The 115,343-nt window shown below is 71.0% G+C and carries 82 protein-coding genes, 2 tRNA genes and 3 pseudogenes (1 of these 87 running past the window's edge); 51 read left to right on the forward strand and 36 right to left on the reverse strand.

Annotation, left to right across the window (positions count from 1 at the left end; translation table 11 throughout):
- The 5 genes in view from OG927_RS29365 to OG927_RS29385 are tightly spaced (at most 7 nt apart) and all read left to right on the forward strand, a layout consistent with a single transcriptional unit that may run on beyond the window.
- Positions 1–328 carry the final stretch of an ATP-binding protein gene (locus OG927_RS29365; protein WP_330321059.1) on the forward strand. The gene continues 1,613 nt to the left of window position 1, outside the view, so 328 of the gene's 1,941 nt are visible here — the last part of the coding sequence; its start codon lies beyond the left edge, outside the window; its stop codon occupies positions 326–328.
- Between the two features lie 7 nt (positions 329–335).
- On the forward strand, positions 336–770 hold the full coding sequence (locus tag OG927_RS29370) for a roadblock/LC7 domain-containing protein (RefSeq protein WP_056790522.1): 435 nt from the start codon (positions 336–338) through the stop codon (positions 768–770).
- 2 nt (positions 771–772) lie between these two features.
- Positions 773–1,144, forward strand: coding sequence for a DUF742 domain-containing protein (locus tag OG927_RS29375; RefSeq protein ID WP_056790518.1), 372 nt, complete (start codon positions 773–775; stop codon positions 1,142–1,144).
- Positions 1,122–1,742, forward strand: coding sequence for a GTP-binding protein (locus OG927_RS29380; protein ID WP_056790512.1), 621 nt, complete (start codon positions 1,122–1,124; stop codon positions 1,740–1,742). Before OG927_RS29375 ends, OG927_RS29380 begins: the two co-directional genes overlap by 23 nt.
- Positions 1,739–2,323, forward strand: a complete 585-nt coding sequence (locus OG927_RS29385) for a GAF domain-containing protein (RefSeq protein ID WP_330321060.1) — start codon at positions 1,739–1,741, stop codon at positions 2,321–2,323. Before OG927_RS29380 ends, OG927_RS29385 begins: the two co-directional genes overlap by 4 nt.
- A gap of 149 nt (positions 2,324–2,472) precedes the next feature.
- Here OG927_RS29385 and OG927_RS29390 read toward each other — a convergent pair whose 3' ends face one another.
- From OG927_RS29390 to OG927_RS29400, 3 genes are all read right to left on the reverse strand, one after another.
- A complete protein-coding gene (locus OG927_RS29390; protein ID WP_330321061.1) occupies positions 2,473–5,544 on the reverse strand; it encodes a ThuA domain-containing protein in 3,072 nt (1,023 codons plus the stop codon).
- 355 nt (positions 5,545–5,899) lie between these two features.
- On the reverse strand, positions 5,900–6,796 hold the full coding sequence (locus OG927_RS29395) for a transketolase family protein (RefSeq protein WP_124280460.1): 897 nt from the start codon (positions 6,794–6,796) through the stop codon (positions 5,900–5,902).
- A 52-nt stretch (positions 6,797–6,848) separates the two neighbouring features.
- Positions 6,849–7,550 (reverse strand): transketolase, encoded by a 702-nt coding sequence (locus OG927_RS29400; RefSeq protein ID WP_330321062.1) that lies wholly within the window; start codon positions 7,548–7,550, stop codon positions 6,849–6,851.
- Positions 7,551–7,675: 125 nt separating this feature from the next.
- Here OG927_RS29400 and OG927_RS29405 point away from each other — a divergent pair.
- A tRNA-Pro gene (locus OG927_RS29405) sits at positions 7,676–7,749 on the forward strand.
- On the opposite strand, the pseudogene OG927_RS36050 reads toward OG927_RS29405, so the two are convergent.
- Together OG927_RS36050 and OG927_RS29410 are read right to left on the reverse strand one after the other, a co-directional pair.
- Positions 7,715–8,110 (reverse strand): annotated as a pseudogene (locus OG927_RS36050) (recombinase family protein); the annotation flags it as partial. The gene OG927_RS29405 and the pseudogene OG927_RS36050 sit on opposite strands and share 35 nt — an antisense overlap.
- Positions 8,111–8,601: 491 nt before the next feature.
- Positions 8,602–9,462, reverse strand: coding sequence for a helix-turn-helix transcriptional regulator (locus OG927_RS29410; protein WP_330321063.1), 861 nt, complete (start codon positions 9,460–9,462; stop codon positions 8,602–8,604).
- 206 nt (positions 9,463–9,668) lie between these two features.
- Between OG927_RS29410 and OG927_RS29415 the strand changes: the two genes are divergently transcribed.
- Entirely contained in the window at positions 9,669–10,529 is an 861-nt protein-coding gene (locus tag OG927_RS29415; protein WP_330321064.1) for an NAD(P)H-binding protein, read from the forward strand.
- Between the two features lie 56 nt (positions 10,530–10,585).
- Here the strand turns inward: OG927_RS29415 and OG927_RS36055 are convergent.
- Positions 10,586–11,217 (reverse strand): annotated as a pseudogene (locus OG927_RS36055) (Tn3 family transposase); the annotation flags it as partial.
- Between the two features lie 96 nt (positions 11,218–11,313).
- Between OG927_RS36055 and OG927_RS29430 the strand changes: the two are divergent.
- Positions 11,314–11,787, forward strand: a complete 474-nt coding sequence (locus tag OG927_RS29430) for a hypothetical protein (RefSeq protein WP_319100577.1) — start codon at positions 11,314–11,316, stop codon at positions 11,785–11,787.
- Between the two features lie 15 nt (positions 11,788–11,802).
- On the opposite strand, the gene OG927_RS29435 is transcribed toward OG927_RS29430, so the two are convergent.
- A complete protein-coding gene (locus OG927_RS29435; RefSeq protein WP_209469242.1) occupies positions 11,803–12,189 on the reverse strand; it encodes a hypothetical protein in 387 nt (128 codons plus the stop codon).
- A 1,203-nt stretch (positions 12,190–13,392) separates the two neighbouring features.
- Between OG927_RS29435 and OG927_RS29440 the strand changes: the two genes are divergently transcribed.
- The 20 genes from OG927_RS29440 to OG927_RS29535 all read left to right on the forward strand — a co-directional run bounded on the left by OG927_RS29440 (position 13,393) and on the right by OG927_RS29535 (position 55,860).
- On the forward strand, positions 13,393–15,351 hold the full coding sequence (locus OG927_RS29440; protein ID WP_330321065.1) for an AfsR/SARP family transcriptional regulator: 1,959 nt from the start codon (positions 13,393–13,395) through the stop codon (positions 15,349–15,351).
- Positions 15,352–15,488: 137 nt separating this feature from the next.
- Complete coding sequence (locus OG927_RS29445; protein WP_056790476.1) at positions 15,489–17,051, forward strand: MFS transporter; 1,563 nt, start codon at positions 15,489–15,491, stop codon at positions 17,049–17,051.
- 103 nt (positions 17,052–17,154) lie between these two features.
- Entirely contained in the window at positions 17,155–17,739 is a 585-nt protein-coding gene (locus OG927_RS29450) for a TetR/AcrR family transcriptional regulator (RefSeq protein WP_056790473.1), read from the forward strand.
- Positions 17,740–18,181: 442 nt separating this feature from the next.
- On the forward strand, positions 18,182–19,189 hold the full coding sequence (locus tag OG927_RS29455) for an MBL fold metallo-hydrolase (protein WP_330321066.1): 1,008 nt from the start codon (positions 18,182–18,184) through the stop codon (positions 19,187–19,189).
- 156 nt (positions 19,190–19,345) lie between these two features.
- Positions 19,346–20,620 (forward strand): NAD(P)/FAD-dependent oxidoreductase, encoded by a 1,275-nt coding sequence (locus OG927_RS29460; RefSeq protein ID WP_063887896.1) that lies wholly within the window; start codon positions 19,346–19,348, stop codon positions 20,618–20,620.
- A gap of 88 nt (positions 20,621–20,708) precedes the next feature.
- Positions 20,709–22,025, forward strand: a complete 1,317-nt coding sequence (locus OG927_RS29465) for a cation:proton antiporter domain-containing protein (RefSeq protein ID WP_330321067.1) — start codon at positions 20,709–20,711, stop codon at positions 22,023–22,025.
- A gap of 64 nt (positions 22,026–22,089) precedes the next feature.
- The gene (locus OG927_RS29470) at positions 22,090–24,921 is read left to right on the forward strand and encodes an AAA family ATPase (protein ID WP_330321068.1); all 2,832 of its coding nucleotides are present in this window, start codon (positions 22,090–22,092) and stop codon (positions 24,919–24,921) included.
- Positions 24,922–24,978: 57 nt separating this feature from the next.
- A complete protein-coding gene (locus OG927_RS29475; protein ID WP_056790464.1) occupies positions 24,979–26,634 on the forward strand; it encodes an NAD(P)/FAD-dependent oxidoreductase in 1,656 nt (551 codons plus the stop codon).
- Positions 26,635–26,851: 217 nt separating this feature from the next.
- Positions 26,852–33,193, forward strand: a complete 6,342-nt coding sequence (locus OG927_RS29480) for a type I polyketide synthase (RefSeq protein ID WP_330321069.1) — start codon at positions 26,852–26,854, stop codon at positions 33,191–33,193.
- Positions 33,194–33,249: 56 nt separating this feature from the next.
- Positions 33,250–42,339, forward strand: coding sequence for an SDR family NAD(P)-dependent oxidoreductase (locus tag OG927_RS29485; protein WP_330321070.1), 9,090 nt, complete (start codon positions 33,250–33,252; stop codon positions 42,337–42,339).
- The gene (locus OG927_RS29490) at positions 42,336–44,783 is read left to right on the forward strand and encodes a beta-ketoacyl synthase N-terminal-like domain-containing protein (protein ID WP_330321071.1); all 2,448 of its coding nucleotides are present in this window, start codon (positions 42,336–42,338) and stop codon (positions 44,781–44,783) included. The genes OG927_RS29485 and OG927_RS29490 overlap by 4 nt, the downstream gene beginning before the upstream one ends.
- On the forward strand, positions 44,780–45,565 hold the full coding sequence (locus tag OG927_RS29495; RefSeq protein ID WP_056790452.1) for a thioesterase II family protein: 786 nt from the start codon (positions 44,780–44,782) through the stop codon (positions 45,563–45,565). The genes OG927_RS29490 and OG927_RS29495 overlap by 4 nt, the downstream gene beginning before the upstream one ends.
- A 118-nt stretch (positions 45,566–45,683) precedes the next feature.
- Positions 45,684–46,277, forward strand: coding sequence for a flavin reductase family protein (locus tag OG927_RS29500; protein WP_079099289.1), 594 nt, complete (start codon positions 45,684–45,686; stop codon positions 46,275–46,277).
- Positions 46,278–46,287: 10 nt separating this feature from the next.
- The gene (locus tag OG927_RS29505) at positions 46,288–47,607 is read left to right on the forward strand and encodes an AMP-binding protein (protein ID WP_330321072.1); all 1,320 of its coding nucleotides are present in this window, start codon (positions 46,288–46,290) and stop codon (positions 47,605–47,607) included.
- Positions 47,604–48,755 carry a pyruvate dehydrogenase (acetyl-transferring) E1 component subunit alpha gene (gene pdhA / locus OG927_RS29510; RefSeq protein WP_063887894.1) on the forward strand — a complete coding sequence of 384 codons (1,152 nt, stop codon included), beginning with the start codon at positions 47,604–47,606 and terminating at the stop codon, positions 48,753–48,755. The genes OG927_RS29505 and pdhA overlap by 4 nt, the downstream gene beginning before the upstream one ends.
- Before the next feature lie 2 nt (positions 48,756–48,757).
- The gene (locus OG927_RS29515) at positions 48,758–49,738 is read left to right on the forward strand and encodes an alpha-ketoacid dehydrogenase subunit beta (protein ID WP_056790443.1); all 981 of its coding nucleotides are present in this window, start codon (positions 48,758–48,760) and stop codon (positions 49,736–49,738) included.
- 11 nt (positions 49,739–49,749) lie between these two features.
- Complete coding sequence (locus OG927_RS29520; protein WP_330321073.1) at positions 49,750–51,060, forward strand: dihydrolipoamide acetyltransferase family protein; 1,311 nt, start codon at positions 49,750–49,752, stop codon at positions 51,058–51,060.
- Between the two features lie 180 nt (positions 51,061–51,240).
- Positions 51,241–53,115 carry a 2-oxoacid:acceptor oxidoreductase subunit alpha gene (locus OG927_RS29525; protein WP_242413056.1) on the forward strand — a complete coding sequence of 625 codons (1,875 nt, stop codon included), beginning with the start codon at positions 51,241–51,243 and terminating at the stop codon, positions 53,113–53,115.
- Positions 53,105–54,172, forward strand: a complete 1,068-nt coding sequence (locus OG927_RS29530) for a 2-oxoacid:ferredoxin oxidoreductase subunit beta (RefSeq protein ID WP_330321074.1) — start codon at positions 53,105–53,107, stop codon at positions 54,170–54,172. The genes OG927_RS29525 and OG927_RS29530 overlap by 11 nt, the downstream gene beginning before the upstream one ends.
- A gap of 236 nt (positions 54,173–54,408) precedes the next feature.
- Complete coding sequence (locus OG927_RS29535; protein WP_319100609.1) at positions 54,409–55,860, forward strand: glyceraldehyde-3-phosphate dehydrogenase; 1,452 nt, start codon at positions 54,409–54,411, stop codon at positions 55,858–55,860.
- Between the two features lie 114 nt (positions 55,861–55,974).
- On the opposite strand, the gene OG927_RS29540 is transcribed toward OG927_RS29535, so the two are convergent.
- The 3 genes from OG927_RS29540 to OG927_RS29550 all read right to left on the reverse strand — a co-directional run bounded on the left by OG927_RS29540 (position 55,975) and on the right by OG927_RS29550 (position 58,624).
- On the reverse strand, positions 55,975–56,844 hold the full coding sequence (locus OG927_RS29540) for a DUF2510 domain-containing protein (RefSeq protein WP_319100611.1): 870 nt from the start codon (positions 56,842–56,844) through the stop codon (positions 55,975–55,977).
- A 132-nt stretch (positions 56,845–56,976) separates the two neighbouring features.
- Positions 56,977–57,669: a response regulator gene (locus OG927_RS29545; RefSeq protein ID WP_124280446.1), complete on the reverse strand. Its 693-nt coding sequence runs from the start codon at positions 57,667–57,669 to the stop codon at positions 56,977–56,979.
- Between the two features lies 1 nt (position 57,670).
- Positions 57,671–58,624 (reverse strand): HAMP domain-containing sensor histidine kinase, encoded by a 954-nt coding sequence (locus OG927_RS29550; RefSeq protein ID WP_056790422.1) that lies wholly within the window; start codon positions 58,622–58,624, stop codon positions 57,671–57,673.
- Positions 58,625–58,842: 218 nt separating this feature from the next.
- On the opposite strand from OG927_RS29550, the gene OG927_RS29555 reads away from it, so the two are divergent.
- From OG927_RS29555 to OG927_RS29575, 5 genes are all read left to right on the forward strand, one after another.
- A complete protein-coding gene (locus OG927_RS29555) occupies positions 58,843–59,169 on the forward strand; it encodes a hypothetical protein (RefSeq protein ID WP_330321075.1) in 327 nt (108 codons plus the stop codon).
- A 132-nt stretch (positions 59,170–59,301) separates the two neighbouring features.
- Positions 59,302–60,024, forward strand: a complete 723-nt coding sequence (locus OG927_RS29560) for a FadR/GntR family transcriptional regulator (RefSeq protein ID WP_056790419.1) — start codon at positions 59,302–59,304, stop codon at positions 60,022–60,024.
- A gap of 143 nt (positions 60,025–60,167) precedes the next feature.
- Entirely contained in the window at positions 60,168–60,935 is a 768-nt protein-coding gene (locus OG927_RS29565) for a (Fe-S)-binding protein (protein ID WP_330321076.1), read from the forward strand.
- Entirely contained in the window at positions 60,932–62,476 is a 1,545-nt protein-coding gene (locus tag OG927_RS29570) for a lactate utilization protein B (protein ID WP_056790412.1), read from the forward strand. The genes OG927_RS29565 and OG927_RS29570 overlap by 4 nt, the downstream gene beginning before the upstream one ends.
- Positions 62,473–63,108: a LutC/YkgG family protein gene (locus OG927_RS29575; RefSeq protein WP_124280445.1), complete on the forward strand. Its 636-nt coding sequence runs from the start codon at positions 62,473–62,475 to the stop codon at positions 63,106–63,108. Before OG927_RS29570 ends, OG927_RS29575 begins: the two co-directional genes overlap by 4 nt.
- Positions 63,109–63,220: 112 nt before the next feature.
- Here the strand turns inward: OG927_RS29575 and OG927_RS29580 are convergent, their stop codons facing one another.
- The 6 genes from OG927_RS29580 to OG927_RS29605 form a co-directional block, all read right to left on the reverse strand.
- Positions 63,221–65,113, reverse strand: a complete 1,893-nt coding sequence (locus OG927_RS29580) for a DUF2264 domain-containing protein (RefSeq protein WP_330321077.1) — start codon at positions 65,111–65,113, stop codon at positions 63,221–63,223.
- Positions 65,110–66,138, reverse strand: coding sequence for a hydroxyacid dehydrogenase (locus OG927_RS29585; RefSeq protein ID WP_056790402.1), 1,029 nt, complete (start codon positions 66,136–66,138; stop codon positions 65,110–65,112). The genes OG927_RS29580 and OG927_RS29585 overlap by 4 nt, the downstream gene beginning before the upstream one ends.
- Before the next feature lie 41 nt (positions 66,139–66,179).
- Positions 66,180–67,055, reverse strand: coding sequence for a carbohydrate ABC transporter permease (locus tag OG927_RS29590; RefSeq protein ID WP_056790398.1), 876 nt, complete (start codon positions 67,053–67,055; stop codon positions 66,180–66,182).
- Positions 67,052–68,050 (reverse strand): carbohydrate ABC transporter permease, encoded by a 999-nt coding sequence (locus OG927_RS29595; protein WP_056790395.1) that lies wholly within the window; start codon positions 68,048–68,050, stop codon positions 67,052–67,054. Before OG927_RS29595 ends, OG927_RS29590 begins: the two co-directional genes overlap by 4 nt.
- 42 nt (positions 68,051–68,092) lie before the next feature.
- A complete protein-coding gene (locus tag OG927_RS29600) occupies positions 68,093–69,463 on the reverse strand; it encodes an ABC transporter substrate-binding protein (protein ID WP_209469226.1) in 1,371 nt (456 codons plus the stop codon).
- A 102-nt stretch (positions 69,464–69,565) separates the two neighbouring features.
- Positions 69,566–70,702 (reverse strand): substrate-binding domain-containing protein, encoded by a 1,137-nt coding sequence (locus OG927_RS29605; RefSeq protein WP_330321078.1) that lies wholly within the window; start codon positions 70,700–70,702, stop codon positions 69,566–69,568.
- Positions 70,703–70,850: 148 nt separating this feature from the next.
- Here OG927_RS29605 and OG927_RS29610 point away from each other — a divergent pair, with 148 nt between their 5' ends.
- On the forward strand, positions 70,851–71,654 hold the full coding sequence (locus OG927_RS29610; RefSeq protein ID WP_330321079.1) for a sulfite exporter TauE/SafE family protein: 804 nt from the start codon (positions 70,851–70,853) through the stop codon (positions 71,652–71,654).
- Between the two features lie 21 nt (positions 71,655–71,675).
- On the opposite strand, the gene OG927_RS29615 is transcribed toward OG927_RS29610, so the two are convergent.
- Together OG927_RS29615 and OG927_RS29620 are read right to left on the reverse strand one after the other, a co-directional pair.
- Entirely contained in the window at positions 71,676–73,205 is a 1,530-nt protein-coding gene (locus OG927_RS29615; protein ID WP_056790385.1) for an amino acid permease, read from the reverse strand.
- Between the two features lie 56 nt (positions 73,206–73,261).
- Positions 73,262–74,269 (reverse strand): hypothetical protein, encoded by a 1,008-nt coding sequence (locus tag OG927_RS29620; protein ID WP_056790383.1) that lies wholly within the window; start codon positions 74,267–74,269, stop codon positions 73,262–73,264.
- Between the two features lie 369 nt (positions 74,270–74,638).
- On the opposite strand from OG927_RS29620, the gene OG927_RS29625 reads away from it, so the two are divergent.
- Genes OG927_RS29625 through OG927_RS29635 form a run of 3 tightly spaced genes read left to right on the forward strand, consistent with a single transcriptional unit; the run spans position 74,639 to position 78,722 of the window.
- The gene (locus OG927_RS29625; RefSeq protein WP_330321080.1) at positions 74,639–76,072 is read left to right on the forward strand and encodes an FGGY family carbohydrate kinase; all 1,434 of its coding nucleotides are present in this window, start codon (positions 74,639–74,641) and stop codon (positions 76,070–76,072) included.
- Positions 76,069–77,490, forward strand: coding sequence for an FAD-dependent oxidoreductase (locus OG927_RS29630; protein WP_056790375.1), 1,422 nt, complete (start codon positions 76,069–76,071; stop codon positions 77,488–77,490). Before OG927_RS29625 ends, OG927_RS29630 begins: the two co-directional genes overlap by 4 nt.
- Positions 77,487–78,722: an NAD(P)/FAD-dependent oxidoreductase gene (locus OG927_RS29635; protein ID WP_056790372.1), complete on the forward strand. Its 1,236-nt coding sequence runs from the start codon at positions 77,487–77,489 to the stop codon at positions 78,720–78,722. The genes OG927_RS29630 and OG927_RS29635 overlap by 4 nt, the downstream gene beginning before the upstream one ends.
- A 19-nt stretch (positions 78,723–78,741) precedes the next feature.
- Here OG927_RS29635 and OG927_RS29640 read toward each other — a convergent pair whose 3' ends face one another.
- From OG927_RS29640 to OG927_RS29650, 3 genes are all read right to left on the reverse strand, one after another.
- A complete protein-coding gene (locus OG927_RS29640; protein WP_330321081.1) occupies positions 78,742–79,308 on the reverse strand; it encodes a hypothetical protein in 567 nt (188 codons plus the stop codon).
- Positions 79,309–79,370: 62 nt separating this feature from the next.
- Positions 79,371–79,793, reverse strand: coding sequence for a DUF350 domain-containing protein (locus OG927_RS29645; RefSeq protein ID WP_056790368.1), 423 nt, complete (start codon positions 79,791–79,793; stop codon positions 79,371–79,373).
- 103 nt (positions 79,794–79,896) lie between these two features.
- Positions 79,897–80,412 carry a DUF309 domain-containing protein gene (locus OG927_RS29650; RefSeq protein ID WP_330321082.1) on the reverse strand — a complete coding sequence of 172 codons (516 nt, stop codon included), beginning with the start codon at positions 80,410–80,412 and terminating at the stop codon, positions 79,897–79,899.
- A 107-nt stretch (positions 80,413–80,519) separates the two neighbouring features.
- Here OG927_RS29650 and OG927_RS29655 point away from each other — a divergent pair, with 107 nt between their 5' ends.
- From OG927_RS29655 to OG927_RS29665, 3 genes and pseudogenes are all read left to right on the forward strand, one after another.
- The gene (locus tag OG927_RS29655; protein WP_056790363.1) at positions 80,520–83,177 is read left to right on the forward strand and encodes an ATP-binding protein; all 2,658 of its coding nucleotides are present in this window, start codon (positions 80,520–80,522) and stop codon (positions 83,175–83,177) included.
- A 50-nt stretch (positions 83,178–83,227) separates the two neighbouring features.
- A tRNA-Pro gene (locus OG927_RS29660) sits at positions 83,228–83,301 on the forward strand.
- Between the two features lie 135 nt (positions 83,302–83,436).
- Positions 83,437–83,655: pseudogene (locus tag OG927_RS29665) on the forward strand (TrmO family methyltransferase domain-containing protein); the annotation flags it as partial.
- A gap of 298 nt (positions 83,656–83,953) precedes the next feature.
- Here the strand turns inward: OG927_RS29665 and OG927_RS29670 are convergent.
- The 13 genes from OG927_RS29670 to OG927_RS29730 all read right to left on the reverse strand — a co-directional run bounded on the left by OG927_RS29670 (position 83,954) and on the right by OG927_RS29730 (position 96,317).
- Positions 83,954–84,409, reverse strand: a complete 456-nt coding sequence (locus tag OG927_RS29670; protein ID WP_056790360.1) for a MarR family winged helix-turn-helix transcriptional regulator — start codon at positions 84,407–84,409, stop codon at positions 83,954–83,956.
- Positions 84,410–84,509: 100 nt separating this feature from the next.
- Positions 84,510–85,376, reverse strand: a complete 867-nt coding sequence (locus OG927_RS29675; RefSeq protein WP_319102517.1) for a fumarylacetoacetate hydrolase family protein — start codon at positions 85,374–85,376, stop codon at positions 84,510–84,512.
- A gap of 34 nt (positions 85,377–85,410) precedes the next feature.
- Positions 85,411–86,451, reverse strand: coding sequence for a cupin domain-containing protein (locus OG927_RS29680; protein ID WP_056790354.1), 1,041 nt, complete (start codon positions 86,449–86,451; stop codon positions 85,411–85,413).
- Between the two features lie 23 nt (positions 86,452–86,474).
- Entirely contained in the window at positions 86,475–87,689 is a 1,215-nt protein-coding gene (locus tag OG927_RS29685) for an FAD-dependent monooxygenase (protein WP_330321083.1), read from the reverse strand.
- 165 nt (positions 87,690–87,854) lie between these two features.
- A complete protein-coding gene (locus OG927_RS29690; RefSeq protein WP_056790350.1) occupies positions 87,855–88,505 on the reverse strand; it encodes a CoA transferase subunit B in 651 nt (216 codons plus the stop codon).
- The gene (locus OG927_RS29695) at positions 88,505–89,287 is read right to left on the reverse strand and encodes a CoA transferase subunit A (RefSeq protein WP_124280438.1); all 783 of its coding nucleotides are present in this window, start codon (positions 89,285–89,287) and stop codon (positions 88,505–88,507) included. Before OG927_RS29695 ends, OG927_RS29690 begins: the two co-directional genes overlap by 1 nt.
- Positions 89,288–89,430: 143 nt before the next feature.
- Positions 89,431–90,186 carry an SDR family NAD(P)-dependent oxidoreductase gene (locus OG927_RS29700; protein WP_124280437.1) on the reverse strand — a complete coding sequence of 252 codons (756 nt, stop codon included), beginning with the start codon at positions 90,184–90,186 and terminating at the stop codon, positions 89,431–89,433.
- The gene (locus tag OG927_RS29705; protein WP_057573577.1) at positions 90,183–91,154 is read right to left on the reverse strand and encodes a fumarylacetoacetate hydrolase family protein; all 972 of its coding nucleotides are present in this window, start codon (positions 91,152–91,154) and stop codon (positions 90,183–90,185) included. The genes OG927_RS29700 and OG927_RS29705 overlap by 4 nt, the downstream gene beginning before the upstream one ends.
- Positions 91,155–91,246: 92 nt before the next feature.
- Positions 91,247–92,185, reverse strand: coding sequence for a VOC family protein (locus OG927_RS29710; protein WP_319102523.1), 939 nt, complete (start codon positions 92,183–92,185; stop codon positions 91,247–91,249).
- A gap of 13 nt (positions 92,186–92,198) precedes the next feature.
- Complete coding sequence (locus OG927_RS29715) at positions 92,199–93,203, reverse strand: amidohydrolase family protein (protein ID WP_056790337.1); 1,005 nt, start codon at positions 93,201–93,203, stop codon at positions 92,199–92,201.
- Positions 93,200–94,330, reverse strand: a complete 1,131-nt coding sequence (locus tag OG927_RS29720; RefSeq protein WP_124280434.1) for an FAD-dependent oxidoreductase — start codon at positions 94,328–94,330, stop codon at positions 93,200–93,202. The genes OG927_RS29715 and OG927_RS29720 overlap by 4 nt, the downstream gene beginning before the upstream one ends.
- A gap of 29 nt (positions 94,331–94,359) precedes the next feature.
- Positions 94,360–95,322 carry a cyclase family protein gene (locus OG927_RS29725; protein ID WP_124280433.1) on the reverse strand — a complete coding sequence of 321 codons (963 nt, stop codon included), beginning with the start codon at positions 95,320–95,322 and terminating at the stop codon, positions 94,360–94,362.
- On the reverse strand, positions 95,319–96,317 hold the full coding sequence (locus OG927_RS29730) for a fumarylacetoacetate hydrolase family protein (protein WP_124280432.1): 999 nt from the start codon (positions 96,315–96,317) through the stop codon (positions 95,319–95,321). Before OG927_RS29730 ends, OG927_RS29725 begins: the two co-directional genes overlap by 4 nt.
- Before the next feature lie 128 nt (positions 96,318–96,445).
- On the opposite strand from OG927_RS29730, the gene OG927_RS29735 reads away from it, so the two are divergent.
- Entirely contained in the window at positions 96,446–97,378 is a 933-nt protein-coding gene (locus tag OG927_RS29735) for a LysR family transcriptional regulator (RefSeq protein ID WP_056790326.1), read from the forward strand.
- 223 nt (positions 97,379–97,601) lie between these two features.
- Positions 97,602–98,849, forward strand: a complete 1,248-nt coding sequence (locus OG927_RS29740; RefSeq protein WP_124280431.1) for an MFS transporter — start codon at positions 97,602–97,604, stop codon at positions 98,847–98,849.
- A gap of 10 nt (positions 98,850–98,859) precedes the next feature.
- Here OG927_RS29740 and OG927_RS29745 read toward each other — a convergent pair whose 3' ends face one another.
- Positions 98,860–99,897: a LacI family DNA-binding transcriptional regulator gene (locus OG927_RS29745; protein ID WP_330321084.1), complete on the reverse strand. Its 1,038-nt coding sequence runs from the start codon at positions 99,895–99,897 to the stop codon at positions 98,860–98,862.
- A 72-nt stretch (positions 99,898–99,969) separates the two neighbouring features.
- The gene (locus OG927_RS29750; protein ID WP_056790610.1) at positions 99,970–100,983 is read right to left on the reverse strand and encodes a LacI family DNA-binding transcriptional regulator; all 1,014 of its coding nucleotides are present in this window, start codon (positions 100,981–100,983) and stop codon (positions 99,970–99,972) included.
- A 302-nt stretch (positions 100,984–101,285) separates the two neighbouring features.
- Between OG927_RS29750 and OG927_RS29755 the strand changes: the two genes are divergently transcribed.
- The 9 genes from OG927_RS29755 to OG927_RS29795 all read left to right on the forward strand — a co-directional run bounded on the left by OG927_RS29755 (position 101,286) and on the right by OG927_RS29795 (position 115,069).
- Positions 101,286–102,590 (forward strand): ABC transporter substrate-binding protein, encoded by a 1,305-nt coding sequence (locus OG927_RS29755; protein ID WP_330321085.1) that lies wholly within the window; start codon positions 101,286–101,288, stop codon positions 102,588–102,590.
- A 100-nt stretch (positions 102,591–102,690) separates the two neighbouring features.
- Complete coding sequence (locus OG927_RS29760; RefSeq protein ID WP_330321086.1) at positions 102,691–103,575, forward strand: carbohydrate ABC transporter permease; 885 nt, start codon at positions 102,691–102,693, stop codon at positions 103,573–103,575.
- A 4-nt stretch (positions 103,576–103,579) separates the two neighbouring features.
- Positions 103,580–104,488 carry a carbohydrate ABC transporter permease gene (locus tag OG927_RS29765; RefSeq protein ID WP_056790307.1) on the forward strand — a complete coding sequence of 303 codons (909 nt, stop codon included), beginning with the start codon at positions 103,580–103,582 and terminating at the stop codon, positions 104,486–104,488.
- 71 nt (positions 104,489–104,559) lie between these two features.
- Entirely contained in the window at positions 104,560–107,130 is a 2,571-nt protein-coding gene (locus tag OG927_RS29770) for a family 78 glycoside hydrolase catalytic domain (RefSeq protein WP_330321087.1), read from the forward strand.
- 560 nt (positions 107,131–107,690) lie between these two features.
- Positions 107,691–108,953 carry an ABC transporter substrate-binding protein gene (locus OG927_RS29775; RefSeq protein WP_209469214.1) on the forward strand — a complete coding sequence of 421 codons (1,263 nt, stop codon included), beginning with the start codon at positions 107,691–107,693 and terminating at the stop codon, positions 108,951–108,953.
- Positions 108,954–109,083: 130 nt separating this feature from the next.
- Positions 109,084–111,558, forward strand: a complete 2,475-nt coding sequence (locus OG927_RS29780) for a glycoside hydrolase family 3 protein (RefSeq protein ID WP_330321088.1) — start codon at positions 109,084–109,086, stop codon at positions 111,556–111,558.
- Between the two features lie 540 nt (positions 111,559–112,098).
- A complete protein-coding gene (locus tag OG927_RS29785; RefSeq protein ID WP_199862824.1) occupies positions 112,099–112,587 on the forward strand; it encodes a hypothetical protein in 489 nt (162 codons plus the stop codon).
- A gap of 96 nt (positions 112,588–112,683) precedes the next feature.
- Positions 112,684–113,492, forward strand: a protein-coding gene (locus OG927_RS29790; protein ID WP_199862825.1) for an IS5 family transposase whose coding sequence is annotated in 2 segments (ribosomal slippage) — positions 112,684–113,023 and positions 113,023–113,492 — 810 coding nt in all. Because the reading frame shifts where the segments join, the coding sequence is not laid out codon by codon here.
- 743 nt (positions 113,493–114,235) lie between these two features.
- Positions 114,236–115,069: a PIG-L family deacetylase gene (locus tag OG927_RS29795; RefSeq protein ID WP_056800489.1), complete on the forward strand. Its 834-nt coding sequence runs from the start codon at positions 114,236–114,238 to the stop codon at positions 115,067–115,069.
- Positions 115,070–115,343: the final 274 nt, after the last annotated feature.

The raw sequence follows: 115,343 nt of genomic DNA on the forward strand, positions 1-115,343 counted from the left end.
GCGCGCCGAGGACGAGAACGTCCTGCACGACCCCGGTCTGATGGCCGCCTTCCGCCGCGGGGTCGACCTCGCCGAGGCCCAGTCCGCCGGGGAAGCGGAACCCGACGGCTTGTACGGCGTGGTGCCCGGTCCCGCGGCCGCCGTCGGTGCGCAACGGCCCCGCGGTCTCGCCCCGCTGCCGGTCCGGGCTCCGACCGCTGGTCCCCTCGCCACTTCTCCTGCCGCTTTCCCCGCCGCGACAACCGGTGCGGAGCCGCCCGAACAGGGTCACCCCGGACCGCGGTTGCCCGCATCGGATCCACGCACCGAGAACACGTTCAAGGAGTAGATGCACCATGACGAGCGACATGTCGGCCGGTCAGGTCTCGGACCTCGACTGGCTGTTGAGCGGGCTGGTCCAGCGCGTGCCCCATACGCGCAGCGCGGTCCTGCTCTCGGCCGACGGCCTGGTGAAATCCTTCCACGGCATGGATCCCGACAGTGCCGACCACATGGCGGCCCTGGCCGCCGGGCTGTACTCCCTGGGCCGCAGTGCCGGTGCCCGGTTCGGTGACAACGGGGACGTGAGACAGGTCGTGGTCGAACTCGACTCGACGCTGCTGTTCGTCTCGACCGCCGGATCCGGGACCTGTCTCGCCGTCCTCTCCGGCCGCGAGGCGGATGCCGCCGTACTGGGGTACGAGATGGCCATGCTGGTCAAGAGCGTCCGCCCCTACCTGGTGACGCCGCTCCGGCAGACGGCCGGAGCACCCTTCAGTCCGGGGCTGTGAGGGTGCCGGCCCCGCAGGACGGGCCGTTGCTCGACGACGCGGCCGGCCGACTCATCCGCCCGTACACGGTGAGCAACGGCCGGACGAGGCCGACCGGCGTGCTCGACCTGCTCTCCCTGGTGATGGCCACGGGCAGCGAGCCGCAGGTCCACCTCGGGCCCGAACACACGGTGGCGCTGGAGCTGTGCGAGGGCCCCACCTCCGTGGCCGAGATCGCCGCGCATCTGCGGCTGCCCGCCGTCATCACCAAGATCCTGCTGTCCGACCTGGTCGACTGCGGTGCGATCACCGCGCACGCCCCCGCGTTCCATGACATGCCCACCGACCGATCTCTGCTGGAGGCAGTGCTCGATGGTCTACGACGACAACTCTGACAGCACCGGACGCTCCGAATTCTTCCCCGTGGCCCTCAAGGTCCTTGTCGCCGGCGGCTTCGGCGTCGGCAAAACGACGTTCGTGGGCGCCGTCAGCGAGATCGCACCGCTGAGCACCGAGGAACTCCTGACCCAGGTGAGCGTGGCCACCGACAGCCTCGACGGCATCGAGTCCAAGACGGCGACCACCGTGGCCATGGACTTCGGCCGGATCACGCTCTCCGAGCAGCACGTGCTCTACCTCTTCGGCACCCCCGGGCAGGAGCGGTTCTGGTTCATGTGGGACGAACTGTCCAAGGGGGCATTGGGGGCTGTCGTGATCGCCGACACGCGCAGGCTGGCGGAGTGCTTCGCCGCCGTCGACTTCTTCGAGCGGCGCGGCATCGGATTCATCGTCGCGGTCAACGAGTTCGACGGCGCCTACCGCTACGAACCCGACGAGGTCCGGGGAGCCCTCGATCTGGGGCCCGAGGTGCCGGTCGTCCTGTGCGACGCCAGGATCGCCAGCTCCGGCACCGGCGCGCTGGTCACCCTCGTCCAGCACCTCATCAACGCCACGGCACCGGCACCGCTGTCCGTCTTCGGGGCCCATCCGTGATGTCCTACGGGACCGGCCGGCCGCTGCTCACCCCCGTCGACCTGGACGGTTCCGTCCGGGGTGCGCGGCTGCGGAGACTCGGCCTGGGGGAGCGTGCCGGCATGTCGTTCGACAGCTTCGACGCCTTCGCCGACAGGGTGGCCGAAGTGACCGCGGCGCCGTTCTCGATGGTCAACTTCATCGACGAGAACCGGCAGTTCTTCGCCGGGCTGCACACCCCGGCCGGCACGGGGAGCGGGTTCGACCTCGGAGCCGCCGCCGCGGGCGGCAGCAGCGGCGGCGTTCGCCACCTCGCCCGGGACCACGGCTACTGTCCGCACGTCCTCGTACGGCGCAAGGCACTCGTGCTGGAGGACGTCTGCGACTACCCGCGGTTCGCGGGGAACCCCGTCGTCGACGGCATAGGCATCCGCTCCTATCTGGGCGCCCCACTCATCGACCGCACGGGCGTCGCGCTCGGCACGGTCTGCGCCGTGGACACCGTGCCGCGCGCCTGGGGACGGGCGGGACTGGACACCATCAAGCTGCTGGCGTGCGAACTCGTCGTGCAGATCGACCACCGGGACAAGGGCTTCCGCTGAGCGGAGCGGACGACTCCGACGCCCTGCGGTGTGCCCGCTCGGGACAGCGTGCGCAGGTCCGTCTTCGGTTTCGGTCGTGCGGTGCCGCTGTCCGAAGCGCTGGACGCGACTCCCGCCCGGTACGGGAAGCCCTTCATGACGCACCGACGTCAGCGGTGGACGAGGGAGCCCTGCCCGGTGCCCGGTCCGTGGAAATGCAGCCAGTCGACCGTGAACAGGTCGGACCCCTCGCTGCTCCACCGGGGGTTGGTGAACACCACGTACAGCCTCACCCCGCTGCCCGGGTCCTCGATCGCGGTCGTCGGCGACACGATCGCTCCCCGGGCGCCGGTGCCCGCGACGGACACCGAGCCGAGCAGTCTGCCCGTGGGTGAACCGGCCCGGAAATCGATCCGCCCGCCGATACCGCAGGCGGTCGCTCCGACCATGACCGAGTCGACGTTCCCGAGACGGACCGGGTCGAAGGCGACCCAGTCGCCGTCCTCGATCTCCGCCAGCGTCCTGCCGCCCGAGGCGTTCGCGCGGCCCGCCGCCACGGCTCCGCCGTGCGGGCCCCCGGTCGACGTGAAGTGCTCCGCCTCCCGGAACGCGGTACGCAGCGTGAGTGAGGCGGACCCGGTGAGCGCCGGGGTGCCCCTGTCCGTGTACTCGGCCGTGAGCGTGTACGGGACATCCGGGCCCCGGCCCTGATGGTCCCCGGCGTGCGTGACCAACTCGCCGCGGCACCCCGGGGGGCGGGCCACGGGCCTCAGCGGGGCGGCGGTGCCCAGCGGCGAGCGCACCACGACGCGGGAGCAGTCGACCGGTCCGGCCCTCCCGCCCTCCTCGTCCGTCACGCCCACGGTGAGGGCGAGGGTGTCACCGAAGGTGAACACCCCGCCGTCCGGCGGCTGTCGAAGCGTCACCAGGGGCCGTGTGTTGCCCACGGCCACGTCCTGACCGGCGAGGGCCGTCTCGCCTCCCGGCCCGGTGACCGTGAGGCGCGCCGTGAACCTGCCCTCGTCACGATAGGTGTGTGAGGGGTTCGCCGCCGTCGAATCGGTGCTGCCGTCACCGTCGAAGTCCCAGGCGTACGTCACCGGCGCCCCTCCATGAGGGCCGGAGCCGTCGAAGGTGACGGTCAGCGGCGCGGGGCCGTTGTCACGGTCGGTGGTGATCGCCGCCTTGGGCAGTCGTCGGTCACCGGCGTAGTCGATCCGGTGGACGCCGGCGCCCTCGTCGCCGCCGGCCTTGTCCGTGCCGCTGCCGGTGCCGCCGTCGACGACGTACAACGATCCGTCCGGACCGAAGCGTGCGGCGGTCGGCCGGTGCCACTCCATGTCCGTGAAGACGCCGTCGACGGACTGCAGCGCCCCGGCTTCCACGGAGGCGGACCGGTCGTCCGAGAACGTCTGGTCCGCCCGCTGGAACGAGAGCGTGGTGAACCGGCTGCCGACCGGATCGTAGGCCAGCCACTTCCCCTCGAAGTACGCCGGGAACGCGGTGCGGTCGGAGCCCGCGGGGTCGTGGGCGTACACGGCTCCACTGAGCGGACCGCCCGTCACCGGAGTCCTCGGCGGGCCGCCCACGACGGCTGCCGCGCTGCCGGGCGGGCCGTCCGTGGACGCCGCCGTGCAGTCGAGGGCGGGACCCCGGTGCCTCGCGGCGGTGTCGTCGGTGCAGGAGGGCCGGTCGGCGACCCCCGCCTCGGTGATCCGCAGGTGGCCGACCGTGCCCTCGGGGCCCTGCTCGGACACGAGCAGCGCACCGCTCCGTGGATCCGCCGTGATGCGGTAGGGATTTCGCAGGCCCGTTGCGTAGATCTCCGGGCGGGTCCCAGCCGTACCGGGTGCGAAGAGGTTTCCCTCCGGCACGGTGTACGTGCCGTCGTCCTGCGGGGTGATCCGAAGGATCTTCCCCCGCAGGTCGTTCGGAGCGTCCGCGACCGAGAGGTCCGCGGTGCCGGACGTCGCCACATGGAGGACGCCCTCCCCGCCGAAGGCGAGAGATGCGGATACGGGGGAATCCGCCTCGTCCGTGCCGCCCGGAAGGGTGAGGAGACGTCTCTCGGACGCCGGATCGACCGTCTTTCCGGAGACCGTGAAGCGCGAGAGGACCAGTCCGTCGCCGGCCTTGTCGGAATGCAGCACGTAGAGACGGCTGTTCCAAGCGAATCCGGGGTCGAGGGCGAGGCCGACCAGCCCGCCCGCCCGGTCGACGTCCTTCTGCGTGTACCCGAAGTCGACAGCCGTGGACACCCGCATCGACTGCTGGTCGATGACCTTCACCTTCCCGGTGCGCTCGGCGAAGAACACCCGGCGGTCAGGGGCCACGGCCAGGTCGACGGGATCGGCGAGACCGTCCGCCGCGAGCGTGGCGCGCCGGAAGGAACCCGTGCGGGTGGCCGAGCAGTCGCCCGACTTCGCACCCGCGGCCCACTCGATGCCGCCCAGCAGGTGCGTCAGGAAACCCCCCTCCCGGAAGGCCGAAGCCGTATGGCCGCCCGCGGTGAACCAGGAGCGCCCGCCGTCGTAGTTCTGGCACCAGGACCACGGGTGGTCCACGCCCTCGTCGAGCCCGGTGATGCCGTCACGCACCGTGACGCGCGCGAGGGTGTGCACGCCGGGGGCAGGGTCGGTGCGCCAGTCGTACCACTCGTCCGTGCGCTCCCAGAGGTCCGGAAGACCCCTGGTGGAGGGGTGCGCGTGGTCGAGCACGTTGATCCGGCCCGTCCGTACCGGCGTGTGCCGGTCGAGGACCGCGCCCGCCAGGCCCTCGTACCAGTCCCAGTCACGTTCGGTGGCGGCAGCGGCGTGCAGTCCGACCCAGCCGCCGCCCGCCCGGATGTACGACCGCAGCGCGGCGCGCTCATCGGCGTCCAGCAGGTCGCCCCTGCCCGGCGCCGACTCCGTGTTGTTGAAGACGACCGCCTGGAAGCGGGCCAGATCGACGTCGTTGAAGACGGCGGAACTGCTCGTGGCCTCCACGTCGAATCCATTCTCGGCGCCCAGCTCCAGGATCGCTTCGATTCCTGCGGGAGCCGACGCGTGGGCCGCGCCCGTCGTCCCCGAGTACACCAGCACACGAAAGGGTGCCGCGTGGGCTCTCGGGGGAGCGGCGACCAGCATCGTGCCGAGGATCAGCGCCATGAGTGCGACGAGCGCGATCAGTGGCGGGGGAAACGCCTGGGACGGGGCGCTGCTGGACGGCGTGGGACCGCTGGATAACGGGCGGCTGCTCATGGGGCGCTCCCTGGGCGGTGATACCGGCTGCGGGGGGTTTAGAAAGCGCTTTCCGGAGTGCGTTGCTCAGCGTAGGTTCAGGGCTTCGCCGGGGTCAATGGGGCGGCAGCGCCCGCAGTGGCGGCCCATGACTGTCAGTGCGCGGCGCTGTGGTCGAGGCGGGGCGGCAGGCCGCCCCGCCTCGGCTCGTAGCGGCACGCCCGGAACCGGGCCTGCCGCGGGCCGAGGACGGCTGACCGGGCGCCGGCTCGCACTGGGTTGGTGGAGCCGCCGCCCGGTGCGGCGCCTCGCGTGGGCCGCCGGCGCGGCTGTCCGCTTGCCGGCTCGGTGTTCGGCGGGTCGGCAGCACAGAAGGTCAGCGGCGCAGGAAGCCGGTGATCCGCTGCCGCAGGCCGTGCGCGTCCAGGCCGTGCGCCGTGAGGTGCTCCTCCAGCTGTCCGTAGCGGCGCAGTTCGGCCCGGCCCACCCCGAGCCCGAGGATCCGGTGGGGCAGGTCGGCGAGCGCGTCGTTGGCCGCCGCCGTCGACGTACCCGCCATATACGGTTCGACGATCACCACGTCCGAAGGCCCCGCACCGGCGGCGGCACGCAGGCCCGCCGTGTCGAAGGGGCGTACGGTGGCCGCGTACAGCACGGTCACGTCGAGGTCCCCGGTCGCCGCGAGCACGTTGTCCAGCATCGGCCCGACGGCGATGACCACCCCGCCGGTGCCCCGGCGCACGGTGCTGAAGCCGTCCCCTGTCACGGGGCGGCCGGCGCTGTTCGACTGGAGGGAGAGGCGTACGTAGACACGGCCCTCCGACGCGACGGCCTGCCGCACCAGTGCCTCGGCCTCGTCGGGATGGCCCGGCACATGGACCGTCCAGCCGTCGAGGGTGTCCAGCAGGGCGACGTCACCGGGTGACATGTGGGTGAAGCCCCCGGCCGGCCAGTCGTACGAAGCCCCGGCGCTGACCAGCACACCACCCACGCCCTGATGCCCGAGATCCAGCTTCACCTGCTCGAACGGCCGCTCCACGAGGAAGCTGGCGAAGGTGTGCATGAGGGGCCGCATTCCGGTCAGTGCCAGGCCGGCCCCCGCTCCGATGAGCAACTGCTCCCTGATCCCCACGTTGATCACCCGGTCGGGATGAGCCCGCTCGGCCGCCGCGAAGCCGTCGCGGCTGATCTCGGCGAGTACGAGGGCGAGGCGCGGGTCCTCGTCCAGCTGCCGCGAGGTGGTGGCGATGAACCGGTCACGCATGGTGTCCATGAGCAGTGTCCTCCGTCGTTCTGTTCCGGCGTCGTCCTGTTGCGGGGTGTGGTCAGTGCGCGGCGGCCACGCGGGCGATCACCGCGTGCGGCCGGCCGGGGTGCGGCATGGTGAAGGCCGTGTGCAGGGCCTCGTGGTCCCGGCCGTCCACCGACAGGGCCGACCAGCCGGCGGCCTCGAACCGTGCGGCGATGCCGCCCGGTCTGGCGTACGTCGCCGAGCCGTTGTCGATCACCACGGTGTGCAGCTGGTCGAGCCCGGCCGGGCCCGCGTAGGCGATCGCCTCGTGGTTGCTGCCCTCGTCCAGTTCGGCGTCCCCCGTCAGCACCCAGACACGCGGCCCGGTCAGCCCCTGCGCCCGCAGCCCCAGGACGCTGCCCACCGCCAGCGGGAGCCCGTGTCCGAGGGACCCGCTGCCGATCTCGGCCCCCGGCACGAGGAGCCGGTCGGGGTGGTGGCCGAGCGGGGAGTCGTACGATCCGAAGCCCGGGAGCAGCTCCTCGCCGAAGAAGCCGCGTGCGGCCAGTACGGCGTAGTACGCCATGGGCCCGTGGCCCTTCGAGAGCAGGAACCGGTCGCGGTCGGGGGAACCGGCGGTGGCGGGCGTGATCCGCAGCACCCGGTCGTACAGCACCCACAGGGCGTCGAGGGTGGAGGTCGCGGCGGGGCCGTGCTTCTCGTCCCCGGTCATCAGGCTCATCAGCCGGTTCAGGTCGTCGTATCCGTACACCGGCGCGGAGGTCGCGTTCGTCATGCGCCCAGCGTCGAACATCAAGCGTGGTTGAGGTCAAGGGGTAAACGGGTTCGTGACCACGTGTCCAAGTGCGGTATTGTTCTCATGCGCGTTCGGCCAGGGGAAACCCCAGGTCAGACGGGCAGCGGGACGTGGCGCAGCTTGGTAGCGCACTTGACTGGGGGTCAAGGGGTCGCAGGTTCAAATCCTGTCGTCCCGACTGGAGACAGTCGCAGATCAGGGCCGGTATCGGAGAAATCCGATACCGGCCCTGAGCCGTTCTTGGGGACCAGCTGGGGACCAGCCTCCTTGACCGGTGTCAGCGGGTCATGATGACCGGGCTCTGTGCTCGGCGGACGCGTCATCAGCTCGGCCGCGTTCCTGGCGAGCCACTTGAGCTCGTGGACGGTGAGGATGACGGGCGTCTCGGGGGCGGCCTCCTTGAACCGGTGGGCCAGTGAGAGCGCCTTCTCCAGCTCGGGGCGCACCTTGACGCGGGTGCTGGTCTGCTCCTTGAAGACCTTGTGGCACTCCGCGCGGTGGAGGGCTTCGAACTGACTCGCCAGCTCCTGCCGGGCGGTCGACGTCCTCGCCTACCCGATGCGGACCGGGCGCTGGGTGCGGGGCGCGGGCGAGACGGTGAGCGCGGGGCCCTGCTTCCACGCGCGGCCGGGTGGCGGTCGGCGGGGACGAGGACTTCGCATTCCTTGCGGAGCGCGGAGCGCGGAGCGCGGGGACGAGGGCGAAGCGCGGGGTGTGGTATTTCGCGGCGGTCTCCCCGAGTGCGGCAGGCGGAGCCGACGGGCGCGTCACAGTTCGGGCAGTCGTGACGTTCTGCCGCGCCCTCAGCGAGCACGTTTCCGCGGGTCGCCGTTCGCAGAAGCCCTCTCGAAACCTGCATGTTGTGCGAGGCACTTCCCGGATGGATCTTACGCCCGATCGGTCCGCACTGGCCCTCTCGCGGAACTCTCACAGGCGAACATGTATGTGAACCAGCATGTCAGCGATCTTCCCCCGACCCTGGATCCACATCGCCGCACCGTAGCTGTACGAGCGTCCACCGCTGTGCCAGTCATTGGATGGACCCGTCCATCATGTGCTGGGTGCCGATGGTGCCGATGGTGGCGAGCAGGGCGAGTTTACTGTCGGATTCGCTGCCGGGTTCGGCTGTGTACATCAAGATCCGCTGGTCCTGGCGCTGGGTAGTAAGGATGTCGCAGTCCAGGTCAAGGGTTCCGACCTCGGAACGGACGACCCTCTTGATGGTCGGGCCGTGTTCGGCGATCTCGTGACGCTGCCAGAGTTCGCGGAACTGCGGGCTCGTCTCGTCCAGCCGTGCGACGAGCTGTCGCAGCTGGGCGTCGTCAGGGTAGCGGCCGGTACTGCGCCGCAGGTCGGCCACCAGGGACGCGTCGAGGGCTTCGGCGCCGCCGGGGCCGTACAGGTGACAGTCCGAGGTGCCGGTGAAGTGCAACCACAGCACATTACGGTCGGCTTCCCGCACCTGGGAGGGGTCGCCCGCCAGCGTCGCCCACAAGCGATTCCAGAGCAGGAGGTTCCACATCGCATCGAAGACGGCCATGGGCCGTTCGCCGGTGCGTTCCACCAGGCGGCGGATACTCGCGGGCACCAGTCGGCTGATGCGTCCCCCGTCGGTGGCGTGCCCGGCCAGACGGAACAGGTGCTCCTGTTCGGTGTCGCCGAGCTGCAACGCTTGGGCGAGCGCGGCGCACACCTGTGCCGAGGGCGCCGAGGCCCGCCCCTGCTCCAGGCGCACGATGTAGTCGACGGAGACACCCGCCAGCACGGCCAGCTCCTCGCGCCGCAGCCCTTTGGTACGCCGGGCGGTGTTCGCCGGCAGACCCGCCATGTGCGGGGTCAGCCGCTCACGCCACGCCCGCAGGATCGCGGCCAGCTCACCGGAGTCACTCATGGATTCCATGGTCGCAGCACACGCCGGGAACAGCCTGGTACTCCCGTTACCAGGAAGAAGCGTCTCTGGCCCGGGTCGGCAGTGCGCCGCAGACTGGCGACCATGGCCATCGCGCTGATCATCGGAGCGCGTTCTTCGACACCGACAGCATCAGCCCCTGGCGGCCGCACTCGCTCCCACCGTTCCTACGAAAAGGAAACACGTTCATGATCGTCGTCACCGGGGCCACCGGCCGGTTCGGCCGCCAGGTCATCGAGCACCTGCTCCTGCGCGGTGTGCCGGCCGCCCAGGTCGTCGCAGCCGCCCGCACCCCCGCCAAGGCGGCCGGCCTCGCCGCCCTGGGCGTCGAGGTCCGCACCGCCGACTACGACCGACCCGAGACCCTGTCGGCAGCCTTCGCGGGAGCCGACAAGGTCCTGCTGGTCTCCTCCACCGGCTCGGACGCCACGCGTGTCGCCCAGCACCGCTCGGCCATCGACGCCGCGGCCACGTCCGGCGTGGACCTTGTCGCCTACACCTCGGTCACCCGCGCCCCCACCAACCCGATGGGCCTGGCACGAGTGCACCGTGCCACCGAGCAGGCCATCGCCGACGCCGGCCTGCCAGCCGTCGTGCTGCGCAACGGCTGGTACACCGAGAACCACACCGCCGCCCTGCCCGGGGCCGTCGCGCGCGGCACCCTCACCGGCAGCGCGGGCGACGGGCGGATCGCCTTTGCGACCCGGGCGGACCTCGCCGAAGCCGCAGCCGCCGTCCTCACCCTCGACGATCAGGCCGGGAAGACCTACGACCTCACCGGTGACACCGCCTGGACACTGTCCGAACTCGCAGCCGAGGCCGCGGCACGATCCGGCACGCCTCTCCCCTACGTCGATCTTCCCGCCGAGCAGTACCGGCAGATCCTCCACCGGGCCGGACTGCCCGAACCTGCCGTCGACCTGATCGTCGACGCCGACGTACAGATCTCCCACGGCGCCTTGGCCCACGTCACCAGCGACCTGACCTCCCTCCTGGGCCGGCCCACCACACCGCTGTCCGTCACCGTCGCCCAGACCCTGCGTGCCTGACCGCCAGGTGTCACGCTGACCGCACCCCACGGCCGCCACCGGCGACGCCCTGACAGCTACGCGGTAACGCCAGGCCCGGAGAGACGGAGGACTCCCGGCCTCTCCTCCTCGTCGCCCTCGTCGAGTCCGAGCCCGGCCGCGTCCGGGTCGCGCAGCGGGCGCAGGTCGCCGGCGGCCGGGGTGGAGGCGGCGAAGCTGCAGCGGCCGAGCACGTCGAGGTTGCGGTGCTTGAGGGGGGAGAGGCGGGCAATGTTCCTCGTCCCGGATCTCATGGCCTTCGGCGCGGAGCCGGGTGACGGCGGTGTCCATGTAGCGAGGCCTCCAGAGCACGATGGCGTGACCGAACAGGCCGAGCTGATCCTCCAAGCCGTCGCGGTACTCCTGGTGGATGGTGCCGCGTGTGCTGTGGCACACGTCCCGGGCGAGCCTGTGGCGGGACTCCTGCGCGGTGAGTCGGCGGTTCATCCGCCGGCGGTAGGTGTCGTCGACCGGGTCGACCATCCGCATCAGGTGTTCGGCCCTGGTGATCCGCCCGAAACCCGGTTGTGGGCGAGCGGCTCCAGCGCCCCGTACGTCCCCGTCCCGACGCCGGGCATGGTGGCCCGCCGAACCGCTGGTCGTCCAGGTCCTTGAAGCGAGGGCTGAAGTTGCAGCCAAGGATCCTGAAGATCCCGAACGTGATGCCGGAGTTCATCCGGACAGTTCAAGTTGATCTCCTCCGAGGTGTCGTCAGGCCGTGCGGACCTAGGGTGAGACTTTCGACGAGGTGGCAGGGGGAAGCGTTGTGGAGGTCACCGTCCAATGGATAAGGACGTCTTGGACGAAGCAGTCCCGGGGAGGGGAGGCCGCGACTCGCAGGAACGCCGTCCCGGTCGGCTTTCGGGTCCCGCCCATGACGCCCGGGGTCGCGCACGTGGTGCGTATGCATGAGCGCGACGGCTTCGACCCTTTCGACGGCCGGGAAGTCCTGCGCAGGGTCGACGTCCAACTCCGCGAGGGAGACGGTCGGTTGCGAGTCCTTCCTCGGGTCCAGCCCCTCTTCGCCATACCTCCACGGCCCCGACGGCCCCCGGCCGTACGACTTGTTCCCGGGCAGTGGGTCCGCTGGCAGCTCAACTACCGTTTCAGCAGCGCGGCGGGGGTGCGGGGCTGGTCGTACTGGCTCGATACCTTCAACATCGCTTACGGCCCGGTGGAAGCTGACGCGTTCTTGTCTCCGCCCACCGTGCTCATGGACGAACGAGGTCCGGTCCGGTAACTCGCCAGGCAGTGGTCACGCGCGGAAGCTGTCGGCACTCGCCTCGGAGCGGGCGGGTTGCCCGAGTTCTACGAGAAGCTCGTCGATCCGGTCGCTGGTGCATCGATGTCGTTCGACTCCGCGGTCCCAACTGCGTGGGGCGGCGTCGGTAGCGAGTGTCTGCTCGACTTCACGTAGGGCCCGCAGACGCAATACGTACTCGGGTGTGGTGACGAACGTTGCGCAGGTCAGGTAGAGGTCGCACTCGCAGGAGCCTTCGGCGGGGTGACGCAGGCAGCGGCCGAGTTCGAGCTCGGTCTTGAGGAAGTTCGTCGTGAGCCGGTCGACCGCGGTGTCCGGCAGTGAGCTGTTGCGCAGTTCGTCGGCGGCCGGCCCGGCGATCGTGGCGCCGGGGCCGAGCACGGCCCTGTGGTCGCGCAGTACTTCCTGCTCGCTGATCTGCGCATGTCCGGGCCGGGGTCGGTGCAGCCCATTCCGTAACGGTGGAGACACGGGTTCGGAACAGGCAGTCCATACGCTGCGCGAACAGGTGCTTCCGGGCATCCTCACCGGACTCGGGGTCCACTCCGGTCGGGGGAGCGCGTTCACGCGATGGCGCGTCCTTCTGCGGAGCCCGCGTCGACGCAGATGCGGTCGGCCACCCCCTGTCGGCCCTGGGGCGTTCGAACGGTCCCATCGGATCGGAGTGGAGGTTCGGCCGGGCTGACACGTACCGCGGCACCTCCTCCGGGGCCGGATCCGGGCACGTCCCCGGTCGCGCGGGTCATGGGCGCCTCTCCGTCCTGACGGCTGCTCGGGCTCGCCGGGGGGCGGGGCCGGCCGATGGGACGAGGTGTGGGATGCACGGATCGTCATGGATGAACTACTGCGGGACCAAGTGGAGTTGAACGTTGATGGACCGGCGTGTGCTGCTTGAAACGGCACTCCCGAAAAGCGACCATGGTGGTCTGCGCTACCTGTGGCAGGCGGTGGGGGCCGTGTAGGGTAAAGAGGTGCATTCCTGTGCGGGGGGGACCTGTGTACACGTTCACGGAAATAACGGGTGACTTGACGAGGGTGCCCGCGCTCCAACTCCCTAGCCGCATGTCCGGGGCGGCGCACGGCCCTCGGTCGGTGTGTTGTGCTCCCCGTGTGGACGCGGACCGGCGCACCGTCGTCGAGTCGGCGCCCGGAGCCCGTCCTGCCGAGGGTGTCCGTCGTACTTCCGGAGCGCGACCGGGGCACACCGGTACGCCGGCCAACGGGGGATCGGCCGGATCGACGCTGCTGCCGCGCCTCCGGGCCCCCGGGCCGCACCGCGGAGCGACGAGGCCCGTCGCCCGTGACTGTCGACGCGCGTCGACCCCTCGCGTTCTCCGGTTCTAGGTTCCCGCCGCCCACGTAACCGAACCCGGTCCGGCCACCTGTGTCCCGCTGTGCGACCGCAAGCCGTCCTCTTTTTCGGCCTGCCCGGACGTGTCCGAATTCCGGACGCCGGATGTCGCAGCTCTCTGACCCGCACATGCAATTCGCGAACCCGAACGGCATGCCACGACCGAGCCTCGAGAGCGTGAGGGCTCGGAAAGAGCGGTTACTCCATACGTAACATCGAGCGGAGTTGTCTGGATGTCACATACAGCGAGCAGCACCCTTTCCGTACAACTGCTGGGCACCCTCCGGGTGTGGTCCCACGATGAGGAGATCCTCATCGGCCCGCCCAAGCAACGAGCGTTACTCGCGTTACTCGCCATCCGTCTCGGGGTGGTGGTGCGGCGCGAGCAGATCGTCGACGCGCTGTGGGGACCGGAACCCCCTGCCACCGCCGCCAACGGAGTGCACACCTATGTGGCCGGGCTGCGCCGGGCGCTGGATCCCGTGCGGGCCGGCAGGGGCTCGGGGGAAGTGCTGGTCACCCGGTCGGACGGCTATGAGTTACGCCTGCCCGTCGAAGCCGTGGACGCCGCCCTCTTCGTGCGCCAGCGCGAGGAGGCCCGCCGGATGGCGGCCGCCGGCCGGCCCGAGGCCGCGTTCGAGCGGCTGGGGGCGGCACTGGGACTGTGGCACGGGGAAGCGCTCGCAGGGGTGCCGGGGCCGTTCGCCGCCATGGAGCGCGTCAGACTGCGCGAGATGCGGTTCGCCGCCGTGGAGGAGTGGATCGGCGGCATGATCGCCGCAGGGGGGAGCGAAGAGGCGGTCGTCGTGCTGAACGAGGCGATCGTGCAGGAACCCCTCCGCGAGAAGCTCCGGTACCTGCTGATGCTGGCCCTCTCCCGCTGCGGCCGGCAGGCGCACGCCCTCCAGGCCTACAGCGAGACCCGCACCTATCTCGACGAGGAGCTGGGCATCGAACCGGGCGTCGAACTGCGCAATCTGCATGCCCGGATCCTCGCCGGCACGGTCGAGGGATCCCGGCCCCCGCGAAGCCCGCAGCGGGAAACCGTACCCGCGCAGGCCGAGCGGCGGTCCACGGCTCCGACGGCGGCGGCCTACCTGCCGAGCCACCTGCCCTCGCGCGCCAACGTCTTCGTCGGCCGGAGCGCCGAACTGCGCAAGGTGCGGGAGATGCTGACCCGGGAGAGTCCCGAACGCGGCCGGGCGACCCCGATCCTGGCCATCGACGGAGCCCCCGGTGTCGGCAAGAGCGCCCTCGCCCTGGAGCTGGCCCACGAGTCGCTGGACCGCTTCCCCGACGGTCACCTCTACGCGGACCTCGGGGGGACCAGCGACCATCCGCTGAGCGCCTTCGACGTCCTGGCGCAGCTCCTGCGGAACCTCGGTATCCAGCGGGCGTCCCTGCCCACGGATCTCGACGGCCGGGTGATGCTCTACCGCAGCCTGTTGCACGGCAAGAAGATGCTTGTCGTACTGGACAATGCCCTGGGCGCTGATCAGTTACGGCCATTGATACCTCAGGGGTCGGCCTGTCTGATCGTCACCAGCCGCCAGCCGCAGCGCGGACTGGTGGTCAGGTACGGCGCCCATCGGATCGGCTTGAAACCCCTGGACCGGGAGACCGCCACCGCGCTCCTCCTCGCACTCACCGGGGCCGAGCAGGGAACGGACCGGCGGTCGGCCGTGTCCCGGCTCGCCGAGCTGTGCGGCGGCCTTCCGCTGGCCATCAGGATCACAGCCGGAAGACTGCTCGGGGATCCGTACGCGAGCCCGGAGCGACTCGCCGCGCTGTACGAGGACCCGCTCACCCGGCTGGAGCTGCTGGCGGTCGAGGGTGACGACGACATGAGCATCCGCTCGGTGATCACGGTCAGTTACCGCCATCTGTCGGAGGAAACCGCCCGGCTCTTCCGGATGCTGTGCAGGACAGGCCTGGAAGAGGTCGGTCCGATGTCTCCGGTCCAGCTCATGGGCATCACCCCCACCGCGGCCGCGAGTCATCTCGAATCACTCACGGACCACGGCCTGCTGGAGCAGACCGGGCCCGAGGAGTACCGGCTGAACGACCTGGTCCGTATCTACGGGGCCGGCCTGGCCGAGGTGCGGCCGCAGGCGATTCCGCTGCACACCCCACGGAAACTGGCGATCACTCAGGACCCGGACGGGCGTCGAATCGGCGGGCGTGTGAGCTAGCGGAGCGTCGGGGTGGCCCGCTGTTCGTCGAGATGGCTGAATGCAGACCCCTCAACGCGGAGTAGGGGGTGCAGGGCCGGTGCGGCCATGCTTTGATACGGGACAGTCTCGTATCAAAACTCTTCAAGGAGAGCACTGTGTCCGGTCCCGCAGTCTGGAGCAGCCCGAAACGATGGTGGGCGCTCGCCGTCCTCGTCATCTGCGTCCTGGTCAATGGCCTCGACGCGACGATCCTCTATGTGGCGATGCCGGAGCTCGTAGAGGCCCTGGATGCCACGAACTCCGACCTGCAGTGGTTCCACAACGCCTACCTGCTGGTCTTCGCGAGCCTGATGCTGCCCTTCGGCGTGTTCGCGGACCGGATCGGCCGCAAGCGCCTGTTGATCGCGGGCCTGGCGGTCTTCGGACTCGCTTCCGCCTACGCCATGTACGTCGACACCTCCGGGGAGTTGATCCTCGGCCGCGCGCTGATGGGCCTGGGCGCGGCCATCGTCACTCCGGTGTCGCTCGCCATGCTGCCCGTGCTCTTCGCTCCGAAGGAGCGGGCGCGGGCCCTGGCCATCTGGTCGGCCGGTGTGGCCCTCGGGCTGCCGATCGGCCCGCTGGCGGGTGGCTGGCTGCTGGAGCACTTCTGGTGGGGTTCCGTCTTCCTCATCAACATCCCGATCCTCCTCGTGGCCATGGTCGCGGGCCTGCTGCTCTTCCCCGAACACACGGGGAAGCGCGAGCACGCCTTCGACTGGCAGGGTGCCGTGCTGTCCGTCCTCGGTCTGGGATCGCTCACCTTCGCCCTGACCCGGGCGCCGGAGGAAGGCTGGCTGAGCACCGAGACACTGGGCGGCTCCGCGGCCGGACTCGTGCTCCTCCTCCTCTTCGTCCTGCGGGAGCGGACCACCCCCCACCCGCTCCTGGACGTGCTGGCCTTCCGGAACCGGTACTTCGGCGCCGCCGTGGTCGCCCTGCTCTTCGTCCACTTCGCCATGACGGGCTTCCTGTTCATGCTCAGCCCGTACCTCCAGGCCGTACTGGGCAACTCCTCCCTCGGGACCGGCGTCCGGATGCTGCCCGTGGTCATGGCCGTGATGGTGGGTGCGGGCACCGCCGAGCGACTGGCTCCGCGGGTGGGGCCACGTGGCCCGGTGACGGCCGGGCTGCTCCTGATGTCCGGCGGTCTGCTGCTCTTCACGACGACGAAGGTCGACTCCAGCGACACGCAGGTGGCCCTCTGCCAGATCATGCTCGGCATCGGCATCGGTCTGACCCTGGCCATCGCGATGCACACCGCACTCGCCACCGTTCCCGACGAGAAGTCGGGCGAAGCCTCCGGTTCGACCAGCGCCTTCCGGCAGGTCGGTGGCGTCATCGGGGTCGCGGTCCTCGGCAGCGTGCTGGGAACCGCGTACCGCGACGAGATGGACTCCGCGACGAGGGGCCTTCCCGCGGAGGCGGCGGAGGCGGCAGGCGACACGGTCGGAGCGGCGCTGCGTGTCGCTCAGCAGCTCGGTCCGAAGGGCGGGGAGCTCGCCGCGGCGGCACGTCAGGCGTACGTGGACAGCATGGACCTCGCGCTGATCGGCGGGTCCGTGGTACTCCTCGCCCTTGCCGCGGTGGTGTTCGTCTGGATGCCGTCGAAGTCCGTCCCGCACGCGTCCACCGGGGTCGGGACCGAACCCGTCCGGTCTGCGCCCGAGCGCGTATGATGAGGGTTTCGTGGCGTACTGGGACCATGTCGACGCGCATACGGAGGGGCTGACGGTATAGATGCAAGACACCCGTGAAGGTCGACAGGCCGGTCCCCGACGAGTGGGACGCCCGCGCAACCGGCAGGCGGACTCCGCGATCCTCAAGGCAACGGTCACGCTGCTCGGAGAGACCGGATTCCAGGGCCTGACGATGGAACAGGTGGCCCGGCGGGCCGGCGTCGGCCGGGCGACCGTGTACCGGCGCTGGAAGTCGAAGGAAGAGATGATCATCAACGCGCTCGACACGTTGATGGCCGACTTCGACGTCGCGGAGACCGGCGACCTTCACGAGGACCTGTTCGCCATGACCTGCTGGCTCCGGACCGGGCTGCTGACGGCTCCCGAGGGGCGTCTGCTGCCGCACCTCGCGGCCCAGGCCGTCAGCGACCCGAACTTCCCGTCCAGTCACATGGAATCGTGGGTCTGCCCGTGGCGCGACGCCGTGAAGGCGGTCCTGATCCGTGGCCGTGAAGAAGGTTCGGTGCGGCAGGACGTCAACATCACCGGGGTGGTGGACATGCTGGGCGGGGTCGTGATCCTGCGGCTCTTCCTGGGCCAGGGCCGGCCCCTCGAGGACGACCAGATCCGGGACATGATCGACGGCGTGCTCAACGGGGCCCTGGTGCGCGACAGCTCCGCCGCCTGACGCAGGTCCCGAAGGGCCGAATGCCCGGGCGGGGCGGCATGACGGCCGCCTCGCCACCTACCACCACGCCCGCACGCCACCGCTACGAGGGCGCCCCTCCGCCTCGCGACGACGCACCGCACCCGACGCCGCGCGCCGGTCCGCGGCAGCACATCCCCGCTTCCGGCGTCCTGACGCGGGGACCTGTCCGGCCCCCGGCGACACCCGGCCGAAGCCTGGAACGGCCCGGCCTCGTGTCCCGGAACCCCGGGCCAGCCTGTGCGCGCAACACGTCTCCCGGCTGCGAGGCGTCCAGCGGCGGAGCGGCGCCGTTCGTGCCGGACGCGGGCGCACCAGGACGAACCGACTCGCACACGGCCTCGCATCCGGGCCCGCACGGGCCGTCGCCGCACACGTACGGCCACACCGGGCCCGGATCCGCCATGTCACGAACGGAGTAACGATGAGTGCTCATGCCCACCCCCCGCTCTCCCCGCCCCGGCCGCTGGGTGAGGTCCGCAGCTGGCCCAGAACGTTCACCGACCGGCTGACCTCACCCCTGCCCGGAGTCTCCGACTTCGTCCGGCTGGCGCTGCGCGGCGAGCGCCTGCTGCCCTCCGCCGAGGGCCGGGCCCAGATTCCCGATCTGCCCTTCCGGCCGGAGCCGCTGCCCGATGTCACCGCCGGGGAGCTGTCCGTGACCTGGGCCGGGCACGCCAGTCACGTGGTGCGGATCGGCGGCCTCACCGTGCTGACGGACCCCGTCTGGTCGCAGCGGATCGTGGGGACCCCCCGGCGGGTGACCCCGGTCGGCGTCGCCTGGGAGGACCTCCCGCCGGTCGACGCCGTGGTCATCAGCCACAACCACTACGACCACCTTGACGCCCCCACGCTGGACAGGCTGCCGCGGGACACCCCGGTGTTCGTACCGGCCGGGCTCGCCGAGTGGGTCCGTGGCAGGCGGTTCACCCGGGTCACCGAACTCGACTGGTGGGAGGCGGTGGAGCTGAACGGCGAAGCAGGCCCGGTCCGCTTCGACTTCGTGCCCTCCCACCACTGGAGCCGGCGCGGTGCGACCGACACCTGCCGCAGCCTGTGGGGCGGGTGGGTGCTGACGGCGCCGGACGGGCAGCGCCTCTACTTCGCGGGTGACACCGGCTTCGGCCACTGGTTCGCCGAGATCGGAGGGCGCTACCCGGGGATCGACGTGGCGCTCCTGCCGATCGGTGCGTACGAACCGCGCTGGATGCTGTCTCCCGTCCACACCTCTCCCGAGGAGGCCGTCCAGGCCTGCGCCGACCTCGGCGCACGGATCATGTCGCCGATGCACTGGGCGACGTTCCTGCTCTCCGCCGAGCCGCCGCTCGAGCCCCTGCACCGGGTGCGGGCCGCCTGGGAGGCGGCCGGCCGGCCCGCCGCGGACCTCTGGGACCTTCCCGTCGGAGGGTCACGCGTGCTTGGCCGGAACTAATCCTTCCGAAGAACATGCAGAACCGACCAGGAGATCTACAGACGGGATGCAGACTCTCTCCAGTTGGTCCGATGCAGACTGACGAGGCGCAATGCGGCGGGTACGGAAAAATCCGCGGTCGTCTGCTTCTGCATAGGACTAGAGGAAGGTCTACGCATGTCGTCCAGTATCTTCGGCATTTCCGCCGAGTATGACGTCATCGTCATCGGAGGGGGCCCGGCAGGAGCCACGACGGCCGGCCTCCTCGCCAAGCGAGGACATCGCGTACTCGTGCTCGACCGTGAGCGATTCCCGCGCTATCACGTCGGTGAATCGCTCATTCCGGCTTTCATGCGCCCCATGGAGGAGATGGGGCTCACGGAGCGCATGGACGAGCGCGGATTCGAGCGCAAGTACGGCGGGAGCCTCGTATGGGGCAACAACCAGGTGCCGTGGAAGTTCGGATTCCTCAAGGGCAAGTACCCGTACGCGTTCCACACCCGCCGTGCCGACCTGGACGCGATGATCCTCGACCGCGCCCGTGAACTGGGCGCCCACATCATCGAGGACGCCACGGTCAAGGAGCCCATCGAGGAGAACGGCCGCGTGGTCGGCGTCCGTTACGCCCTCCGCGGCATGGACGGTGTGCGTGAGGTGCGAGCCGGCCTGGTGGTCGACGCCTCCGGCCAGGCGCGTGTCCTCAGCCGTCGGTTCACCGACGTCAAGTGGCACGAGGAGCTGCGCAACGTCGCGGTGTGGACGTACTACGACAACTGCGAGCGCCTCGAGGGCGACGAGTACACGAACATCCTGATCGAAGGCCTGGACGAGGGCTGGTTCTGGGCGATCCCGATCGACAAGGGAACCATCAGCGTCGGCTACGTCACGCGCTCCGCGACGGCGGGTGAGGGCGGGCAGTCCCTGGAGGACCTGTTCCACTCCGAGGTCGGCCGGACCACCAAGCTCAAGCACATGCTGCGCAACGGGCGGCAGTCCGCGGGCTTCCGTACCGCCCGGGACTGGTCCTACCACTCGGACCGGTTCTACGGCGACGGCTGGGTGCTCGTCGGCGACTCCGCGGCCTTCGTCGACCCCCTGTTCTCCACCGGTGTCGCCCTGGCGTCGCTGGCCGGCAGCACGCTGGCGCAGATCGTCGACCAGATCATCAAGCACCCGGAGATCGAGACCAAGGCACTCGACCGGTACGCCACGGCGTATTCCGGATTCTTCGACGAGATCCGCGAATTCGTCGAGCGGTTCTACGACCGGACGAAGTACAAGGAGTTCTACCACAGCCTCGCGCAGGAGATGATCGACCCCGAGCACGAGCGCAAGCCCGCGGACGACTTCGTCACCCTCATCTCCGGCCTGAGCGGTAACCACCCGATGTTCCACATCGGACTGGACGACCTCATCGCGGACGTATCGCAGCCCGAGATAACGAAGTCCTGAAATTCACCTGTGGCAGCCGCAGCGCCGCGGCTGCCACAGGTGTGTCCGAAAAAGCCGCGCGCAGCCGATTGATGAGGGCCACGGGGTAATGACCAGCCATCAGTTGCAGATACTTTTCTTCGATATCGCGCTCATACTCATCATGGCGCGGGGTCTCGGCCACCTGGCGACCCGGATCCAGCAGCCGCCGGTCGTCGGCGAGATCCTGGCCGGAGTGCTCCTCGGTCCGACCCTGCTCAGTGGGGCCATGAGCGAGACGCTCTTCCCCGACGAAGTGCGTCCGATGCTGATCGGGATCGCCAACCTCGGCGTCGCGCTCTTCATGTTCGCCATCGGTCTGGAGATCGAGGGCAAGACGCTCAAGGGCAACGGGCGGGTGACCGCGGCGGCGGCGATCGGCTCGACCGTCGTGCCGTTCGTCCTCGGCATCGGACTGGCCTTCGTCCTGCTGGCCCGTCACCACACCCCCGACACGGGGGCCTTCGTCGTCTTCATCGGCCTGGCCGTATCGGTGACGGCGTTCCCGGTGCTGGCCCGCATCCTCACCGACCGCGGCCTCAGCCGCACGGCCATCGGCGGAATCGCCCTGGCCACAGCGGCATTCGTCGACGTGGTGGCCTGGGCGGCGCTCGCCGCGGTCAACGCGTCCGTCGGCGCGGGGGGCAGCCACTGGCTGGTCGCCCTCATCCTGCCGTACCTGGCGGTCATGCTGTTCGTCGTGCGGCCGCTCCTGAGCCGCTACCTCACACCGGCCGGCAAGCCCGCGCCGGCGACCCCGCTCGTCTTCGCCGTCGTCGTGATCGGGGCACTGCTGTCGGCCGCCGCGACCGAGGCGATGGGCATGCACCACATCTTCGGTGCCTTCCTCTTCGGCCTCGTGGTGCCGCGCAAGGGTGCCGCGGCGCTGCGGGCCGACATCCACGACCGCACCGGGCACCTGACCTCTCTGCTGCTCCCCGTCTACTTCGTGGTCGCCGGATTCCAGGTGGACCTGAGCGGCATCGGCACCTCCGGTCTGCTGGAACTCGCACTGATCCTGGTCGTGGCCGTGCTGGGCAAGTTCGGCGGCACCTACTTCGGAGCCCGGTCGCAACGGCTGCCGCGGCAGTCGGCCGCGACGCTCGCCGCGCTGATGAACACCCGTGGTCTGACCGAGCTGGTCATCCTCGGGGTGGGACTCAAGCTGGGGCTCCTGGACGGCTCCCTCTACTCGCTGATGGTGGTCATGGCCGTGGTCACCACGGTGATGACGGGGCCCCTGCTGTCGCGCATCCGGGCCGGGACGGCAGCCGAGAAGGCCGAGTCCGTGGAGGCCGGGGCCGAGAAGGCCGGGACAGGGGCACGGCCCGACGCCGATCCCGAGGCGGCACCGGCCGCCGGGGACCGGGCCGGCGCGCCGCTGTAGCCGACCGGCGTCGGGGGTCGGCGGGTCCGGAGTGAATCCAGGCGGGACGCGAGGGGGAGACATCATGCGCTTGGTCGAACGAGAACGGGAGCTCACCGCACTGACGGACATGCTCCGGCGGAGTGCCGGCGGCACCGGCCAGGTGACGCTCGTCGCGGGCGGCATCGGCTGCGGAAAGACGGCGTTCCTGGCCGAGGCCGCCGCCCGCGCCGCCCGGCTGGGCTTCCAGGTCCACGGAGCCGCCGGCTCCCTGGCGGAGCGGGAGTCGCCGGGCGCCGTCCTCGGCCAGCTGCTGCGGGACGTGGACCTTCCGCCCCAGGACCGGAAGGCTCTGGCGGCACTGTCGGGCCGCCCCGCCGAGACAGGCGGCGCGGGCCCGGCGGTGACGGAGCTCGGCCCCTCCGCCCTGGCACCGGAGACCGCGCGCACCCTGCAGCGCCTGTGTGCCGCCGTCGAACGGGGTGCGGAACGCACCCCGCTGCTGCTGTGCGTCGACGACGTGCAGTTCACGGACTCGCTGTCCGTCCACTGGCTGCTGCTCCTCCTGCGGAGGCTGAGCTCCGCCCGCATCACACTCGTGATGAGCGAGTGCACGCTGTCCCGCCCCGCGGATCCACGGCTCCGTGCCGAGCTGCTGCGCAGGCCCGGCTACCGGCCGCTCGCGGTCGAGCGGCTGACGCCCGACGGCGTGGCCACCGTCCTGTCCCAGCACTGCCCCACCGGTGTCGCGCCCGCCCTGGCAGCCGACTGCCACGCCGTCAGCGGCGGCAACCCGCTGCTGGTCAGGGCGCTCGCGGAGGACAGCCGGCACCTGGGGGCCGAGGCGTCGAGGACCGCCGCGGCCGGGACCGGGGACCCGGGGCCACGGCTCGCGGTCGGCGACGCGTTCCTGGACGCCGTGACCGGCTGCCTGCACCGCGGATGGCCCGCCCTGCTGCGGATCGCCGAGGCGCTGGTCGTGCTGCACGACGACAGTGCCGTACCGGAGCTGGTGGCTCGGCTGGCGGAGGTGGAGGGCCCCGTGCTGGCGCGCGGGATGCGGGCGCTCGACACCGCGGGTCTGCTCGCCGACGGGCGGCCGCGCCACCCCGCGCTGCGTACCGCCGCACTCGGCGGACTCACCGGGCAGGAGCGCTCCGCGCTGCACCGGCGGGCCTCGGCGCTCCTGTACGAGGCGGGGGCGCCGGCCGTAGAGGTCGCCCGGCACCTGCTCGCCGCAGGAGTGCCCTCCGGCTTCCCGTGGGCCGTGCCCCAGCTGCGGGAGGCCGCCGAACGGCACCTGGCGGCCAGCAGGCCCGCCGAGGCGCAGGGCTGCCTGGAGGCGGCCCTGCGGGCCTGCGGCGACGAGACGGAACGCCTGAGGATCAAAGCACTGCTGGCCGGCACGGCGTGGGTGCTCGACCCGTCGATCGGTGCCAGGCACCTGGTGGAGCTCGCCCAGGCGGTACGCGACGGGCGGCTGCCCGACCACTACTCCCTCATGCTGGCCAAGTACCTGCTCTGGCACGGCAGGTACGACGAGGCCGCGGACGCCATCGGGCGGATCATCCGGAGCGGTGACGAGCCCGACCCGATCGCCGCGGCCGAGGCACGCGCCACCCGGGAGCTCCTCTCCGCCACCTATCCCGGACTCGTGCCCGGAGGTTCGCGGTCGAAGTCCGCGCGGCAGCGGGCCTCCCTCCCCGGTGATCCGCGCAGCAGGGGGGCGGCCGCGCTCTCCGACGTGCTGCGGCAGGGGGCGGGGCCGGAGGCGGTCGCCGCCGCCCAGGCGTCGATGCGCGCCATGCGGCTCGGGAGGAACACGCACGAGTGGCTCACCTGTGCGGTGTCCGCGCTGCTGTTCGCCGACCGTACGGAGGAGGCCGCGGGCTGGTGCGACCACTGGCTCGCGCAGTCGCGCGGTCGCAGAGTCCCCCTCTGGATCGCCGAGTTCTCCTCGCTGAGGGCGGGCATCGCGCTGCGCCAGGGGAGCCCGCTCCAGGCGCGCGAGCTCGCCGAGGCCGCGCTGGCCCAGGTGTCCCCCGAGAGCTGGGGCGTGTGCATCGGGGGGCCGCTGGCCAACCTCATCCAGGCCAACACGGACATCGGCGCCCACGCCGCGGCGGCGGAGTACCTGGAGGTCCCCCTCCCGCCGGGCATCTTCCACAGCCGCTTCGGGCTGTACTACCTGCACGCCCGGGGCAGTCACTACGTGGCGACCGGACAGCCCCAGGCGGCGCTGGACGACTTCCTCAACTGCGGTGAACTGATGGGCCGGTGGGGCCTGGACCAGCCGGCCCTCGTCCCGTGGCGCTCCGGGGCGGCACGCGCCCGGCTCGCTCTGGGGGACACCGCGGGCGCCCTCACCCTCGCCCGCGAGCAGCTCGCGCTGGCCGGCAGCGGGCTCTCCCGCACCCGGGGCATCTCCCTGCGGACCCTGGCCGCGGCAAGCCGCCCTTCACAGCGCGGCAGCCTGCTGACCGGGGCCGTGGCGATCCTGGAGGAGTCGGGCGACCGTCTCCAGCTGGCCGGGGCGCTGGCCGACCTCGGTGCCACCCACGCCCGAGCCGGCCGGTTCGACCGGGCCGAGACTCTGCTCGGCCGCGCCGCCGGGCTCGCCGAGGAGTGCGGTACGCCGGACCCCGCCGAGGAGCTCCGCTCGGCTCTGCCCGTGCCGATCGGATCCGCGCGCAGCGAACACGGGCCCGCGGAAAGGGTCTTCCACCTGCTGAGCCCGGCAGAGCGGAGGGTGGCCGCCCTCGCCGCCCGGGGCCGTACCAACAAGGAGATATCCGACCGCCTGGGAATCACGGTCAGCACGGTCGAGCAACACCTCACCCGCATATTCCGGAAGCTCGGCGTGCGCGCCCGTGGTGATCTCCCTCGGGGCGACGTCATCGAAGCGGCCGCCGGCTGATGCGCCGTGACCACGGGCGCACCGACAGGATCTACGACACCGAGTGATCGAGGAGAAATGAAGAACACCATGGGGCGTAAAGAGAAATACGATGTGGCCATCCTCGGCAGCGGTATGGCCGGCGGTATGCTCGGTGCCGTCCTGGCGAGGAACGGGGTCAAGGTCCTGCTGCTGGATGCCGGGACGCACCCGCGGTTCGCCGTCGGTGAGTCGACTATTCCGTATACCTCGGGAATGACCCGGCTCGTCGCCGATCGCTACCAGGTTCCCGAACTCAGGGCGCTTTCCAGCTTCAAGGGAATCCGGGACAAGGTGTCGCGCAACTGCGGCCAGAAGCAGAACTTCGGCTTCGTCTACCACCGCGAGGGCCGGTCCCAGAACGCCCAGGAGATCAATCAGCTGGTGGTGCCCTCCGTGCTGCGCACGGAGACCCACCTGTTCCGGCAGGACATCGACGCGTACCTCTTCCACGTCGCGGTCAAGTACGGGGCCCACCCGCGGCTCAACACCCGGATCGTCGACATCGAGACGGACCCGGACACCGGCGCCGTGCTGCGCACGGACGGCGGCGAGGAGTTCCGCGCCAGCTACGTGGTGGACGGAAGCGGATTCCGCTCACCGCTGGCCGAGAAGTTCTCCCTGCGGGAGACGCCCACCCGGGCCAGGACGCACTCGCGGTGCCTGTTCACGCACATGACGGGCGTGGAGGCCTTCGACAAGTCGCCCGCGGCGCGGGCCCACGACCAGCCGAACCCCTGGCACCACGGCACACTGCACCACGTCTTCGACGGCGGCTGGCTGTGGGTCATCCCGTTCGACAACCACGCGGACTCCCTCAACCCGCTGTGCAGCGTGGGCCTCACCCTGGACCCGCGGGTGTTCCCCAAGGGCGACCAGACCCCCCAGCAGGAGTTCGACGACTTCCTGCAGCGGTTCCCGGAGATCGCCCACCAGTTCCGCGGTGCCAGGTCGGTGCGCCCCTGGGTCTCCACCGGCCGGCTCCAGTACTCCGCCAAGCAGGTCGTCGGCGAACGGTTCTGCCTCACCTCCCACGCGGCAGGCTTCATCGACGCCCTGTACTCGCGCGGCCTGACCAACACGCTCGAACTGGTCAATTCCCTGGGCTGGCGCATCATCCAGGCATCCAAGGACGGCGACTGGTCCATGGAGCGGTTCGGATACCTGGAAGAACTCCAGCAGGGCCTGTTCGACTTCCACGACGACATCGTCTACAGCTCGTTCGTGGGATTCGGCGACTACGAGCTGTGGAACGCGGTCAACCGCACCTGGATGCTCGGCACCATGCTCGGAAACGTCATGCTGGAGGACGCCTACTACCGGTTCGAACGCACCGGGGACGACGCCGTGTTCCGGGAGCTGGAGACGCACGGGCACCCGGGGTCACCGCTCCCGGTCAGCTCCGGCTTCAACGAGATGGGGCGGATCACCAGGGAGCTGTGCCGCGAGGTCGAGGCGGGCACCGAACGGCCCGGTGACGCTGCCCAGAAGATTCTGACCTACATCCGTGACGCAGATTTCATCGCCCCGTCATTCAAATTCGGAGAACGCGACACCCGGTGCTTCGCCATGTCTCCCGCCAAGATGGCGATGAATGCCCGATGGTGCCGGAACGACGCCCCGCCGGAAATCGGAAAGCGCATGATCAACGCCAGTAAGGGGCTCGTGCGGATGCGCCTTCGGGCCGGTAGATGACCCCACCCCTATCGCTCCTCTAGGGGACCCCGGGAATTCCCGCCACTCGATGGGGGAGGGGGTATTCCCGGGGATGGTCGGCTCATATTCTGAAGTGCAGGCGAGCAGCGGATATCCGGCTAGGGAAAAGCAGCCGTCGAGGCCCCGGAACGCGCTTGCACCTCCCGGCGCGGCACGGTCGGGACCGGCCTATCACTCCAGGACGAGAAGGCAGCGAATGAACCCGCACGCACCGCTTGACCCCGCGGACCTGATCGCCGTCGTCGGCATGGCCGGCCGGTTCCCAGGAGCGCCGGACACCGACAGTCTCTGGAAGCTCATGACGGACCGTCGGGAAGCCGTCGGCCCCGTCCCGCCGGAGCGCTGGGACAGCGCCGCCCAGCTCGACCCGCAACTGCGCATCCCCGCGGTCGGCGGCTTCCTGGACGACATCGACCTCTTCGACGCGGGATTCTTCGGCGTATCACCCCGCGAGGCCGCCGCCATGGATCCTCAGCAGCGTCTGCTCCTGGAGGTGGGGTGGCGTGCCCTCGAAGACGCGGGCCAGCGGGTCGCCGATCTCGCCGGCAGCCGTACGGGTGTCTACGTGGCGACGGTCTGGCACGACTACGAACTCCTGCGCAAGGCGCGCGGCGCCCGCCACACCTCGCACACGCTGGTGGGTACCGGACGCGACATCCTCGCCAACCGGCTGTCGTACTTCATGAAGCTGCGCGGACCGAGCCTGGCCGTCGACACCGGCTGCTCCTCCGGACTGGTCGGGCTCGACCTGGCGGCCCGGGCCCTGCGCCAGGGAGACATCGAAGCGGCGATCGTCGGCAGCACCAACCTGATGATGGACCCCCATGTGACGGTGGGACTGACCCACTTCGGAGGCCTGTCACCCGACGGGCGCTGCGCCTCCTTCGCCAAGTCGGCCAACGGCTTCGTCCGGGGCGAGGGCGTCGCCGCGGTGTACCTGAAGACGCTGAGCCGGGCGCTGGAGGACGGCGACCGCGTGCACGGTGTCCTCGTCAGCACCCTGACGAACAACGACGGCGGCGGCCACAGCCTGGTGAGCCCGAGCCAGGAGGGGCAGGAGGACCTGCTGCGCCGCAGCTACGGGCACCGGACCGTGCCCGCCGCGGCCCTCTCGTACGTCGAGGCCCACGGCACCGGGACCAAGCGCGGCGACCCGACCGAGGCCGGCGCGCTCGGCGCCGTCCTCGGCCTGGCACGACCAGCCGGAGATCCGCTGCCGATCGGCTCGGTGAAGACCAACATCGGTCACCTGGAGGGCAGTTCCGGACTGGCGGGGCTGATCAAGGTACTGCTCTCGCTGCGCCACCGGATCGTGCCCCCGACCCTGCACGCCGAAGAGCTGAACCCCGACATCCCCTTCGACGAGCTGAATCTCCAGGTCGTACGGGAACCCCTGCGGCTGCCCGCCGACGGGCCCGTCTACCTCGGCGTCAACTCCTTCGGATGGGGCGGCACGAACGCCCACGTCGTCGTCGCGAGCCCGCCTCCGGAGGCGGCGGACGCTCCGCGCACCCCGGCGTCCCCGGCCACCGGTCTGCCCCCGGTCGTCACCCTCTCCGCCCGGCGGGCGCCGCTGCTCGCCCGGCGGGCCGCGCAGTTGCACGACCAGCTCGCCGCCCAGGAAGCCGATGCCACCGATGTGGCCGGCGCCCTGGCGTGGCGTCGCGACCACTTCGCCGACCGGGCGGCATTCGTCGCCCACGGCACCCAGGAGCTGAGCAGCGCACTCGCGGCACTCGCCGGGCCCTCCGCCGAAGGCGCCGAGACGGCCGGCGTGGTCACCGGACGTGCGACACCGCGCGGCAGGACCGCCTTCGTCTTCCCGGGGCAGGGCTCGCAGTGGCGCGACATGGGACACCGGCTCTACCGCGACAGCGGCCTGTTCGCCTCCGTCATCGACCGCTGCGCCAAGGCGCTCGCCCCCCACGTCGACTGGGACCTGCTGGACATCTTCGTCGGAGTCCCGGCTGAAGGAGGCACGGCGGACGGTGGTGCACCGGACGGCAGCACACCGGACGGCCTCGCGGCCGGCAACGGCATCGCCGGAACCTGGGCCGGGCGCACCGACGTGCTCCAGCCCGCCCTGTGGGCGATGTCGCTCGGTCTGGCCGAGCTGTGGAAGGCGGCGGGCGTCGCCCCCGACGTCGTGGTGGGCACCAGTCAGGGCGAGATCACCGCGGCCACCTTCGCGGGCGTCCTCTCCTACGACGACGCCGCCCTGATCCTGGCCCGGCGCGGCGCCCTCATCGCCGACCGGGTGTCGGGGCACGGGCTGATGCTCGCCGTCGACCTCGACCGCGAGGCCGCGGTGCGGGCGATGGAGGGGTTCGAGGACATGGTGTCCTTCGCCGCGCACAACGGCCCCCGCTCGTGCGTGCTCTCCGGCGACAGGGACCACATCCTGGCCCTGAAGGAACTGCTGGAGGCCGAGGGGACTTACTGCGGCCTGGTCAGCATCGACTACGCCTCGCACAGTGCGGGGATGGACGCGCTGAGCGAGGATCTCGTGTCCGCGCTGGCCCCCGTCCGGCCGGGAGCGGGAACCACTCCGGTCATGTCGACCGTCCACGCCCGACTGGTGGAGGGCACCGAACTCGACGCGGACTACTGGGTCCAGAACCTGTGCCGACCCATCGAGTTCGTCACGTCGATGACGGAGCTCTTCGACAGCGGCGTCACCCATGTGGTGGAGGTCAGCCCGCACCCGGTGATCTTCCCGTCGCTGGAACAGCTCGCGGCCGGACACTCCACGACGCCCGCCGTCCTGACCACCCTGCGCCGTCAGCAGGGCGGCGTCGACGACTTCGCCCGTGCCCTCGCCCGCGGCTACACCACCGGCCTCGAACCGTTCGGGGCACTGCCCCGGGACAGCCGTTACCCGGTCCCCGGTTACCCCCTGGAGCGGGACAGCTTCTGGCCCGCCCCGGGCAGACGCCGCACCACCGGAGCCGCCCAGGGCTTCGAGGCCCCGCTCACCCCGGCTCCCGGCCGGCCCGGCGTCTGGCAGGGCGCCCTGGAACTCTCCCTGGAGGACCAGCCCTGGCTGGGCGACCACAAGCTGTACGACACCCCCGTGCTGCCGGGTGCCGGGATGCTGGCCCTGGTGCTGCACACCGCTCTGGCCCGGACCGGCGCGGTGCCCGGCAGGCTGGCCGATGTCGCCTTCCGCAAGCAGGTGACGCTGGGCCAGGAGGCCGCGCGGTTCACCACCGAATGGCAGGACACCCCGGCAGGGGGCGACCTGCGGCTGCTGTCCCTCCCCGAGGGCGCCGCCGCATGGGACGTCATCGCCACGGCGCGCGCGCACCAGCGGGAGGGCACCGTGTCCGCGCCCGTGTTCCCCGAGTGGGCCACCGGACTCGAGTCCGCCGACCCGGAGGACTTCTACCGCCGGTGCGCCGAGCGTGGCCAGGTCTACGGCCCGGCCTTCCAGCGCGTCCGGAGCCTGTACCGGAACCCCGCGGCGGACGAGGCGCTCGGCGAGGTCCACCTCGACGGGAAACTCGGGGCGGGCAACCGGCCGCACGTCCTGCACCCGGCCCTCTGGGACGCCGCGCTACAGGTCTGCCTGGCGCTCGACGAGGGCGATGCGGCGTTGATGCCGACGGCCGTACGGTCCGTCCACATCCTCTCCGCCCCGCCGGAACCCGTCGGATCCCTCTGGTCGCACGTACTGCGCCGCGAGGACGGCACGCTCGACGTGTACATCTTCGACGCCGGGCGGAACCCGCTGCTGGTGATGGAGGGCCTGGTGCTCCAGCCGCTGCCCGGCGGCGACGGGCACGACGCCGACGCGGACCGGCTGCACCGCATCCGCTGGAGCGAGACCGCCGCGGACGCGACCGCCCAAGTGCCCGTGCAGGGACGGTGGATCGTCTGCGGCGGCACCGACGCCATGGCGCAGGCACTGGCGGGCGCGCTGAGCAGCAGGGGTGCGGAGGTCAGCCACCTCGGCACCGACGCCTGCCCGGCGGAGTCGCTGGGCGACGTGTCCGACGCCGCCGGTGTCGTGTTCGTCGCGCCGCGCTCCTCGGCCGGCCCCGACGCGCAGCAGCGCGGCCTGGGCCACCTCACCTCCGTCATCCGGACCTGTGCGGGCCTGGCCACCCTGCCCCGGCTCACGGTGGTCACCGACCGCGCCCAGGCGGCCGACGGCACGGAGACGCCCGATCCCGGCGCCGCGCTCTACTGGGGCTACGGCCGTGTCGCACAGCGCGAGCACTCCGAGCTGGAGCCCCGCCTCATCGACGTGGACGCCTCCGACCCCGACTGGGCCGGAGCGTGTGCGGCGGCGATCGTCACCACCGGGGGAGCGGACCAGCTGGCCCTGCGCCACGGACGGCAGTTGGCGGCCCGTATCACCCGGGGCGCCACCGACGAACCCGCCGTCCCCTCCGCGGCCCTGCCCGCCCGGCGCACCGTGAAGCAGCCCTTCCGGATCGACCCCGTCCGGCGTGGCGGTCACACCGCGGCGGAGTTCCTGCCGCTGGTACGCCGGGCACCCGGCCCCGGGGAGGTCGAGATCGAGGTGACCGCCGCCGTGCTGTCGCCCGCCGACGTACGCGAACCCGCGGCCGCCGGCAGGGCTCCGGCCACCGACGCCCCGAGGGCCGGCCGTGAGTGCGTCGGCAGGATCACCGCCGTGGGGCCGGACGTCTCCGCCCTGCGCACCGGCGACCGGGTCGTCGCCGTGTGCCCCGGCGCACTCGCCGGACACGCCCTGGCTCCGGCCGCCCACGTCCACCGGGTTCCCGAGCGGCTGAGCGACGCGGAGGCGGTGGCCCTGCCGCTGCCGGCGATGACGGCCTGGTACGCGCTGACCGAGGTGGGCCGCCTCACCCCGGGAGAGGCCGTACTCGTCCACTCGTCCTCCCTCCCGGACTCCCTCGCGGCCGTCCAGGTCGCACGGGGCCGGGGCGCCCGGGTCTTCGTCGCCGCGGTGCCGGGACCGGTGGCACGCGACCTGCTCCTCGGCGCGGGCGCCGAACTCGCCCTCGACGCGGAGGACTCCGGCTGGCCGGACGCGGTGCGCGGGGCCACCGGGGGCCGTGGCGCCGACGTGGTCGTGGGGCCGCGGACGGGTCCCGCCGCGCCGGAGGCCCGGGAACTGCTCGCCGAGGACGGCCGCCTCATGGAGATCGCCGCAGCCGGCGCCGCCGTCGGCCCGTCCCTCGACCGAGAGGTCCTCCGCAAGGGTGCAGGCTTCTGCTCCGTCGATGTGGACGGACTGCGCGAGCGCAAACCCGCCACGTTCGCCCGGGTGCTCGAAGCCGTCTGGGCCATGGCCGCCGAGGGCCGGCTCACGCCGCTGCCGACGCACAGCCACGACTGCGCCGAGCAGAGCGGGAGCGCCGGGATCGCACACGACCACGGTCTGGCACGGCTGGTGCTCACCGGTCTCCGAGGCGTCGGCCACGTCGCCCCCGAACCGATGCCGGGCGGCCGGTTCCGCGCCGACGGCAGCTACCTGATCACCGGAGGGCTGGGAGCCCTCGGCCTGTCACTGGCCGAGTTCCTCGCCGCGGACGGAGCCGGTTCCCTCGTGCTCGTCGGCCGCTCGGCCCCGGACGCCGAAGCCGCGGAGCGCATCGCCGCACTGCGCGAGCGGGGAGCCCGGGTCGAGACCCTGCGCTGCGACGTCACCGACCGTCCGGCCCTGCGCCAGGCGCTGGAAGGCCTGCGCGAAGGAGGCCTGCCACCGCTGCGCGGCGTGGTGCACGCGGCCGGTGTGCTCGCCGACGCCACGATCGCCCATGTCACACCGCGTCAGATCGCCAAGGTGCTCCAGCCCAAGGTGGACGGCGTCCGCAACCTCGACGCGGTCACCGCCAAGGACCCCCTGGACCTCTTCGTGATGTTCTCCTCCGCGGCGGCCCTGGTGGGCAACCCGGGCCAGGCGGCGTACTCCGCGGCCAACGCGTACCTGGACGCCTTCGCCGAGGCCCGCCGCATGCGCGGGCTGCCGGCCCTGAGCGTGCAGTGGGGCCCGTTCGCGGGCATCGGTCTCGCGGCGAAGGACACCCAGGCAGGCGCTCGCCTCGGCGAACGCGGCCTGGAGAGCTTCTCGCCCGGCGAGGCGTGGGCCGCACTCGTCAGGCTGCTCCACCAGGACCGGCCGGTGGTCGGATACGTCCCCGTCGACACACGCCGGTGGTTCGACGCCTACCCCGGCACCGTCTCCCTCACCGCGTGGAGCGAGCTGTACGCCGCCCTCGAGGAGGACAGCACCGCGGTCTCGGGCAGCGCCTTCCTGGACGCGCTGCTCCGGGCCCCGCAGGACGACCGCGCCGCCCTGGTGGAGGCCAAGGTGAGGGAGCTCGCCGCGCGGGTGCTGAGGCTCGATCCCGAACGCCTGGAACGGGACGCCCTGTTCGACTCGCTCGGCCTCGACTCACTCATGAGCCTCGAACTGCGCAACCGGCTGGAAGCGGCCTTCGGGCTGCGGCTCTCGCCGACCCTCCTGTGGACCTACGGCACCCTCCAGGCACTCTCCGGCGCCCTGCTCGCCCGGACGACTCCGACGGACGGGGCGCCGTGATGGCCGGCACGACAGGCCGTCCGGCGCACCCCGGCCCTCTACCGCAAGGAACCCCGATGCTCGAGACACCTGCCTCCGGGGGAGGCAAGCAGACCCCTCTGACCAGGGCTCTGGACACCATTCGCACGCTCAGGCAGCAACTCGGCGAGCAGCGGGGGAACCAGCCCGTCGCCGTGATCGGCGCGGGACTGCGACTGCCGGGGGGCATCGAGGACCTCGACGGCTACTGGACGGCGCTCGCGGAGGGAAGGGACGGGGTCCGGCCCATGCCGGCCCACCGCAAGGGCCCCTTCGCCGAAGACTGGGAAGGTCTGCCGCAGCGCGGCGGATTCCTCGACGAAGTACTCGACTTCGACGCCGAGTTCTTCGGCATCAGCCCGCGCGAGGCCCGGCACCTCGACCCGCAGCACCGACTGCTGCTCGAAGTCGCCTGGGAGGCGATGGAGCACGCCGGACTGCCGTCCCGCACCCTGGCAGCCGCCCGTACCGGCCTGTACCTCGGGGTCATGTGGCAGGACTACCGGGAGTGGTGCGAGGGTGAGCCCGACGCCTACTGGGCCACGGGCAACGGACACAACTTCGCCGCCGGCCGCGTCGCGTACGCCCTGGGACTGACCGGTCCGGCCATGACGGTCGACACGGCCTGCTCCTCCTCGCTCGTCGCCGTCCACCTGGCGGTGCAGGCACTGCGCCGGGGGGACTGCGAGATCGCCTTCGCCGCGGGCGCCAACCTCATCATGTCCCCGCAGACCATGAAGCTCGTCCAGGAGACACGCTCCCTGTCACCGGACGGCCTGTGCAAGACGTTCGACGCCCGGGCCAACGGCTTCACCCGCGGCGAGGGCGTCGGAGCCGTACTCCTCAAGCGCCTCGACCACGCCCTGCGCGACGGCGACCGGGTGCTCGGGGTGATCCGCGGTACAGCCGTCAACCAGGACGGCCGCTCCAGCGGATTCACCGCACCGAACGTCCTCGCCCAGGTGTCCCTCATCGAGACGGCGCTCGCCGACGCCGGACTCGAGCCCTCCGCGGTCGGCTACGCGGAGACGCACGGCACCGGTACCGCGCTCGGCGACCCCATCGAGATGGACGCGCTCGCCACCGCCCTGGGCCGCCGCAACGGGGGCGCGCCCCTGCCGGTCGGCGCCGTGAAGGCCAACTTCGGACACCTGGAGGGCACGGCGGGTGTCGCCGGGCTGATCAAGGCCATGCTCTGCGTGGCCAGGCGCAAGGTGCCGCCGGTCGTGCACTTCCGCACCCTCAACCCCCGCATCGACCTGTCGGGCACCGGCATGACCGTGCCCGGGACCCTCCAGGACTGGTCGCCGGAGTCGGGCGACTGCGCCTCCGTCAGCTCGTTCGGTATGAGCGGCACCAACGCCCACGCGATCATCGGCCCGCTGCACGCGGACGAGCTGCCCGCCCGGCAGGACGCCGGGCACCCCCCGGCCGTCACGGGGTTCGAGATCTCGGCGAAGACCTCCGAGGCCCTGCGGGCCCGCGCGGCGCAGTACGCCGACAGGGTCGCCTCCCTCGCCCCGGCCGACTACCCCGCCTTCGCCTACACCGCCACCGCCGGCCGCAGCCGACTGGACGTCCGCGCCCGGATCTCGGCCGCGGACCCGGAGACCGCCGCCGCGGCACTGCGCGCGCTCGCCGCCGGCGAGCCGTCGCCCCTGCTGACCCTCACCGAGGGACAGGACAGCGGCGGCGAGGACCCCGCCGCCGGGCTGCCGCGCCGCCTCGTCGACCTGCCCGGCTACCCCTGGCAGCGTCGGCGCTTCGCCCCCGAACAGGCGGCGACCGACCCCGCCTCCGGGGTACCGGCGCTGCCCACCCGCCACGCGGTGGTGTGGGAGGCGGCCGAGCCCCGTACGGCCGTCCCCGGAGCCGAGCTCGTCCTCGCGGGTGACGACGCGGCGCTGCTGGCAGCGCTCGTGGACCGCGCGGCCCGGCTCGGTCTGCGCGGTACCGTCCTCGCCCCCGCACCGGCGGTGCTGCCCGACGGCTGGCGGCACGCCGCGCTGCCCGGCGACCGCGCCGGCTGGGCCCGGTTCTGGGAGGGTGACACCACCCCCGGCCCGGCCCCCCTGGTGCTGGCGTTCCGGGCGACGGCGATGCCCGGCGCGCAGGACGGCGTACCGGGCACCGCCGACCCGGCGGAACCGGGAGCCCGGCTCTGCGCGTCCGTGACCGTCGCGGTCGGTGCCCTGGCCAAGAGCGGCCGGGCGCACCGGGCCTTCGCGGTCACGCGCTCCGCCTGCCGGTCCGGGCCCGGGGACCGGGTGGCACCCACGGACCACGGACTGCTGCACGGCCTCGCGCCCGTGCTCGGCCTCGAACTCGGCGCGGCCTGGGGCGGAGTCGTCGACCTGGCGGACGAACCGGCCGCCGAAGACCTCGACACCCTGCTGGCGTTCGCCGTGCACGAGGCCGCCGCGCCCGGCGACGGGCACTCCCCGCTGGAGGACCTGGCGGCCGTCCGCGGTGGCGCGCTCCGGGTGGCACGGCTCCGCGAGAGCGCGGAACCGGCCGGCACCCTGGAGGTGCGGGACGACGCCACGTACCTCGTGACCGGCGGACTCGGCGGCGTCGGCCGGGAGCTGACGGCCGAGCTGGTCGCCCGCGGGGCCCGGCACCTGCTGCTCATCGGCCGCCGGCCGCAGGACCAGCTGTCCGCCGAGGCGACCGCGCTGCTGGACGAGCTGGCCGGTGCGGGCGTACGCGCCGTGTACCGCGGGGGCGGCTGCGACACGGCCGAGGCGGTCGGGGCCGCGTGCGCCGCCCTCGAGGGCCTGCCCCCCGTACGCGGTGTGCTGCACGCCGCGGGAACCCTCGACCGCGCTCCCGCCGAGGAGACCGGCGTCGAGGAGTTCGCTGCCTCGCTGCGCGGCAAGACCGCCGGCGCCTGGCTGCTGCACAGGGCGTCCCGGGACTGGCCGCTGGACTTCTTCGTGATGGTGTCGTCCGTCTCCGCCGTGTGGGGCACCGAGCGCTGCGCGGCGTACTCGGCGGCCAACGGTGGACTGGACGCCCTGGCCGCACACCGGGTCTCGCTCGGCCTGCCCGCGATCAGCCTGGCCTACGGGCCGTGGGACCTGGGCGGCTCGGGGATGGCCGACTCGGCGTCCCGCGACACCTTCGCCCGCGTCGGGGTGGGCGCGCTGGACGCGGCGACCGGCCGGGCGGCCCTGGACGGGCGGGCCCCCGACGGGTCGGGCCACCTGATCGTCTGCCCGCTGGACACGTCCCGGTTCCTCACGATCATGTCCCGCTTCCGCCGCCGTGGACTCTTCGGCGTCGCGGCGGTGGCCGAAGGCGCCCCGGCCGGCGCGGTGATCCGGCAGGAGCCCTCCGTCACCGGTGAACTGGCGGCCCTTCCGGACCGGGCCCGCGCCGGGGCGGCCCGGGGCCATGTCGCCCGCATCGTCGCGGCACAGCTCGGGCACGACAGTGCCCAGGCCGTCGGGGACGACACCGGGTTCTTCGACCTCGGGCTGGACTCCATCATGGCGGTCGACCTGGTCGGCCGACTGTCCCAGGCGTTCGGGGTCGTCCTCCTGACGGCCGACGTCTTCAACCATCCGACCGTGTCCCGGATGGCGGAACACCTCCTGACCGCGGACCGTGCGCCGGAGCCCACCGCCCCGTCCGCGACCACCGGCCCGGCCGTCGCCGCCGTACGGGAGCGTCCCGCATCCCCCCAGGACCCGGCGGCCGTCGTGCCCGCCGCCGACGCGCCCCCGTCCCGGGACGCCGACCGCGAGCCCGTCGCGATCGTCGGCATGGCGGGCAGGTTCCCGCAGTCCGATTCCGTCGACGAACTCTGGGACCTGCTGCGCGAAGGACGCGACCCGGTCGGCCGGGTCCCCGACGGCCGGTACGAGAGGACCGCCTTCCACGGCGGCGGCGGCGAGCCCGCCCGTGTCACCACGGACCAGGGCGGATTCCTCCGGGACATCGCCCGTTTCGACGCCTCGTTCTTCGGGATCCCGGCACGGGAGGCCGAGAGTCTCGACCCCCAGCAGCGGCTGCTCCTGGAGTCGGCCTGGCACGCCCTGGAGAACGGCGGGATCGATCCCCACTCGCTCAAGAACTCCCGTACCGGTGTCTTCGTCGGCATCAGCTACGCGGACTACGCCCGGCTGCTGGCCGAGTCGGGCCCCGAACACCTGGACGCCTACTACAGCACCGGGACCTCGCTCAACGCGGCAGCCGGACGGCTCGCCTACAGTCTCGGCCTCAACGGCCCCGCGCTGGCGGTGGACACCGCGTGCTCCTCGTCGCTGGTGGCCCTGCACCTCGGTGTGCGGTCGCTGCGGTCCGGTGAGTCCGACGCGGTCCTCGCCGGCGGGGTGAACGTCATCCTCGACCCGATGGCGTCGGTCTCGGCCAGCCGCGCGCACATGCTGTCCCCCGACGGCCGCTGCCGTACGTTCTCCGCCGACGCCAACGGGTTCGTGCGGGCCGAGGGCTGCGGAGTCCTCGTCCTCAAGCGGCTCGCCGACGCGCAGCGCGACGGTGACCAGGTGCTCGCCGTGATCCGCGGCACCGCCGTGAACCAGGACGGCGCGTCGTCCGGCCTCACCGCGCCGAGCGGCCCGGCCCAGCAGACGCTGCTCACCGACGCCCTGTCCGACGCCTCGGTCAGCGGCGCGGACGTCTCGTACCTCGAGGCGCACGGCACCGGCACCTCGCTCGGCGACCCGATCGAGCTCGGTGCCGCCTGGAAGGTCCTCGGCCCCGGGCGCAAGCCCGGCGAGCCGCTGCACGTGGGCTCCGTGAAGAGCAACATCGGCCACCTCGAATCCGCCGCGGGCATGGCGGCGGTCATCAAGACCGTCCTGGCACTGAGACACGATCTCATCCCGGCCAACCTCCACTTCGGCGCACCCAACCCGCATGTGGACTGGCCGGAAATGAACGTCCGCGTGGTCGACACCCCGACCCCCTGGCGTTCCGGCGCGAAGCCTCGTGTGGCAGGCGTCTCCGGTTTCGGGCTGACCGGGACCAACGCCCACATCGTGCTCGCCGAAGCACCGGCCGGCGCCCGGGCCGTCATGAGCGGCGAGCCGGCCGGTGCCACCCACCTCCTCCCGCTGTCGGCCCCCGACCAGGACGGGCTCTCCCGGCTCTCCGAGGTATGGGAACAGCGCCTGACCGGCGCGACCGACGAGGACCTGGCGGGCCTGGTCGCGACCGCCACCACGGGCCGCGGCCACTTCCCGCACCGCAGGGCGCTGCTCGGCACGACCCGGGACAAGCTCCTCGCCCAGCTCTCCACACCGCCTCCGCCGCGGCCTGCCCGCCGCCCGCGCATCGCCTTCCTCTTCTCGGGGCAGGGCAGCCAGCGCTTCGGTATGGGCCGCGAACTGTACGAGACGGAGCCGGTCTTCAGGGACGTCTTCGACGCCTGCGACCGCGAACTCGCCCCCGTCCTCGGCGGTTCCCTGGTGGAGCTGACCCTGTACGGCCAGGACGAGAGCGCCATCGACGAGACGCGGGTGACCCAGCCGGCCCTGTTCGCCCTGGAGATCGCGCTCGCCGCCCTCTGGGAGTCCTGGGGAGTCGCACCCGCCCTGGTGATGGGCCACAGCGTCGGCGAGGTCGCCGCCGCCGTGCACGCCGGGGTCATGGACCTGGGGTCCGGGCTCCGGCTGATCGCCCGGCGGGCCGCCCTGATGCAGTCCACCGAGCGGGGGGCCATGCTCGCCGTCACGGCCACCGAGGAGCAGGTCCTGGCATGGACCGCCGGCACGGAGCTGGACGTCGCGGCCGTCAACACCCCGGCCGCTACGGTCGTCTCCGGTACGCCCGCCGAGATCGACCGGCTGGCGGAGAAGCTGGGCGCCGACGGCGTACGCACCCGCAGACTCAGCGTCTCGCACGCGTTCCACTCCCGGCTGCTCGACCCGGTCCTCGGTGAACTGGGCGATTTCCTCGCGTCGTCGGAGTTCGCTCCGCCGAAGGTGCCGCTGATCTCCAACCTCACCGGGGAACTCGCCGGACCCGCCACCATCGACGCCGACTACTGGGTCCGCCACGCCCGCAACCCCGTCCGCTTCCACGACGGGGCCCGGCGGATCGAGGACCAGGACATCGACGTCTGCCTCGAGATCGGCCCCGACCGCACGCTGGTGAACCTGGTGCGCGCGGCCGGGCTCGCCCCGGACGGAGGCGTCGTCCCGTCGCTGTACCGCGGCGCCGGGGACCGGGCGGCCCTGCTCGCCGCCGTCAAGGCCCTGTACGAGCTGGGCCAGGACATCGACTGGCAGGCCGTCCAGGCCCCGCGGCGGATCCCGAGGAGCAGCGCGCCGCTGTACCCCTTCGCCGCCACGGTCCACTGGCGCCGCGCCGCCGAGCCGCGTGCCGGCCAAGCGGCACCGGACGGCCGGACGGCGCCGGCCGGCCCGCCGTGGGGGACAGAGCTGCGTTCGCCCGCGGTCAAGGGCCGCGTGTTCGTCACGGAGCGCAGCACCGTCTACCCGCCGCACCTCGACGACCACCGCCTGTTCGGCACGGTCCAGGTGGCCGGGGCCTCGCAGACGGCCACCGTCCTGTCGGCGATCGGCAGCGCGGGCGAGCCGGTGGTCCTGGAGGACCTGCACTTCCCCCGGGCCCTGGTGCTGCACGACGGCGAGCGCTACGAGCTCCAGATCATCGAGGGGGAGGCGGACCACGGCACCCGGACCGTCAGCGTGCAGAGCCTGCTCGACCCGGAGCGCGGCCGGTGGCAGGAGCACCTGACGGCGAGGATGCCGGCCGCCGACCCGGTCGCCGCCAGGAACGCGCCGGATCCCGCCGCGTTCATCGCGGGCGCCGACCGCCACCTCAGCGGCGAGGCCTTCTACCGTTACCTGCGCGGGATCGGCTACCTGCTCGGCCCGTCCTTCCGATGGGTCGGGGACGCGTGGATCCGCGGCAACGAGTCGCTCATCCGCTTCGACCCGCCGGAGGGGATGAACGAGGACCCCGCGGACTACCAGATCCACCCGGGCCTGCTCGACTCGTGCCTGCAGAGCTCCGTCACCTTCGCCGTGCACGAGGAGGACCCGGAGCCGCAGGACCAGGAGCAGGCCCTGGTGATCCCGTTCGCCGCCGCGAGGGTCTCCTTCCCGGGGCGGCCCACCCCCGGCCAACCCCTCTGGGGGCACGTACGGGCCGTCATGAGGGATCTGCCGGACGGCGGCTTCCACCAGGTGGACACCGCGGACCTGCACATCTTCGACGGCTCGGGTGCGACCGTCCTGGCCATGGACGGCTTCCGCTTCCGGCTCGCCTCCAAGGCGGTGCTGCGGTCGTCACTGCGGCACGGCACCCGGCACGCGTACGAACTCGCCTGGACGGACAGCTCCCCGGCCCCCACCGGTGCTGTGGCGGTGCGGCCGCTGCACATCGCCGTCGCGGGCGCCGACACCCAGGCGGGCAGGGAGGTGCTCAAGGCCGGCGAGGACCTCGGTCACCTGATGACCGCGCTCCCGGAGGACACGGCCGGCCCGGCGGCCGACCTGATCATCGACGCCCGGTTCCACCTGACCACCGGGCCCACCGGACCCGACACCGCCCTGGACGCGGCCCTGGGCCTCGGCCGGACCCTGCAGGCGGCCTCCCGGGACATCCCCTACGCCGTACTGGGCGGCGCCGGCCCTGAGGCGGCCCCGGTCCGGGAGACGCTCTGGGGACTCCTGGCCTCCCTCGAGGCGGAGGAGGGCGACCGCCTGCTGATCAGGGTCACCCTCGCCCCCGGATGGGACGGCACGGCCCTGGTCACGGCCCTGGACCGGACCCTCGGCCGGAATCCGGCCGAGACCCGGATCGAAGTCGGCGGCGGGGGAGTCCGCGCCGCCCGGCTCGTCCCGTACCGGGGCCACCCGGTACGGGACGAGGCACCGGCGCAGGAGGCCGGCGCGGCCTTGGTCACCGGCGGACTGGGGGCGCTCGGTCTGAGCACGGCCGCGATCCTGGCCCGCCACGGCTGCACCGCCGTCACGCTCATGGCGAGGTCGGCCCCCGACGCGGCGGCACAGCGCGTCATCGGTGAACTCGCCGCCGCCGGCACCCGGGTGAGAGTCGTACGGGGTGACGTCACGGACCCGGCGGACTGCGCACGGGCCGTCAGCGAAGCGGGCCTGGACGCACCACTGCGCACGGTCCTGCACCTGGCGGGGGCCACGGACGACCGGGCCTTCGGACGAGTGGACCGGGACGCCCTCGAACTGGTCTTCGCGGCCAAGGCCCGGGGCGCCGCGAACATGGCGGCGGCACTGCGCGGCCACACCCTGAACGCCTTCGTGCTGTTCTCCTCGGCCTCCAGCGTGCTCGGCTCGGCCGGCCAGACCAACTACGCGGCAGCCAACGGCTTCCTCTCCGGCCTGGCCGACGCCCTTCGCGCGGACGGGGTCCCGGCCACGAGCGTGGCCTGGGGACCGTGGATCCCGGAGGCCAAGGGCGGTCTGGCGGCCTCTGAATCCGTACGGCGGGCCGCGGAGAAGCTCGGCATCGGCTCCCTCACCGACGAGACCGCGGAACGGCTGCTGCTGGCAGCCCTCACCGACGGCCCCGAACGGCTGGTGGCGGTGGACCTGGTCCCCGAACGCTTCGTGGCCCACCTCGGGGACCACCCCCGTGCGGCGCTGCTGGCGGGCCTCACGGACCACGCGGGGAAGGACGGCGGTGCGGCCGGGCCCGTCGGACCGCCCGGCCGGCCGCGCGGCTGGCTGCGCGCCGGCGGCGACGGCCTCGACGGACTGGACGCCGACGCCCGCACCGAAGCACTCCGGCAGTTCATCCGGGAGGCGACCGGCGAAACCCTCGGCGACCCGGCCGGGATCGACGACGACATCACCTTCGGTGACATGGGCCTGGACTCGATCATGGTGATCGACCTGCGGACCCGGCTGTCCCACGCCCTCGGGGTCGATCTCCTGGCCACCGTGGCACTCGACCACCCCACCATTCCGCGCATCGCGGCCCACATCCTCGGCCTGCTCGACGAGAACGAGCCGGACACCCCACCGGCACCGGCCCCGCAACGGGCACCCCTGACCGAAGCCGGCCCGGACGACCTGTCCGAGCTGTCCTTCGAGGACCTCGTCCGGGCGGTCCGGAGCGAGGTCTCGGCCCCGGAAGGAGACAGGAACGCATGAGTGACGACATGAGCACCGACAGCGTGCGGTCCCTGATGGAGGACCAGCTGAGGCTCTCCCAGCGGCTGCGCGCCCGGGTGGCCGAGCTGGAGGACGAACGGCACGCCCCCGTGGCCGTCGTGGGAATGGGGCTCCGGCTCCCCCCGGCCATCAACACCCCCCAGGAGTACTGGGAGTTCCTGTGCGGCACCGACACCGCACTGGCCGGTGTGCCCGAGGACCGACCCGGGCTGCGCGCCGCGTACGACCCCACGCCCGGCCGGAGCGGCCGCTCGTACGTCCGGCACGCCGGCTTCCTCGGGGAGATCGCCCGGTTCGACGCCGACTTCTTCGGCATCTCGCAGCGCGAGGCCCGGCTGCTCGACCCCCAGCAGCGGATGCTGCTGGAGACGTCCTGGGAGGCCCTGGAGCGGGCCGGTGTCGCGGTCCGCCGTGCCGACCGCCTCGACGTCGGCATCTACCTCGGCGTGATGACCTCCGAATACAGCGAGCGGAACGAGGACCGGTCGGACCTCTCCCGCATCGACCCGTACTACGTCACCGGCGGTGGACTCAGCTTCGGCGCCGGGCGGGTCAGCCACCTGCTGGGCTTCTCGGGCCCGGTGATGGGCGTCGAGACGGCCTGCTCCTCCTCGATGACGACCCTGCACCTCGCGGTCCGGGGGCTGCGCAACCGCGAATGCCACTACGCCCTCGCGGGCGGCGCCAATCTGCTGCTGTCCGCCACCCTCATGGTCGCGCTGTGCCAGACCAGGGCGCTCTCCCCCGACGGCCGTTCCAAGTCCTTCCTCGCCTCCGCCGACGGCTACGGGCGGGGCGAGGGGGTCGGAGTGGTGGCGCTGATGCGCCTCGACGACGCCGAACGCGAGGGCCGCCCCGTGCTGGCGGTCATCCGCGGCTCCGCGGTCAACCACGACGGTGCGGCCTCCGGCCTGACCGCGCCCAACGGTCCGGCCCAGCAGGAGGTGATCAGGGCCGCGCTGGCAGATGCCCGGATCGGCCCCGAGGACGTGGGATTCGTGGAGGCGCACGGCACCGGCACCGTGCTCGGCGACCCGATCGAGATCGGGGCACTCGACGGGGTCCTGGGCAAGGCCGTGCGGGGCCGGGGCACGCCCCTCTCCATCGGCAGCGTCAAGTCCCGGCTCGGGCATCTCGAAGGCGCCTCCGGCATCGCCTCCGTGATGAAGACCGTGCTGATGCTCCGGCACGGTGTCATCCCGGCGGCCGCCTCACCCGACGACGGTGAACTCAACCCCCACATCCCGTGGGACCGGCTGCGTTTCACGGTGCCGAGGGAGAACCGGTCCTGGCCCGCGGAACTGCCGCGCCGGGTGGCCGGTGTCAACTCCTTCGGCATGAGCGGTGTCAACGTCCACGCCGTCCTGGAGGCCTACGAACCCACCGCCCCGGCAGTGGACGCACACGGCGCACCCGGGCTCGAACTCCTCACGCTGTCGGCCAAGGACCCCGACGCACTCGCCCGCCTCGCCGACCAGGTCGCCGGACACCTCGAACAGACGGACGCCGCCTCGGTCCCGGCCGTCTGCCACACCCTGCGCGCCGGGCGCGCCCCCTTCGCGCACCGGGTCGCGGTCACGGGCGCCACCGCGGGCGACCTGGCCGACGCCCTGCGCACGGCGCTCACCACCGGCCGGCCGGCCGCGGGGTCCGGTGCCCGCCCGGCACCGCCGCGGTCCGTCACCCTGGCCGTCCACGGCGAGCAGGACCGGCTCGAACCCGCACTGGCCGCCCTGACCGCGGCCTTCCCGGCCCTGGCCGGCGGCCACGAAGGGGAGGGGGCGGGCGAGAGGCTGCGGGACCTGCTGGAACGCTTCGGCCTCCGTGTGCGGCAGACGTCCGCCGCGGTCGTCCGACCCGCCGGTTCCACCGCCGTCCTCGCTTCCGTCGGGTGGGAGGCGGCCGACGGCCGGCAGACACTCCCGCTGGCCGGCGAGCGGGCGGAGACCGCACCGGACCTGCTCCGGGCCGCGCTCGGCGCGCTGTTCACCGCGGGGGCCGACCTGCGCCTGGACGCCTTGCGCGGCCCCGGCACCCGGTTCGCGGACGACCTGCCCACGTACCCCTTCCGGGGGAAGCGGTACTGGATCGACGAACCCGTCGGGACCGGCGGGGCTGCCGGCCCGCCGGAGGGCGCCCCGGAGGCCCTCCCGCTCGACCAGGACAGCCTCATCGGCTATCTCCTGGCCCAACTGCAGGAGGTGCTCCAGGCCGACGAGATCGACCCGGAACTCTCGTTCCTGGACGTCGGCGGCGACTCGTTCATCTCCACGCTGTTCATCACCCGGGTCGAGGAGCACTTCGACGTGGGGCTGACCGCGGACCAGCTCTCCCTCGACATGCCGCTGCGCGACCTGATGGGGAAACTCGCCGAGAGCATCTCCGTCACCACCGCAACGGGCCGACGGGGGCAGAACGCATGAGCGCCGCCGACGCCTTCATCCGGGCCCGCAGGGTCGACGACCCCGAGCTGCGCCTGGTCGTGGTCCCGCACGCCGGTGGTTCGGGGAACGTCTACTACCCCATGTCCCGCCACCTGCCGTCCTCCTGGGACCTCCTGCTGCTCGACCTGCCCGGGCGCGGCAGGCGGTACACGTCGCCCCCGCTGGCGGACATGCGCGCGATCGTCGACCGCGTCACGGACGACGTGCTGTCGGTCGACGACGCGACGCCGATCGCCCTCTTCGGCCACAGCCTGGGTGCGGTGATCGCCTCCGAGACCGCCCGGTCCCTGCAGGCCGAGGGCACGGCACCGGTGTGGGTCGGCGTGTCCGGACGGCAGGCGCCCATGCTCCAGCCCGCCAACCGGTTGCTCGATCCCAGCCTCTCCGACGTGGAGCTGGCCCGGAGACTCGGCCGGCTGGGCGGTCTGCCGGACCGCCTCGACGAACTGCCGGAGTTCCGGGACCGCTTCCTGCGGCTCATCCGCGCCGACCTGCGGGCCCTGGACTCCTACCGGCCCGACCCGCAGCGCCGGCCGCTGCACTGCCCGCTCACGGTCTTCGCCTCCACCGAGGACGTCATGGCCCCTCCGTCCGGGGCCTCCGCCTGGGGCAGGGAGACCACGGGGCACTTCCGGCAGAGGGTCTTCGACGGGGGGCACTTCCACTTCCTGGGCGGAACCTTCCCGGACTTCACGGAGACCCTGGCCACCGAGATCCAGCACGCGCTCGGAGCTGTCGAAGCGGCCGTACCCGGTGCCTGACGCACGACACACCACGGCCCCGGCACAGCGCCTGCCACGTGCCGGGAGCCGTCCGGAACGGGGACTCCGCCCCGCTCTGAGATCCATCGGACAGACCGACCCGCCAGGAGAGACCGGTATGACGTCAGAACAGCACGCGGTCCGCGGATCCGCCGCCGGCCCGGCCTCCCGCGCGCGCCCGCCGGCCGTGCCGCACGAGCAGCCCACGGACTTCCGCACGCTGATGGCGGGGTTCCCCACCGGCGTGACCATCGTGACCACGTGCGGCGCCGACGGCGTTCCCCGCGGAATGACCCTGACCTCCCTGTGCAGCGTCTCCCTGGAGCCACCGGTCCTGCTGGTCTGCATGCGACAGGGCAGTCCCACCCTCGACGCGGTCCTCGACGGCGGCTCGTTCGCCGTGAACCTGCTGCACCTCCGGGCCAGGGCCACCGCCGAACTCTTCGCGTCGGGAGCCCCGGACCGGTTCGAACGGGTGGCGTGGCAGGCGGACGATCCGGCCGCAGGCCCGCACCTGTCGGAGGCGGCCCACACCGTCGCCGACTGCACCGTGACCGCCCACCACGTGGTCGGCGACCACGTGGTGATCATGGGCGGTGTCACCGCGGTCAGCCGGCTCGGCGGGGACCAGCACCCGCTGCTCTACGGGCTCCGCCGCTTCGCCACCTGGCCGGAGACGGACGACCACCTCTCGTACGACTTCATCTCCTGAGCGACCGGCCATGGACCAGAACCGGCGGGGAACAGTGATCACCCACCCATCGACGACCAGCCGTCCCGCCGAACCGGCGGGAGCGCACCCCGCAGGGGGCGCGCCCACGCTCGACCAGGTCTTCTCCGCGACCGCGCGCCGGTACCCGACGAGGATCGCGGTGCAGGACGGCTGGAACCAGCTGACGTACGCCCGGACCGACCGTCAGGCCGGCCGTCTGGCATCGGCCCTGGTGCGCGGGGGAGTCCAGCTCGGCGATCCGCTGATCGTCCACTGCGGCAACCACCGGCACGCCCTCGTGGCGCAGCTCGCCGTGCTGAAGGCGGGCGGGGTGTGCGTCCCGGCACCCCGCACGGCGTGCCGCGGCGGGCTCCCCGCCGCCGCCCGGCAGACCATGGCCCGGGCGGTCCTGTGCAGCCGCTCCACGTACGACGAGGACGTGCGCGGCATCCCCTCACTCGCGCTGGACGACCCGGTCACGTGGCGGAAGATCGCCTCGGCGCCGGCGGAGCCGACGCTGCCGAGGTCCACCCCCGAGGGAGCCGCGTACCTCCTGCCCGGCCGGGGAACCGACGTCACCGGAGACGGCCGGCTGGTCGACCACCGCTCCTGGCTCCGCTCCGCCGCCGACCGGAGCCGCAGGACCGGCGGTGCGCCGCCCACCGTGACGATCGACGAACCGCCCCTGTCCCCCGTGGCACTGGCCGCCACCTGGTGGGCCTGCTCCACGGGCGGCACGCTGCGCACCGCGCCGTGGCAGGAGGACGGGGCCTGGCCGCTGACCGGCGGGCGCGAGAGTGCCGCCGTGCTCACCCCGGCCCGCTACGCCCGCGGTCTGGCGACCGCGGCGCCCGTCAGGGGCACCCCGCCACCGCGCGGGTCCGCCGCGGGTCCCGCGACCGTGGTGCTCATCGGGGGACCGAGCTCGCGCGACCTGGTCGCCCGGCACTTCCGGGCCCGCCCCGGCACCCGGCTGTGGGCGGAGTTCGCGCCGGGCGGGGGAGCCGTGCCCTGGACGGCACAGGAGCTCCACCCCCACGACGCCTACCGGCCCTACGCCCTCGGCGTGGGAAGCCCGGTTCCACCCGTGCTGCTGCGGGTGGTCGGGCCGGGCGGAGCGCCCCTGCCGCACGGAAGGAGCGGCGAACTGGTCGCCATCGGTCCCTCCGGGCTTCCCGAGGACGTCCACCACTCGGGCTGGTACGGCCACTGGACGCCCGAGAACACCCTCGACGTCACGCGGCGGCGGCCGTACGCGGACGGTGCGGGCCCGGACGTCCCCATCCGCCTCGACGAACCCGCCGACTACGCCGAAATGGAAGTGATGTGACCGTGCCCGGAACCGAGCGATCCCACGCGCCGGACCTCTCCCGCGTGCTGAGCGCCTTCTCGTCGCGGGCGGAGGAGCCACCCGGGCCGATCCAGCTGCTGACACCCGAGGGCACACTCGTGCACCACCCCGACGACACCCCCGGCTACGACCCGCTGAGGCTGCGCGCGTTCTACCGGGACATGGTGATGGCCCGGAGCATCGACACCGAGGCCACGGCGCTCCAACGGCAGGGCGAGCTGGGCCTGTGGCCGCCGCTGGCCGGCCAGGAGGCGGCTCAGATCGGGTCGGCCCACGCGCTCCGGGCCGACGACTACGCCTTTCCCAGCTATCGCGAACACGGCGTCGCCTGGTGCCGGGGAGTCGACCCGGTGGACGTCGTCAGGCTCTACCGCGGTGTCACCAACGGCGGATGGGACCCGCGGGAGAAGAACTTCCACCTGTACACACTGGTCGTCGGGTCCCACGCGCTGCACGCCACGGGCTACGCGATGGGCCTCGCCAAGAGGGGCTCCGGCGCCGCGGCCATCGCCTACTTCGGCGACGGTGCCACCAGCGAGGGCGATGTGGCCGAGGCGTTCACCTTCGCCGCGGTCCACGACGCGCCCGTCGTGTTCTTCTGCCAGAACAACCAGTGGGCCATCTCCGAACCCGTGGAACGGCAGCTGCGCGGGCCGCTCTACCGCCGTGCCGCCGGATTCGGCTTCCCCGGGGTCCAGGTCGACGGGAACGACGTGCTCGCCGTGCACGCGGTGACGGAGGCGGCGCTGGAGCACGCACGGACCGGCAACGGGCCGTTCTTCATCGAGGCGTCGACCTACCGCATGGGGGCCCACACCACCTCCGACGACCCGACCCGGTACCGGCGCGCGGCCGAGCTGGACGAATGGCGGGCCAAGGACCCCATCGACCGGGTGCGGACCCATCTGGCCGAGGCGGGCCACGCCACGCAGGAGTTCTTCGACGACGTCGCCACCGAGGGCGCCGAGCTCGCCCTCCGCATCCGCCGGCAGGTCCGCACCATGCCGGACCCCGACCGCACGGAGGTCTTCGGCCACGTGTACGCCGACGGACATCCGCTCGTGGACGAGGAGCGCGCGCAGTTCGCCGCCTACCAGGCGTCCTTTGCCGATCAGGAGGTCAAGTAAGCATGTCCACGGAGAGCATGACACTGGCGAGGGCGCTCAACCAGTCCCTGCGCAAGGCTTTGGATGACGATCCCCAGGTGCTGGTGATGGGGGAGGACGTCGGCCGGCTCGGCGGCGTGTTCCGCGTGACCGAAGGTCTGCAGAAGGACTTCAGCGAGGAACGGGTCATGGACTCGCCGCTGGCGGAGTCGGGCATCGTGGGCACGGCGATCGGGCTCGCGCTCAACGGCTACCGGCCGGTGGTGGAGATCCAGTTCGACGGGTTCGTCTTCCCGGCGTACGACCAGATCGTCACGCAGCTGGCGAAGGTGCACGCCCGCTCGCGGGGGATGCTCACGATGCCCGTCGTGATCAGGATTCCCTACGGCGGCGGGATCGGTGCCGTCGAGCACCACAGCGACTCCCCGGAAGCCCTGTTCGCCCACGTGGCCGGACTGAGGGTGGTGTCACCGTCGAATGCCGCGGACGCCTACTGGATGCTGCAGCAGGCCATCCGCAGCGACGATCCCGTGATCTTCTTCGAGCCGAAGCGGCGGTACTGGGACACGGCGGAGGTCGACCGTGCCGTGCCTCCCGTCGACCTCCACCGGGCCGACGTCGTACGCCGGGGGACGGACGTGACCCTCGTCGCGTACGGGCCGATGGTGAAGGTGTGCCTGGAGGCCGCGGAAGCGGCGGCCGAGGAGGGCAGGTCCCTGGAGGTGATCGACCTGCGGTCGGTGTCACCGGTGGACTTCGACACGGTGCAGGCCTCGGTGGAGAGGACGCGCCGGCTGGTCGTCGTGCACGAGGCGCCGGTGTTCTTCGGCGCGGGCGCGGAGATCGCCGCGCGGATCACCACGCGGTGCTTCTACCACCTGGAGGCACCGGTCCTGCGCGTCGGCGGCTACCACGCGCCGTACCCCCCGGCCCGGCTGGAGGAGGAGTACCTGCCCGGCCTGGACCGGGTGCTGGACGCTGTTGACCGCTCGCTGGGATACTGAGGGACCACGCAATGACTGACACAGCTGTCCGTGTGTGCGAGTTCAGGATGCCCGACGTGGGCGAAGGCCTGACGGAGGCGGAGGTCCTCACCTGGCACGTCCGGCCGGGCGACACGGTGACCGACGGCCAGGTCGTCTGCGAGATCGAGACGGCCAAGGCGGTGGTGGAGCTGCCCGTCCCGTTCGACGGCGTCGTGCACGAGCTGCGGTGCGGCGAGGGCGAGACGGTCGACGTGGGCCAGGTGATCATCTCGGTCTCCGTGGCCGAGGCGGCGGCCGTCCCGCCGCCACGGACCGCGCCGCAGCCCCCGCCACCGGAGCGCCTCCCGGTCCTCGTCGGGTACGGGGTCGGACGGAGCTCGACCAAGCGGCGGCCCCGCAAGCCGGTCGTGCCGGGCCCCGCCCCGGTGCCGGGACGAGCGCTGGCGAAGCCGCCGGTCCGCAAGCTGGCCAAGGACCTCGGCGTCGATCTGGCTACGGTGGTGCCGTCGGGACCCGGCGGCGTCGTCACCCGCGACGACGTGCACGCGGCGGTCGTTCCGCTGCCCGTTCCCGCACCGGACGCGACCGCGGCCCCGCAAGCGGCCCCGGCGGCGACCGCGGCCCCGCCGGTGCCGGCGGAGCGTGAGACCCGGACACCGGTCAAGGGGGTACGCAAGGCCACCGCGGCGGCGGTCACCGCGTCCGCCTTCACCGCGCCGCACGTCACGGAGTTCGTGACCGTCGATGTGACGCGCACGATGAGACTGGTGGCGGAGCTCAGACAGGATCCGCAGCTGGCCGGCTGCCGGGTCACCCCGATGCTCCTCGTGGCCAAGGCGCTTCTCGTGGCGGTCGGGAGGAACCCGGGGATCAACGCCACCTGGGACGGGGCCGCGCAGGAGATCGTGCGGAAGCACTACGTCAACCTCGGTATCGCCGCCGCCACGCCCCGCGGGCTGATCGTGCCGAACATCAAGGACGCCCACACGATGTCGCTTCCGCAACTGGCCTCCGCCATCACGGAGCTGGTGTCGACGGCCCGGGAAGGCGGCACGTCACCCGCCGCGTTGCGAGGCGGCTCGATCACCCTCACCAACATCGGCGTCTTCGGAATCGACGCCGGTACCCCGATCCTCAACCCGGGGGAGTCGGCGATCCTCGCGGTCGGCGCCATCGGCCCCCGGCCCTGGATCCACAAGGGGCGGATCAAACCCCGTCAGGTGGTGACCCTCGCGCTCTCCTTCGATCACCGACTGGTCGACGGCGAGCTGGGGTCCATGTTCCTCGCGGACGTCGCCGCCGTTCTCGAGAGGCCCCGGCGACTGCTCACCTGGGGCTGATCCGCGTACGACACGGCCGAGCACGGGCCCGCTACCGCCCGGGAGACGTACGCGCCCCGGCCCGGCCGCCTCCCCCGACTCCGTGTCACCACTCCCAGGACCGGGCCGGTCCCCGACACTCCCCCGTTCGGGGGCCGGCCCTCCTCACCGCCCTTCCCAGCGATACACAAGGAGACTTCAGTGGTGGTCGACGCCTCGGCGAAGACGGTGCAGCGCGTGGACCGGGTCGTCATCCGCTTCGCGGGCGACTCGGGCGACGGCATGCAGCTCATCGGTGACCGTTTCACCTCGGCGACGGCCTCGTTCGGGAACGACCTCTCGACGCTGCCGAACTTCCCCGCCGAGATCCGCGCACCTGCCGGGACCCTGCCCGGTGTCTCCTCCTTCCAGCTGCAGTTCGCCGATCACGACATCCTCACGCCGGGCGACGCGCCCGATGTGCTGGTGGCGATGAACCCGGCGGCGCTGAAGGCGAACATCGGGGACGTGCCGCGCGGCGCGGAGGTCATCGTCGACACCGACGAGTTCACCAAGCGCCCGATGGTGAAGGCCGGTTACGGGACCTCCCCCCTGGAGGACGGAACCCTCGCCGCGTACCGCGTGCACCCTGTGCCGCTGACCACGCTCACGGTCGGGGCGCTGAAGGACTTCGGGCTGTCCCGCAGGGAGGCCGAGCGCAGCAGGAACATGTTCGCGCTGGGCCTGCTGTCCTGGATGTACCACCGGCCCACCGAGGGTACGGAGACGTTCCTGCGGGAGAAGTTCGCGAAGAAGCCCGCGATCGCCGAGGCCAACGTGGCCGCCCTCCGGGCGGGCTGGAACTTCGGGGAGACGACGGAGGACTTCGCGGTCTCCTACGAGGTGGCCCCGGCCACCCGGGCGTTCCCCGCCGGCACCTACCGGAACATCTCCGGGAACCTGGCCCTGTCGTACGGGATCATCGCCGCGGGACACCTGGCGGACCTGCCGGTCTATCTGGGCTCGTACCCGATCACCCCGGCATCGGACATCCTGCACGAGCTGAGCAGGCACAAGAACTTCGGTGTGCGGACCTTCCAGGCGGAGGACGAGATCGCCGGAATCGGCGCGGCGCTGGGCGCGGCCTTCGGCGGCGCTCTCGGGGTCACGACGACGTCGGGCCCCGGAGTGGCGCTGAAGTCGGAGACGATCGGGCTCGCCGTGTCCCTGGAACTGCCGCTGCTGATCATCGACATCCAGCGGGGCGGGCCCTCCACCGGGCTGCCCACCAAGACCGAGCAGGCCGACCTGCTGCAGGCCATGTACGGGCGCAACGGCGAAGCCCCCGTGCCCGTCGTAGCGCCGCGCACCCCCGCCGACTGCTTCGACGCCGCACTCGACGCCGCCCGGATCGCGCTCACCTACCGCACCCCCGTCTTCCTGTTGTCCGACGGCTACCTCGCGAACGGCTCCGAGCCGTGGAGGATCCCCGACACCGACGACCTCCCCGACCTGCGGACCCCCTTCGCTACCGGTCCCAACCACACCCTCGCCGACGGCACCGAGGTGTTCCGGCCCTACAAACGCGATCCAGGGACGCTGGCCCGCCCCTGGGCCGTCCCCGGCACGCCCGGGCTCGAGCACCGGATCGGGGGGATCGAGAAGCAGGACGGCACGGGCGACATCTCGTACGATCCGGCCAACCACGAGTTCATGGTGCGCACCCGCCAGGCGAAGACCGACGGCATCCAGGTCCCCGATCTGGAGGTGGACGATCCGGACGGCGCGAGCACCCTCGTCATCGGCTGGGGCTCCACGTACGGCCCGATCACGGCGGCTGTGCGCCGGCTGCGCGCGGACGGACACGCCGTCGCGCAGGCCCACCTGCGCCACCTCAACCCCTTTCCCCGCAATCTGGGCGAGGTGCTGGGGCGCTACGGGAAGGTGGTGCTCCCGGAGATGAATCTCGGCCAGCTCGCCACCCTGCTGCGCGCCAGGTACCTGACGAACGTCCATTCCGTCACCCAGGTCAACGGGATGCCTTTCAAGGCTGAGCAGTTGGCCCGGTCCATCCAGGAGGCACGCCGTGCGCAGTGAAGCCCTGTCGCTCGTACCGAAGGCGGAGGCCGTACAGGCGGCCAGGGACTTCAAGTCCGACCAGGAAGTGCGCTGGTGCCCCGGTTGCGGTGACTACGCGGTCCTCGCGGCGGTGCAGGGCTTCATGCCCGAGCTCGGGCTGGCGAAGGAGAACATCGCGTTCGTCTCCGGCATCGGCTGCTCGTCCCGGTTCCCGTACTACATGAACACCTACGGGATGCACTCCATCCACGGCCGCGCCCCCTCCATCGCGACAGGGCTCGCGACCTCCCGCCGCGACCTGTCCGTGTGGGTCGTCACCGGCGACGGCGACGCGCTCTCCATCGGCGGGAACCACCTGATCCACGCCCTGCGCCGCAACGTCAACCTCAAGATCCTCCTCTTCAACAACCGCATCTACGGCCTCACCAAGGGCCAGTACTCGCCCACCTCCGAACGAGGCAAGATCACCAAGTCCACACCGATGGGTTCCCTGGACGCCCCCTTCAACACCGTCTCCCTGGCTCTCGGCGCCGAGGCGTCCTTCGTGGCCCGCACCGTGGACTCCGACCGCAAGCACCTCACCGGCGTGCTGCGGGCGGCCGCCGACCACCCCGGCACCGCACTGGTCGAGATCTACCAGAACTGCAACATCTTCAACGACGGCGCCTTCGACGCCCTCAAGGACAAGGAGAAGGCCGAGGAGGCGGTCATCCGCCTCGAACACGGCCGGCCCATCCGCTTCGGCGCCGACGGCCACAAGGGCGTCGTCCGCGACCCCGTCACCGGAGACCTGGAAGTCGTCGCCGTCACCCCCGGGAACGAGGCGCACGTCCTCGTCCACGACGCGACGGCCACCAGCCCCGCCACCGCCTTCGCCCTCTCCCGTCTCGCCGACCCCGACACCCTCCACCACACGCCCATCGGGATCTTCCGTGACGTCGAGCGGCCCGTCTACGACACCCTCATGACCGAGCAGCTCGAGGCGGCCGTCGACCGTGACGGGAAGGGTGATCTGGCCACGCTGCTCCGCGGCAGGGAGACCTGGACCGTGCCCGGGACCCGGGCACGGGGCTGATCGTCGGGCGCCCGGCCCGCCGCAGTACCGACGGCCCGCCCGGACGGGGAGGCCCGTCCGGGCGGGCCGGGCGCCCCCTCGGCGGCGTACGCGCGTCCCACCCCGCCTGGAAGAGGGGTGTTTTGCCCCGTAAAGCAACTAATCATGAGGGGGATCGCGCTTCGGTGACACTGCTTGGATGCTCGAAATATCGGCGGGTTACCATATGAGCACCGCCTAGCTCGAAAGATAACCCTGTGACTGTCAATGACGACTCGTTCACCAACTGGAAGAACCGCGAAGAGATCGCGGAGTCGATGATCCCCGTCATCGGGAAGCTGCACCGGGAGCGGGACGTCACCGTCCTCCTCCACAGCCGCTCCCTGGTGAACAAGTCGGTGGTCAGCATCCTCAAGACCCACCGGTTCGCCCGGCAGATAGCCGGTGAGGAGCTCTCGGTCACCGAGACGCTGCCGTTCCTGCAGGCTCTCGCCGCGCTCGATCTCGGCCCTTCCCAGATCGACATCGGCATGCTCGCCGCGACGTACAAGGCCGACGACCGAGGGCTCTCCGCGGAGGAGTTCACCGCGGAGGCGGTCGCCGACGCCACGGGCGCCAACAAGATCGAGCGCCGCGAGGGACGCGACGTCGTGCTCTACGGCTTCGGCCGCATCGGCCGCCTCGTCGCGCGCCTCCTCATCGAGAAGTCCGGCTCCGGCAACGGCCTCCGGCTGCGTGCCGTCGTCGTCCGCAGGGCCGGTGACCAGGACATCGTCAAGCGTGCGTCGCTGCTGCGCCGTGACTCGATCCACGGACAGTTCCAGGGCACGATCACCGTCGACGAGGCGAACAACAAGATCATCGCCAACGGCAACGAGATCCGGGTGATCTACGCCGACGACCCGTCGGAGATCGACTACACGGCGTACGGCATCAAGAACGCCATCCTCATCGACAACACCGGCAAGTGGCGCGACCGCGAGGGTCTTTCGGAGCACCTCCGCCCCGGCGTCGACAAGGTCGTCCTGACCGCGCCGGGCAAGGGTGACGTCCCCAACATCGTGCACGGGGTCAACCACGACACGATCAAGCCGGACGAGCGGATCCTGTCCTGCGCGTCCTGCACCACCAACGCGATCGTTCCGCCGCTGAAGGCGATGGCCGACGAGTACGGCGTGCTGCGCGGTCACGTGGAGACCGTCCACTCGTTCACCAACGACCAGAACCTGCTGGACAACTACCACAAGGCCGACCGCCGCGGACGGTCCGCGCCGCTCAACATGGTCGTCACGGAGACGGGCGCCGCCTCCGCGGTGGCCAAGGCGCTGCCCGACCTCAAGGCGCCGATCACCGGCAGCTCGATCCGGGTCCCCGTCCCGGACGTGTCGATCGCGATCCTCAGTCTGAGGCTCGGGCGCGAGACCAGCCGTGAAGAGGTCCTCGACCACCTCCGCAACGTGTCGCTGACCTCGCCGCTCAAGCGCCAGATCGACTTCACCACCGCTCCCGACGCGGTCTCGAGCGACTTCATCGGCTCGCGCCACGCCTCGATCATCGACGCCGGTGCCACCAAGGTCGACGGCGACAACGCGATCCTCTACGTCTGGTACGACAACGAGTTCGGCTACTCCTGCCAGGTCATCCGCGTCGTGCAGCACGTCTCCGGGGTGGAGTACCCGACGTTCCCGGTGCCGGTCACGGCGGCCTGACGCGGGACCGGACGGCAGCAGGGCGGCAGCCTGCTGCCACCTCGTCCTCCCCGTATGCCCGGAGGCCGTACCGGATGTTCCCGGTACGGCCTCCGAGGCGTCTGCGGCCCGTCGTCAGGCGGTCCGGCCGGAGCCGGTTCCCTCCGCCGCCTTGATGCCCTTGGTGATGCTGTCCAGGACGGAGAGCTTCGGTGCCTCGCTGTTGATGTCGAAGCCGGAGCGCACGACCACGAGCATCTCCTCGACGTTCGGCGAGGGGAAGGCGAGCGACTCGACGTACCCGTCGTCGCCGTCCTTCGTCACCACCTTCCAGCGCACCAGATAGCCCTTCTGACCGGCCACGGTGACCGCCTCGGACCTGAGCTGCTTGTGCGAGGTGATGCCGCCGTAGATCTTCTCGCCGTACGACTCCTCGGCGTTGGCCTCGATGTCCGCCTCCGCCGCGGCCTTCGCCGTGGTCGCCGTGACCTTCAGCGCCTGCGCCGGGGCGGAGAACACCCCGCCGCGCACGCACTTCTGGGTCTCGTCACCGGGGCAGCTGTGCTCGCCCGTGGTCACCCCGGCGCCCACCGGCCCGGACTGGCCGGTCCAGCCGTCGGGCACCGGGATGCTGATGCCACTGGCCAGGTCGGTGGCGTACCCCTCCTCGGTCTGCGGCGACCCCTGGCCGGGGCCCTGGCCCCCCTCGCCGTCCCGTCCGCCACCGTCCGGTGCGCCGGGGGCTTCTGAAGGGGCGTTGGCCGACGTGTCGTTCGTGCCGGAGCCGTCCTCCCCCAGCAGGTACGCGCCGCCGCCCACGGCCGCGAGGAGTACGACACCGGCGGCTATGCCGGCGCCTATGCGTATCCGGCGGCGGCGGACGGTCGCGGGGGGTACGCGGAGCTGGTCGGTCCACCGGCTCCCGTCCCACCAGCGTTCCTGTACGGGGCCGATTCCTGAATACCCGGGGTCTGCATGCCATCCGGGCGGGCTCGTCTGGGTCACGAGAGAACCGTAGGCGCACTGAGTGAGAATCGTATGAAACGCACAGCGTGGCCGTAGTCACGTCCCGGGATCGTCGTGGCACCCTGGGCCCCTGTCGGCCGCCGTCGTACCCCGGACGGGGCACGACGGCGCCTATGGTTCGATCAGACCGGCCCGGATCGCGTAGCGGGTGAGTTCCAGGCGGTCGCGGAGTCCCAGCTTCTGCAGCAGATTGGCCCGGTGCCGCTCCACGGTCTTGACGCTGATCACGAGGAGATCGGCGATCTCCTTCGACGAGTGGCCCTCGGCGACCAGCTTCAGGATCTCCTCCTCGCGGTCGGTGATCGCCCGGGCCGGGACGTCGCCGCCCTCCCTCACGCGGTCGAGGTAGTTCCGGATGAGCGCGGTGACCGCGCCCGGATAGAGGAACGGCTCGTCCCGCATCGCGGCCCGGCAGGCCTCCACCAGGTCCCGGTCGGCGACGGACTTCAGCACGTACCCCGAGGCGCCGGACTTGAGCGCCTCGAAGAAGTACTGCTCGTTGTCGTACATGGTCAGCATGAGGATGCGCAGTTCCGGCATCACCTTGGACAGCTCGCGGGCCGCCTGAAGCCCCGTCAGCCGCGGCATGGCGATGTCGAGGATCGCCAGGTCCGGTTGCTCCGAGCGGGCCAGTTCGATGGCCTCGGCCCCGTCACCCGCCTCGGCGACGACCAGGAGATCCGGCTCACCGTCGAGGATGAGCCGTACGCCCCTGCGGACCAGCGCGTGGTCGTCGGCGAGCAGGATCCGGGTCCTGGCGGGCCGGGAACCGGTGGTGGAGGATGTGGCCGGGGACGTGGGCATCTCAGGTGCTTCCGTTTCGTACAGGCACGACGAGGCGCACGTCGGTGCCACCCGACGGGCCGTCACCGAGGCTCAGTTCGGCGCCGATCAACAGGGCTCGTTCGCGCATCCCGCGCAGGCCCGCTCCTTCGGGGGCGCCCCCGAGGCCGCGGCCGTTGTCGCGGATGCGCAGCTCCACCCCTCCCGGGCGGCGGCGCAGGGAGAGTTCGAGCAGGGTGGCCCCGGAGTGCCGGACCGTGTTGGTGAGGCACTCCTGGGCGATTCGGTAGACGACCAGCTCGGCCTCGTGGCCCAGTTCGGGCAGGTCCTTCTCCATCTGCCGTCTGATGACGAGGCCCTCCGGGGGCGGCGTCTCGGTGATCAGGGCCGTGAGCGCACTGACGAGGCCCAGCTCGTCCAGCACCCCCGGGCGCAGCCGGCGGGCGATCCGGCGGATCTCGTCCAGGCTGCCCCGGGTGATCTCCTGGACATGGATCAGCTCCTCGCGCAGCGGCTCCGGAGCGTGGCCCGCGACCCTCTTCAGTTCGAGCAGGACCGCCGTGAGGGTCTGGCCCACCTCGTCGTGCAGTTCCTGCGCGACCCGGCGGCGTTCGCCCTCCTGGGCGGAGAGCGCGCGGGCGCTGCTGGTCGCGCGCTCCGCCTCCAGGCGGTCGAGCATGCTGTTGAACGTCTCGATCAGATCCGCGATCTCGCCCTCCCCGGCGACCTCGGGACGCGGACGGGGGCTCAGCAGGTCGATGGTCGTCATCGCCCGGGTGACCCGCTGAAGCGGAGCCAGGCCCAGCCTGAGGAGCAGGGCGTTCGCGCCCAGCATCGAGGCCATGCCGCCGGCCAGGATCAGCGCCTCGGTCAGCACCACCGGCGCGGAGACGGTGATCGGGCCGAGGAGCAGCAGGGCGCCGGCCGCCACCAGCACCGCGGCGTTGAGCAGGAAGATGCGCCAGAACAGTGACAAGACCGCATGACCTCCTTCGGGTGGTTGCATCAGCGGTTGACTGCCCCCACTATGGCCGGTGCCGAGGGGCTCCGGCCGGTGCGGGGCACGGTCGGCAGGGGTGTCTGCATGGTGGGCACCCCCGAAGATGGGTGTCAGCACCTATGGTCCGCGGCCCCCTCCCCGGACGACGATGGAGCCAGGTGCTCAACGGGTTTCCGCACCGGGAGGGAGTCACCATGGCCTACTACGACGAGCGACTGCGCGGCCTTGAGGACCGGAGCCGCAGCGACGAACCCTACGCCGTCGACAGCCCACGCGCCGCCGACGTCTCCGCTGCCGCCGAGGCTCTCGGCCGCGGCGCGCCCCGCGCTCCGCGCACCTACCGGCGCGGACTCGCCTGGGTGTGGCTCGCCGCGGGGCTCGCTGCCCTGGGCGTCGGCATCGGCATCGGGCACGGGGTCCTCATCGCCGCCGGACTCGTGGTGGCCGGAGTGGCGGGACAGCTCTTCGATCCGCGGCGCAGGGAACGCGCACCGCGCGACCGGGTGCCGCACCCCCGCTGACCCCAGCAGCTGCCCAGGGGCCGCCGGACCCACCGTGACGGTGGGTCCGGCGGCCCCTGTCGCATTGGTCCGACCACACACTCTGTGTGACATAGTCGGATCATGCGTACCGTCCGGAGCAGGGAGTAGCGGATGCCCGTCGAGTGGCAACCCGTACGGCAGTCCCGCACGCACGAACTCGTGCTCCAGAGCATCGAGGAGCGTGTGTTCGCCGGAGAGCTCAAGGCCGGTGACCGGCTGCCCCCCGAGCGGGAGCTCGCGCCCGTGCTCGGAGTCAGCCGTTCGGCGCTGCGCGAGGCCCTCCGGGTGCTGGAGACCATCGGCGTCCTGGTCGCCCAGCCCGGCCGGGGCCCGGACTCCGGGGCGCGGATCGTGCGCAACCCGGACGACGCCCTGGGACGGCTGCTGCGGCTGCACTTCGCGCTCGGCAGCTACAGCCTGCACGACGTGCTGGAGGCGCGGGTCGTGCTCGAGCGGTCGAGCTGCGAGGCCGCCGCGCGGCACGCCCCGGCCGAAGACCTCGACGAGGCCGAGGAACTGCTCCGGCGGATGGGGGAGCCCGACGTCGGTGTGGCCGAGTTCAACGACCTCGACACCCGCTTCCACGTACTTCTGGCCGGAAGTTCGGGCAACGCCCTCACCTCCACCCTCACGTCCGCGGTGCGCGAGTCCGTGCGCCCGCTGATCCTGCGGGCGCTGGAGGAGACCGAGGACTGGCCGGCCACCGCGGGTGCGCTCAACGCGCAGCACACCCGGCTGCTGCGGCTGGTGCGCGCGGGTCGGGGCGAAGAGGCGGCGGACCTGGTGGAGGAGCACATCAGGGGCCTCCACGGAACGCTGGTCGACGAGACGTGACCCGTGGGGGGTGTGCCCCCGCGGGAGGGAGTGGGGACGGTGCGCACCGTCCCCACTCCCTTTCTCGTTCCCGGGCGCGTCCACGGTTCCGCATACGGACCGAGGCTAGTATGGTCGGACCATAAAACGACCGAGGAGGCCTCATGCGCATCGGACTCTTCGCCACCTGTCTGGGAGACACGCTCTTCCCCGAGGCGGTGAAATCCACCGCGGTGCTGCTCGCCCGCCTGGGCCACGACGTGGTGTTCCCGCCGGGCCAGACATGCTGCGGGCAGATGCACGTCAACACCGGCTACCAGCGTGAGCCCGTCCCGCTGGTGCGCAACTTCGCCGAGCAGTTCGGGGACTCCTCGATCGACGCGGTCGTCATGCCGTCCGGATCCTGCGCCGGCTCGGTCCGGCACCAGCACGAGATCGTCGCCGAGCGGTACGGGGACGCCTCGCTCCGCGCGGGTGTGGCCACCGTCAAGGCCAAGACGTACGAGCTGTCCGAGCTCCTCGTCGACGTCCTCGGCGTCACCGGGGTCGGCGCGTACTTCCCGCAGCGCGTCACCTACCACCCCACCTGTCACTCGCTGCGCATGCTCAGGGTCGGTGACAAGCCGCTGCGGCTCCTGCGCGCCGTGGAGGCGATCGACCTCGTCGAACTCCCGCAAGCCGACGCCTGCTGCGGCTTCGGCGGCACCTTCGCCGTCAAGAACGCAGGGACCTCCACCGCGATGCTGCAGGACAAGATGCGCAACATCGGCACGACGCGGGCCGCGGTCTGCACCGCCGGGGACTCCTCCTGCCTCATGCACATCGGGGGCGGGCTCTCCCGCATCAGGTCGGGTACGCGCACCCTGCACCTGGCCCAGATCCTCGGGTCCACCCGCACCACGCCGTACGCCCTGACGGAGGCGGTTCGATGAACACGTTCCTCGGCATGCCCGCCACCCCGCCCCGCTCCCCGTACGGGACGGGGAACCTGCGGGGTGACCGGAAGTTCCCGAAGGCGGCCCACGACGAGCTGGCCAACGGGCAGTTGCGGCGCAACCTGGGCAGGGCGACCAGCACCATCCGCACCAAACGGCTCGTCGTCACCGGTGAACTCCCCGACTGGGAGCAGCTCCGCGACGCGGGATCGGCCGTCAAGACCGACACCATGAACCGGCTGCCCGAACTCCTGGAGCAGCTGGAGCAGAAGGTCACCGAGCGCGGCGGCACCGTCCACTGGGCACGCGACGGCGTCGAGGCCAACGAGATCGTCGCCCGGCTGATCAGGGCGACGGGCAGCAGCGACGTCATCAAGGTCAAGTCGATGGCCACGCAGGAGATCGGCCTCAACGAGCACCTCGAATCGCTCGGCATCACCCCGTACGAGACCGACCTGGCCGAGCTCATCGTGCAGCTCGCCGACGACAAGCCGTCGCACATCCTGGTGCCGGCCATCCACCGCAACCGTGACGAGATCCGGCAGATCTTCCTCGACGAGATCCCCGGTGTCGACCCGGACCTGGACAACGTGCCCGCACACCTCGCCGCAGCGGCCCGCGCCTATCTGCGCGAGAAGTTCATGACGACCAGGGTGGCCGTCTCCGGCGCCAACTTCGGCATCGCCGAGACCGGCACCCTCTCCGTCGTCGAGTCCGAGGGCAACGGCCGGATGTGCCTGACGCTGCCCGACACCCTCATCACCGTGATGGGCATCGAGAAGGTCCTGCCGCGCTATCAGGACCTGGAGGTCTTCCTCCAGTTGCTGCCGCGCTCCTCGACGGGGGAGCGGATGAACCCGTACACCTCCCTGTGGACCGGTGTGACACCCGGCGACGGACCGCAGGACTTCCACCTGGTCCTCCTCGACAACGGCCGCACCGCCGCACTCGCCGACCCGATCGGCCGCGAGGCCCTCAACTGCATCCGCTGCTCGGCCTGCCTCAACGTCTGCCCCGTGTACGAGAGGACCGGGGGGCACGCGTACGGATCGACCTATCCCGGTCCGATCGGTGCGGTCCTGACCCCGCAGCTCGCCGGGATGGACGCGGCGAAGGACGACCCCAACAGCTCCCTGCCGTACGCCTCCAGCCTCTGCGGCGCCTGCTTCGACGCCTGCCCCGTCAAGATCGACATCCCGTCGATGCTCGTCGAGCTGCGTCACCAGCACACCGAGCAGTCCGGTGCCTCGGCGGAGAAGCTGGCCATGAAGGCCGCGGCCGCCGTGATGAAGAGGCCGAAGCTGTACACGGCCGCGCAGAAGGCCGCGGCCCTCGGCCGGGTCGTGGGCGGACGCGACGGCACGATCACCCACCTGCCCGCCCCGTTCGACGGCTGGAGCGACAGCCGTGACACCGCCGCCCCGCCCAAGCAGTCCTTCCGCTCCTGGCTGGCATCGGCCGAGGGCGCGGCGACGCTGCGCGCCGCCGCGGAAGAGGGCGTCCTGCCCGCCACCGACGCCCACACGGAGGACCAGTGACGGCGACCGCCCGCGACACGGTGCTCGGCCGGATCAGGGACGCCCTGGCCCTGGCCCCCGCGCCCGCCACCACCGTCCCCCGCGACTACCGGACCGGCCGCACCCTCCCCGACGGGGAACGCCTCGCGCTCCTGACCGACCGGCTCGTCGACTACAAGGCACGGGTGCACCCCTGCACCGCCGACGACACGGCCCGTGTGATCGCCGAGGTGCTCGCGGCGCACGGCGCCCGGCGGATCGGGGTGCCCGCCGGGCTCGACGAAGGGTGGCTCACGGCCTACGACGGCGAGGTGCAGCGGGACTCCGCGGACATCCCGGCACCGGGCCTGGACGCGCTCGACGGGGTGGTGACCGCCTCGGCCGTCAGCTGCGCGGAGACGGGCACGATCTTCCTGGACGGATCGCCGGACCAGGGCCGCCGCGCGCTGTCCCTCGTCCCCGACCTGCACGTGTGCGTCGTCAGCCTGTCCTCCGTCGTCGTCGGGGTCCCGGAGGCGGTCGCCCGGCTGGTGCCCGAGCGGCCGACGACCCTGATCAGCGGTCCTTCGGCCACGTCCGACATCGAGCTGGAGCGGGTCGAGGGCGTGCACGGCCCGCGCACCCTCGCGGTGGTGATCCGCACCGACGCGTGAGCCCCGGCCCCTCCGTCCGGTCCCCGTGCGGAGGGGCCGGACAGCCCGGCGGTATGACATGAGGCCGGAACACGGAGGGCGCCGTCGGTTCACCCGACGGCGCCCTCCGTGTTCAGCCGGCGTGCACGACCTCCAGCGGTGCGAAACCGATTCGCGTCACCGAACCGTCGTCCGCCCAGGCGACCTTCACCGTGCCGCCGTCCACGTCGACCCCGCTCACCGCCACGTCGAGACCCACCGGTGCCGGCTCCGCGGTGAGCGACGCCAGGGCCACCAGAACCGCCGTCCCCTCCACGTCGGCAGCCAGCCGGGGCAGGACCGCCCACCGGGTGAACGCCGTGCCCTGCGGGGCCCGTACCTCGTCGAGCTCCGTCCAGCCGTGCAGCCCGTGCAGCGCCGAACGCACCTCGCCGCCGGGAGCCGTCGCCCAGCCCGTCTGCTCCGCCAGCGAGCCGGGCGGGGCGCCGAGGATCCGGTGCACCCGCAGCTCGTACCGCCCCCGCACCACCGTGACGCTCTCCACCCGCAGCCCCGGCATCGTCGGCGCGCCCGCCGGGAAGACCGGGCAGTGCCAGGAGGCGGCCCAGCCCCAGCCGTCCTCGTGCCCGGCGCCCATCGGATGGATGCGGAAGCGGCTGCTGCGGATGCCGGCCACCCGCACCGACAGGTGGTTGTCCGGGGTGTTCTCCGCCGCGGTGGGACCGGTCCTGGTCGAGTACGCGAGACGCGCGTAGTGCGGATCCGACGCGGCGGCCGAATCGCCCTCGTGGGGCCGGGCGTGGTCGCTGCCGTGGTTGTGCAGCCGGACGATGCCGTCCGCCCGTGTCGACTGCACCAGCAGCCCGGGCGAGGGCAGGGACAGCACCCGGTCGGCGCTCTCGCTCGGCGCGGGCTCCTCGGACGCCGTCCACAGCGGATGGCCCTCCGGGGCGAGCAGCGCGACGAACGCCTTCGACGCCCAGTACGGCGACGAGGGGCCCGAATACACCTGCAGCGTCGCGTCGTGCGGACCGTGCCAGCCGAGGCTCAGCAGACCGTCGCCCCCGGTCGCCCCGCGGTCCAGGAAGTACCGCAGCGATCCGCTGATCAGCCGCCGCGATACGCCCGGGGCCAGGGGAGTGTGCCCGGACACCGCACCCATTGCGACAGCCGCGCCCGCCGCGAACCGGTAGGTGAGGGAGCGCCCGAAGTGCAGCGGTGCCCCGTCCGCGCCGAACATCAGCGAGAAGCTCTCCAGGTGCTCGCTCAGCCGTGCGCCGTAGTGCGCGGCGAGCTCCGCGTCGCCCGACAGGTACGCGTCCAGGACCGGATACAGGTGCAGCGCCCAGCCGTTGTAGTGGTCGAAGGCCCGCCCGTCGCCGTCGGCGTACCAGCCCTCACCGCGGTACCAGACCTCCAGCAGGTCCAGGGCCCGCTGCCGGGCCCGTGCCGTCTCGGCGTCGCCCCGGCCGACCGACTCCAGGAAGCCGGCGACGGAGAAGGGGAACAGGTACCAGTTGTTGGGAGCGGGCGAGTGCCGCAGGGCGCCGCGCAGCCACTCCTCGGCCCGGTCCTGGGTCCCGGGATCGAGCCGGTCCCACAGCCACGGGCGGGTCAGCCGCAGTCCGATCGCCACGGACGCGGACTCGACCATCGGCTGCCCGAAGACGGTGTGGTCGAGGATCAGAGGCCAGGACTCGGCGTCGTCGCGTCCCGCCGTACGCGTCCCCGCGGTGATCCCGTCGGCGTAGCGCTCCAGCCAGTTGTGCGGGTCCTTACCGTCCGCCCCGGCGACCCGGAACGCGGCGGCCAGGAACGTACGGGCGTAGCCCTCCAGACCGTCGGAGCGGACACCGGAGCGCGAGGGGCGGCCCGGCAGGTCGAGCATGGCCCGGCCCGGGGTGGCCCACTTCCAGGCGGCGTGCAGCAGACCGTCCGCCGCGGCCTCCCAATGCGCCCGGGTGAATCCGGTGTACGGGCTCGATGAGCGGTCCTCTGCGGGGAGTTCGAAGGAGGGAGAGGTCATGCGAGGAAGGCCAGCCTTTCGCGTCGTACGGGATGGGCGAAGCCGTCGCCCGCGGCCCAGCGGGCGACCTCGGCGACCGCCAGATCGGCCAGCCGGCGCAGTTCGTTGCCCTGGGACCCCGCGAGGTGCGGGGTGATGAGCGCGTTGTCGCAGTCCCACAGCGGATGCCCGGCCGGCAGCGCGTCGGGGTCGGTGACGTCCAGGACCGCCCGGATCCGGCCCCGGCGCAGGACGTCGGTGAGGGCGTCCTGGTCGACGACCGCGCCCCGCGAGGTGTTGATCAGGACACCGTCGGGCCGCATCGAGGAGAGGAGGCCACGACTGACGAGCCCGGTGGTCGCGGGCAGCAGCGGGGTGTGGACGCTGACCACGTCGCTCTCCGCGAAGAGACCGTCGAGCGTGACGGACCGGACCCCGAGCGCGGCGGCCTCCGCCTCGGAGACGTACGGATCGTGGAGCAGCACCCGCAGGTCGTAGGGGCGGAGCAGCTCGATGACCCGCCGGCCGATCAGGGAGGCGGACAGAATCCCCACCGTACGACGGTAGTTGCCCACATCCGGCGGGGTGGCGAGCCAGGCGTCGCGGCGCCGTGACGCCCGGAAGTCACGGGCCCGCTCCAGGACCCGCTTCCCGGAGAGCAGGATCATCGCGACCGTGTACTCGGCGACCGGCAGCGCGTTGGCGGCCGCGGCCGACGAGACCTCGATGCCCCGGTCCCAGCAGGCCTCCGTGACGTGGCCGCGTACGCTGCCCGCCGTGTGCACGACGGCCCGCAGCGCGGGCGCGTCGGCCAGCACGCCGGCGTGGACGGGCGGGCAGCCCCAGCCGGTGATCAGCAGCTCCGCGTCCGCGAGGGCGGCGCGGGCCGGTCCGGTCGTGAAGTCGTCGATCACCGGTCCCGGTGCGAGGGCGCAGGACGCTGCCAGTGCGGCCAGCGAGTCCGGGGAGAGCACCGCGGCGGCGGCCTCCCGGCTCATGGCGAGTGCGGCACGCGGACGTCGGCGGTCGGGGGAAGTGCTGGGCATGGTTCTCCTGTGCGGTGGTCCGGGGCGGTTCGGCGGTGCGGCTACTTGACGGCGCCCGCCGTCAGACCGGACCGCCAGAAGCGCTGGAGCAGGGCGAACGCGAGGATCAGGGGCACCACCGCGAGCAGTGAGCCCATGATGACGACGGGGTAGTACTCCGGCGAGACGGAGGCGGAGCTGTTCCATGAGTAGAGGCCCAGGCTGACCGGGTACAGGTCCTGGTCGGAGAGCATCACCATGGGCAGGAAGAAGTTGTTCCAGATGGCGGTGAGCTGGAAGAGGAAGACGGTGACCAGTCCCGGCCCGAGCATCCGCAGCGCAACCCGGACATAGGCGGTCAGCTCGCCCGCGCCGTCCATCCGGGCCGCTTCCAGCACCTCGTCGGGCACGTACCCCTGGCTGAAGATCCGGCCGAGGTAGACGCCGAAGGGATTGAAGAGGACGGGGATGAAGACCGCCCAGAAGGTGTTCACCAGACCGGTGCCGGACGCCATCAGGTAGAGCGGCAGGGCGAGGACGGTCTGCGGCACCATGACCGCTGCCAGCACCAGGCCGAACATCTTCTCCTTGTGCGGGAAGCGGTACTTGTCGAAGGCGTAGCCGCAGGCGATGCTGATCAGCGCGCCGAGCGCCGCGCCCAGGACCGCGTACAGCAGGCTGTTGCCGTACCAGCGCCCGTACAGACCGCCGTCCATGGCGAACAGGTCCTTCATGTTCTGGACGAAGGAGAAGTCGGTCAGCGACAGGACGCTGCTGCTGAACAGCGCGTCCCGGTCCTTGGACGCGGCGAGCACCAGCCAGAGCACCGGCAGCAGGGTGTACAGCACCGAGATGCCGACGACCAGATTGACGACGGAGCGTCCGAGGAGCCGTGGCCGCAGGGACGCGGCGGTGCGGGGTGCGGTCGACGTACTCATCGGGTGTCCTCCTCGGCGGCGTTGGCGCGGTTGGTCCAGCGGGTGACGCCGTAGGAGAGGGCGATCGTGCAGAGCAGCAGGACGACCGAGGCCGCTGCCGCGAGTCCGTAGTTGTTGCGGGTGAACGCGGCGTCGTAGATGTACATGCTGGGCGAGAAACGCGAGTTGATCATCGGCGTCGACTGGCTGAGCAGCATCGGTTCGGTGAAGAGCTGGAGGGCGAAGATGAGGGTGAACATCGCCACCATCACGATCGAGGACCGGACCAGCGGGGCCTTGACCCGCAGGGCGGTACGGACCGGGCCGGCGCCGTCGACGACCGCGGCCTCGATCACCTCGCGGGGGACGGCCTGCAGGGCCGCGTAGAACACGACCATGTTGTAGCCGAGGTTGCTCCACAGCGCGATGTTGACGATGGACGGGAGCACGGTGTGCACCCCGAGGAAGTCGACGGTGATGTCGGCCTTGCCGAGCAGCTCGATGACCGGGCTGATGCCGGGGGTGTAGAGGTACAGCCAGATCAGGGCGGCGATGATCCCGGGCACGGCGTGCGGCAGGAACAGCGCCAGCTGGGCCGTGCCGCGCAGGCGCACCACGCCGGAGTCCAGGAGCAGTGCGAGCGCGAGGGCGCCGATCACCATGAGCGGGATGTAGACGAGGCAGTACAGGGCCACGATGCCCAGACCGCCGAGGAACGTCGGGTCGGTCAGCACGGCGCTGTAGTTGCGCAGGCCGGCGAAGACCGTGCGCTCGGGCCCGAAACCGAGGCCCGGCTGGTCGTCGCTGAAGAAGCTCAGATACACGGCGGTGCCGACCGGGATCAGGAAGACGGTCACCAGGAGGACGAAGAACGGTGTCATCAGGACGCCGCAGGCGCCGAGTTCACGGCGCCGGGCGGACCTGCGGCCCGTGGGTGCCGGTGCGGCGGCGGGAACCGTCGGCGAGGGCCGTGCGGGGGCGTCCGGCGCGGCGGAAACGGGGGTGGCGCTGGTCATGGGTGTCACCTGCCTCTCTGCTGCTGGATGGGGGATCGCCGGTCAGGTGGAACGCTGCGTGGTGGACAGTCCGAGCGCCTTGAGGTCGGGCATGGTGCCCCGCTGCGCCTCCCGGACCGCGCCGAGGATCGAGCCCTGGCCGCCGCTCGCCCGTGCGAACCCGTCCTGCATGACCTTCCCTGTGGCGGTCATGCGGGGGCCCCAGATCCAGCGGTCCCGGATCGTGCGGGCCTCCTGCTCGAAGAGGGTGTAGATGTCCTGGCCGTCGTAGTAGCCGCGGTCGAACGCCTCGCGGCCGACGTCCACGAGACCCGGGGCGGCCGGGTACTGGCTGCTGGTGCCGCTGGAGAGCCGCGCGCGCAACGCGTCCGGGTGCGTGACCTGCCATTCGATGAACTCCATGGCGGCCTCGGGATCGCGGCTGTCCTTGGTGATCGCGAAGGTCGAGCCGCCATGGGTGCCGACACCGGGGTCGGCCGCGTCCCACTGGGGGAGCGGTGCGAGGGCCCACCTGCCCTTCTGGCCGGGCCTGGCCTTCATCTGCGCCCCGGCGTCCCAGGCCCCGCTCAGCCGGGTGAGCACCTGGCCGTTGCCGATCTGGGCATCGCTCTGCCGGCTCTCCACCGCGTTCATGAACACGAGGTCGCGGTCGACCAGCCGCTGCCAGTACGCGGACACCCGACGGGTCGGCGCGTCGGCGAGCGAGACGTTCCACGCGCCGCCCGCCGTGTCGAACCACTGGGCACCGGCCTGCCACGCGAACGCGGCGAGCTGCGTGGCACCGTCCGTGGGGAACAGTACGAGCCTGCGCTCGCCGTCCTTGCGGCGCACGGTCGCGGCAGCCTCCTCGAAGTCGTCCCAGGTACGCGGCACGGAGAGCCCGTACCGGTCGAAGAGGTCGGTGCGGTAGTGCATCACCATCGGCTCTATGTCGAGCGGGACGCTGAACACCCGCTTCTCGAAGGTGGTCAGGCCCAGCGCCTGCGGCAGCAGCTTCGCCCGCAGGCTGTCGCCGACCAGGTCCGTGATGTCGCGGCAGACACCGTCGATGGCGAAACCGGGCACCTGGGGGTACTCGATCGTGGCGATGTCGGGGGCGTTGCCCGCCCGTGCCGCGTTGCTGAGCTTGGCGTACCCGCCCTGACCCCCCGAGGGGACTTGCTGGAAATCCACCTGGATGGTGTCGTGTCCGCGGTTGAACGCGTCCACGACCTCCTGGCTGCCCCGCAGGGCCGACCAGAAGGTGACACGCGTCTTCCTGCCGGTCCTGCTGTTGCTGCTGGTCTTTCCGGTACTGCTCGTGCTGCCCGATCGCTGGGCTCCGTCACTGCCGCTGCAGGCGCTGAGCGCGCCTGTCAGGGGCAGTGCGGCGATCGTGGCGAGCACGGATCGACGGCTCTGTCGACCAGGCATGAGTGCCTCCCGCGGCTCCTGATTCGAGACACGGGGAATACTGATCGGCTGATCGATACCGGTCAATAGATCGATCAAAAGAAGCTTGAAACGGTCAAACGCTCATTGCTCCGCGCGGTGCAGCCGCTGTGCCGATCCGCGCACCTCGAGCGAGGGCAGAAGCTCCGTCCTGCGCACCGGACCGGTCGCACCGGCGGGGTGCGCCAGCCGGTGCAGCAGCAGCTCGGCCGCGGCCCGGCCTATGTCGGCCTTCGGAGGGGCGACCGCCGTCAGGGGAGTGCCGCCCAGAGCGGCGACCACGTCGTCGTACGCCACGACCGAGCAGTCCTGGGGCACCCGCACCCCGCTCTCCGCCAGCCGCTGGACCAGCATCAGCGCGTCCTCGTCACCGTGCAGCACGGCGCCCGTGGCGCCGCGCTCGCGCAGCAGGGCGGCGAGATCCGGCGCGGCCCCGTCCGGTGCGGCGGACCGGTCCGGCCCCGCGTTCGGAGAGCTGAGCACGACCGCCCAGTCCTCCACCTCGGGCCGGGCCGCCGCGATCTCCGCGAACGCCGCCCGGATGGAGCGGGCCGTGGGACTGTCGTTCCGGGCGGCCAGCACAATGCGGCGGTGCCCCAGCGCCACCAGGTGCTCCACGGCCAGGTGTGTCCCGTACCAGTGATCGGAACAGACCGAGTCCAGGGCGTGCAGCGCGCTGCCCGGCCGCGGCCGGCGCTCCATCAGCACGGTCGGCACGGTCACCCCGGCGAGCCAGCCGTAGTCCGCCTCCTCCTCGGCGGCACTGCGCCACCGGGGGGCGATCAGCAGACCGCGCGCCCCGCCCTGCAGGGCGCGCTCCACCTGTGGCCGTTCGGCCCCCGCCGACTGGGGGAAGATGTGCAGGGCGATTCGCATCCCGGCCTGCTCCAGGGCCGTCCGGGCGCCGTGCAGGGTCTCGTAGAGATACGAATGCCGTTCCGGCACGACCAGGGCGACGGCGCCTCCGTCCGCCGACGGTCCCTCGTCCCGCTTCCCGGCCCGTGGAGCGGGGACGGGCGTCGTCGGCTCCGCGTCACCCACCGGACGGGCCACCCCGTGGCCCCGCCGCAGCTTCCCCTCGCGGGACAGTTCCTCGACGTCCCGGCGGAGCGTGACCACCGAGACGTCCAGTTCGGCGGCCAGCGCGCTCACGCTGACGGCTCCGCGTGCGTGTATCACCGCGAGGATGCGCTTGCGCCTCAGTTCAACAGGCTCCCGCATGGTGCCGGCCCCCTTGCCGTGCTGCTGTGCCGTGGTCGTTTGAACGTTTCCCTGAGCGGTCGCAGCATAGCGAGCGACCGGAAACGGGTGGTCACGGGCTGGAACGACCACCCGCCGGAAAGCCGGTGTGTCTACCATCTGATCCGGAATGGACACCATCACACTCTGGCAACTGGCCGCGCTCGCGGCGGCATCCACGCTCGTCGGCTTCTCCAAGACAGCCGTCAGCGGTGCCAATACGATCAGCCTCGCGGTCTTCGCGGCCGTGCTCCCGGCCCGCGAATCGACCGGAGTGCTGCTCCCGATCCTGATCGCCGGCGACATCCTCGCGGTGCTGGTCTACCGCCGCCACGCCCACTGGCCGACGCTGCTGCGGCTCTTCCCCGCCGTCGCCGTGGGAGTGGTGGCGGGCACCGTCTTCCTGATGTGGGCCGACGACGGCGCCGTGCGCACCTCGATCGGAGCGATCCTGCTCCTCATGTCGGGCGTGACCGTCTGGCGCCGACGCGCCGCCACCCGGGCCGGGGAAGCGGCCGAGGGACCGGAGCCGGAGGCGGGTTCCTCGCCGGCGGTACGGTCACAGGGGCCGTCACGCGTCGGACGGGTCAAGGCCGGCTCGTACGGGATGCTCGGCGGCTTCACCACCATGGTCGCCAACGCGGGCGGCCCGGTGATGTCGCTCTACCTGCTCTCCGCGGGATTCCGCAAGCTCGGCTTCCTGGGGACGTCGGCGTGGTTCTTCCTGATCGTCAACACGTCCAAGGTGCCGTTCAGTGTGGGACTCGGCCTCATCGACGCCCAGTCCCTGCTCCTGGACGCCGCCCTGGTGCTGTTCGTCATCCCCGGGGCGTACCTCGGCCGGGTCTGCGTGGGCCGCATCAACCAGAAGCTCTTCGAGCGGATCGTCATCGGTGCCACCGTCCTGGGCGGCCTCCAGCTGCTGCTGCACTGAAGGCCGCCCGGGGGAGGACGCTCAGACGATGCCCTCGGCGATCTCCGCCTGTTCGCGGGCGTTCCCGTACGCGGCCGGAGTGCCGTACGAACGGCGTGCCACGAACCACCAGACCGTGGCCAGGACCAGCACGGCGACCAGCGCGATCGACGCGTAGTTCATCGAGTCGACCGTCACCGGCGAGGACTGGGGCAGCAGGAAGATCACCGTCACGATGGCGACCCAGACCACGGCGATCCAGCCGATCGGCCTGGACCAGCGGCCCAGATGCCAGGGCCCGCGCTCGAAGCGGTCACCGGCGCGCAGCTTCAGGTAGATCGGGATGGCGTACGCCGGGGTGATACCGATGACGTTGATCGCCGTCACGGCGCCGTACGCGGTCGCGGAGTACAGCGACGGCACGGCGAGCAGCGCGGCCACGCAGACCGACAGCCAGACGGCGGGCACCGGCGTCTGGGTGCGCGCGCTCACCTTGCGCCACAGCGCGGAGCCGGGCAGCGCGTTGTCCCGGCTGAACGCGAACACCATCCGGCTCGCCGCGGCGACCTCAGCGTTGCCGCAGAAGAGCTGGGCCGCGATCACGATCAGCAGCATGGCGGTGGCGCCCGCCGTGCCCAGCGCGTCGATCAGGATCTGGGCGGGTGGCACGCCGGTGGCGCTGTTCTGGGTGCCCGCGTAGTCCTGGATCGCGAAGGTCAGCCCGGCGAGCAGGACGAAGCCGGCCACCCAGGAGACCCAGATCGCCCGGACGATGCCCTTGGCCGCCGTCACCGACGCGTTGGACGTCTCCTCCGACAGGTGGGCGGACGCGTCGTAGCCGCAGAAGGTGTACTGGGCCAGGAGCAGGCCGATCGCCGCCACGTAGAGCGGGTTCTCCCAGCCGGTGTCGTTGACGAACTCGGTGAAGACGAACGAGGGCGACTGGTGGTCCGAGGGCACGATCGCCAGCACCGACACGATCACCGCGACACCGCCCAGATGCCACCAGACGCTGATCGAGTTCAGCACACTGACCAGGCGCACACCGAAGAGGTTCAGCACGGCGTGCAGCAGCAGGATGCAGAGGAAGATCACCATCGTGGCGCCGGGGGTGGGGTCGAATCCCCACTGCAGGTTGAGCAGCGCCCCCGTGAACAGCGCGGCTCCGTAGTCGATACCGGCGATGGCACCCAGCAGACCGAGCAGATTCAGCCACCCGGTGTACCAGCCCCATTTGCGGCCGCCGAGCCGGTCCGCCATGTAGTACAGGGCGCCCGACGTCGGGTACGCGCTGGTGACCTCGGCCAGGGCCATGCCCACGCAGAGGACGAACAGGCCGACACCGGCCCAGCCCCAGAGCATCACGGACGGGCCGCCGGTCGACATGCCGAAGCCGTACAGCGTCATGCAGCCGGAGAGGATGGAGATCACGGAGAAACTGATCGCGAAGTTGCCGAAGCCGCCCATGCGGCGGGCCAGCACCGGCTGGTAGCCGAGCTCGCGCAGCCGCTGCTCCTCGTCCTTCTGCGGTGCGGACTCCGGGCTCGACGCGGTCGAGGCGGATATGGACATGGGAGAGAACCTCCGGGAGGGAATGGGGGGATGGAGCGGAGGAAGCGGGGCGGGTCTCAGCCGCGAGGGCCCCTGCCGGGGCTGACGTCGGCGGTGAGGCACCGGCTCCGGGCCCGCAGGAACACGTCCTCGGCACCGGCCGGATCCCGGGGGTGCCGATTCCGGTACGCCCACGGGACGGAGGTGTAGTACGGCCCGAGGGCCCGGAACACCGGCGCCGCGTCGACGAACTGGAGCGACCCCCACAGGGCGTGGGCCAGATGGTTCAGATCGAGCAGCGACTGGGTGGCCGGGTCGGTGTGGGCGAACCAGATGTGCAGTGCGCGCCGGGCGTCGCGTTCGCCGTCCTCGGTGACCCAGTGCAGGTCCAGGGCCTTCTCGTTGCCCTGCTCGTGCCGGTAGCGCTCCACCCGCACATACAGCGGGAGCGCGTGGAGCGGGGAGCCCTCCGGCGCGGACGAGGCCGCCCACTGCACGAAGTCGACCGCCTCGGAGAGGTTCCTGCCGGTCTGCCGTGCGTAGACGAACTGCAGCATCCGGTGGTACGCCTCGCGATTGAACGGATCGCGCCTGTCGGCCTCCGCCAGCAGGCCCCACGGCCCGGGAAAGAGCATCGGGCCCGGCGGCGGCAGGCGGTGCTCCTCCAGCCGCTGGCGCTCGTCGAGCTGGGACAGGGCCAGGAGGCAGACCCAGGGAACCGGGTCGGCGGGGGAGGCGTGCGCGGCCGCGCGGCACCCCTCCCAGGCCTGCTGCCACAACTCCTGCGCGCGTGCGTGCTTCTCGCGACGGGCGCGTACCGCCCGCTCCACGACCACCCGGGCGTGCATCACGGTCGCCGCGACGCTCCGCGGCTCCTCGGCCTGCCAGGCCTGCACCGCGTCGGAGCCTGCGGCCACGGCGGCGAGGACCTGGGTGCGCCGGGTCCATGCCGACCAGTCCGGCGTGCTCTCCAGAAGGTCCCGCATGGAGAGCCAGCGTCCGGTGCGCAGGTCCTGCAGGGCCGTGCGTAAGTCGTGATCGTGCCCCGCGGGGTGGTAGACCGGCTTGAATTCACTGGGGGCCATGTGCGCGCCCCGCCCCTGAACGGCCTGTGGGGGCGGGGCGGTGTGCCGGGCACCGCGGCACGGTGCGTGGTCTGCTCGTCATGAATCCTCAAGGACGTGGGGGGCTGGGCGGGTCCGGTCACGGATCCGCCGTCGAGCGTCCGGTTGACCACTCGGCGGTGAGTGTAGAGCGCCATGCACCCACCGTCGGACGACTTTGCGGATCTTACTCAAGTAGCGTTTACATACAGGACGTTGATCGCCAAATACCCTCGTCCACGGGATGTTCGGGTGAGGGTTGACGCACGGCGTGGTCTGCACGACTGTGGGCCCGAGGACCAGATGATCACGTGCCGCCCGCCCCGGGCGGCCCGCACGGCTGGAGCGACGATGACGGACCCCGTACTCGCCATCGACCAGGGAACCTCCGGGACCAAGGCCCTGGTGATCTGTCCCGAGCGCGGCGTGATCGGTTCCGGTTCCGCGCCGGTCCGGCCGCGGTACGGCTCCGGCGGAACCGTCGAGGCCGATCCCGCCGAGCTCCTCGCCTCCGTCCTCGACGCGGGCGCGCAGGCACTGGCCGAGGCCGGCGAGCCCGTGGCGGCGGTCGGTCTGGCCAATCAGGGCGAGACGGTCCTGGCCTGGGACCCCGCGACCGGCCGGCCGCTCACCGAAGCCCTGGTCTGGCAGGACCGGCGGACCGAGGGCCTCTGCACCGGCCTGGCCGCACACGCCGAGGAGCTGAGACGGCTCACCGGGCTGCCGCTCGACCCGTACTTCGCCGCGCCCAAGATGGCCTGGATCCGCCGCGAACTGACCCGAGAGGGCGTCGTGACGACCAGCGACTCCTGGCTGGTCCACCGGCTCACCGGGGCCTTCGTCACCGACGCGGCCACCGCCGGACGCACCCAACTGCTCGACCTCCACGACACCGACTGGTCGCCCCCGGCGCTGGAGATCTTCGGCTTGTCCGACGAGCGTCTCCCCGCCGTCGTCGACTGCGCCGGGCCGGTGGGCACCACCACCTCCTTCGGCGGCGACATCCCCCTCACCGGACTCCTCGTCGACCAGCAGGCCGCCCTGCTGGCCCAGAACGCCGTGGAGCCCGGCAACGCCAAATGCACGTACGGCACAGGGGCGTTCCTCCTGGCCCAGACCGGCAGCCGGCCCAGCACCGGCTCGTCCGGCCTCGTCAGCTGTGTCGCCTGGCGCTTCGGCGGACGCGCGAGCTACTGCCTCGACGGACAGGTCTACACGGCCGCCTCCGCCGTGCGCTGGCTCACCGGCCTCGGGGTGATCTCCGGTGCCGCCGACCTCGACCCCGTCGGCTCCGCCGTCCCCGACAGCGGCGGGGTCACCTTCGTACCCGCACTCGCGGGGCTCGCCGCCCCCTGGTGGCGCGGCGACCTGCGCGGCTCCGTGACGGGCCTCGGGCTCGACACCACCGCGGGCCACCTGGTGCGCGCGCTGTGCGAGGGCATCGCCGCCCAGGTCGTCGCCCTCGCCGAGGCAGCCGCGGCCGACCTGGGCTCACCGCTCACCGCACTGCGCGTCGACGGCGGCCTGACCCGCTCCGCGCTGCTCATGCAGACGCAGGCCGACCTGCTGCAACGGCCGGTCGAGGTGTCCGCGCTGCCCGACGTCACCGCGCTCGGTGCCGGTGCCGTGGCCCGGCTCGGACTCGACCCCCGGCTGGACGCGCGGCAGGTGATGCCGCAGTGGAAGCCCTCCGCCGTCTACGAGCCACGGATCGGCCCGGACGAGGCTGCAGCCCGCCTCGACGGGTTCCGCGCCGCGGTGGACACCCTGCTGGAGCGCACGTGACGGTCACGATCACCACGGCCGGCCGTCTGCCCGGGGCCGGCGGCCCGGAGGGGACGTACGACGTCACCGTCGTCGGAGCCGGTGTCGTCGGTGCGGCCATCGCCCGTGAACTGGCCCGGTACCGCCTGCGCACCGCCCTCGTCGAGGCCTCCGACGACATCGGCAACGGCACCTCGAAGGCCAACACCGCCATCCTGCACACCGGTTTCGACGCCGTGCCCGGCTCGCTGGAGGCCCGACTGGTCCGTGAGGGCCGCGGGCTGCTCGCCGCCTACGCGGAAGAGACCGGCATCCCCGTCGAGCGCACCGGTGCCCTGCTCGTGGCCTGGGACACCGACCAGCTCGCCGTGCTGCCGGAGCTGCTGGCCAAGGCGGAGCGCAACGGCTACGACGCGGCACGCCTCATCGGCGCCGACGAACTGCGCGCCCGCGAACCCCACCTGGGCCCCGGCGCGCTCGGCGCGCTCGAGATCCCCGACGAGAGCGTCATCTGCCCCTGGACGACCCCGCTCGCCTTCGCCACCCAGGCCGTCCGCGCCGGAGTCCACCTGCACCTGAACTGCCGGGTGACGGACATCGGCAGCGCTCCGCACGGCCATACGGTGAGTACCTCGCGCGGCCCGCTGCGCACCCGGTACCTGGTCAACGCCGCCGGACTGTACGCCGATGAGATCGACCGGCTCCTGGGCCACGACGTGTTCACCGTGACCCCGCGCCGAGGTCAGCTGATCGTCTTCGACAAGCTCGCCCGCGACCTCGTGCGCCACATCCTCCTGCCGGTGCCGACCTCGGCCGGCAAGGGCGTCCTCGTCGCCCCCACGGTGTTCGGCAACGTGCTGCTCGGTCCCACCTCCGAGGACCTGGACGACAGGACCGCCACCGGATCCACCGCTGACGGCCTGGACCTCCTGCGCGAGCAGGGCCGCCGGATCATGCCCGCACTCGTCGACGAGGAGGTCACCGCCGTCTACGCGGGACTGCGCGCCGCGACGGGACAGGAGGACTACCGGATCCAGGACCACCCGGGCCGGCGGTACGTCGCCGTCGGCGGCATCCGGTCCACCGGACTGACCGCCTCCATGGCGATCGCCGTACACGTCACCGCACTCCTCGCCGGGACCGGCCTCGAGCTCGGCCCCCCGCACGGCTTGCCGCCCATCACGATGCCCAACCTCGGAGAGGCCGTCCCCCGGCCCTACCGGCGGGCCGACCTGATCGCGAGGGACCCGGCGTACGGCACGCTCGTCTGCCACTGCGAGTACGTCACCCTCGGCGAGATCCGTGACGCCCTCGACTCCACCGTCCCGCCGCAGTCCCTGGACGGCCTGCGGCGCCGCACCCGCGCCCGTGGCGGCCGGTGCCAGGGCTTCCACTGCGGCGCCGCCGTCCGCGCCCTGTTCGAGGAGGCGCGGCCATGACGGGGAGCGGACGGACCGAGCGGACCGTCGACGTACTCATCGTCGGCGCGGGCCCGGCCGGTCTCGCCGCCGGGGCCGAGCTGGCCGCGGCCGGTGCCGGCCGGGTCGAGATCCTGGAGCGGGATCAGGAGGCGGGCGGCATCCCCCGCCACTGCCGGCACGGCGGATTCGGCGGACGCCTCACCCGGGGCGGGACGAGCGGACCGGCGTACGCGAGGCAGAGCGTGGCCGCTGCCGTACGCGCCGGCGCCGACCTGCGCACCGGAGTCGGCGTCACCGGCTGGGCGGGCCCCCTCACCGTGGAGACCACCGGACCCACCGGGCTCGAACAGATCACCGCCAAAGCCGTCGTCCTCGCCACCGGCGCCCGCGAACGGCCCCGCAGCGCCCGCCTCATCCCCGGCAGCCGCCCGCCCGGCGTCTACACCACCGGCGAACTCCAGCAGGCCGTCCACCGGTACGGACAGCGGATCGGCACCCGTGCCGTCGTCGTCGGCGACGAACCCGTCGCCCACGCGGCCGTCGCCGCCCTGCGCGCCGCCGGGGTCCGGATCGTCGCCATGGTCACGGACCAGCCGGCCGCCCCCCTCCGCGTACGCCGGAGCGTTCCGCTGCTCACCGGCGCCACCGTCACCGGCATCGAGGGCAGGACACGGCTGACCGGAGTGACCCTGCGCCGCACGGACGGCCGCACCACGACCCTGCACTGCGACACCGTCGTCCTCACCGGGGACTTCGTCCCCGACCACGAGCTCGCCCGGCGCGCGGGCATCGTCCTGGACCCCGGCACGCGCGGGCCCGCCCACGACGCGGCGTACCGCACCTCACGGCCGGGCGTCTTCGCCGCCGGGAACCTCCTGCACGCCGTGGAGCCCGCGGGGGTCGCGGCGGACGAGGGGCGCGCCGTGGCCGTATCCGTCCTGCACCGGCTGGCCGGTACCGATGAACCCGCCGGCGAGGGGAGGCCCCTCGTGGCCGACGCGCCCCTGCGGTGGATCGCGCCCAACGTCACGGGCCCGGACGCCGCGACGCGTCCGGCGGGGGACCGGTTCGTGCTGCGCACCGCACGGAGGCTCGCCCTGCCGCTGCTCGTCGTCAGCCAGGGCAGGCGCGAACTCCACCGGCAGCGGCTGCTGTTGCCCGCGGTGCCGGGGCGGCCCCTCCACCTGGCGGCCGGATGGCTCGACCGTGTCGATCCGGAGGGTCCGGCCGTGCACATCTCCGCGTCGTAGGGTCCCGGGCGCGTCCGCGTCAGGGGATGAGCAGCTGGTCCGCGCACACGGCCGCCACCAGGCCGATGCCCAGCAGCCAGCTGCCGAGGCGGGTGCGGCCGTTCCTGCTGAGCTCGATCACCACGCCGCAGAGGATCAGCGCGAGTCCGTACACGCCGACGACCAGCACGGACGACCGGCTCGCTATGCGCAGCGCCAGGACGACGGCCATCGCCGCCATGCCCAGCGAGGAGAGGGCGATCCGCAGGTGCCTCGCCTGACGGGGCGTCAGTCGCTGTTCTCCGGTACGGGACCCGGCCGCGTCGTCGCCCGGCTCGACGACAGCCTCGGCCTCGGGTGTTTCGGGTGCCGCAGCTGCCTCGGAAGACCCGGGTGCCTGGTCGGCCGCGACCGCCCCGGTGGGCTCGGAGGGCTCGGCGGGTTCGGCCGTCCTGCCGGGTACGGCCGCCTCTCCGGGTGTGGCCGCCGTGTCGGGCCCGGCTTCACCGCCGGGCCCGGCTATCCGCTCCGGTCGTGGGGCCCGGTCCCGTTCCCGGTCCTGCTCCCGTTCCCGGGCCTGGTCCTGCTCCTGGTCAGAAGTGCTCATGACGCCGGATCGTAATGGCTGCGCAGCATGATGTTCGCCGGTCGGCGGGATCAGCTGTTCGATCAGGCGATCGACGCCGACACGATCGCCGACACCGCGAGATTGCAGGAAGCCGTCACCCACACCGCCGGATGAGGCTCCCGCTCGACCAGCGTGGCCCCGAGCTTCCCGGGCGTGACCAGGTCGACCACCAGGAAGGCCGCGGCCATCATGACCAGACCGAGCAGCCCGAAGGCGGCGGTCGAGACGAGGCCCTTGCCGAAGTCCTCGTACGTCGTCCAGATCGAGGTGAACACGATGCCGCCGATACCCAGCAGGGCGGAGCTGAGCAGCAGTGCCGCGTTGCGGTTGCGCTCCTCCCATATCTGACGGCCGAGCTTGCCCGGGGTGAGCGCGTCGATCAGAAAAATGCCGAGAACGAGCAGTACGACGCCGAGGGCCCCGTAAGCAGTGGCACGGCCGAGGCCGTTGATGATGTCGGTCATCGGGGCGTCCGTCTCCTGAGCAGTGGTCGAGGCTGGGGCGAGGCGTGTGTGATCAACACGCCGTCAAGAAAGGGCAAAACCTATCGCACGCCCGTGCTCACCCTCAGGCCCGGCCCCCCGGCCGCAACCGGGGGGCCTCCGTCGAGGCGTCCACGACGCGCGCCCGCCCGGCGGTTCCGTCCCCCGGCGTGTCCACCCGTCCGGCCAGCTCCCGCGCCCAGACGATCAGCGCGCCCACCCCGATCCCGTGCGGACCGGACTCCCCGAACGCCTCCACGGCGGCCGCACCACGCCTCAACAGCCGTGCTCCGCCGGCACTGTTGCCCCGGGCCGCGTGCGTCAGTCCCACCGCCATCTGCGCGAGTCCCCGCCACAGCTCCCGCTCCGCCTCCGGCCCCGACTTCCAGGCGTCCTCGAAGACCTCGTGCGCATGGAACGGCATGCCCGCGTCCAGCAGCCGCTGGGCCTCGCGCACCGTCTCGTCGGGGGAGCGCACGACCCCCTCGGGCTGGCGCTCCACACCCGGAGTCCCGTACGGCAGAGGGCGCCCCAGTCCGTCACGGGGGCGCGCATTGCGCGCCCGCCCTTCGTCATCGCGGTCCCTGCGAGATTCGTCCACCCACCGATTGTGCCCCGCACCTGCGACGAACTGCGTGAACCCTGTCCGTGGACCCCCGCGCACGACTAGGCTCGGAGTCCTCCGCAACCACTCTGGGAAGGGGAGGCATGAAGCCGTCCCGGCCGTTGTACGAGCGCGAACCGGAACTCGCCGCCGCCACACAGGCGGTGAACGCCCTGTGCGGCGGTCAGTCGGCCGGCGGGCTGCTGGTCTTCAGCGGCGAAGCGGGCATCGGCAAGACCGCCCTGCTCGGCGAGATCCGCGCCATGGCCGCCGATCGCTGCACCATCTGGTCCGCCCGCGGCGGCGAGACCGTCACCTCGGTCCCGTTCCACGTCGTACGCCAGCTCCTGCAGCCCGCACTCGACCAGTTCCCCGCCGACGAGACCAGGGCGCTCTTCGGCGACTGGTTCGAGATCACCGCACCCGCCCTGGGACTCGCCGAGCCCCGGGGCCCGCAGCCCGACCCGCAAGGTGTCAGGGACGGCCTCGACTACCTCGTGGCACGCCTCGCCTCACGCCTCAGCCACCGGCCCCTACTCCTCATAGTGGACGACGCCCACTGGGCGGACGGCGAATCGCTGGCCTGGCTCGCCGGTTTCACCGTGCGGCTGTCCGAACTGCCCGTCCTGGTGGTCCAGGCGCACCGCCCGCAGGAGCTCGCCGACCGCAAGGCCGACTGGGGCCCCGCCCGTGAGGCGGAGTCAGGCGGTGCCGCCGGACATCCGGCTCAGATCCGCGTGGCGCTGCGCGCCCTCACCCCCGACGCCACCGCCGAGCTGGTCCGCGCGGGCCTGGGCGACCACGCGGACGACCCTTTCTGCCGCGAGGTGTGGGCCGTCACCGGCGGCAACCCCTACGAGGTGGTCGAGCTCGTCGCCAAGGCGCAGGACCGCGAGCTGGCGCCGGTGGAGGAGTCCGCCGGGCTGCTGCGCGAGCTCGGAGCGTCGGCCCGTGGCAGCGGTCTCGTCGCCCGCCTCGAACGCCTGGGTACCAACGCCAACCGCTTCGCGTGGGCCGCCGCCGTCCTGGGCACCGAGATCTCCCAGGAGCTCGCCGCGACCCTGGCCGGGATGAGCTCGGCCGAGGCGGCCGACTGCACGGCTCGCCTGCGTGACGCCCGTATCGTCAGCGGCTTCGACCCGCTGGAATTCGTGCACCCGCTCATCGCCACCGCCGTCTACCGCTCCATCCCGCCCGCCACCCGCACCGCGATGCACGGGCGTGCCGCCTGGGCCATCAACCAGGCCGGGCTCGGTGCCGCGGCGGCCTCCCGCCATCTGCTCGAAGTTCATCCGGACGATGACCAGGAGCTGGTCGCACAGCTCCGCGAGGCCGCGGGACAGCACCTCGCGGTCGGCGCACCGGAAGCTGCCAGGCGCTGCCTCGAACGCGCCCTGGAAGAACCGCCGCGGCGCGGCGACAGAGCGTCCCTGCTGTACGAACTGGGCTGCGCCACGCTGCTCAGCTCACCGCCCACCACGGTGCAGCACCTGCGAGCCGCACTCGACACACCGGGGCTCGACGACAACGCGCGCGTCGACGCCACGTTCCGGCTCGCCGCCGCGCTGGCCCACAACAACCAGCTCAAGGACGCGGCGCTCTCCCTGGCCGCCGAAGCATCCCGTACGGCTCCCGGGCCCGGTCTGATGCGCCTCCAGGCCGCGCACTTCCTGTGGGAGGGCATGCAGGCCACCGAGGACGACGGCCCCACCCGCTCGGCCCGGCTCGCCCGCAACGCCGATCACCTCAAGGGCCGTGACAACGCCGAGCGCGCTCTGCTCACCCTGCGTGCCTTCGACGCCATGCTCCGCGGTGAGAACGCCCAACTCGTCGTCGACCTCTGTGAACGCGCGCTCGTGGACGGTCGGCCTGCCCGCGGACTCGGCTGGACCGACACCGAGTGGGGCTTCGAGCTCCCCACGATGGTCGGCATCACCTACGCCTTCACCGACCGGCTCGACCGGGCGGAGCAACTCTTCGGCGAGGCCGTGCGCGCCTTCGAGATCTCCGGCTGGAGCGGGGCGCACCTCGCGTTCGCCCACACACTCCTGGGCCTCGTCCACCGTCGGCGCGGCCGTCTCGCCGAGGCCGAGGGCTTCCTCCGCGAAGGGCTGCGCCTCGCCGACCGGGCCGGCAGCGGACTGCCCGTCCACTGGGACGCCACCTGCCTGCTCGTCGACACCCTGATCGCCCGCGGCCGCACGACGGAGGCCCGGCGCGTGGCCGACCGGTACGACTTCGGCCCGCCCTATCCGAGCGCGATGGTCCTGCCGGACGGCCCGTGCGTCCGCGGGAAGCTGCTGCTGGCCGAAGGCCGTCTCGAGGAGGCCGTCGCCGAGCTGGAGTCCGCCGGGGCGGCACTGGAGCCCCGGGGCCGGTTCAACGGCATCTGGGCACCCTGGGCCGGCGACCTCGCGCGGGCCCTGGCCGACACCGATCCGGTGCGGGCCGCCCAGCTCGCCACCCGTGCCCGCGTCCACGCGGAGCGCTTCGGCACGGACACGGCGATCGGCGAGGCCCTGCGCTGCGTGGCCCTCTTCGTACCCCCGGAGGAGGCCGTTCACCTGCTGGCCGAGTCCGTACGCCACCTCGAGGCGTCGTCGTCCGCATACGAGCACGCCGTGGCCCGTTTCGAGTACGGAAGGGCGATCCGTTCCCCGAGGGAACTGGCCCGCGCCCAGAAGCTCGCCGCGACCTGCGGAGCCGAGACACTGGCGACGCTGGCCCAACAGGTACGCACGTCGATCCGGTCCTCGGAGTGAGGTAATGTTTGTCCTGCGCGGTCACCCGGGAGCACCGGGGGGAATCGCATCGGGACGTGGCGCAGCTTGGTAGCGCACTTGACTGGGGGTCAAGGGGTCGCAGGTTCAAATCCTGTCGTCCCGACTGGAGACAGTCGCAGGTCAGGGCCGGTTTCGGAGCAATCCGAAACCGGCCCTTGATCATTCTTGGGGGCCAGCCGGGGACCAGCCTCCTTGACCGGTGTCAGCGGGTCATGACGACCGGGCTCGGCAGGGAGCGCATCGGAGGCCTAACCAGCTGGCGACCAGCCACCCTCGGTTGCTGGAAGTGGAGGGCCGGGATCTCCTGGTGACGGATCTTGACGCCGTCGACGGGACACCGATCATCGACCTGGCTCCGTACTTCGAGGAGATGGGGCCGCGAGGTGAAGTACGTCAGCCGACTTGGCCGGGCGAGATGCTCTCCACGTACTGGCTTGACGCCTCAGGCCGTTCGTAGATCGACTCCCCGTGATTCCCTGAGGTGGCGCGGCCGGGAGTCACTCAGTGACAGGTACGGATGCTCCGCGGTGAAGGCGCCGAGGATCTGCAGGGCGCGGCCGATGACAGGGCCCGTGCCAGCGGCCGATGCAGGCTTCTGTCTGGGCTGTCGGCTCAGCGGGGCAGCGCTCTTGAGGCGGTCGTATGTCAATGTGTGACACCTTCCTCGCCCGTGGTGCGGTCGTCCGACAGGCTCTGTTCCTCACACGTGGAGTGAGGTCCGAGCGCTGGGCGGTTCGCATCCGAAGGACGCCCTGTCAGGCTCGTGCTCCGCCGCGGAGCGACCCCTCGTCCAGCGAGGCAAGTCTGCTGAGGATGTCAACGGCTATCGCCCGTTCACCCTCGGGAAGCGATCTGAGAAGTAGTTCGTTGATCCGTTCTGCCGGAGCGATCAGGGAGTCGAGCAGCGCGGCCCCCTCGTCGGTGAGACTCAGCAGGGTCCGCCTGCGGTCTTCGTCGTCGCGCACTTGGCTCACGAGAGCCTGCTCGGTCAGGCGGCGGATCATCAGGTTGACCGTGGAGCGGTCCAGCGAGGTGAGGCGCCCGAGAGTCCGCTGGTCCACGCCGGGCTCCCGGCTCAGCGCGTTGAGGACGGCGAACTTCTGGGAGGTGATCTCCCTGGACACGTGCTGGGCCCAGAGAGCCGTGTGCACCTGCTCGGCACGCCGGATCAGATGGCCGATGTAGTTGGGCAGCTCCAGTGCGCGCGCCATGGTGCTCCCTCCGTCCGTCGTCTAGGTGGTGCCGGCCGAGAGACAGCCGGTCTGGATGGAGTCTAGAAGTGCGCGGCACCACCTTGTGTGCGACCTTCCGTCAGCGGTCCCGTCGTCCGGGGCGCTGCTCGTACGGGGTGGCCCGGGAGCCGTCGACACCCACTTCGAGACGGCCGACCCGGTCGATCTCCAGGACGACCCGGTCCCCGTGGCTGAGCGGTCCCACTCCGGCGGGCGTACCTGTCGCGATCACGTCGCCGGGGTGGAGTGTCATGACGGACGAGGTGTAGGCGATCAGCTCCGCGACCCCGAAGATCAGATCGGCCGTGTTGGTGCGCTGCCGGGTGGCACCACCGACATCACAGCGCAGGTCGAGGGAGCCGGGGTCCGGAATCTCGTCTGCGGTGACGATCCAAGGACCGATCGGAGTGAACGTGTCGAACGACTTGCGCGTGGAGCGGTCCTCACCGGAGCGCACCGTGATGTCCAGCACGCAGGTGTAGCCGAAGACGTGGTCGAGTGCGTCGGTCGCGTCGACATTGCTGGCGGTGCGTCCGATGACGACGCCCAGTTCACCTTCCTGGTCGGTGCGCTTGTCGGTGTAGGGCAGGACGATGTCCTGGCCCGGGCCGATGACGGAGGAGTTGGCCTTGAGGAAGACCCCGAGGTCAGCGACCGAGGTGGTGTATGCCATCTCGGCCTTGTGGTCGAGGTAGTTGACTGGTGCGCCGACGACCTTTCCGGGCCGGGGCAGGGGGGCTTCGAGGGCTGCTTCGTCGAGCGGAACGCGTGCGCAGCCGGTGAGATCGATCTGTACTGCTCCGTCGCGGGCGACGGTCTCGATGTGCTGGTGCAGCGCACCGGCCGCACTCGGGGTGCTGGTTCCGGTGAGTTGTTCGGTCACGTCGACGAGGTCGTCGCCGTCGACGATCCCGAGGCGTCCCTTGTTGAACAGGGCCAGGCGCATCGTGGCCTCCTTGTGAAGTATCGGGTGGGGGAGATCAGGCGCCGGGGTCGGCGTCTTCGGTGCGGTAGAGGCCGAGGGAGCGCATGACGGGCTCGTCGCTGTACGAGAACAGGACCGCGTCGTCGGATGCGGAGGCGTTCAGATGACGGTAGGAGGCCCAGCCGGGCACCGCGAAGGTGTCGTGCTCGGCCCACTCCAGTCGCACGCCGTCCACGATCGTGGCGCCTTCACCGCGGACGACGTTGAAGATGGTGGAGGCCGTGTGCCGGCGGCCTGCTCCCTGGAATCCGGGGCGCAGGCGCTGGACGCGGCAGCCGATGGTGGGCATGACCGGGCCGCCCGTCCACGGGTTGGTGTACTCCAGGACGATGCCGTCGACGTCACTTCCCGCGGCCGTGTCGGCGATGCCTTCCAGTGACCGCTGGGTCTCCTGCCAGGTGTAACGGGTGACGGGGGAGTTGGGCCCGTCCTGCGAGAGCCAGACGGGATTGAGCCTGCCGTGGAGGAACTGCCTGCTGCCCGCGTCGTCCGCCCGGGTAACGGGCTGGAGGCGCTGGTGGAACTTTTCGTAGAAGCCGGCTTCCAGGGCGTTGACCAGCGGGTAGTCGAGGGCGTCGAGCCAGATCATGGGCGCGTCGCCCTCGTGGGTGTGGTCGTGCCAGTGCCATCCCGGGGTGAGCAGCAGATCACCCGGAGCCATGAAGACGCGCTCCCCGTTGACCGTCGTCCACGCGCCGCTGCCCTCCAGGATGTAGCGGAAGGCGTTGGAGGTGTGCCGGTGGGCCTGCGCGGTCTCGCCGGGCAGGATGACCTGCAGCCCGGCGTAGAGCGTGTTGACGGTGGCCGGGGGATCGGTCAGGCCGGGATTGACGAGCATCAGAACCCGGCGCTCGGCCTCTTCCAGCGAGAGGGTCTGGGAGAAGTGCAGCAGGAGGGGCCGCAGTTCCTGCCAGCTCCAGCGGTAGGGAACGGCACGGCTCTTCGGCTGAGCGGGGAACAGGTTCCCGTAGAAACGCCAGAGCGGAGCCGCACCCAGGCCCGGCAGGGCCTTGTAAGCGAGTTCTTCGGTCGTCATGAGGTCCTCCTGCGGTTGCTGGATCACGTGATGGCGAGGGTGGCCGGGGACGGTGTCCACACCCAGGAGACGTCGTCGAAGTGCTCGGGCTCACGCGACGCGAACAGCTGGTTGCGCAAGGTGGCACCCATGCCCTCCAGGTGGCAGATCTCGCCGAAGCGGCGGGCGTTGGTCTGGATGCGTGCCGCACGCCCCCTGCGCTGATCGGCGTACGCGGCGAAGGCGTCGGCAGGGTCGGTGAACCGGCCGAGAGCCCCTCCCAGGGCGACCGCGTCTTCCAGTGCCTGACAGGCGCCTTGGGCCAGGTACTGCAGCATCGGGTGCGCGGCGTCACCGAGCAGTGCGATCCGGCCGTGCACCCAGTTGTCGATGGGGAGACGGTCGAACAGAGGCCAGCGCCGGTCCCGCGCTATCAGGGGCAGGGCGTCACGCACGGCCTGGCAGGTTCCTCCGAAGCGTTCCTCGAGCTCGGCTTCGGTGCCCCAGGCGTCCGAGTCCGGTGTGTAGTGGTCGCTCTCGAACACCGCGACCTGGTTGTAGAGCTCTCCGCGACGTACCGGGTACTGCACCAGGTGCATGCGCGGCCCGGCCCAGACCATCACCGCGTCCGACGCGGCGTGCTGTGACATGCGGCCGCTCATCCTGTCCGCGGGAAGAGCGCCGCGGAACGCCACGTAGCGCGAGCAGAGCGGCTCGCCGTCCCCTACCAAGGCCTGACGCAGCCGCGAGTGCAGGCCGTCCGCCGCCACGACCGCGTCGGCCCTCAACTCCGTCGTCGTCTCGGCGAAATGCAGGTGTATTGCGGAGTCGTCCTGCTCGGCGTGCGTAACGGTGTGCCCGGTGCGCAGCGTGATGGCGGGGTGTTCCTCGCAGGCGGTGAGGAGCGCGGCATGCAGGTCCGTGCGGTGCGTGACCAGGTAGGGATGGCTGAAGCGCTCGGTGTACGCCGGGCTGCGGAGATCGAGAGAGGTGACCTGATCTCCGCTCAGGGCGTCCATCATCACGAGCCGGGGCGGGGCGACCGCAGTGCGCCGGACCGCCTTGAGCACCCCCAGTTCTTCGAGGGCCTGAGAAGCGTTCGGGGCGAGCTGCAGGCCGGCTCCGATCTCCCCGAACTGGGCGGCGCGTTCCACCAGGGTCACATGGTGACCGGCGCGGGCGGTGGACAGTGCTGCGGCCAGACCGCCGATGCCGCCGCCGACTACGGCGATGCGGAGTGGAACAGGGGTCACGGACATATGGCCTCCTTGGCAGGGAAGTGGAGGACACCGATGGAAGGCGACGAGAAGCGCCCCTGAATGATCAGTACGTTAATCATTGGTGTACGGATCATATTGCGAGGGTGTTACCCCGGTGTCAACGGTTTCGCAGAGAAGGGTCAGCAGCGACTCAGGTCCACGGGATCAACATGCGGCCGTGTGGCTGTCCGCGTGCACGGGAGCGTCGGTGTGCTTTGTGACATCGGCGAAGGTGACGCCCGGGGCTGTCTCGACGAGGGCAAGGCCGCGAGCGGTCACATCCAGCACACAGAGATCGGTGATGATGCGGTGCACGCAATGCCGGCCGGTCAGGGGGAGCGTGCACTCCTGGAGGATCTTGGGGCTGCCGTCCTTCGCGGTGTGCTCCATGAGGACGATGACGCGGCGGGCGCCGTGGACCAGGTCCATCGCCCCGCCCATGCCCTTGACCATCTTGCCGGGGATCATCCAGTTGGCGAGGTCGCCCCCGGCCGAGACCTGCATGGCGCCGAGCACGGCGGTGTCGATGTGCCCGCCGCGGATCATGCCGAAGGAGAGCGCGGAGTCGAAGAAGGAGGCACCGGGCAGGACGGTGACGGTCTCCTTCCCCGCGTTGATGAGATCCGGGTCGACCTCGTCCTCGGTGGGGTAGGGGCCGGTGCCGAGGATGCCGTTCTCCGAGTGGAGGACGACGTGGACCCCGGGCGGGAGGTAGCCGGGTATGAGGGTCGGGAGGCCGATGCCCAGGTTGACGTAGGAGCCGTCAGCGAGGTCCTCGGCCGCACGGGAGGCCATCTGTTCACGGGTCCAGGGCATCAGTTGCTCACCGTCCTCTTCTCGATACGTTTGTCAGTGGCTTGTCCGGGGGTGAGTTCCACGATCCTCTGCACGTAGATGCCGGGCAGATGGACCTCGTCGGGTGCCAGCTCGCCGGGTTCGACGAGCTCCTCGACCTCGGCGATGGTGACGCGGCCGGCCATGGCAGCGAGCGGGTTGAAGTTGGCGGCGGCGCGGCGGAAGACGAGGTTGCCGTGCCGGTCGCCGCGCCAGGCACGGACGAGGGCGAAGTCGGTGGTGATGCCGTGCTCCAGGACGTACGGCCGCCCCGAGAAGACCCGGGTTTCCTTGGGCGGTGAGGCAACGGCGACCGAACCTCCCCCAGCCTCCGGCCGGGAGGTGCCCCCGAGTGCGTAGCGCCAGGGCAGGCCGCCCTCCGCCACCTGGGTACCGACGCCGGCCGGCGTGTAGAAGGCGGGAATGCCTGCGCCGCCGGCCCGTAGGCGTTCGGCGAGTGTGCCCTGTGGGGTCAGCTCCACCTCGAGCTCTCCGCCGAGGTACTGCCGGGCGAACTCCTTGTTCTCGCCCACGTAGGAGCCGGTGACCCGGGCGATGCGCCCCGCGGCGAGCAGAACGCCCAGGCCGCGGCCGTCCACGCCACAGTTGTTGGAGACGATCTCCAGCCCGGCTGCCTCCTGTTTGTGCAGGGCGTCGATGAGAGCGTCAGGAATTCCGGAGAGTCCGAAACCGCCGACGGCGATTGAGGCGCCGTCCGGGATGTCGGCGACCGCCTCGGCGGCACTGCCGCTGACTTTGTTCACGTGCGTGGTTCCTTTCGTGTGATGGCACCGGGCAGGGCCGTAGTCCAGCCGCTGTCGATGACGAGGTCGGCGCCCGGCTGCGAAGCGTAGGCCGCTGCTCGGGCGGGGGCCGGAGATCAGAGCCACCTTGCCTTCGAGCCGGTTCACTCAGCGGCCTCGGGGCGCAGGGCGTCGGAGACGGACTTGACGCCGCCGTGTGCGGTGAGGCCGCCGTCGACGGGTATCTCGGCCCCGGTGATGAACGACGACTGGTCGGACAGCAGGAAGACCACCAGCGGAGCCACCTCGTCGACGCTTCCGGTACGCCCCAGCGGGGTTTCGCGGATGTTTGTCTCGCGGAAAGCCGGGGCGGCGGAAGCGGTCATCTCGGTCTCGATGTAGCCGGGATGGACCGTGTTGACACGGATACCGCGCGGGCCGAGTTCCAGCGCCGCCGTCTTGGACAGGCCCCGCAGCGCCCACTTACTGGTCGTGTACGCGACCGGGTAATGGGCGGTGAGAGCAGCGGAGGAGCCGACGTTCACGATGGAGGAGCCCGGGGGCATCAGGGGCACGAGGTGCTGGATGCCCAGGAGAGGGCCGGTGACGTTGACTGCGTGGACGCGAGCCATGTCCTCGGGGCGTACGTCGCCCACGCGGGCCCGCCAGGTGATGCCCGCGTTGTTGACCAGGCCGTGCACCTGGCCGTATGCCTCCCTCAGGTCGGCGGCGAGCTCAGCCCAGTCCTTCTCACTGGTCACGTCCAGCCTGCGGCACTCGTCCACGGGTTCGACGTCCGTCGCGATGACGTGGGCGCCCTCGCGTGCCAGGGCGGAGGCCTCGGCTGCTCCCTGGCCGCGGGCGGCGCCGGTGACGACCACGACCTTGTCCCGGAGCCGTCCCGCGCCCGGGCCGGTCACGGCCGCTCCCTGCCGCGGCGGCGGCCGGCCGGCAGCGGCACGGGCTCGGCGCCCGGGACGACGGTGCTGGTGAGTGAGCCGATTCCCTCGACGGTGAGGGTGACGGTGTCACCCGGCTTCAGCGGCGGTGGGTCCTGCGTGCCGCGCAGGCCCCACAGTTCGGCGAGGCACCCGCCGTTGCCGCAGGTGCCGGAGCCGAGCACGTCACCGGGGACGACCCGGGTGCCGCGTGAGGCGTAGGCGGTCATCTCCTCGAAGGTCCAGCTCATGTGGGAGAGCAGGTCCGTGCCGACGGTCTCGCCGTTGACCTCGGCCGTCAGCGCGAGGCGCAGGAAGCCGTCGGCGTCGCGGTGGGGCTCCAGCTCGTCGGGGGTCACGAGGTACGGGCCGAGGGTCGTCGCGGTGTCCTTCCCCTTGCAGGGGCCGAGGCCGACCTTCATCTCCGCGGACTGCAGGTCGCGTGCGGACCAGTCGTTGAAGACCGTGTAGCCGACGATGTGGTCGCGGGCCTGCTCCGGGGTGAGGTCGCGGCCCTCGCGGCCGATGACGGCGGCGACCTCCAGTTCGAAGTCGAGCGCGGCAGAGCCGGGCGGCACCGGGACGTCGTCGTGGGGGCCGTAGACCGCGTGCGGGTTGGTGAAGTAGAAGGTCGGTGCCGCGTACCACTGCTCGGGCACTCCGGCGACGCCGTCGACCGCGCGGCGCACCCCTTCGACGTGCTCCTCGAAGGTCACGAAGTCGCGTACCGAGGCGGGCCGGAGCGGGGGCAGCAGGCGGACCTGGGAGACGTGCGGCCCGGCGGGCACGTCGAGGGCCGCCGCGCCCGCGGCGAGCAGGCCGGGCAGCCCGTCGGTCTCCGTGAGCAGCGTGGTGAGTGAGGTGACGCCGGGCAGGGGGAAGAGCGTGCCGTCCTCTTCCACGACGGCCACCCGGGGGCGGTGCTGATGTTCGTAAGCGGCGAATCGCATGGTGCGGCTCCAGAAGGGGCGGGGAAGGGCCGCTGCGGCCGTGTGTGTGACACGGCCGCAGCGGCCCCCGACAGGAGGGGAGTGGTCCTGGATCAGACCGGCGGGGCGACGAACAGGCCGCGGTCGGGGTCGTTGAAGGACTCCTTGGCGACGATCTCGTTCATCGCGTTGGCCGTGCCCCACTGGTCGGTGACCTCGGGACGGGAGAAGTCGTAGACGTGCGGGTGCCAGGTGTCCTCGTCGAGGTTCTCCAGCTCCGTCGTGTACTCGACGGTGTTGCCGTGCGGGTCGAGGAAGTACGTGAAGGTGTTGTCGCCCGCCATGTGCCGTCCGGGACCCCAGATCTTGCGGAAGCCGGCCCGCATGACACGGCCGGAACCGCGCATGTACTCGTCGATGCCGCGCATCTCGAAGGAGACGTGGTGCAGCGCGGTGTGCGGGCCCTGGGCGATGGCCATGGAGTGGTGCTGGGTGCTGATCCGCATGAAGTGCATGACCTCGCCCATGTGCGGTGAGGACAGCGTGTCGGACAGGGCGAAGCCGAGGTGGCGCTCGTACCACTCACGGGTGCGGTTCAGGTCGGGGGAGTTGAGGACGACGTGGGAGAGCTTGACCGGGATGGCCTCCTTCTCCTCGATCTTGCGGTGCTGCCGGACCTCGACGTCGGCCGAGACCTCGATGGTGCGGCCGTCGACGTCGAAGAAGCGGAAGCCGTACCCCCCGCCGGGGGTGTCGACGGCGCCGGGCTGCGAGACCAGCTGTACGCCGCCGGCGAGGAGCCGCTCGGCGAGGGTGTCCACGTCGGCGGGGTTCGCGGCGCCGTAGGAGACGAGGTCGAGCCGCTTCTCCTCGGCCCTGCGCAGCCGCACGACGTACTGCTCGGGGGAGCCCTCGGCGGCCAGGAAGGAGATCCCGGAGTCCTCGGTGACCTTGGTGAGGCCCCAGACGCCGGCGTAGAAGTCGAGTTGCTTGTCGTAGTCCGGCACCGCCAGGTCGACGTGACGCAGGTGGGTGAGCAGGCGTGCGCTCATGGTGGTTTCCTCCTCAGGCGAGGGTGAGGTTGAGCAGGGCTGAGGCGTTCCGGCCGCGTACGGCGTCGAGATCGGCCTCGGACAGCCGGGCTGCCCGCAAAGCGGCGACGGGGTCGTCGGCACCCATATCGAAGGGGAAGTCGGAACCGAGCAGGACGCGATCGGCCCCGGCCACCCGGATCAGCTCCCGCAGGACGTGCGGGTCGTGGACGAGCGAGTCGAAGTACAGCCGCTTGAGATAGCTGCTCGGCAGGTGCGCGCACCCGGCGCCCGCGTCGGGGCGGGTGGACCAGGCGTGGTCGGAGCGGCCGATGTGGGTGGGCAGGTAGCCCCCGCCGTGGGCGGCGATCAGCTTCAGCCCGGGGTGCCGGTCGAGCACCCCGGAGAAGATGAGGTGGGAGAGGGCGACGGCGTTCTCGGTGGGCTGGCCGACGGTGTTGGACAGGTACCACCGGTCCAGGCGCTCGTCGAGCGTGCACCCGAAGGGGTGCAGGAAGAGCACCGCACCGCTCTCCTCCGCCCGGGTCCACAGAGGCTCGTACGCGGGGTCGGACAACTCGCGCCCCGGTGCATGACTGGAGATCTCCACGCCCAGGAGCCCGTGTCCCAGGGCGTCGTCGAGGGCTTCGACAGCCAGGTCAGGGTGTTGGAGGGGTACGAGTCCGAGCCCCCGCAGCCGCTTGGGGGACGCCGCGCAGTGCGCCGCGGTCGTCTCGTTGGCCAGCCGGTACACCTGCTCGGCCGTCTCCTCGTCGGCCCAGTAGTGGTAGTGCGAGGGGGACGGGCTGACCAACTGCACGTCGACGCCCTGCTGGTCCATCGCCGCGAGGCGCACGGCAACGTCGGTCAGCTTAGGGATGCGCTCACCCACCATGGGGCCGCTCACCGCGAGGGCCTCGGCGCCGTTGCGACGGGCGTCCAGGGCCTTCGCCGCCTCGTGGCCGGGCAGGCCGGCCACGAGCGCCTCGATCGCGGGAAGCAGGACGTGCGCGTGTACGTCCACGGTCGGGGCGGTCACGGCAGCTCCCGGAGCATCGTCATGGTGCGGCCCATCAGGCCGGGAACATCGGCATCGCGTACGCCGTCGAGCTGCCACTGCCCGATCTGTACAGACGCTTCCACCACCGGCCGGACCCTTGCGATCCGCCGCTCGTAGTACTGCTGGAACAGCGTGTCGTCCCAGGTGTCGGACTCGGTCAGGAGCTGAGCGAGGACCCAGGCGTCCTCCAGGGACAGGGCGGCACCCTGGGCGAGGGTGGGCGGGCAGCAGTGGGCGGCGTCGCCGACGAGGACGACCCGGCCCCGGTGCCACGAGCCCTCGACCAGCATGCGGTCGAACCACGTGTAGTTGACCTGCGCCGGGTCGGTGATGTGCTCGGTGATCTCCGGCCAGTTGCCGCCGTAGGCGGAGGCCAGGCGGCGCATCTCGTCGGCGTACGACTCCGGGGGGATCGAGGCGCGGTCGCGGTTGGACTCGACGACGTACGCGTAGAGCGTGGTGTCGCTGGTCGGGCAGTAGCCGGCGATGAAGGCCGGGCCGCCATAGGCGAGGTCGGTGCGCTCCACGCCTGCGGGGCGGGGGGCGGCGACGCGCCAGATGGCCATGCCGGTCGGTTCGGGCTTCGCCGTGATGCCGATGGCGGCCCGGGTCGTGGAGCCGAGGCCGTCCGCGGCGATCGCCAGGTCGTAGCGGCCCTCGGAGCCGTCACTGAAGCGGACGGAGACGCCGTCAGCGTCTTGGTCCATGATCTCTGCGGTGACCCCCAGGCGGACGGAGGCGCCGCTTGCGCGTACGGCCTCGATCAGGATGCGCTGGAGCTGGGGCCGCTGCATGCCGACGGTGGCGGGGAGGTCGTCGCCACCGCTGCGGATGTCGTCCTGCGCGTGCAGGACGGTCCCGTCAGGGGCGGTGATGCCGACCGACCCGAAGCCGAAGCCGGAAGCCTCAATGCGCTCCCACACGCCCAGCTCACGCAGCACGCGCAGGGCGTTGCCCTGGAGGGTGATGCCGGAGCCGGCGGTGGCGTTCCAGTCGTCCTTGGCCTCGATCAGGTGTACGTCGAGGCCGGCTCGCCGCAGCAGTAGGGTCACGGCGTTCCCGGCCGCGCCGCCACCGATCACCAGGACCGTACGAGCTTCATTCATTGGGGGAACTCCCTTGTTCCTGGCTGGGACTACTTGACGGCGACCGGGTTGATGGGGGAGCCGACCGCACCGGTGATGGGAAGAGGCGCTGCGGTGAGCCAGAATTCGTACGCGCCGTCGGCGGCACAGTCCTCGGCAAGTGCCTCCAGGTCCCACATCTCCCCGATGAGCAGGCCGATGTTGGGGATGGCGACCTGGTGCAGCGGCTGGAAGGCGACGTCGAACTCGTTGGGCCGCACCTCGAAGCCCCAGGTGTCGGTCGCGATCGCGGCGATCTCACTGCCGTGCAGCCAGCCGGCGGTGGTGAAGGACAGGCCGGGGGCGGGTCCGCCCGCGTAGTCGCCCCAGCCGTCGCGGCGGGCGCGGGCGAGCTGTCCGGTACGGACCAGGACGATGTCGCCGCGACCGACGCTCACGCCCAGGGCCTCAGCAGTCGCCGTCAGGTGTTCCTCGGTGATGGCGAAGCCGTCGGGCAGCTCACCGTCCTCACCGATCGTGCGGCCGACGTCCAGGAGCACGCCACGTCCGGCGACGTGCGGGGCCATGTGCTCGATGCCGGTGACCAGGTCGCCTTCGGAGGTGACGGTCTTCGCCGCGTCCCGGCCGTTCCACGTCTTGCCGTGGTCGAAGATGTGGCCGAGCCCGTCCCACTGGGTCGAGCACTGCAGCGGCATCGCGATGACGTCGTCGGCACCGCCGAGGCCGTGCGGGAAGCCCTGCAGGCCGAGTGCCGCGTCGGTGCCGGTGTCGAGCATGGTGTGCACCGGATTGGTGCGGCGGCGCCAGCCTTTCTGCGGGCCGTTCATGTCGAAGCTCTGGGCGAGCGAGAAACTGGCGCCCCGGCGGATGAGCGCGGCGGCCTCACGCCGCTTCGCCTCGTCCAGGAAGTTGAGGGTGCCCAATACGTCGTCCGCGCCCCAACGTCCCCAATTGGAGTACGCCTTGGCGGCCTCGGCGATCGAGCCCTCGGGATCGGTGCGGTCAAGGGTCATGACGCCTCCGCGACACAGTGGGTGCGCTGAGCACCGAGTCCGGTGATGGAGCCGTCCATGACATCGCCGTCGCGCAGCAGCCGCCCCCAGTGCATGCCGTTCCCGGCCGGGGAGCCAGTCAGTACCAGGTCACCGGGCAGAAGCCGGGCAGTCTGCGAAGCGTAGGAGACCATGCGTGCGACGTCGAAGATCATGTCCTTCGTGGTCTCGTCCTGCATGGTTTCGCCGTTCAGCTTCAGCACGAGACGCAGGTCGTCGGTGTCCGCGACGGACTCGGCCGGCACGATCCAGGGGCCGAGCGGGGTGAACCCGGGGGCGTTCTTGCTGCGCAGCCAGTCGGTGCCGATCTGCGGCATGTCCCGGCGGAAGACGGTGGCGCGGTCGGTGAGGTCGTTGGCGATGGTGTAGCCGGCGACGTGGCTGAGGGCCTCGGCCACGGTCACCTGGTGGGCGGGGCGGCCGATGACCGCCACCAGCTCCAGCTCCCAGTCGGGCTTCTCGGCCCAGGAGGGGAGTACGACATCGTCGTACGGGCCGGTGATCGCGCTCGGCAGACCGATGAAGACGTAGGGCAGGTCCTCGTTCGCCCGGCGGTCCATGATCTCCGCGGCCTCCGCACGGCGCTCCTCCTCGGAACGGTCGTCGGAGGGGTCCCGGTGCGCGACATGCAGGTCAATCACGTGCTGCCGGTAATTGGCGCCCGACTGGAACACCTGGCGGGGCTCGACCGGTGCGTGCACCCGAAAGTCCGCCAGAGGCCTTCGCTCCTGAGCACTGTCGCCTGCCAGCGCCGTAAGCCGCTCCGCAGCCGTGTCCCAGGTCTCCAGGAGACTACGGATGGACAGGGCCTCGTCACCAAAGGCGGCGCGCAGGTCGACTACCTGGGCGTCCGCCGTGACGAGCGCGGGAAAGGCCGGCCCGTCCGGTACCGAGAGCGTGGCCAGAGCGAACGGCCCGGCGAACAGCGCGGACGCGGATGCAGATTTCACGAACATGTCCTCCTGATTGCGGTGTGACTAATCTGGACCCAGCACCCGGGATCACGGAAATCGATTCTGTGGATGGCCCTCATCCATCGTGTTTATTCCTTCCTGGTCAGCGCCTTACCGCAAGGGGAAATCTCGTGAATCTGGCCCGCCTCGACCTCAACCTCGTCGTCGCTCTGCGTGCCCTGCTGGAGGAGCGCAACGTCACGCGCGCCGGGGAGCGCGTCGGGCTCAGTCAGCCCGCGATGAGCGCTTCCCTCGCCCGGCTGCGCCGCCACTTCGGCGACGATCTGCTCGCCCGTGTCGGCGGACACTACGAACTCACCGCCCTCGGCCAAGTTCTCCTGCATCGCACTGCCACCGCCTACGAAGTGGTGGAACGCCTCTTCGCCAGTCAGGCCGACTTCGATCCGGGCAGCGAGAAGCGCGAGTTCAAACTGGTGGCGTCCGACTACGCGGTCGCCGTGTTCGGGGCCGAACTCGCCCGGGTGGTCCACGAGGAGGCGCCCGGCATCCGGCTGCGCTTCGTCCAGACCCCGCCCACCGTGGTCGACGACACGGCCACGCTGCTGAGCACCACCGACGGTCTGCTCATGCCGCACGGCGTCATCAGTGACTTCCCCGCCACCGACCTCTACGAGGACAGCTGGGTCTTCCTCGTCTCGGACGACCACCCGAGCGTCGAGGACCGGCTCACCCTCAACGATCTGGGACGGTTGCCGTGGGTCACCTACCAGCGGACCTACGACGCCCCCGCCGTGCGCCAGCTCGGCATGCTCGGCATCGAGCCACGCGTGGAAGTCTCCGTCGACAGCTTTCAACTGCTGCCGCTGCTGGTGGCGGGCACTCGGCGCGTCGCCCTGATCCAGGCCCGTCTCGCGCGGCTCCTCGCACCGCTCGCAGCCGTGCACGTGGTGCAGCCGCCCTACGAAGCGGTCCCGCTGCGGGAGGCGATGTGGTGGCACCCGGTGCACACGCACGACGCGGCCCACATCTGGCTGCGTGAAACGACTGCCCGCGTAGGCAGGCGCATGGCCGACGTGGCCGAGGCGCCGACCGCAGACCGATGAGTGTGCGTCCCGACGGCCAGAAGTGAGACCTGGCGGGGAAACATCGCGCCATCCACGGCTTGGATCGACGTCATCCGAAACTTGGATCGCGTGAGGGGTGGGCAGTGCAGCGCCCGGACCGCATAGTCATGGCACGTCACGCGCCCATGCGCCGCGATCTCCGACAGCCGGACTCGCACGCTTCATGGCGCGACCTTCCCGCCTCGCATCCTGGAGTACCGCCATGCCGGTTTCTGCTGACCCGCCTGTCAGTGAGCGCGATGACCACCCGGCTGTGGCGGGCAGGCTGCCGGCTGCTCTGCTGATGGCCGGCAGTTGTCTGCCCATCCTCGGCGCTGTGCTGCTTGCTCCGGTTCTGCCTCGCATGCAGGACCACTTCGAGGGTGTACCGGGTAACGCGGCTTTGGTCCCCCTGGTGCTGACGATCCCGGCGCTGTCACTGGCTCTCCTTGCCCCGTTCGCGGGTGTCATCGTCGATCGACTCGGCCGTAAACGCTTGTTGGTCGTGGCGACGATCCTGTACACGTTGTTCGGAACAGTGCCGCTGTGGCTGGACTCCCTGCCCGGCATCGTGGTCAGCCGCGTGCTGCTGGGGATCGCTGAAGCGGCCATCATGACCTGTTGCACCACCCTGATCGGTGACTACTACACCGGCAAGGTCCGTGACCGCTATTTCGCCCTCCAGACGATGTGCGCGTCGGCATCCGCCACCGTCTTCTTCGTATGCGGAGGTGCTCTCGGGGCGGTCAGCTGGCGTGCACCCTTCTGGCTGTACGCGGTGGGTCTGCTGCTTGCCCCCGTCATGGCCCGGGTGCTGCCGGCACCGGCGCCCAGTGCGAAGCGTGTTGCAGGGGAGGAGCCCGTCGAGGCCGAGCGTCGGCCCTTTCCCGTGCGCCGGATGGCCGGCCTGTGTCTGCTGACGGTGTTCGGTGCGGTTGTCTTTTACGCCGTCCCTGTGGAGATGTCCTACCTCCTCGACGACTTGGGTGTGGAGTCCACCGGCGTCATCGGAGGGGTTACGGCGATCGCCAGCGCCGCCACCGTTGTCGGCTCGATCGTCTTCACCCGGCTCACCGACCGGCCGCGACGTCGACTGCCGGCACTCTTCTTGTTGTGTGCCGCCGGCTTCCTTGTCATGGGAACCGCCGAAAGTCTCCCCGTGTTGATTGCAGGCGCCGTGTTGAACTGCGTCGGGACGGGGCTGCTTCTGCCCTCGCTGCTGACGCTGGCGATGTCCCGGCTCGACTTCGCCGACCGAGGGCGCGGTACCGGACTGTGGACGGCGGCGTTCTTTCTCGGTGAGTTCGTCTGCCCACTGGTCCTCCTGGGAGGCAAGGAAGTTCTGGGCGACCTGGCATCAGCTGTCGGGCTACTCGGACTGGTCACCCTGCTGGTCTCGGCCGCACTGCTGCCCTTGACGCGCCGTACAAGGCAGCGGGAGCTGCATCACCATGCTCCTGAACAGCCCTGACCGATCCAGGTCACCGCGCCGGTACGGCCAGGGTCGACCGGCGCACGACCAGTTCCGGCTGCAGTACGACGTGGGCGTGTTCGTGGCCGGCGCCGCGGGTCGTCTCCTCGACGAGCAGGCGGCCGGCCTGCCGGCCCATCGCCACGGCGGGCCGGCGCACCGAGGTGAGCGGGACGACGGCGGACGCGGCGAATTCGATGTCGTCGTAGCCGACCACCGCGAGGTCCTCCGGCACCTTCAGCCCGGCTTCGTACAGCGCCTGGAGTACGCCCAGGGCAAGCAGGTCGTTGGCGCAGAAAACGGCGGAAGGGCGGTGGGTGAGCCCGAGAATGCGGTGCCCGGCGTCCTTACCCGCGCCCACGGTCAGGTCCGCACAGGCGAACTCCCTCAGGGCTGTGAGCTGGAGTCCGGCCTGGGTGACGGCGTTGACTGCTCCCCTGCGGCGGTCCCGTACCTGCTGGAGGTCCGGACCGCTGACATAGGCGATGGAGCGATGCCCTTGGTCGATCAAGTGGCGTACCGCGGCGTACCCACCCGTCACATCGTCGATGCCGACGGAGCAGGCGCCGGGCTGGGGGCCGTGCTGGTCGGCGATGACGAAGGGAACAGTACTCCGCCGGAAGGCAGCCACTGTGCGCCCGACGGCCTCTCCGGAGGTCAGCACGGCACCTCGGATCCGGTGCGAGGTGATCAGGGAGAGATGGCGCGTCTCCTCTTCGGGGTCGCGGGTGCCGGTGCAGAGCATCACACCGAGGTCGGCCTCGCGGGCGGCCTGTTCCACGCCCATGGCCAGGGCGGTGAAGAACGGGTGAGCCAGATCTGGCACGAGCACTGCGAGGACACGGGCCGCCCATCCATGCAGTTGCCGGGCTCCTTCTGTCCTTACGTACCCCAACGAGTCGATTACTGCCAGTACGCGGGTCCGGGTGGGCCCAGCGACGAGTTCCGGGCGGTTGAGCACGTTGGAAACGGTGCCGAGGGAGACGTCGGCCTCCCGCGCGACATCCTTTATGCCCACTCTGCGGCGTGCGGCATTCTCATGGTTCATCAGAGCCCCCTGTATGAGCCTTGGTTCCAGACACGTCGGGGAGCACACGGCAGGCCCGCTTCCATACGCGGTCTAACTGCCGCTCAGGGCGGCTGTGCTGCCCCGTACCACCAGTCGCGGTGTCATGGAGGTCTGCATGGCCCTGTCGCGTCGGCCCTCCACGCGCTCGATCAGCATGCGCGCGGCGGAAGAGCCCATGGTGTGCCCGGCCTGGTCGACACTGGTCAGCTGGACGGTGGCGAGCGCGGCGAGGGCGGTGTTGTTGTAGCCGACGAGCGAAAGGTCTTCCGGGATACGCAGCCCGAGTTCGTGGGCCGCCCGATAGATGCCCAGAGCGGCCACGTCGGCGCCGGCCATGACGGCGGTCGGCCGTCGCTCGTCCGTCAGCAGGGTCATGCCCGCCTTGAAGCCTCCTTCGTCGGAGTACGCGGCGTGATGGACCTGCACGCGCTCGGCGAGGCCGTGGCGTTCCATGGCAGAGCGGTAGCCGGCGGTCAGGACGACCTCGGGGGTGCGCTTCCACTGATTGGCCTTGGTGCCGGGGGCGGACACAAGGGCGATGTCCCGATGGCCGAGCGCCACCAGGTGATCCACCACCAGTCCCGCGCCCGTGTCGTCGGCGTCGACCACCGAGTCATGAGCGTCGGTGCCGTCGTGGTGGCCGATGACGACGGTCGGGGTGGCCGCCGCCGTCGCCAGTACTTCTGCGCGCGAGGTCCCCGGAGCAATGAGAATCAGGCCGTCCATCTGACGGTCGACCATGGAACGAATGGTCTTCGCCTGTTCATCCGGGTCGAAGCCGGCCGCGCCGATCAGCACCGTGTACTCGCTGGTACGGAGCTCCTCCTGGATGCCGTCGAGGATGTCCGCGAAGAAGGCGTTGCGGACGTTGTCCAGGAGCACACCGATCGTATATGTCCGTCCCCGCATCCCGCGGGCCGCCGCCTGCGGCCGGTAGTCCAGCTCGGCGATGGCAGTCCGCACCTTCTCCTGCATGCCCGGGCTCACGCCGTAGGCGTTGCGCAACACCTTGGACACCGCGGCGACGGACACGCCCGCATGCCGCGCGACGTCGGTGATGGTCACACGCTTGTTCTGCTTCGGTGTGGCGGACCCGCCCATCGTCAGCACTCCGGATTTCCTAGGCGTCGGTGTAACGGTCTACATAATGACGCCTGGATGACGACAAGGCTACTGTCCCATGCCTCAGTGTTACAGCTCCGTGTCTTGACGGATCCATCGGTGCGGTGCAGGGTGTTGCTCACTTCGTGGTGGAGAACGTTACACACAGCCTTCTGCGCGGTCGGACCCGTCTACCTTCCTCAGCGCCGCTCGCCGTTCCTCGCCCCTCTCTCAAAGACCTCCGGGAGTCTTCCGTGTCCCTTCGCATGCCCCGCGTTCGTCGTGCGCGTCTGAGCTTGTTCACGGCCGGCACCGCCTCGCTGGCGCTGCTCACCAGCGCCTGTGGCGGTAGCGGCGCCGGATCCTCGGCCGCGCCCAAGGAGTTCAGCTACCTGAGCGTCACCGAGAACACGACCGTCAAGACCGCCCTGACCACCATGTCCAAGGGTGCGTGCAAGTCGGCGAACGACGCGCTGCCGCTGAAGGTGGAGACCGTCCCGCAGGCGAGCCTGGACCAGAAGCTGCAACTGCTGGCCGGCCAGGACGCGCTGCCGGTGCAGTTCGCTGCGGGCAACGCTCCAGCGTTGACACAGCAGTTGGAGAAGTCGGGCAAGGTCGCCGACCTGGAGAAGGAGCTCAAGTCTCTCGGCGTCCTCGACCAGCTGGAGCCTGCCGCCGTCTCCACGATCAAGGCGCTGTACGGCGGCAAGGTCGAGGTGCTGCCGTACGAATACAACATCGAGGGCATCTTCTACAACAAGAAGCTCTTCCAGGAGAACGGCATAGCCGTGCCGGGCACCTGGGACGAGCTGGTGGCCGGCGCGGCGAAGCTGGACGCCAAGGACATTCAGCCCTTCTCCGCCTCCGGCCAGCAAGGGTGGCCCATCACCCGCCTGGTGAGCACCTACCTGTACCGCAGTCTGGGACCCGACGCCCTCCAGAACGTGGCCGACGGCAAGGCGAAGCTGACCGACCCCGAGTACGTGAAGGCGGCCGAGGAGATCGCCGCCCTAGGCAAGGAGGGCTACTTCGGCAAGGGCGTCGGATCCATCGACTACGACACCGCCATGAACCAGTTCCTCAACGGCAAGGCCGCCATGTTCTACATGGGCAGCTGGGCACTGGCGAACATCTCCGACGCGAAGCAGAACAAGGGCGGCGCGGAGAACGTCGGCTTCATGCCCTTCCCGGCAGTCGCCGGCGGCGAGGGCTCCGTCGACCAGTACCCCTCCAACGTCGGTCTCGGCATCACCCTGGGTGCGAAGTCCTTCGACAAGAAGACCGGCGAGTGGGTGTCCTGTATCGCCAAGAACTACGGCAGCACGGCCCTCAAGGACCATGGCTCAATATCGGGCTTCAAGGTAAACACCGAGGTGAAGGACGCCAACGAGGTCACCGCGCAGGTCCGCGACACCATCGGCGCCTCGAAGCAGAACGTGCTGTGGTTCGAGGCCCTGTTCAGCACCAAGGCCACCACGGTCAGCCAGACCAACGCCGCCGGCCTGGTCGGCGGCAGCATGAGCCCCGAGCAGTTCATGAAGACCGTCCAGGACGCGCTGGCCGCCCAGTGATCAACCGGGGGCGGTCCATCGGCCTCCTCGCGCCGTACGCGTGGGCCGCCCCCGGTTCCGTTCCGACAAGTCTTCAACGGAAACGAAGTGGACACCATCCATGCACCGCGTACTCGGTGACCGCAGGGCCATCGCGATCCTCCTCGGTCCCGCCCTTCTGGTCTATTCATTGATCATGCTGGTCCCGATCGTGTGGTCGCTCGGGTATTCCTTCACCAAGGGCAACACCATCGACGGCTTCTCCGGAAACGGGGCCGCCAACTTCTCCCGCCTGTTCGATGACCCGGCCGTCCGTGACGCCCTGTGGTTCACTCTCAAATACGCCGCCATCGTCACGGTAGGACAGGTCGTCGCCGGCTATCTGCTGGCACTGCTCTACGTGTTCTTCCTCAAGAAGTCCTCCGCGCTCATCCGAACCCTGGCCTTCTTTCCCGTCGTGCTGCCCACCGTCGCCGTGGGCCTGCTCTTCCAGAAGTTTTTCCAGGTCGCCCCGCAGACAGGCCCGGTCAATTCGCTCCTCAACGCGGTCGGGCTTGATTCCATCGATTTCTTCGGCAGCGCGGGAAGCGCATTCTGGGTGCTGATCGTCATGGACATCTGGCGATCCATGGGCTTCTACGCCGTGCTGCTCTTCGCCGGCCTGGTGGACATCCCCGACGAGGTCCTCGAATCGGCCCGCCTTGACGGCGCCTCGGGGCTCCGGCTGATCCGCCACATCGTGCTCCCGCTGTCCCTGCCGGTGCTGATGTCGTCGCTCATCTTCAGCATCAACGGCACCCTGAAGGTCTTCGACTCCGTCGTCGCCCTGACCAACGGCGGCCCCGGCAACGGCACCACCCCGTTGACCTTGTACATGTTCCAGACGTCGTTCACCTACAGCGACTACGGCTACGGCAGCGCCATCGCCCTGCTGCTGACGGTTGTGTGCCTGCTGGTGAGCCTGGTCGTCTACCGCGTCTCGCAGCGCGACATCACGGAGGGCTGAACACATGGCCATCGACACACCTGTGAAGACCTCCGCAGGCCGCTGGAGCCGAGGGCCGTCCGGGAACACCGGGCCGAGCCGCAGGGCCCGGGCGCCGCGGCGCCTGTGGGTAAAGATCGTCGTCACCCTGCTGCTGGTCGTCGAGATCTACCCGCTGATCTGGATGTTCCTGACCTCCCTGAAGTCCAACGACGACTACCTGAACAACTCCACCTGGAGCCTGCCCACGACCTGGGAATGGGGCAACTACTCCGAGGCATGGACCACCGGCCACCTGGGTCTCTACGTCCAGAACAGCCTGCTCGCCGTCCTGCCCGCGCTGGCACTCATGCTGCTCCTGGGCACGGCCGCGGGATTCGCCCTGCAGATCATGGTGTGGAAGGGCCGCAGCCTCACCCTTCTCGTCTTCCTGGCGGGCATGATGGTCCCCCCGCAGATGATCCTCCTGCCGCTGTTCACGGTGTACTTCCAGGCAGGTCTGTCCGGCACCCTGTGGCCGCTGATCCTCACCTACACCGGAACCGGCCTGCCACTGACCGTCTTCATGATGGCCACGTACTACCGCACCGTCCCCCGCGAACTCTTCGAGGCCGCCACCATCGACGGCGCCGGCATCCTGCGCGCCTTCTGGACCATCAGCGTGCCCCTGGTCCGCAACGCCCTGCTCACGGTCGGCCTGGTGCAGTTCTTCTTCATCTGGAACGACCTGCTCATCGCGCTGACCTTCACCAACAACCAGGACCTCCGGACCATCCAGGTCGGTCTGCTCAACTTCACCGGAGACTTCGGCGCCACGCAGTACGGGCCGCTGTTCGCCGCGATCTGCATCAACGTGTTCGGCACCCTCCTGATCTATCTCTTCCTCAACCAGAAGGTCATGAAGGGCCTCACCTCGGGAGCGGTCAAGGGCTGAGCCACGCCCGCGACCCCCGCTCCCGTGTACGTGACGAAAGGCTTTCCTTGCTCCCCCCTCAGCCCTCATCGGTGTCCTTCGAACATCTCCCGGACGGCCTCGGAATCGGGGCTTCCGCCCCGCGCCTGACGTGGACGTTGCCGAAAGGCGGCGGTTCCCAGGAGGCGTACGAAGTCGAACTCACCCGCGCCGGACGGGCCGACCGCACCGGCCGCGTCGCCAGCCGGGACCAGGTGCTCGTCGCCTGGCCCGGCGCACCGCTGACCTCCCGCGAACGTGTAACCGTTCGTGTTCGCGTCTGGACGAGGGACTCCGATGCCCCCTCGGGCTGGAGCGGGCCAAGCGTGGTCGAGGCGGGCCTGCTCGACGCAGCCGACTGGCACGCGGTCCCGGTCGGTGCAGCCTGGGACGAGGACCCGGAAGCCGGCCGTCGCCCGGCACGCGTCCGCAAGGGCTTCCACCTCGACGGCCGTGTCACCAGCGCCCGCCTCTACATCACGGCTCACGGCCTGTACGAGGCGGAGATCAACGGGCGCCGGGTCGGCGACGAGACCCTCGCTCCAGGCTGGACGGTCTACCCGCACCGTCTGCGCTACCGCACCCACGATGTCACCGGACACCTCACCGAAGGCGCCAACACCATCGGCGCGTGGCTCGGTGACGGCTGGTACCGCGGCAAGTACGGCTTCGACGGCGGCACCCGCAACATCTACGGCACCGATCAGTCGCTCATCGCCCAGCTCGAGGTGACGTACGAGGACGGGACCATGGCCATCGTCGCCACGGACGGCACCTGGAGGGCCGCCCCCGGGCCGATTCTGACCAGCGGCCTCTACGAGGGCGAGACGTTCGACGCCCGGCTGCACGACCCCGGCTGGGCCACCCCCACCGGCCAGGGCGCGGGAGAATGGACCCCGGTACGCACCAACAGCCGTGACCTCGGCACTCTCGTCGCCCCTACGGGCCCACCGGTGCGCTGCACCGAGGAGATCGCACCGGTCGAGGTGACCCGCACCGGCGACGACCGCCACCTGCTCGACTTCGGCCAGAACCTTGTCGGCCGCCTCCGCGTCACCCTTGACGGCCCGGCCGGCACCACCGTCACCCTCCGGCACGCCGAGGTCCTGGAGGAGGGCGAACTCGCCACCCGGCCGCTGCGCGAGGCCTACGCCACCGACACCCTGATCCTCTCCGGACGGGGCCCGCTCAGCTGGGAACCACGCTTCACCCTCCACGGCTTCCGCTACGCCGAAGTCAGCGGCTGGACGGCGGACCTGACCGCCGACATGGTGACCGCCCGGGTGTACCACACGGACATGCGCCGCACCGGCTGGTTCGAATGCAGCGACCCCCTGGTCAACCGCCTGCACGAGAACGTCGTGTGGAGCATGCGCGGCAACTTCGTCGACATTCCCACCGACTGCCCACAGCGCGACGAACGCCTCGGCTGGACCGGCGACATCCAGATCTTCGCCCCCACCGCAAGCTTCCTCTACGACTGCGCGGGCATGCTCGACTCCTGGCTCACCGACGTCGGTCTCGAGCAGCTGCCCGACGGCACGATCCCCTGGTACGTCCCCGTCATCCCGGGCGAACCCATGTGGACGCCGATCCACCCGGGGGCCGCCTGGGGCGACGTCGCCACGCTCACCCCCTGGACGCTCCACCAGCGCTTCGGCGACCTTGACCTGCTAGGTCGTCATTACCCCATGGCCAAGAGATGGGTCAACCTCGTGGAAGGTCTCGCGGGGCCGACCCGGCTGTGGGACACAGGCGTCCAGCTGGGGGACTGGCTCGACCCGGCCGCACCACCCGACGACCCGGCCGCAGGCCGGACCGACCGCTACCTCGTCGCCACCGCCTATTTCGCGCACTCCGCCCGCCACCTCGCCCTGTCGGCAGCCGCGCTGGGGAATGACGAGGATGCCGAGCGATACAGTGCACTCGCCGACGAGGTGGCCGATGCCTTCCGCCACCGGTACGTCCTTCCATCGGGACGCATGACGAGCGACAGCCCCACCGCCTACGCTCTCGCACTCGCCTTCGGTCTGCTGACCCCGCCGCAGAGGCAGCCGGCCGGCGACCGCCTGGCCGAGCTGGTCGTCAAGGACGACGCCCGCATCGCCACCGGCTTCGTCGGCACCCCACTGATCTGTGACGCGCTCACCGACACCGGGCACCTCGACGTCGCCTACCGCCTGCTCCTGCAGACCGAATGCCCGTCCTGGCTGTACACCGTGACCATGGGCGCCACGACGATCTGGGAACGCTGGGACAGCCTTCGCCCCGACGGCACCCTCAACCCCGGAGGCATGACGTCGTTCAACCACTACGCTCTCGGAGCCGTCGCCGACTGGCTCCACCGCGTGGTCGGCGGCATCACCGCCACGGGCCCCGGATACCGGAAGATCACCTTCCGCCCACGCCCCGGCGGCGGCATCACATCGGCCCGCACCCGGCATGAAACCCCCTACGGAACGGTGGCCATCTCATGGGAGCAGACTGCCACGGGGCTGACAGCCGACATCGTCGTACCGGAAGGCTGTGAAGCAACCGCAGAACTGCCCGGCTGCACACCGGTCGCTCTGGGACCAGGCGACCACGTCCTCGACACGGCGAGACTCGCCATAAAGGTTGCCTGAACGAACCCTCACGCATCAGCTACAGCAAGCCCGGCGCATGCCTGCATGCGCCGGGCTTTGTCATTGGCATTCCACGGTTCGTCGAACTCTTCAGTATTCGCCCTATGGATGGCATCCATCCATTGGGTTGATAAAGGACGGTCTCGTAAAGTGTTTCAATTGAAATTTCAGATCGCTTTGCTCTATGAAAGGGACTGCCTTGATGGTTGTGAGATTTCCTTGAGGCGCGTGCTCCCCGAGGGTTGACCTGAAGCCGGGAGAGGCCTTAGTTTCCCCTTTGTTGGTCGAAACGTTTCACGAACGGTTATCGCCGGGCACCAAAATTGCTTGCCCTGGGACGCGACGGCGGTCGTCTCGAAAGAGCTGAAGAAATGCGTTTCGCCTCCAAGAGATGTTCGCAGAAGGCCCTCCTCAAGCCGGGGCCGACCGAGTACCTGACTGCTCGGTCGGCCCCCACGGCCGCCCGCCGAGCGGCTGCCGATCGGTTCGGGAGCCGCTGGTCCCAGCTGCCCTTCGGCACCGCACATCCCCTTCTCCCCTTCTCCTGCACGGAGCCTGTGATGAGAACTTCCCGCCGCGTCCGTGCCACCGTCATGGTCACGAGCCTCGCCATGAGCCTGAGCGCTTGCGGTGGGTCCGGCTCGGCATCCGCCGACGACGGCACTCTGAAGATCACCGCCAATGTCACCGACCGCTCAGCCATGAAGACCGTCGTGGCGGCCTTCGCGCGGGAGAATCCGCGGGTGAAGGTCGTGGTGACCTATGCCGACACCGACCAGCTCCAGAGCTCCCTTCCCGCCCAACTGTCCACGGGCGCGGCGCCTGACGTCTTCACCGTCTGGCCCGGCTACGGCAATCCTGCCGCTGTGCGGACGCTGGAGTCCGCCGGTCGACTTGCGGATCTGTCCGGTCTGGAGTTCGCGCGCAGAGTCCCGGAGGACACCAAGTGGGTGACCCGGGTCGGCGGCGCCACCTATGCAGTGCCGGCCAACTACAGCGGTATCGGTGCGATCTACAGCAAGAAGGCCATGCGTGATATCGGCGGCACCACCCCGGAGACGTGGGACGAGTTGCTGCAGCTGTGCGACAAGGCGAAGGCCGGCGGCAAGGTGCTGTTTGCGCTCGGTATCGAGACGCCGTGGGTGACCCAGCTCGTCGATTACGCGTTGGCCGCCACCACTGTCTACGCCGATCATCCGGAGTTCGCGACGGAGATGGGTAACGGCAGGGCCACCTTCGCCGACTCCGGCTGGAGGAAGGCGTTGGAGAAGTACGTCGAGCTCGATGAGCGGGGCTGCTTCAGCAGCGATCCCTCGGGAACGAGCTACGAGACGTCCATCCAGGACGTTGCCGAGGGCAGGGCGGTGGGCGTCATACACGTCGCCAGCAGCACCTCGGCCATCACCGCCACAGCTCCGGAACTACGACTGGCCATGTTCGCCCTGCCCGCGAGCAACAATGCGGCACAGACCCACATGCCCGGCGCCGTGTCGGCCGCTTATGGAGTCAACTCCGACAGTGACAACAAGGAGCTGGCCATGAAGTTCGCCGCGTTCCTCGGGTCCGACATCGGCCAGAACCTCTACAACCAGGACAGCGGCACGCTGCCTGCCATCCCCAACGACCGCTTCACGGCCGACCCCGTTCTCAAGGAACTGGTCGCACACCAGAAGGCCGGCACCACCGTGCCCTTCATGGATCAGCTGTGGCCCAACCCCAAGGTCCAGCAGGAGCACTTCATCCAGATCCAGAAGCTGTTCTCCGGGCGCACTGATATCGACGGCGTCCTTGCCGCCCTCGATGAGGCTTACCAGAAGGGATAGGCCGCAGGCGCCGTGCCCAGGCGGCGCGCGCCAGTGAGCAACCCTCATCCCCGCAAGGTGCGGCGTCACGCTGCTCGCGCCGACCAAGGCGCTGTTCTGCCCTGCCCCGATTCCTCATGGAAGAGCCGCCATGAACCGTCGCACATTTCTCTCAGCCGCCGTCCTCACCGCTCTGGCCTCCGGCATCGCACCGGCCGCCGCAGCGCCCCGCCGTACCGCGGGAGCCGCCCCCGACAGTAGGGCCGTCGCCCTCCTGTCCAGGATGACCGCCGCACAGAAGGAGGCCCTCGTCCGCTGCGACTTCGCAGCCCTGAGTTCCCTCGGCATACCCGCACTGACCATGGTGGACGCCTCAGCCGGCCTGCGCGGGGAAACCGGCGTCACGGCCTTTCCCGTCCCCCTCGCGCAGGCCGCGACATTCGATGTCGACCTCGCCGGCCGGCTCGGCCGGGCGCTGGGCGCCGAAGCACGCGCCAAGGGTTACAACAACCTTCTGGGCCCCACCGTCGACACCGCCCGCACGTGGCACTTCGGCCGGCAGGCCGAGAGCATGGGGGAGGACCCGCTCCTCTCCGGCACCCTCGGCGCGGCGCTCACCCGGCGCATCCAGGAACAGCACGTCGTCGCCACCGTCAAGCACTTCAGCGCCTACACCCAGGAAGTCAACCGCTTCTTCGTCGACGCGCAGATCTCCGACCGGGCACTGCACGAGATCTACCACGCCGCCTTCGAACGCATCATCGACGCAGTGCCCGTCACTTCGGTGATGATGGCCTACCCCAAGATCAACGGAACGTTCGCCACTCAGAGCCCCGCACTGTTCAACGACCTCAAGAAGACCATTGGTCTGGAGGGCTACACCGTCCCCGACTTCTGGGCCGGCGACGACCCCGTGGGAGCCGTCAAGGCAGGCGTGGACCTCGGCGGACTCGGCCCCGGAGGCGTGAAGATACCTGTCGGCGGCCTCACCGACGGCAGCGTCCCCACCACCCGCCTGGACGACGCCGCCCTGCGCATCCTCAACACCATGTATGTCAACGGCCTGTTCGACCACCCCGTCCCGGCGCCCGCCGCGAACGTCAGTACCCAGGCACACAAGGACCTCGCCCACGACCTCGCCGTCAACTCCACGGTCCTGCTCACCAACCGCAGCCAAGCCCTCCCACTGCCCTCCACCATCAAGTCGCTCGCCGTGATCGGCCCGGCCGAGAACACCGCCCTGACAGGCGTCTCCGGCTCCACCTACGTAAACCCCGGCACCTGGACCACCCCGCTGGCGGCCATCAAGGACCGGGCCGGCACCGGGATCGCCGTCACCTACCGTCAGGGAACCCTCGGAGACATCCCCCTCGCCGCCGTCCCGGCGACGGTGCTGCGCACAGCCTCCGGCGCGGCGGGGCTGACCGGCAGCTTCTACGCCGCGGCCCAGCCGTCCGGTACTCCCGTCGCCACACAGGTCAGCGCCGGAATCGACTTCACCAGTGCGCCCGTGGCCGGTCTGCCCGCCGTGTGGTCGGCCCGCTGGAGCGGCACCCTCACGCCGACCACCGCGGGTCTGCACCGTTTCTCACTGCTGCCCGCAGGCACCACCAAGCTCGTCATCAACGGCAAGACGGTTATCTCCGGCACCCGGCACAGCCGCCGGTTCTTCCTCGGGCCGTACGACTACCCGCTCCAGGGCACCATCGACCTCACAGCTGGGAAGGCGGTGAGCATCAGCGTCGAGTACAGCAACAGCACCGCAGACTCCGGTACCTGCGGTCTCACCCTCGGCTGGCAGCCGAAGTCCCTCATTCCCGACGCGGTTGCCGCAGCACGGACCAGCGACGGCGCCGTCGTCATCGTCAACCGGGTCGCGGGCGAGGACATGGACCACGGCTCCCTCAACCTGCCGGGTGACCAGGACAAACTCATCTCCGACGTCGCAGCGGCCAACTCCCGCACCATCGTGGTCCTGAACACCGACGGCCCTGTCGCCATGCCATGGATCAACGATGTCGAAGCGGTCGTCCAGCTCTGGTACGCCGGCCGCGCCACGGGCACCGCACTGGCAGCCGTCCTCTTCGGCGACGCAGACCCTTCAGGCCGTCTTCCGGTCACTTTCCCCGTCACAGCATCGCAGGGACCCGGGACCACGGAGGCCACCTACCCGGGCAATGGCCCCACGGTCTCCCACAGCGAGGGTCACCTGGTCGGCTACCGCTACTACGACGCGAAGAACCAGAGCCCGCTGTTCCCCTTCGGGCACGGCTTGTCCTATACCACCTTCAACCTCGGCTCCTTGGAAACGTCCTACAACACAGCGGCCAAGACGCTGACTGCCGCTGTCACCCTCACCAACTCCGGATCGCGCGAAGGTACCGAGGTCGTGCAGCTCTACGCGGGGCTGCCTGCCGGCGCCCAGGCCGAGCCACGGCGACTGATCGGCTTCCGCAAGGTCACGCTCGCCGCCGGTGCGAGTACCCGGATCGCCTTCAGCGTCACTGCCCGCGACTTGTCGGTGTGGACTGCCGGCGCCTGGAAGCTCACCCCCGGCTCCTGCACCGTCCACGTCGGTCGGTCCTCACGCAGCCTGTCCGCACAGCGCCTCGTCACCATCAACTGAGTCGAATGAACCCCGCCGAGGGCGACAGACTCTGCAGAGGCAGAAACTCACCTGCATCTTGAGGGCGGTTCCTGCGGACGAGCGCCATGTCGGCCTTCACGTCCATTCGCGGCATGAAGGCCGACGTTGTGCTGGACGAGGGTCGGAAAATCCCCGCAGACGGTAACTGCAACATCAAAGGCTTCGTATGCCGCGCGCAGGCATGGGACCGCGGATACCGAACTGCGGCCGGATACTTCCGTACGGACGGAGACCTTGAAGTCCCACGCCTACACAGCGCCGCCGGCCTGCGCCTGGACGCCTGGCAGCGCACAGCACGCCGCAACGGTCGCCTCACCGAAAGCGCGATCGACGGGCCCCGGAAGCCGTCTCGGCTTCCGGGGCCCCGGCGTCTTACTGATCGTTTCAGAATGACTCTGGCTGAGAGCAGCACTCCTGTTGGCACTTGTGCGGCTGAGTTGGCACCTTGGCCCATGGCCGCGTGTCTGCGGCCTGAGTAAAAGAGGCCAATCCGGACGGATCGGACGTAGGAGTGGGTGTATGGGCGGAGATGCGGAGCGGGAATGCTGGGAGTTGCGGTCGGGAGTCGGTGTGGGTCCGTTGCAGTTCGGGATGTCTCCGGCCGGGGTCGCCCAGGCACTTTCGGTCTCCGGACCGCAGGAACGGGTTGGCGGTCCGTATGCGCAGGAAGACTTCCCGGATGGGGTGAAGACGTTCTACGACGCGGGCAAGCTCGCCTGCGTTGCGCTGGACGCTGTCACAGGTCCGCAGGTCTTCCTGTCCGGCTTCCCGCTGGCGGGGAGCGATCCGGAGCGGGGGCAGCAGTTCCTGCTGGACCACGCTGCGGAGCATGGGAACGGGGTTCTCTATACGCCTGATGACTCGCTTTCCCTGACTGATCTCGGGGTTCTATTGCGCTCGCAGCAGGTCGGGGCAGCGCGCCTGACGCGGCCGCTCTTCGTGAAGGAGGAGTGGCTGGATTCGCAGTACTTCCGGGACCACCTTCCACTGGAGGGCGCCTCAGGCTGAGCGCTCGATCTGGCGAACGGCGCCAGACTCCGCGCTCGAAGGACGGGCAGATGCCTTGGTCTTGTGCTTGACGATCTTGGTGGGCAAGGTGTTCGGGTGCGAGCTGATCTTGTTCCAGACGACCTGTGGGAGCGGGTGGCCCCGTTGCTGCCACCCGCTCCCGAACGACGCCACCGGCATCCCGGGCGGTTGCGTGTTCCCGACCGAACAGCACTCGCCGGCGTTCTGTTCGTGCTGCGGACCGGTGTCGCCTGGCGGGACGTCCCGGCTGAGACTGTGGGCTGTTCCGGCGTGACGGCCTGGCGCCGGCTGCGGGACTGGACCGAGGCTGGCGTCTGGCCACGCCTGCACGCCGCCCTGCTTGCTGAGCTTCGGCACGCCGGGCTGCTGGACCTGGACGACTGTTCCGTAGACGGATCGCACGTCCGGGCCCTCAAAGGGGGGACCACGTTGGACCCTCACCTGTTGACCGTGCCCGCCCCGGATCCAAGCACCACCTGATCGTCGACCGCCACGGAACCCCAATCGCCGTCACACTCACTGGCGGCAACCGACACGACATCACCCAGCTCCTGCCCCTGCTCGACGCGGTCCCGCCGATCCGGGGAGCTCGGGGACGGCCACGCCGCAAACCCCGGCGTCTGTACGGCGACCGGGGCTACGACTTCGACAAGTACCGCCGCCTGCTGTGGAAACGCGGCATCAAACCCATGATCGCCCGACGGGGCGTCGCCCACGGCTCCGGGCTGGGCAAGGTCCGCTGGGTGGTCGAGCGCACCTTCGCCTGGCTCCACCAGTTCAAACGGCTCCGCACCCGCTACGAACGCCGCGCCGATCTCCACCAAGGGCTGCTCGACCTGGCTTGCAGCCTCATATGCCTCCGCCGCCTTCGTATCTCATTCTGAAACGATCAGTTAGAGCACCTTGAGGGCCGTGAGCACGGCCAGGCACAGGAGCAGGCAGCCAGCGAACAGGGGGCGGGCGTTCGCGCGGGCTCGGCGGTGTCCGCGCGAGCGGTGGTGGCCCCGACCACCGCCCGGGGGCCAGGCCCCGTGCCTCAAGGGGCCTGGCCCCGTCACTCACGGCCCCTCGAACGGCGACTCGCGGCAAGAACGCGATGCGTCGGATCTCGGGCCGGCCGCGGTGGTCCGCAGTGTTTGTCCTCATAACTGACGATGCTGGTGAGTTGTCCGTCTCGGGAAACCCTGGCTTTCGTCAACCGGCGCACACGAACCATGGTGATCGAATTCAGTGGAGCAGGGCGGCACGGGCTGCTCCACGTGCCGCGGCGGGCGGGGGTGCCTACCGCTGCCGGCGCGCCGCCCAGGGTGGTGCGCAACCCGTCGCTGCCGTTGGGGGTCGGTCCCGCGGCGCGGGACATCCACCCGCAGAGGCCGATCGGCGTGGAGGGGCGCAGGTCGCGCCCGTACCTCGTTCGCGTCGAAACTCGGACGACCGGAAGACCGATGTGCCGTACCGGGAACAGCCTGTCCTGTCGGCACGGTTACATCGACCGAGGTGCCGGCGCCGCACGAGCGAGGACGCGGAGGCCGCATGGTGGTCCGCCCCACCAGGATCGGGGCCCCAGAATCGCAGGAGGCCCGCCGCGCCCTCTGACCACGACGTATTTCTGCAGGAGGACTGCTTCATGACTGACCGCCCCTTGACGCTGATGGCAGTGCACGCCCACCCCGACGACGAGGCCACCGGAACCGGAGGGGTCCTCGCACGGTACGCGGCGGAAGGCATGCGCACGGTACTCGTGACCTGTACCGACGGCGGTTGCGGAGACGGACCGGGGGGTGTCAAGCCGGGCGATCCCGGGCACGATCCGGCGGCCGTCGCCTTGATGCGCCGTCAAGAACTCGAGGCGAGCTGTGAGGTCCTGAAGGTCAGCGATCTGGAGATGCTGGACTACGCCGACTCCGGGATGGTGGGCTGGCCCAGCAACGACGCCCCCGAATCCTTCTGGCAGACCCCGGTGGAGAAGGGTGCCGCCCGGCTCGCGGAGCTCATGCGGCACTATCGGCCCGATGTGGTCGTCACCTATGACGAGAACGGCTTCTACGGTCACCCCGACCACATCCAGGCCCACCGCATCACGATGGCTGCGCTGGAGATGACCACGCTGACACCGAAGGTGTACTGGACGACGATGCCCCGCTCGCTGATGCAGCGGTTCGGGGAGACCATGCGCGAATTCCAAGAGGACATGCCGGAGCCGGACCCCGCAGAGGCCGCCGCGATGGCCGAGATCGGCCTTCCTGACGACGAGATCACCACGTGGGTGGACACGACGGCGTTCAGCGGGCAGAAGTTCGATGCCCTGGCCGCGCACGCCAGCCAGGGCGAGAACATCTTCTTCCTCAAGATGGGCAAGGAGAGGTTCGGTGAGTTGATGGGCATGGAGACCTTCGTGCGTGTCAAGGACGGCACCGGCGCGGCCATACCCGAGAACGATCTCTTCGCCGGGCTGCGCTGATCCCCTCGTGCGACCGGGGCGTGGGAATACGCGCCGGTCGCACGGCGTAATTGAGAGGGTCACGTGCGCGGAGGCCGGTAGGGCTGCCGCGGGGTGTACCTCCTGCGCGCGATGGCAGGCGCGCGCCGACTCGGAGCCGACGCCGTCGCGGCACCGGGCCGTTCTCTTCGGATCACGAAGCGGGGGCCTCCGTCCCAAGGCCGGAGGGACGATCGGTGGAGCTGACCTGGCGGCATGTCCATCCCCTGACGTGACGGGCGTCGCGGCCACGCGC

The organism is Streptomyces clavifer, assembly GCF_036345975.1.
GTDB classification, from domain to species: Bacteria; Actinomycetota; Actinomycetes; order Streptomycetales; family Streptomycetaceae; genus Streptomyces; species Streptomyces clavifer.

Bases quoted from the DNA above. Each gene is read 5' to 3' on its own strand.
- OG927_RS29600 (WP_209469226.1), bottom strand. From the start codon at position 69,463: ATGCCTGGTCGACAGAGCCGTCGATCCGTGCTCGCCACGATCGCCGCA.
- OG927_RS29370 (WP_056790522.1), top strand. From the start codon at position 336: ATGACGAGCGACATGTCGGCCGGTCAGGTCTCGGACCTCGACTGGCTG.
- OG927_RS29560 (WP_056790419.1), top strand. From the start codon at position 59,302: ATGCCCGTCGAGTGGCAACCCGTACGGCAGTCCCGCACGCACGAACTC.
- OG927_RS29720 (WP_124280434.1), bottom strand. From the start codon at position 94,330: ATGAATGAAGCTCGTACGGTCCTGGTGATCGGTGGCGGCGCGGCCGGG.
- OG927_RS29795 (WP_056800489.1), top strand. From the start codon at position 114,236: ATGACTGACCGCCCCTTGACGCTGATGGCAGTGCACGCCCACCCCGAC.
- OG927_RS29685 (WP_330321083.1), bottom strand. From the start codon at position 87,689: ATGTCCGTGACCCCTGTTCCACTCCGCATCGCCGTAGTCGGCGGCGGC.
- OG927_RS29615 (WP_056790385.1), bottom strand. From the start codon at position 73,205: ATGTCCATATCCGCCTCGACCGCGTCGAGCCCGGAGTCCGCACCGCAG.
- OG927_RS29605 (WP_330321078.1), bottom strand. From the start codon at position 70,702: ATGCGGGAGCCTGTTGAACTGAGGCGCAAGCGCATCCTCGCGGTGATA.
- OG927_RS29520 (WP_330321073.1), top strand. From the start codon at position 49,750: ATGACTGACACAGCTGTCCGTGTGTGCGAGTTCAGGATGCCCGACGTG.
- OG927_RS29675 (WP_319102517.1), bottom strand. From the start codon at position 85,376: ATGCGCCTGGCCCTGTTCAACAAGGGACGCCTCGGGATCGTCGACGGC.
- OG927_RS29680 (WP_056790354.1), bottom strand. From the start codon at position 86,451: ATGACGACCGAAGAACTCGCTTACAAGGCCCTGCCGGGCCTGGGTGCG.
- OG927_RS29725 (WP_124280433.1), bottom strand. From the start codon at position 95,322: ATGACCCTTGACCGCACCGATCCCGAGGGCTCGATCGCCGAGGCCGCC.
- OG927_RS29480 (WP_330321069.1), top strand. From the start codon at position 26,852: ATGAACCCGCACGCACCGCTTGACCCCGCGGACCTGATCGCCGTCGTC.
- OG927_RS29400 (WP_330321062.1), bottom strand. From the start codon at position 7,550: ATGACGAACGCGACCTCCGCGCCGGTGTACGGATACGACGACCTGAAC.
- OG927_RS29775 (WP_209469214.1), top strand. From the start codon at position 107,691: ATGAGAACTTCCCGCCGCGTCCGTGCCACCGTCATGGTCACGAGCCTC.
- OG927_RS29470 (WP_330321068.1), top strand. From the start codon at position 22,090: ATGCGCTTGGTCGAACGAGAACGGGAGCTCACCGCACTGACGGACATG.
- OG927_RS29745 (WP_330321084.1), bottom strand. From the start codon at position 99,897: ATGAACCATGAGAATGCCGCACGCCGCAGAGTGGGCATAAAGGATGTC.
- OG927_RS29455 (WP_330321066.1), top strand. From the start codon at position 18,182: ATGAGTGCTCATGCCCACCCCCCGCTCTCCCCGCCCCGGCCGCTGGGT.
- OG927_RS29490 (WP_330321071.1), top strand. From the start codon at position 42,336: ATGAGTGACGACATGAGCACCGACAGCGTGCGGTCCCTGATGGAGGAC.
- OG927_RS29590 (WP_056790398.1), bottom strand. From the start codon at position 67,055: ATGAGTACGTCGACCGCACCCCGCACCGCCGCGTCCCTGCGGCCACGG.
- OG927_RS29570 (WP_056790412.1), top strand. From the start codon at position 60,932: ATGAACACGTTCCTCGGCATGCCCGCCACCCCGCCCCGCTCCCCGTAC.
- OG927_RS29505 (WP_330321072.1), top strand. From the start codon at position 46,288: ATGGACCAGAACCGGCGGGGAACAGTGATCACCCACCCATCGACGACC.
- OG927_RS29635 (WP_056790372.1), top strand. From the start codon at position 77,487: ATGACGGGGAGCGGACGGACCGAGCGGACCGTCGACGTACTCATCGTC.
- OG927_RS29740 (WP_124280431.1), top strand. From the start codon at position 97,602: ATGCCGGTTTCTGCTGACCCGCCTGTCAGTGAGCGCGATGACCACCCG.
- OG927_RS29785 (WP_199862824.1), top strand. From the start codon at position 112,099: ATGGGCGGAGATGCGGAGCGGGAATGCTGGGAGTTGCGGTCGGGAGTC.
- OG927_RS29495 (WP_056790452.1), top strand. From the start codon at position 44,780: ATGAGCGCCGCCGACGCCTTCATCCGGGCCCGCAGGGTCGACGACCCC.
- OG927_RS29610 (WP_330321079.1), top strand. From the start codon at position 70,851: ATGGACACCATCACACTCTGGCAACTGGCCGCGCTCGCGGCGGCATCC.
- OG927_RS29555 (WP_330321075.1), top strand. From the start codon at position 58,843: ATGGCCTACTACGACGAGCGACTGCGCGGCCTTGAGGACCGGAGCCGC.
- OG927_RS29500 (WP_079099289.1), top strand. From the start codon at position 45,684: ATGACGTCAGAACAGCACGCGGTCCGCGGATCCGCCGCCGGCCCGGCC.
- OG927_RS29640 (WP_330321081.1), bottom strand. From the start codon at position 79,308: ATGAGCACTTCTGACCAGGAGCAGGACCAGGCCCGGGAACGGGAGCAG.
- OG927_RS29670 (WP_056790360.1), bottom strand. From the start codon at position 84,409: ATGGCGCGCGCACTGGAGCTGCCCAACTACATCGGCCATCTGATCCGG.
- OG927_RS29625 (WP_330321080.1), top strand. From the start codon at position 74,639: ATGACGGACCCCGTACTCGCCATCGACCAGGGAACCTCCGGGACCAAG.
- OG927_RS29595 (WP_056790395.1), bottom strand. From the start codon at position 68,050: ATGACCAGCGCCACCCCCGTTTCCGCCGCGCCGGACGCCCCCGCACGG.
- OG927_RS29465 (WP_330321067.1), top strand. From the start codon at position 20,709: ATGACCAGCCATCAGTTGCAGATACTTTTCTTCGATATCGCGCTCATA.
- OG927_RS29730 (WP_124280432.1), bottom strand. From the start codon at position 96,317: ATGTTCGTGAAATCTGCATCCGCGTCCGCGCTGTTCGCCGGGCCGTTC.
- OG927_RS29415 (WP_330321064.1), top strand. From the start codon at position 9,669: ATGATCGTCGTCACCGGGGCCACCGGCCGGTTCGGCCGCCAGGTCATC.
- OG927_RS29475 (WP_056790464.1), top strand. From the start codon at position 24,979: ATGAAGAACACCATGGGGCGTAAAGAGAAATACGATGTGGCCATCCTC.
- OG927_RS29620 (WP_056790383.1), bottom strand. From the start codon at position 74,269: ATGGCCCCCAGTGAATTCAAGCCGGTCTACCACCCCGCGGGGCACGAT.
- OG927_RS29705 (WP_057573577.1), bottom strand. From the start codon at position 91,154: ATGCGATTCGCCGCTTACGAACATCAGCACCGCCCCCGGGTGGCCGTC.
- OG927_RS29410 (WP_330321063.1), bottom strand. From the start codon at position 9,462: ATGAGTGACTCCGGTGAGCTGGCCGCGATCCTGCGGGCGTGGCGTGAG.
- OG927_RS29440 (WP_330321065.1), top strand. From the start codon at position 13,393: ATGTCACATACAGCGAGCAGCACCCTTTCCGTACAACTGCTGGGCACC.
- OG927_RS29460 (WP_063887896.1), top strand. From the start codon at position 19,346: ATGTCGTCCAGTATCTTCGGCATTTCCGCCGAGTATGACGTCATCGTC.
- OG927_RS29765 (WP_056790307.1), top strand. From the start codon at position 103,580: ATGGCCATCGACACACCTGTGAAGACCTCCGCAGGCCGCTGGAGCCGA.
- OG927_RS29545 (WP_124280446.1), bottom strand. From the start codon at position 57,669: ATGCCCACGTCCCCGGCCACATCCTCCACCACCGGTTCCCGGCCCGCC.
- OG927_RS29585 (WP_056790402.1), bottom strand. From the start codon at position 66,138: ATGCCCAGCACTTCCCCCGACCGCCGACGTCCGCGTGCCGCACTCGCC.
- OG927_RS29380 (WP_056790512.1), top strand. From the start codon at position 1,122: ATGGTCTACGACGACAACTCTGACAGCACCGGACGCTCCGAATTCTTC.
- OG927_RS29710 (WP_319102523.1), bottom strand. From the start codon at position 92,185: ATGAGCGCACGCCTGCTCACCCACCTGCGTCACGTCGACCTGGCGGTG.
- OG927_RS29390 (WP_330321061.1), bottom strand. From the start codon at position 5,544: ATGAGCAGCCGCCCGTTATCCAGCGGTCCCACGCCGTCCAGCAGCGCC.
- OG927_RS29395 (WP_124280460.1), bottom strand. From the start codon at position 6,796: ATGGACACCATGCGTGACCGGTTCATCGCCACCACCTCGCGGCAGCTG.
- OG927_RS29580 (WP_330321077.1), bottom strand. From the start codon at position 65,113: ATGACCTCTCCCTCCTTCGAACTCCCCGCAGAGGACCGCTCATCGAGC.
- OG927_RS29485 (WP_330321070.1), top strand. From the start codon at position 33,250: ATGCTCGAGACACCTGCCTCCGGGGGAGGCAAGCAGACCCCTCTGACC.
- OG927_RS29655 (WP_056790363.1), top strand. From the start codon at position 80,520: ATGAAGCCGTCCCGGCCGTTGTACGAGCGCGAACCGGAACTCGCCGCC.
- OG927_RS29515 (WP_056790443.1), top strand. From the start codon at position 48,758: ATGTCCACGGAGAGCATGACACTGGCGAGGGCGCTCAACCAGTCCCTG.
- OG927_RS29645 (WP_056790368.1), bottom strand. From the start codon at position 79,793: ATGACCGACATCATCAACGGCCTCGGCCGTGCCACTGCTTACGGGGCC.
- OG927_RS29780 (WP_330321088.1), top strand. From the start codon at position 109,084: ATGAACCGTCGCACATTTCTCTCAGCCGCCGTCCTCACCGCTCTGGCC.
- OG927_RS29690 (WP_056790350.1), bottom strand. From the start codon at position 88,505: ATGCCCTGGACCCGTGAACAGATGGCCTCCCGTGCGGCCGAGGACCTC.
- OG927_RS29755 (WP_330321085.1), top strand. From the start codon at position 101,286: ATGCCCCGCGTTCGTCGTGCGCGTCTGAGCTTGTTCACGGCCGGCACC.
- OG927_RS29760 (WP_330321086.1), top strand. From the start codon at position 102,691: ATGCACCGCGTACTCGGTGACCGCAGGGCCATCGCGATCCTCCTCGGT.
- OG927_RS29565 (WP_330321076.1), top strand. From the start codon at position 60,168: ATGCGCATCGGACTCTTCGCCACCTGTCTGGGAGACACGCTCTTCCCC.